The sequence below is a fragment of the Nocardia sp. NPDC052566 genome (genome assembly GCF_044547285.1).
Classification (GTDB): Bacteria; Actinomycetota; Actinomycetes; order Mycobacteriales; family Mycobacteriaceae; genus Nocardia.
Map to the genome: position 1 here is coordinate 860474 of NZ_JBIUAF010000002.1, position 115343 is coordinate 975816.

Consider the following 115343-nt stretch of genomic DNA (forward strand, 5'->3'; position numbering starts at 1 on the left):
ATCTCGAAGGTGCCGGGCACGATGGTGTCCGGATCGAGGTCGCCTTCGATCGCCCACACGGTGAGCGTCTTACGGCCGCCGCCGCTGCGGCCGTAGGTCACCTCGCCCAGCGGCAGCCACTCACCCTCTGGCACAGGCAGACCGAGTTCCTCGGTGAACTCGCGTGCGGCGGCCGCGTGCGCCTGCTCGTCCGGCTCGTACTCACCCTTCGGGATGGACCAGGCGCCCTCGTCCTTGCGTGCCCAGAACGGCCCGCCCATATGCCCGAGCAACACCTCGACCTTGCCGGATGTCCACCGGTACACCAGGATTCCCGCGCTACGTTTATCCGTCACCCCAGTAGTCTGCCTGGTCACCGCGTACCGGGCCCGCGCGACGCGACGGCTGGGTCAGCCGCCGCGGAGTTGGGCGGCGCGGATGGTCAGGTAGTCGCGTTCGGCGGTGCTGGTGGTGCGGGCGGCCGCGGCGGTGTAGGCGGTGATGGCGGCGGGATGGTCGCCCGCCATCTCGTACAGGTGGCCGCGAACGGCGTCGAGGCGGTGGCTGTCGGGCAGGTGCTCGTCGAGGGTATCGACCAGTTCCAGGCCCGCGTCCGGTCCGTGCACCATGGCGACGGCGACCGCGCGATTGAGGGTCACCACGGGATTCGGGGCCAGGTGCTCGATCATGTTGTAGAGGGCCAGGATTCGGGTCCAGTCGGTGTCCTCGGCGCGGGCGGCGCGTGCGTGCAGCGCCGCGATGGCGGCCTGCAATTGGTACGGCCCGGTGAGGCCGTTGCCGAGCGTGGTGGTGGTCAGCTGGACGCCCTCGGTGATGAGAATGCGGTTCCACTTGGCGCGATCTTGTTCGGCGAGCGGGATGAGCTCGCCGTGCGGGCCGGTGCGCGCGGCGCGGCGGGCATCGGTGAGCAGCATCAGCGCGAGCAGGCCGGTGACCTCGGTGTCGTCCGGGAGCAATCGGTGGATGGCTCTGGTCAGCCGAATCGCCTCGCCGGACAGGTCCGTTCGGTGCAGCCGCGGCCCGGAGGTGGTGGTGTGTCCCTCGGTGAAGATCAGGTAGAGCACGTGCAGCACCGCGGCGAGCCGCCCGTGCCATTCGGCGTCGCCGGGGCGGGCGAACGGCCGGTCGAGGGTGGACAGGCGCTTCTTGGCGCGGGTAATGCGTTGCGCCATGGTCGATTCCGGTAGCAGGAAGGCGTGGGCGATCTCGGCGGTGGTCAGCCCGCCGACGGCGCGCAGCGTCAGCGCGATGGCGCTGGCCGAGGACAGCGCCGGATGGCAGCAGAGGAAGAACATGGCGAGCGTGTCGTCCTGGTCGACGGCTTCGGCATCGGGGACGTCGCGCTCGAATGCCGTTGCCTCCCTGCGCCGCCGGGCGACTTCGGCGCGGACGGTATCGGCCATGCGCCGCTGCGCCACCTGGATGAGCCAGCCGCGCGGATTCTCCGGCATCTCGGTGGGCCATTGGGTGGCGGCGGCGAGCATCGCTTCTTGCAGCGCGTCTTCGGCGGTGTCGAAATCGCCGAAGCGGCGCACGAGCGTGCCGAGCACCTGGGGTGCGAGTTCACGGAGCAGGGCGTCGATGTCGGTCATAGCGAGGGTGTTGGGTCTCGGCGGACACTATTCGTCTTCTCGCGGCAGGAATTGCCACCATCAGGCGAAGAATGTCCGCCCAGACCCGTCACCCTCGGCATACCTACTCGCTCGCCGGCGCGCTCATCACCGCACGCACCTCGATGTACTCACCGATCGGCTTACCACCCCGGCCGGGCGCCGCCGACGCCTGCGCGGCGATCTCGTACGCCCGCTCCGGCGAATCCACATCGACGATCCAATATCCGGCGAGGAATTCCTTGGTCTCCGGGAACGGCCCGTCGGTCACCACCGGCGCGGACCGGCCGTCGGACACCACGATTCGCGCCTCTGCCGGTGTGGCGAGCCCCTGCGCGTCGACGAGTTCGCCCGCGGCGGCGAGCTGTTCGCCGAGCATGCGCTGGAAGTCGATGTGCGCCTTGATCTCCTCCGGCGTCCAGTCCTGGATCGGGGTGTCGCAGTATGCGGTCGGGGCGTAGGTCTTCAGCAGCATGTATTTCATGGTTCGGCCTTCGTTCGGTGCGCCCTGGTGGCGCTCTCGCGATGAGGTCGGAGCGGGCGCCGTCGAATCGACGTATCCGGCTGAGTGATTCAGATCACAGTGGAATCGAGGGGTCGGCCAGCCGTTCCGGATCGACCGGCTCGCCCGCGAGGATCAGCTCCTTGATCCGCTCGGTCACATCCCAGACGTTCACATTCATACCCGCGAGCACCCTGCGCTCGGCGTCGAGCCAGAAGGCGACGAATTCCCGTTCGGCCAGATCACCGCGCACCACGACCCGGTCGTAATCGCCCGGCGCGGCATAGCCGGTGTACTCCATACCGAGGTCGTACTGGTCGGTGAAGAAGTAGGGCAGCCGGTCGTAGCTCGCCTGCTTGCCGAGCATGGTCGCGGCGGCGACGGCGGGCTGATTCAGCGCATTCGCCCAGTGCTCCACCCGAATTCGGCGTTCGAGCACCGGATGCTGCTGCGCGGCGATATCGCCGACCGCGACGATATCCGGATCGCTGGTGGCCAGATTCGCCCCGACGAGCACGCCGCCGTCCACGTCGAGCCCCGCCGCCACGGCCAGTTCGGTATTGGGTGCGGCGCCGACCGCGACCAGGATCGCGTCCGCCGCGACGGTGCTGCCGTCGGCGAGCCTGATGCCGTCGGCGAGGACGGCCGCGCCGCCGTTGTGCGTGGTGATCTCGCTGACCTGCGTCCCGAGCCGCAGGTCGACCCCGTGCGCCCGGTGCAGGTCGGCGAAGACCGCGCCCATCTCGGGCCCGAGCGCCGCGAGCAGCGGCTGGTCCGCGGACTCGAGCACGGTCACCTCGACGCCGTGCGTACGGGCCGCGGCAGCGACCTCCAGGCCGATCCAGCCCGCGCCGATGATGGCGAGCCGCCTGGCATCCTTGAACAGCTCGATGAGCGTGTCGGAATCGGCGATGGTGCGCAGCGTGTACACGTTGGGTGTGTCGGCGCCGGGAATGGGCAGCCTGCGCGGCGTCGATCCGGTGGCCAGCGCGAGCTTGTCGTATGGCACCGTCGACCCGTCGGGCAGCTCGACGGTTTTCGCGGACCGATCGATCGCGGTAACGGTGGTGCCGACTCGCACATCGATATGGTGGTCGCGATACCACTGCGACGGTTCGACGGTGAATTCCGGCAATTCCTTCTTGCCGAGCAGATGTTCTTTGGACAGCGGTGGTCGCTCGTAGGGCAGGTGCTCTTCGGCGCCGATCAGGGTGACCGACCCGGGGAAGTCGTTGCTCCGCAATGCTTCTGCCAGCTTGGCCGCGGCGAGTCCGCCGCCGACGATGACAAAGCGCTGATCCGAGGTCATAGAACGGGCTCCTTGTCGGGAGAGAACTCCGGTCCGTCAACCCTACTGCGCGGTGCTGAGCCGCCGGTGTGAAAACGACGTTGACGAAACGGGAAGGAATCGCGTCATCGTGTGGTTGGTCGAAGCAGTGGCGGTGTGCCGCCATTCGAGTATGCAATCGAGAGGAAACAGTCGTGACCGATAAGGCAGGCAAGGACGTCGCCGATTTCTGGTTCGACCCGCTGTGCCCGTGGTGCTGGATCACCTCCCGCTGGATTCTGGAGGTCGAGAAGGTCCGCGATATCGAGACCCGATTCCACGTGATGAGCCTTGCGGTGCTGAACGAGAACCGCGAAGGCCTGCCCGAGCAGTACAAGGAGCTGCTCGCCAGCGGCTGGGGTCCGGTCCGGGTCGCCATCGCCGCGGCGCAGCAGCACGGCGACAAGGTGCTCGCCCCGCTGTATACCGCGATGGGCACCCGCATCCACAACCGGCGCGAGGAGTACCAGCGCGACACCCGCGCCGAGAAGCTCGCCGCGGTGATCGCCGACTCGCTGGCCGAGGTCGGGCTGCCCGCCGAGCTCGCCAAGGCGGCCGAGAGCACCGAATACGACGAGGCGCTGCGCAAGAGCCATCACGAGGGCATGGACAAGGTCGGCGACGACGTCGGCACGCCGACGATCCACATCAACGGCACGGCGTTCTTCGGCCCGGTGCTCTCGCGCATTCCGCGCGGCGAGGAGGCGGGCAAACTGTGGGACGGCGCGGTCGCGCTGGCGTCCTATCCCCACTTCTTCGAACTGAAGCGCACCAGGACCGAAGAACCGCAGTTCGACTGAGTCCCATCCCGCTGCAGCTTCTGCGAACTGAAGCGCACCAGGACCGAAGAACCGCAGTTCGACTGAGTCCCATCCCGCTGCAGCTTCTTCGAACTGAAGCGGACCAGGACCGAAGAACCCGTATTCGACTGATCGGTTGCTACGGAACGGGTTTCGGCGGCAGCGCCGGAACCTGTCCGTAGGGCGCCGGGTAGGCGGGCGGGAACGGCATCCCGTGCGGCGGATCGGGGCGCAGGAACAGCTTGCCGTGCTTGCTGCGATCGCGCAGCGCCCACATGCGCCAGGTCAGCACCGGATGCGAGGACATGGCGTTGACGATCCAGACGAAGAAGCCCTTCTCGGTCGCGGCACGGTCGGCCATCTCGTGGAAGCCGACCAGCTTGTTCAGGTACTTGCCCGCGCCGAGCGTGCCCATGGCGGCCGGCGCACCGGTGTGGCGGTTGCAGAAGCCGTGGTTGTCGGCGGTGTACTCCTGCGCGCGGATCAGCGCGTTGCCGATGAACGGCAGGAACGGCACCAGGAACATGCCGAGCTGACGCCAGTACGAGGTGTGCCCGGCGGCGATGTGGCCGACCTCGTGGCCGATGATGAACGCCAGCGCGTCGGGTTCGCGTGCGGCGCCGCCGATTTCGAACAGGTCGCTGTAGACGACGACGTAGCGGCGGAACCCGTGTCCCGAGGCGAACGCGTTGATCTGGCCGTTGCCGAGCACGACGTAGGCGTCGGGCACCTTGGCCATGCCGAAGCGGGCGGCCGCCTCCTGCACCAGCTGGAAGCCCTCGGGGAACTGGGTCGGCGACATCTTCACGCCGTTGACCCGCTGCGTCGAGTAGGTGATACCGCGGCCGAGCCAGATCAGCAGCGGCGCGAACACCAGGACCAGCAGATACTGGTCGAAATAGCCGATGACCAGCAGGAATACGGCGAGGACGTACGCCAGGACGGTCAGCACCACGTTGACGACGAGCATCGGGATCTCCCAGCTGTGCCTGGCGGGCATCCCGAAGGGCGAGAGCCCGCGTGGCTGGTGCTGCGGCGGCCCGGCGGGCGGGACCGGACCATAGGGCGCAGTTCCGTAGGGGAGCGACGGATACGAGCCCTGTCCCCACCCGGACTGCGGCGTGTACGAGTCGACCGGCTGGCCCGGCGGAGGAGATGCCGGGTAGGACGGCTGCGGTTCGTTCGGCTGCATGGGGCAACTCTATTCAGGTGTCGGATTCGGGCCATATGTGTCGATCGTGTCGCGATCGCTGTGGCGTGTTCCACAGCCGCACACATGTCGATTTCGCACCGCTGCCGCCCCGCGTTAATCGCGCGCCGCGGCCCTGACAGAATCACCGCCATGCGCGTATACCTTGGTGCCGACCATGCCGGTTTCGAACTGAAGAATCACGTGAAGGCCCACCTGCGGCAGGCGGGTCACGACGTCGTCGACTGTGGCGCGCTCGAATACGACGCCCTCGACGACTACCCCGCCTTCTGCATCGAGGCCGCGCGCCGCACCGTCGCCGATCCGGGCAGCCTCGGTTTGGTCTTCGGCGGCAGCGGTAACGGTGAGCAGATCGCCGCGAACAAGGTGCCCGGCGCCCGCTGCGCGCTGGCCTGGAGCGTGGAGACCGCGCAGCTGGCCCGCCAGCACAACAACGCGCAGCTGATCGGCGTCGGCGGCCGCATGCACTCCACCGAGGAGGCGCTCGCCATCGTCGACGCGTTCCTGGCGGCCGAATGGTCCGACGAGGAGCGCCACCAGCGCCGCATCGACATCCTGGCCGAGTACGAGAAGACCGGCATCGCCCCCGAGGTTCCCGCCTACTGATGTTCTGAGCCGCCAACTGATTTCGCGAGGACATGGGTAGCTCATCGGGCACGCCCAAAACGCTTCCCAGACGGGAACGCAAGCCCGCGACGCGACTGTGGCGGCACCCACGACCGGCAGAAGACGCGGAGAGGCGGACTGGAGCAGATGCCTGAGGGGCATACTTTGCATCGCCTCGCTCGGCTGCATCAACGGCACTTCGCGGGGGGCGCGGTTCGGGTGTCGAGTCCGCAGGGGAAGTTCGCCGCCGGGGCGGAGCAGGTGGACGGGCGGGTGTTGACTCGGGCCGAGGCCTGGGGCAAACACCTGCTGCACCACTACGATTCGGGTCTGGTCGTGCATGTGCACCTCGGGCTGTACGGCAAGTTCTACGATTCCGGGCTGCCGATGGGGGAGCCGGTCGGGCAGGTGCGGATGCGCATCTTCGGCGGATCCGGGTTCGGCACCGACCTGCGCGGGCCGACCGCCTGCGAGATCCTGCTCCCGCCGGAGGTTTCCGCGCTCACCGACCGGCTCGGCCCCGATCCGCTGCGGCGCGGCGCCGATCCGGAGCGCGCGCTGCGGCGAATCCAGCGCTCCCGCAGGCCGATCGGGGCGTTGCTGATGGATCAGGCGGTGGTCGCCGGAGTTGGCAACGTCTACCGCGCGGAACTGCTGTTCCGGCACGGGATTTCGCCGCACCGGCCGGGTACAGGGGTGAGCGCGGCCGAATGGGACGGTATGTGGACCGATCTGGTCGCGCTGATGAAGGTCGGTGTGCGCGTGGGGAAGATGGTCGTCGTCCGGCCCGAGGACGATCACGGCGAGCCGTCGTATGCCCCTGATCGGCCACGCACGTACGTCTATCGCCGTGCGGGCGCACCGTGCCGCCGCTGCGGCACGCCGGTGGCGCACGCGGTCATGGAGGCCCGAAACCTCTTCTGGTGCCCCGGCTGTCAGCCTCGCTGAACCGGCCGCAACGGCCTGCTCGCGTCACCGGCGCGCAGCGCTTCGCGCGCGGACCGACTGTGCCCGGCTGCCCTGCGACGTACGTTCCATCGCGGCGACGAAACCCGGCGCCGTGCCGCCGCCATGACCGCCTCGGCCCCGCGCGGTCGCGGTGAGCCGTTCGATGCCGTCGGCCCGGTGCTCGCCGAGCCACCAGAACCAGCCCGCGGCCGCGGCGAGCCGGATGGCGCCCGCCGCGTCGTCGGCCGCGTGCGCGCCACGCATCGCGACGGCGATGTTGTCGTGCTCGATCTCGAGCGTCACCAGCCACTCCCGCTGTTCGCCGCGGCGCACCCGCGGTTCCGCGGTCGCCGCGAGTTCGGTGAAGTACGCGAGATGCGCGCGGCGCGCCAGCTCTGCCTCGCCCGCCTGCTCGAGCCGCTCCCCGGCGTACTGCTTGATCGTCTCGAGCACGCGATAGCGCGGGCCGTTGTCGGCGGTGCCGTCCCGGGCGTCCTGCGCGCAGTCGTCAGCGGCGTTGCCCCGAGTGCCCTGGGTGCAGTCGCCGGTGGTGCGCAGCAGCGATTTCTCGGTCAACGTGGTCAGCAACTCGAGTACCTCCCACTGTTCGACCGCGTCGCCCGCGCAGACCCGCTCGGCCGCGTCCAGGCTCACGCCGCCGGAGAACACCGAAAGCCTGCGCAGCACAGTCCGTTCCGCGTCGCTGAGCAGCTCCCAGCTCCAGTCGACCGCCGCGCGCAAGGTGCGGTGGCGCGGCAGTGCGGTCCGGCTGCCGCCGGTCAGCAGCCGGAACCGATCGTCGAGGCGGTGGGCCAGCTGATCGAGGGACATGGTGCGCAACCTGGTGGCCGCCAGCTCGATCGCCAGCGGCATCCCGTCGAGCGCGCGGCAGACGCGCGCCATGGTCGACAACGTCGCGGCATCCGTCTCGAGCTCCCCGCGCACCGCGCGTGCCCGGTCCCGCAGCAGCTGAACGGCCGGTGCGGCGGCGATCTCGCCGGGGTCGGCGGCCTCGGCGGGCAGCGCGAGCGGCTCGACCTGCCACAGCGCCTCGCCGGTGATGCCGAGCGGTTCCCTGCTCGTCGCGAGAATCCGCACTCGGCGGCACTCACCGAGCACCCGGTGGGCGAATGCGGCGGCGGCCTCGATCAGATGCTCGCAGTTGTCCAGGATCAGCAGCGTTTCGCGCTCACGGATCGCGGTGATCAGCCGGTCCATCGGCTCGGCATCCGTGGCGCCGCCGCGCAGCCCGAGCGCGGTGAGTGCCGCTTGCGCCAGGTCGCCGCGGGTGCCGAGTGGCGCCAGTTCCACCAGCCATGCCCCGTCGGGCAGGTCGTCGAGCAGGGTGCGCGCCGTTTCGGTGGCCAGCCTGGTCTTCCCGGAGCCGCCCGGCCCGCTGAGGGTGGTGAGCCGGTGCGCCGCAACGAGTTCACGCACCGCGGCGATATCGCCCTGCCTGCCGACGAAGGTGGTCAACTCGGCGCGCAGGTTCGTCTCGCGGGGTTGCTCCTTCGCCCCGAATTCGCCGCGCAGCAGCGCGACATGCAGTGCGGACAGCTCCGGTGACGGGTCGACGCCCAGTGCGTCGGCGAGCCCGTCGCGTGCGCGCTGGTACACGACCATGGCCTCGTTGGCGCGACCGGCGGCGCCGAGCGCGCGCATCAGCGCGGCGACCAGCCGTTCGCGCAGCGGATGCCTGGCCACCGACTCGGTCAGCTCCGCGATCAGCTCCTGACCCGCGCCGAGCAGGATCTCCGCCTCGTAGCGATCCTCCAGTGCGGCGAGGCGCAGCCCCTCGAACCGGGTGACCACCGCGTCGAATGCCTCGCTTTCGGTCACACCGGCGTCCTGCACGACCGAGCCGCGCCACAGGTCGAGCGCTGCACGCAACAGCCGGACCTGTTGCGCGCCTTGGCCGTTACGAGCCTGCTGGACAAGCTGTTCGAAGCGCACGGCGTCGACATCGCCGGGTGTCACGGTCAGCCGGTACCCGCCCGGCTGCACTTCGATCGATCCGTCCGGCAGCGCCCGCCGCAGCCGGGATATCAAGGCCTGTAAGGCGTTCGCCGTGTCGGCGGGTGGCTGCTCACCCCAAATCCAGTCGACCAGTTTCGATTTCGGGACGACGCGGCCCGGTTCGAGCGCGAGGGCGATCATCAAGGCGCGCAACCGGGCGCCCGGCAATTCGATCGAACCGCCGTCATGCGCTCGAATCTCGAGCGGTCCAAGTATCGCGATCCGCATGCGGTTTTACCTATCTGCCTGTGTTCAGCGTGCCCGACCCTCAGGTCGGAAAACTCGTCTGCCCCGCGCACCTGGTCGGGGCGCGAGGGATCGCCGCACCTGTGGGTGCGTTCGGTGGTTGGGATGGTTGGTGATGATCACCGCGCCGATGGGTCACCGGCGCGGTGGCGTTCGTGCCGACCGGCCGCTGACCGGGCCGGTCGCGGTGTGGCACAAGCATTGAACGCCGACCCGAGGGTTGTCAACCTGAGAGGCAAACTGCTTTGCCTGTGAGGCAACAGGGTGTACGTTCGACCCATGACAGAGCGTGAAATCGATGCCGGGTGGATCGGCAAACGGATCGCCCGGTTGCGTGTCGAACGGGGGTGGACCCAGGGCGCCCTGGCCGCTCGTGTCGATCTATCCACCACTCAGCTGTCCAGAATCGAGTCGGCCGCACGTCAACCCTCGCTGGGCACGCTGATCGAGCTGGCCAGGACCTTCGGGGTCACGCTGAGCGAGCTCGTCGAGGACGAGGCCACCACGGCATATCACCTTTCTCGCCGCTCGGAACGGGTATCCAGGGAGATCGCAGGCGGCAAACTGTCGACGCTGAGCGGGCACTTCCCCGGCCTCGAGGCGGTACAGCTCACGCTGGACCGCGGCTCGTCGACACCCGAGGCTCAGCACACCGGTGAGGAATTCCTCTGCGTGCTCGCCGGCGCCGTCGACGTCACCGTGCAGACCGACACGCTCGCGCTGTCGCTCGGCGACGCACTCCAATTCCCGGCGCGCCTGTCGCACGTCATCAGGAATACCGGCGAGGAGACCGCCGAAGTCCTGATCGTCTCGACGCACTCGCAGAACCTGCAAGCCTCCGGCAACAGCGAAACGAACGGCCGCAACCAGCACGGCACGGCGGAACCGCCGGACTGATCCCCGGCCCTGCCGTGCGGAACCGCTGTTCCGGCAGCCGATTTCACCGGGCCGGGAACACGCACCCGTTTCCGGAACGGGTGCGTATCCGCGAAAGTCAGCCCGCGACGGCGGTTTTGATCTCGGGGTCGTCGGAATCGGCGAGGGCGAAACGCCGCCCGCCCGCGGTCTTCGCCGAGTACATCGCGCGATCGGCGCGGCGTAACAGATCGGTGAAGTCGCACGCGGTACCGGGCGGGCAGTAGGCGGTGCCCACGCTCGCCGACACCGGAACCGGCCCCGCGGTCGACCACACCGGATCGCGCAGCGCGGCGACGATCCGGTGTGCGAGATCGCCGAGATTGTTGCGGTGCGGGTTGGTCGCGAGCACGAATTCGTCTCCGCCGTAACGGCAGATCACCGTATCCGGCGGGCACACCTCACGTAGCCGGTTGGCGAGTTCGACGAGCACCTCGTCGCCGATCGCGTGCCCGTAGCCGTCGTTGATCTGCTTGAACCGGTCCAGGTCGATGAGCAGCAGGCCGACGCCGCGGGTCGGGTCGGCCGACATCAGGCGCACCCGGTCCTGCAGCAGCGTCCGGTTCGCCAGATCGGTCAGCGCATCGTGGGTCGCCTCGTGCCGTAGCCGATGCTGCAGCGCGGCGATTTCCTGCACCCGGACCGACACCGCGGCCGAAATGTGTTGCTCCTGCTGGGCGAGCGCCCGTTCCTGCAGCGCCTGCGCATAGCTGTCGATGGCCTGGCTCGCGACGAACGGCCAGCGCGTGGCGACCAGCGAGCCGGGCGCACCCGAGGGGAAGCCGAGCAGCCACCTGGTGGCCTGCGCCAACATTCGGATCCGCTCGAACGGCGGTTCGGCCAGCCGCGCACCGAGCATTCTGGCCTCGGGCACGGGAAAAGGTTCGGATCGCGCGAGCGCGAGCAGCCGCTCGACGATCTCGATCAGTACCGGTTCCAACAGGTGGGGTGACGCGCCTGATCCGGGCTCGGCGCAGACCGCACGCGCCCAAGCCCTGGCCATGGCGGCCACTGGAGGCTCGTTCTCGGCAGGCATCGTGGTCACCCTGCGGGGGTGACGTCGATACCCAGGTGCCTTGTGCCAGCACGGATGCCGGCGTCACCCCGATCGTTCCCACTGCTACGCGGTTGTGTCCACCTCGCACGGCGCACGCTCACCGCCCCCTTTCCAGATACCCCCGTCCGGCAAAAAGGATCCTAGCAAGCCACTCGGCATCGAAAAACGCCGTTTCACAACGTGTTATCACTGCCTAGCGAATGGCGATCGGGTATGTGATCGCTACCACCGCGCCGGTGTTACACATCGATTCGGTTCGCTCGAGAATCGCCGCCCGACACGCTGAAGCGACGCCGGGAGGCGAGGCGACCGCGGGTTATCGGGTGTCGGGTGAAGCCACCTTGACCGCATTGATCATGACGCGGCGATAGCGGCAGCGGTTGCGGATGATGCGCCGATGTCCCCGATCCGCCACTGACCTTCCGATGTCACCCGCGTGTCACCCATGCGATCTGCCGCAGCCGACGCGGCCGACGGCCGCCACAAATCGTCGATCCGGCGGGGGTGATTTCGGGGGTGATTGGCGTTCGGGGAGTGAGGTTCGGTACAGTCACTGACGCACACGACATTGTGGCGATCCCATCGGTGTCGTATGCCTGCGGGTGTAGTTCAATGGTAGAACCTCAGCCTTCCAAGCTGATGGTGCGGGTTCGATTCCCGTCACCCGCTCCACGCAGAATGGCCCCCGCCCACCGCGGGGGCCATTCTCGTCTCCGTCGTATCCCGCTCGGGCGCAGGCACACTGGCCGAGCCGACCATGCCCCGTCAGTTCTTCACCGGCAGTGGGGCCGGCAGTGCCACGGGATCCACCGTCGAAGGGGAGAAGAGGTTCGAGCAGGCCAGGGACAGCCACTGCACCGATCCGTTGAAGGCCATGATCGCGGGCTGTATCTGCGGGGGCTGGTCGCCCCGAGCCCGGCTACCGGTCAGCCTGCTGCGCACTTCGGTCAGCCTGTCGCGCAGCTGGGCACTCGACACGGAGGCATTGCGGAACTCGGTTTGGACCGGCGAGTCGGCGGTCATCGCATCGGCCGCGGTGCCGAGTCGCCAGCTGATCCGGTCGGCGGATTGCCGGGCGGAGTCGAGCTGAGTGAGCTCACCGGGGAGGTCGTCGCGTTCGGCGGCCGGACCGAGCGCGGTGAGGCTGTCGCCGAGCCGGCGCAGCGCCGGTTGCAGATCGCTGGTGGCCTGCGCGCCTCCGGTGCAATCGGCCGAATCGCTGCGCATTGTCGTGATCGCCTGTGGACCCGAATCGCCGATCGGCTCACCGCATGCCGCCAGCACCGCGACCGTGGCGCCGATGGTCAACACGAGGCCGAGCCTGCCCGTACTACCGCGCATGGCTGAGCACCACCAGCGCCGCGTTCTGCATCAGCGGCAGATAGGCCAGGTTCAACGCGATCCCGAAGCTGAATCCGAAGCGCAACAGCTTGTGCTGCGTCCACCAGCCGATCGGACCGCGCCGCTCGGTCTTGTTGTGTTCGACCGCGGCCGCTCCCTCGGCGACATTCTCCTGGTAGTACCCGAAGCCGACCGCGGCGGATTCGAGGGCGGCCATATCGGTGAACGAGGGCGCCGTGCCGCTGGCCGGAAATTGGCCGGTATGGATACTCATCGAATAACCCCTCCCAGGCCTTCCTGCCATGGCCGCATCATTTCGTCGTAGACGCTCTGGGTGAATTCGCCCTGTCCGACCAGATCGCCCAGCGCCGCAGCGGTTACCGCCTGTGCGACAACCGCTACGGCGCCGAGGGAGCCGAGCGACTGCAGCAGGCCGCCGATATCACCTGCGCCTGCCCCCGGCGAAAGCGCCTGCCCGGCAACCGTCAGCCCCCGGCGGCACCGTCACCCGCCGGGCCATCACGCCCGCGACCCACCGGCTCTACCTGCCGGTTTGACTTCGTTTCCCCACGTAGACCAGGATCTAGGCAGAGCAGGTGCGTCAGCGTCCGAGCTGATGGTGCGAGTTCGACTCCATCACCCGCTCCGCACGGAATTCTCCCTCGTCGGCGGCCCCGCCACCGCGAGGATCACGGGGTGTAGCGCAGCTTGGTAGCGCATCCGCTTTGGGAGCGGAGGGTCGCAGGTTCAAATCCTGTCACCCCGACAGAATGCCCAGGTCAGGCCGTTGTTGTGGCGGCCTGGGTGTTTTCGCGTTCACCATTCGCCCCCGCTTTGCCCCCGGTTTCGGCTGCGCGGTGTCCATTACCGCCCAGACGCTCCAGCAACGCTGACGAATCCGGCGCTTCATTCGGCCTGTCGATGTAGTGCCGCTCGGTCGTGGACAGGTGGCGATGGCCGCCCTGCTTACTCGCCTGTTCTGCCCCGGCCTCCTCGGCGACCAACGTCAAGGCGGTGTCCCGGCAGTTGTACAGCTGGACCCACGCGTACTTCGCACCTCGAACCACGCGCCAGGTGCGCCGGAGGTTGTTCGGTTCCCACGGGGTGCCCTTGCGTGTCCGGAAGATCAACTCCTCACTGTCCGGTTTCATACCGGCGCAACGGCGTTCGAGGGCCGCAGCGGTGAACTTGGGGACGCGCAACGCCCGATAGCCGTCGTCGGTCTTGGTCCAGCCCTGCCGGTTCAGGCCTCCCGAGTCCGTGCGAATGAGGGTGCCGGAGATGACAACTCGCACCGGGTCCTCGCTGAGATCGACGTCGCATCGGCGTAGCGCGAGTCCTTCGCCGGGGCGGGCGCCGGTGCCGAGGAGAATATCGAACGCGTCCACGACCGCTCTCGAACGCGGCGGCCCGGATTTGTATGTGTGGCAGCCGATTCCCTTCTCCGGAGTTCCGGGTATGGCCTCACCCCTGAGCCAGGCGGCCATCTGCTCGCGCAGGTCGGCGAGTTCGTCGATCGAGAGTGCTCGTGGCTTGGACCTCCGGCGGCGGATCGCCGCCACGTCCTTGACGGGGTTCGTCGGTACCGCATCATGTCGAGCGGCCAGCCCCATCATGCCGTTCAGGATCAACTTGTGCAGTTGAGCCTTCCGGCGCTTACCGGTGTCCGCAACCATCTTCAGATGTGCGTCCAGACGGCTCGTCGTCGCCTCGAACACGCGCAGCTTCCCCAAGTGCGTGTCGATCTTGATGGTGCCGGACTTCGCCCTCTTGCCGGACGCTTGTTTAATCTCTCGCCGGTACTTGTCGACAGTCTGCTGAACCGTTCCCCCTACAGTCCCGACCTGGGATTCCAGCTCAGCCAGCCACAGATCAGCCAATGCGGAAAGCTTTGTATTCCTGGTGATCTCGACATCCTTCCCCCGCCCGCCCACCCCTTTCTGCTCGTCGCGGATGCGTTCATTGAGCCTGCGACCGGCCTCCTTCTCGGTCCCGCCGCGCGCCTCCAGCTGAATCGTCTCGCCGTTGTATCTGCGGAACCTGCAACGCGCCCGCCAGCGCCCATTGGCCTGCTGCGTGCAGTTGACTGTTCCGGGTGTGCACAGAGGCAACAGGTCGTTAGCCATCTGCCACCCCGTTCACGCCGCCTCATCATCGTCGAGACCGATTCGGGATCCGCCTCCCTGCGCCAGCATCGACTGTTCCCAGGCGACCAGATCGCTCAGCAGGTATCGGCGAAAGCGCCCGATTCGAGCGAAGCGAGGCCCTTTCCCGAGTGACGCCCAGTTGGCGAGCGTCTTCGGCGGGATCTTCAACCGGCTGGCCACCTCCTCGGTGCTCAGCCAGCAACTCACGTTTTCGTTCACGAGTGCCTCCAACTTCCTTGGGAATCAGCCGATTCGGAATCCTGATACCGGTCCATGGACGCTCGCTATGTGCGGAGTCGTCAAGGAAACAGCTGGTCAGAGGACTCCTGCTCCGTCCATGACGTGTTGGAACGGCCGCCCTGATTGCAGGGCCGGGCGGGCGGCACTAGCCGCTGTTGGTCGCGTCCTGGGCCCAGTAACCGCCCCGCAACGGCGGAACGGTGCGTTGGATGCCGTCGATCACCGACTGCGCGGGCGGAATGGCGAGGATCGCAATTCGTGTTCGATACGGGTGGAGAACGGTGCGTCGGCCGATGCGGTTGGTGGATTCGCGGAGGACGATGTCGAACCGTCACTGCGGAGAGGATGTTTCGGGTGCGATGGCGATATGTTGTTCGATTCGGTCCATCAACGACTCCTGCCTGTGAGGGGTCGATTCGCATCGGAGGACACGAATCGGGGGTAACGACTCACTCCTTCATCGGGCAGGAGTTTCGACACCGGTTCCCGCGTGGCTCTCGCCGCAGCAATCGTCAGTGCAGGGGCATGTGGTCGTTGACCGCCGGGCACGCCCGGGATCACGGGATCGATGCCGGGCAGCCGTGGACTTCCCACCTAGCACGAGGCGAGGCGTTGAGCTTCAGCGATCGTGAAGCACGGCCTCGTGTCGACGGAGCGCACGCAGATTCCGATCTCGTGGCCCCCGGGCCCAGTTCGTCCAGCTGGAGGCTAGGGGTATTGACAGTTTGTCACGGCTTAGGTGATACTTTTGCCAGTGCCGAAGCTGTGTCCACACCCTAATTTTGGGGAATGCACACGTAGGCAATAGTTTTGAGCCAGCTAGTACTTGAAGGCCTGGATCCGCACGGATCCAGGCCTTAGTTGTGTCGTCGGTGATGTGCTCGGTAATGCCTCGGAAGATGTGTTGACCGGTCGCGTTTCGATACTGACACAGCAAGATTCCGTCACCCCCTCGGGCCTGCGCAAATGATCCGAAGGGAACGATCTCTCATGCCATTGAGTGGCAGTAGTGGTCGGGATGTCTCCACAGAGGACCCCGACCTATCCAAGCCGGGCCCCGAGCCCTGCAAAAAGCCGCCGGGGCTGCGTGCGCCTGGCGCTGTCCGACTGCGAAATCTGCTGCTTCATAGCGTCTTTCGGCGGAGCAGTCTGATCAGTCGGTCCATACGATTGTGCGTGGTCGCGATTTCGCTGGTGATGGTTGCGACGTTGACACACGCGATCGCGTCGCCGCCGACTGCGCCGGAGCCGATGCAGGCGCGGGATTTGCCTTTGCTGGCTTCGGAGGGTGGCTCGTCTTCCGGTGGTCAGGAAACGGGATCTCCTACTCCCGATGCTGATTTCGCCCCGTTGGCGCGTTCTGCTGACTCGGCTCCGCGTGAGGCTGTTCGGCAGGAGAAGTCTGTCGAATTCTCCAATGGCGACGGTACCGGCTCGGTAGTCCTGTCTCAGGTGCCGGTGAGTGTCGCTGATGGCCAGGGTGGTTGGGTCGATCGCGATACGCGTCTGGTGGAGAAGCCGGGTTCGACCGTGGCCGCTGAAGCTCGCGGCGAGGTGGAGTTCTCGAAATCGGCTGCGGACCTGGATCTGGTGCGTATCGCTCACGATGGCACCAAGGTCACGATGGGTCTTGTGGGTGCTGATCGGTCGCAACGGCAGGTCGTGGATTCGATTGCCTCCTACCGGGATGCGCTACCTGGCGTGGATCTCACCTATGAGGTGAAAGACGGTGCGGTCAAGGAATCGCTGTCGGTCAAGACCTCTGCGGCTGTCGGTGAGGGACGGTGGGTGTTCCGGCTCGACACCGGCCAGCTGACCCCGAAAGTCAACGGGGACACCGTCGAACTCGCCGATGTCGACGGCAAGATCGTAGCGGTGCTCCCGCCGATCCAGGCATGGGATGCTGCGGGCGCCAACGACAATGGCGCCTCGACAGCCCGTACCGGCGGTACCTACACCCTCGCCCGTGATGGTGGCTCGTGGCTGTTGACCGTCGGTGTCGATGCCGGGTGGTTGAAAGATCCTGCGCGCACGTTCCCGATCGTGGTCGATCCGACCTTCTCCTACGGGTTCGGTGGTCAAGCGCAAACCATCGCCTACAAGCAGGGCGGGGCGCCGTGCACCGACACCTGCGGCATCAAAACCGGGGTGAAGAAGCCGATCTTCGGCGAGAAGGAGCTGTGGCGCTCGGCGCTACGGTTCGACTTGAGCTCGCTGTCCGGTCGCACGATCACCGGCGCTCGACTGGAACTCAAGGAGAGCACCAGCGCACCGTTCCCGAGCAGTTCGCCGGTGACGGTGTGGAAAGCGAACTCCCCGTTGGGATTCGGTGCCCTCGGTGACAAGCTCGCCGCGGCGTCGGTCTCGGGCACGGGGACGGTGCAGTCGGCGGAGTTAACCGCGTTCTTCGCCGCCCGGGTCGCGGCAGGGGATAACCAGGCGTGGTTCATGCTCACCGGTGATGAATCCGGCTCCGAGACCTACAAGGATCTCCAGGTCAACCTGATCGTGGAGTACTCCGGTGCGGTGCCTGCGGTGGAGATGAAGCTGGTTTCCCCGGCTGATGATGCGATCGTGGCGACCGAGATGCCGATGTTGCAGGTCGCCCCGGTGGGTGCGGTTCCGGAGGGGACGAAGTATTGCTTCAAGGTCTCGACCGGTTTCGATGGCCGCACGGGTAGTGTCGCGCAGTCGGGTTGTGTGTCGGAACCGAAATGGACTGTCCCGCGCCATGTGTTGCAGGACGGCACCCGCTACACCTGGACCGTCGAGCTCGCGGTGCCGGGTGTGGAGAAGGTGATCCCGGCCAAGTGGCTGGGTCATTTCACGGTCAATGAGCGTCTCGGTGATCCGGGGCCGACTCCGACCGACACGTTGGGGCCGGTGACGGTCAACCTGTTCAACGGCAACCTCCGCTACAACGCGGCGGGTCCGATCTTCGAAGCGATGGGCGGCCCCGCCGGAGTGACGTTCGCCTACAACTCACGCGCGGCCGGGATCGCTCACGGGGTGCGGGCCTCCTATTTCAACGACCCCGCCCACAACGGTGTCCCCGATACCACACCTGTGCTCGTGCGCTCGGAACCCCAAGTGGCCCTGAACAATTGGCTTACCCAGGGCTTCCCGGTCGAGCCTCTGCTGCTGCCGGCCGGATTGAAAGACAACTGGTATGTCGTGCGCTGGGAAGGCTACTTCCAAGCTCCCGCCGCCGGTAACTACACCTTCGGTGGCCCTCACACCGACGGCGCGAAGGTCTGGCTGAACCAGAACCTGGTCTATGACAACCCGCAAGCCAGCACCGTACCGTTCGGCACCCTGCCGCCCACCGCGACCCGCAAACCGATAGCGTTGACCTCGGGCCAGCGAGTCCCGATCAAGGTCGAGCTGTATCACCACTCGACCGACCCGGCGACGATGTCGCTGTGGGTCGAGGGCGCCGGGCCCGGCACCAAAATCGTGCAACCGGAATGGCTCTACTCCGCCGACCCGGCACCCCTGCCACCCGGCTGGACCATGGCGATGCCCGCCAGCCCCTACACCCGCGCTGAACTGCGCGACGGCTCGGTCGTGCTCACCGACGGTGTCGGCGCCAAATACACGTGGGCGCAATCGGCGAACGGCGGCTACGTCCCGCCGTCCGGCCGCGACGGCGTGGTGGCTTTCGATGCCGATGGCCGGCTGTCGGTGACCCAGAACGGGGTGGTGTCGCTGTTCAACCCCGACGGCACTCTCGCCGCGGTATCGAATGTCGCCGATAGTAAGAAACCGGCCTCGTTGCAATACCAATACAGCGGCAGCCCGTCGCGGTTGACGAAGATCATCGACCCGGTCTCGGGGCGTTTCCACACGCTGCACTACAACACCGACAACACCGGTAGCTGCTACGGCGGCGCTTCGCTGCCCAAGGGTGCGAACCTGCCGCCACGAGATCAGTTGTGCCGCATCACTTATTGGGACGGCACCCAAACCCTGCTCTGGTACGCGCTGACCACCCTGGCCCGGATCGAAAACCCCGGCGGCGCGATCCAGGACCTCAGCTACGACAACTACAAACAAGTCAAAGAAGTCCTCGACGACCCCGAGGTCGTCGACGAGCAGGAACGCCGCAACGCCCTGGAAAGCCTCGGACCCCTGGTCATCGTCCGCGGCAACCTCGGCGCCGACTGGACCGCCTACCAGAACTACCAAGGCAACAACGTCCTCAGCGTCTACACCACCGTCGCCTACGGACTGTTCACCGAAGAATACGGACAACCCCCACGCCGACGAGCAATCACCGTCAACGGCCCCGCCGACGACGGTAGCTGGGTCGGCTCCATCGACCGACGCAACTACGCCTACAACCTCCCCGGCAAAACCACCACCATCGACAACGGTGGAATCGGCCAACCCTACTCCATCGAACAGACCATCACCTGGGACGACGCCGGACGCACACTCACCTCCACCAACGCTTTGGGAGAGACCGCCCGCGCGGAATGGAACGCCAAAGACAAACCGACAGCGATGGTCGATTCGACAGGTCGGCGCACCACGCTGATCTACGACCACGCAGACCGGCTCACCGATCAGTACGGCCCCGCGCCGCAAGCGTGTTTTGACGGCCAACTTCCGAAGCCGGAGTGCGCCAGCAAGACTCCGCACACCCGAAAGGCATATGACGAGAACCTAGTTGGGCTCGAAGCCGCGTTCTACAACAACCCGTCCACCTCGGGCGTCCCGACCGAATGGGCCACCGGCGTCGGCACCACCGCCGGGACTCTGAAACGCAGTTGGGGTTCAAACCCGCCGGTCGCGAACACCAATGGCTGGTCCGCCCGGTTCACCGGCGAGATCAAGTTCCCCGAAACCGGTGAGTACAAGCTCGGATTCACCGTCGTCGACGGCGTCCGACTGTGGATCGATGACGTCCTGACCGTCGACAGCTGGACGGACAAGACCGCCACCGCGGTCACCGGCACCTACACCAACACCACCGCAGGCAGCTGGCACCGCGTACGTGCCGACTATTACAACCGCAGCGGCACCACCGGTGAACTCGACTTCACCTGGACACTCCCAGGAACTGGGACCGCGGTGACCGTGCCGGGGCAAAATCTGCGGCCTCGCTACGGACTCGAGACCAGCAAGGTGAGCGAGAACACTTCTGGCGGCGACACCGAACGCGCACCGTCGACGAAAGTTGCAACCAACTATGCAGATCTGAACAACGGGATCGATCCGGTGTTCGGGCTGGCAGTGTCCAAGTCAGCTGACCCCGGTGGGCTCAATCTGACCAGCCGCTCACTGTTCGAAAAGCCTGGCCAGGGTTTCCTACGCCAACTCGCCGCAGCCCTACCCGCCGGTGACCTCACTAACATCGACAAGCGCGGCACCTCCACCTATTACGGGGACAGCGAAACCCGCGCGAACCCGTGTGAGGCGAACTCTGCGGCCGTACATCAGGGTGGCAGGGTCAAAACGGTTCGCGGATCGAAGAATTCGGTCGGAGTCGCCAACGTACTTGAGACGGTCTATGACGCCGCAGGTCGTATCGTCGCGCTACGTACCAACACCGAGCCGTGGTCGTGCATCCGCTATGACGCCCGCAGCCGCGTGGCCACAAAGTCATTCCCGGCGATGGGGGACCAACCGGCCCGCACCATCACCTACGACTACGCCGTCGGCGGCGACCCGCGCAAGCTGAAGGTCAGCGACGTCAGTGGATCGACCACTACCATGATCGACCTGCGCGGTCAGGTGACCTCCTACACCGACGCCAGCGGCAATATCACCACCTCGGGATACGACGCCGCCGGACGCAAAACCAAGGAAGCCACCACCATCAAGGGAGTCACCTCAACCCTGAACTACTTCTGGGACAACGCCTCCCGCCTCACTCGGCAGGACCTCGACGGGGTCACCATCGCCACCCCCGCCTACCAGTCCGGGACCTTGACCAGCGTCGCCTACGGCAACAGCTCCAACCTTGCCATCGGCCACAACGACGCCGGCTCCGTGGACGCCCTCACCTGGACGACAGCCGGTTCCACCGTCGTCAGCGCGGTAACGCGCTCACGCGATCAACGCATCACCGACGAAAAGATCACCGACACAACGACACCCGACAAAACCTACAACTCGAGCTACACCTACGACGGAGTCGGACGCCTGATCGCGGCCACCGTGCCGTTCCACCAACTCGCCTACTCCTACGCCACCGACAACGGATGCGGACCAAACAAGAAGGCAGGGCTGAACACCAACCGCACCACCTTCACCGACAGCCTCAACGGCGCCCCCGCAGTCGCCACCAACTACTGCTACGACGACGCCGACCGGCTGCTCTCCACCAACGGCGCCACCAACCTGTCGTTCACCTACGACAACTACGGCAACACGATCAAGATCGGCACCGACACCCTCGGCTACGACTCCACCCTCCGGCACATCTCCACCACCACCGCCACCGGACGATCAGTCACCTACACCCGCGACGTCACCGACCGCATCATCGGGCGCTCGGCCCAAGAGACCGGCAAACCCACCGAGGTAACCCGCTACGGATTCACCTCCGACTCCGGCGGACCCGACTTCATCCTCGACAGCTCGGGAACCCTACGCCAGCGCGTGCTGAAGCTACCTGGTGGCGCGGTACTGACCAAGAACTACACCCAGAACACGACAGCCAACTGGTCCTACCCGAACGTCCACGGCGACATCCTGTTCACCACCGACGACAAAGCGGTCCGTACCAGCGCGATCCGCCTCTACGACCCCTACGGCCAGAACATCGACCCAGTCACCGGCACCATCGGCGACATCCCGAACCCGGCCACCGCCGAAGGCGGTATGGACTTCGGCTGGCTCGGCCAAAACACCATCCCAACCGAACACCTCGCCAGCCAACAAGCCCTCGAAATGGGAGCCCGCACCTACCTACCGGTCCTCGGTCGGTTCCTCCAAGCCGACCCGGTCCCCGGCGGATCAGCCAACAACTACGAATACTGCAACGGCGACCCGATCAACAACTTCGACCTCACCGGAAAAGTCGTCCTTGCCTTCATAGAGGTCGCCGTGTTGGCTGCTGGGGCCGCGACGGCGGCCGCGCTCGCCGTACGCGGCATGATGACGGCTGCGGACAGCCTCGGCAAGGAGTTGGCCAAGCCCGAAAAAGCCGCTCCGGCAAAATCGTCAAGGCCCGACGGTAAAAGTGCTGTCACGGGCGAAGGCTGGGACCACATCAAGGCTGATCACACAGAATTGGGCGGCAACGTTCCGACAGACCGCACGAAGGGAATTTTCGAAGGAACCGAGAAGACGATCAGAGATAACATTGCCAAAGCGATAGAAAAAGGTTATGAGAGACACAGAACTGACGACCGGCGCGAGTTCGAACACGATTTCGGTTTAGGTAATCCGATCGGAAGAGAGGGGCCGGGGAACACAAAAGACCCCAACAAAGAGCGCACAGCAATCAGGGTCGTGGTAGACAAGAACGGAAAAGTTGTCACAGCCCATCCTATCTAGATTAATGTCCTGTCGAATTTTGAGAGGCTCGCGAAGTTGATCGAAGAGGTCCAGCTTTGGCTAAGATCCAGTGCTCTGGTGGCCGGAACCGGGCGCCGGAACGAACCCGACGATGGAACATGGTGAGGGCGTCAGCGATGGCGCTCAAGGTAAGGAGAAATAGATAGGCATGAGCATTCGCGACTTCAATGCCACCGGTTGGATGGCCTACTTCACGGGATCCGAGACGCTCATGTCTCGCCAAAGGGATGTCGATGGCTGGGACCCAGCCACTGGGACTGCTCTGATCGTTGACGCCGAACAGGGAGTCCGGCGCCTGGTTACGGACTACCCGGATTTCTCGCATCTCGAGCCGACGGGCCGTGTGGTCGCTGCCCTACCCGGTGCCGGCTGGCGTGTCCGGACGCTGCCGTGGGGGGAAGATGCTGCCCCGGTCGAGGAGGTGCTTGCCTGGCTTGTCACATCGGACGGCAGGATGACTGCCATCGCAGTAGAGGAGGACGGGGCATTCGGTCCAGTCGGCGAACCCCAATGGTGCTTTCCTCCAGAGCAGGGAGTGAAGTAGCTACTCCTAACGGCCATCGGTTCGGGGCCCTGGGTCGGAGTGCGAATCGTATAGGGCTGGGAGCTTGGCAGGGCGAATGGCCGCCACGGATCACACAGGCCGAAGTGTGGCGGTCCGGGGCTGTTAGGCGGTCGCCACCAATTCTCGGCGAACTCGTCGTTGAACTCCTCGGGGATCTCCGCGCTTGTTGGAACCCCGGGCGCAGGCTCAAAATCCTGACCCACTGCTAGAGGAAACGCCCGGAACCAATTAGGTTCCGGGCGTTTCAGGTTGGTTCGGCTTCGCGTTTGGCGCTGGCGGTCATCGCTGGATTGTGACACCGCCGCCGAACTCGGGGGAGCCCGATGCTGCGTGCCGGTAGACAAGCCGTAATACCTCAAGATGAACAGAGCGGCCACGACCACTATGGTCGGTCGGCTGTGTTGCCCTGATGAGGATTGAGGTGGTTCTCTCGTGGCATGATCGCATGCTTGACAACAGGAAAGGCCCATGGCCAGTAGCCGTCACCTAGCGCTTCACGCAACTCTGCCAGAGCGCTACGCACGATTCGATCTTCTTGCTTCCACAATCGACCACAAGGGCAGACTGCTCGCTTTGCTTGTCGATCCCACACAACAAGAGGGTGCAGCGGCCCTGCCATGGAGGCGCCGAGAGACGTGGAGTCTGCCGGTACTGCGGTTCGACGCCACCGTTGTCATCTGTGATGGGGGCGATGTTCACGAGATTCCGTTACACGGCCTGGATCAATGGTTTTCCAAGATCGACACATTCGGCGAGGGCGTCATCCTGGGGGTCCAGCGGATTTCTCACTTCGATACCAATCGAGCACAAGAAGATCTGATTCCGGCGAACGAAGACGATTTGACCCGCAACGTTCGAGTCTTCGACTGTGCCGGAGACCCTGTGGGTGCCTTCTACGCCGGAGACGGCATCAACCAACTGCTGACCGACCCCGATGGCAGGATCTGGATCAGCTATATCGACGAAGCCACCTACCGCCTCCCCAACCCGGACGGCACATGGTCATCCAGTGAGATGCCCGGCCTGGCCCGCTGGGATGCACCCGACAGCGATCCCTGGTTCGCATTCAATGACACCGGCAGCGCGGTCTTCTGGTGCGACTGCTACGCGTTGAATGTCGGTCAGTCGCTGGTGCGTGCATGCCCCTATGTCGACTTCCCGGTGGTAGAGATCGACGCGCGCGGAGCCCGATCAATCACCCCGAATCCAGTCACGCGATGCCGCGGCTTGGCGGTGTCAGGATCCACGTTCGCTTTCCTGGACCAGGACCGACGCGGCAACGCGGTCACATGGGAGATTCGTTATGCGCACAGACAGGATGCAACAATCGCCGAAACCGGCGGGGAGGCCCTGCTTCTGCCAGGCGGTCGGCCACCGACAAGCTGGGCACAAGGAAGGATCGGGCGCGACGCAAACCTCTGGTTATACGAAGACGGCAATCCCCGACAGTGGTATCGCTTCGAGATCGACTCTTAAATCGCCGGAACCTGCTCAATCGTACCCGACTGACCAGGGATCCGACGCCAATAGGGGAGCCGAAGCCAGAAAGCCTCAAACCGCTCTGCGGACCGACATTCAGCCGGTGGGGGCGATACGATAAATGTACTGGGGGTCTCTGCACTCAGGGAGGCACATTTGGTTACCCAGGCTGGTACGACGTGAATGGAAGCGGTCCCATGTGCCAGCACTGCGCATTAAAGGAACATGGAATCCAACCCCAAGATCTGTGGAAATATCGAGCGTCGATAGCAGGTTGAGACGGTGAAAGATACTCGAATGGTTCGTGATACTGCGGTTGGTGATTTGCTTCTCGGTCGCCAACCACAGTCTCTGATGGGCGTCGATAGCAGGCGGGCGGCTGCGCCGCTGGGGACTGCTGCACCAGGAGGTGACACCTGATTTGGCTTGCCTGCGGGCGATGCTGGAGTGGCTGAGCCGGGTGAATGATCGGGGTTTGTCCCGCCACCTTGATGGTGCACACTGATGCCCATGGAGACCTTGCATCTCGTGGCCCCTGATTCGGCGGCCGGGTCACTGCGTGTCGCACTCGGTGCGGCATGCGGTGATTCGGTTGCACCGTTTCTGGACGATCTCAGCTGTGGCCCGCTTGAGCCAGACAGTCCCGAGACCCGGATCCAGTGGTGGAAGGAATGTATTGTCGCGGATGCCGATGGTGAAGCCTTCGGTCGGGCAACCGAATTGCCGCGGGAGTACTCGAAGTTTTGGGCGAAAGTCGACGCTGCCGAGCAGTTGGTGGTGTGGTACGGCAACCGCTCCGCGTTGGACGTCGCGTTCTTCCATGCGGTCGCTGATCGGTTGGGCGACAGGCCCTTTTCGCTGATTCAGGTATCCGATCAGGTGGGCACTCTTATGCCGGAGAAGATGCGGTCGCTGCTTGCCGACGCTCGTCCGATAACCGATGCCGAACGAACGACCACGCGGAGCAGGTGGCAGCGATTGAAGCGGGAGAATGCCACGTTTCGGGTCGTCACGCCATCGGGACTGGAGTCCGCGCCCGCGGACCATTACGACGCAGCTCTGCTCGAGGCCACGGGAACGGAGTGGACCCCCATGGCTCGAGCTATCGGCGAAGTCATGGCAAAAACACCCATCGGCGATGCGGTCCTGCAATGGCGGGTCGTCTCGCTGGTCGAGTCGGGCGCGCTGGTTGTCGATGGTGATCCGCGGCAGATGCGGGGCGCCAAGATCAAGCGGCCCTAGTGTTCTGACCGCTGGTTTCGCAAAGCGCCAAGGCCGCGCCTTCTTAATCGGCGGGGCGGTCTGGATTTTCGTTGGACGACGTGAGTCACGGTCGAGGTGTCGCTGATCGTGAATCGAATCGACAGCGTCGGCTACGACTCCAGTTGGTGGCACATGTCCCCACGAAGAGTGGCCTCACTCGAACCGGTGACCTCAACGGCACCGGGAGAGTGGGGCCGCTTTCTGTATTTCGAGCGCTTCTACGGATGTCCCGCACGAAACTGCCGGTGACACTCGGATCCCGGGAATTAGCCGTTTAGAATCGGATCGGTACACACTCCAGCAATAGGAACAGTGGACGTACGAAGTTCTGTGTCCACCAAGGGTTTTGTTCTCGGTCTTCGGGCATTGGGTGTGGTTCGCGGAGTTGGGTGATGGCGAATCCGGCGGTGGTGATCATGCCTGTGTAGGTCTCCAGCGAGTAGAACTGCTGAACTGATGGGACTGGAGAGACTTTGCCTGCGACGTTGAAATGTTGCTCGACTGTTCGGGTGTCGAAGTAGGAGTCGATGCTGAAGTCGGCGCTGTGGTCGCGTTCGGCGCGGGCGGCGTAGAAACAGGGGTGCATTCCGAGCAGGATCAGGCGTCCGGAGGGGCGAAGTACGCGTGCGAATTCGAGGTAGCGATGGCTGGGGCTAGCGATGCCGTTCGGTAGCCGGTTGGCGATGATGAGATCGATGCTGTTGTCGGGCAGGGGCAGGTCGGCGACGTCGGCGTGGTAGAAGGTAGCTGCGTCGGGCTGATGGTCTGGGTGTTGTTGGGCTGCGGTGATGAATTCCGCGCAGGTGTCCACGCCGTGGACATGGCGAGCGCCGCGGTGAGTGAGTTCGCGGGCGAGGTAGCCTTCGCCGCAGCCGGCGTCGAGGATGTCGAGCTCGGTGGGGTCGCCGACCATGTCGAGCAGGGCGGGGTCGGTGAGGAGGGTTTGATACGGGTCGAGTTTTTCGCGGATGATCGTGACCCAGAATTCGGAGTTCTTCGTGTATGCGGTGGATACCCGTTCGTCGCCCAGCACGCCCAGCTCCTGTTCGCTTCGATCGACTCACCGAATGGTCTTGATCAATGCTTCGCTTGCTGCTTGTACACGTGGGTCGCTGATGCCTTGCGCGACGCGGGCTGTGATTGCTTCGTCGAGGCCGTCTCGTAGACCTCCGAAGTCGCGATCATAGGCGAGCTGGACCGGGACAGCGGTGCTTATGAGGTAGTACAGATAGGCGTCTCCGCGGCTGGTGATGTCGCGGATGACTTCGGTTGCAGTCCTTCGCAGGCTGGTTTTGGGCGGAAGGGTGAAGTCGCAGGGGAGGTCGGCGGCGAAGGAGCCCATACTCCATAGTTCGTTGCGGGCGAGCAACGGGTTGGCTGTGACTGCGCGGTGGTAGGCGAGGGCGGTGTCGATGTCGTCGTTGTGTAGCAACGCGCCGATGACAGCGGACCGGTGGGCGAACGCGGCGCATCGTTGGGCGGTGTCTGCGCTGGTGCCTGGAAGTTCGCCGGTCCATTTCGTGGTTTTGTGAACAAGAATGCCGCGCTGGAGTGGCGGCAGGCGATCTGTTGGGGTTCGCGAGCTGGTGTTCGTGGCCGATTTCCGAGGTCGGGGGAGACCTGAAAGTGCAGCGTACGGCCGTGCTTCGTGCGGGTGCGGGCGGCGGGTGCGGCGGGAGCGCTGAAACCTCTGGGTGGCGATGACTTTTCGGTGACTCGCCGATGATTTCGGTCAGGTATCCCGGTGTTAGTTTCATGCCCGTCACCACATGTTCGCCTTGGAGTCATCTTCGATTCGCGTGATCATGCGGTGGTCGCATCACTGAACGGGCCGGAGGTATCGGATGACTGACGACACCGCGCAACCCGACCTGGCCGCCATGGCGGAACTGGAGCGGCAGCGGTTACTGCATACCGCCACGGCGCTGGTGCGCGACAAGCGAATCCAGGTCACCGTGAACTCCGATGGTGTGCTGATCGAGACCCGTTTCGCCGACGATATCGGCGACCTGAGCTACGACGAGATCGCCGACGCGGTCGTCGACGCGGTCCGCACCGCGGCGACCGAGGTGATCCGCAAGGGCCGAGACCTGATGTGGCCCTTGCTGGAACGCGATACCGAGGTGCCGATCACCACGGACTTCTTCCCCGGCGGTATATCCGGTGAGCCAGTGGTGCTTACGCCGACGTCGCAGGATCTGCCCGCGAGCCTGCGGGTGAAAGACGATGAATCCGACGATGTTCCGCTCGCCGACGGTAGTCGGTCCCCGGGCGGGTTCTCGATCGTGCGAGACGGCAGTTGGTGACGTCGTGTCGACGAAATGGAGGCGGTAGTGTCCGACAGCATCATCCTCGATACGGACGCGCTGAAGAAGGCCGGCGACAAGATGGTCGGCATCCAGCGCTCCATCGACGTGGTCATCGCAAAGCTGTCCAGCAGGGTCACGGCCAACGGCACGGAGACCTGGGGGGACGACAAGTTCGGCGAGGACTTCGCCAACGGCACGAACGGCTACACGACCTCACGGCAGAGCCTGCTTACCGGCGGTACGGAAATATCGAAAACAGTGCGCAGCTTCGGCCACGGCATGATCAAAGCGGGTAAAGGGTTCGTTGCCATCGAGAACGGCAACGAATCGGATCTCGCGGGATAGCCGAGCAGCCATGGCTTTGTATTGGCCGGAAGAACTCCGATGGCTGACCTACGTCGTGGGATCCGAATGGCCGGACGGCGATGAGGACCGGATGTTCGCGATGGCCGAGCACTGGCGGACCGCGTCGAAAGAACTGAACGCGATCGTCCGGGAACTCGGGCCGTTGCGGGCGGAGGTACTCGGTGCCTATAACTCGGGCACGGGCCGGGACGGAATCGAGAAGCGACTGCTGAATCTCGAGCACGGCGATGGTTCGGTCGGGCAGTTGACGAGTCATTTCGCCACGGTGGGATTGTCGACGCGCAACGCGGCGACGTCGATGGAGCAGACCAAGCTCATGATCATCGTTTCGACGGTGATGCTGGCGATCGAGATCGCCGAGGCATGGCTGTGGCCGCCGACCGCGGTGATCAACGAAATCGCGGCGATCGCCGCCACGCGGGCGTTCGTGCAAAAGGTCGGCCAGCGGTTTCTGGATGTGATCCGTTCGATTCCGGTGATCGGCAATCAGCTGGGCAAGTTCCTCAAGTTCGTGGTCAAGGACTTTCGAACGTTCGCGCCGGAGACGGGTAAGGCGGTCGGCGCCGCGGCAGGTAAGGCGGCAGGACGGCTGAAACCGGGCGCCACAGATGCTTTGAAGGCGGCCGTCGGTGATACGGCGGCGTTCTCCATCAGCAAGAGCCTGCACGAGTTCTCCGAGTTCCTGTTCAAAAAGGGCATCAACATGGCCATGTGGGGTGTCGGCCAGGATCTGCTGGTCCAAGGCATCCAGATGACCAAAGGTCACCGTGATGAACTGGCGTGGAACGAGATCGGGCTGACCGCGCTGACCTCGGTCGTCGGCCCGATCGTCGCGCATATGCCGACCAACCAGCTCCAGAAGTACATCGGCGGACAATTCGTCCTGCGCGGCTACGACCCGACCAGGGGGCTGGCCGGTATGGCGACCGGTGTCCCTGTCGCGATCACCACCAATATCCTCAGTGGCGCGACCGGCGGCACCATAAACGGCCTCATCACCGGCAACTGGGATATGGGCCTCGGACTCGCCGGTGGTGCCATCGCGGGCACGATCACCGGCGCGCAGCGCGGGTATATCGGTGAGCGCGGCGCGGCGCCAGGTGCCAAGCCGCATTTCGATGCCATGAAGGCCGATGTGTCTCGGGTAGTGGGCGACGAAGCTCCGCCTTCCTCCTCGAAAGGGGCGCCGGATCACCCGAATACGAGCCAGGGCGCGAAGACGTCGGCACACACCGATGCCACGGCGAACCAGCACGCGAATACGAACCAGCACGCGAGCACCGGTGAACACCCGAATACTTCGAACGGCTCGCAGCATCCGAACGCCGCACCCACTGGTCAGCATCCCAGCGGATCGCCTGCCGCTCAGCATTCGAGTGCGCCGCCCCAGCATCCGACTGCGCCGCCCCAGCATTCGGGTGCACCGGGCCAGCATTCGGGTGCGCCGCCCCAGCATCCCAACGCTTCGAATGCCGCCAAGAACTCGCACACCGGGAGCGCGAGCACGGAGCCGCACCGGTCGACGGACAGCCGGTCGAGAGAAGACGCCGGCACGACAAAAACCCCGACTCGCCCCCTGCCCGAGGCGCACAGCTCCGACCGCACGCCACAGCAGGTCCCGGCAAAGGGCCAGGCGCATCAGCAAGAGCCCGCCAAACCGGCGGCGCACACCGGCCAATCGGAGGCCACGCCGTCCAACGGTGCCCGCGCCGCGCACGATCCGGCCCAGGATCCGACGCTCGGCGTGCATGCCACCAGCACCGGAACCGAGGTGCCGCCCGCGAGTAGTACCAAACACGCCGAGGAGCTGATACCCGCTCACCCCGACGATGTGACGGATACCGGGCGGCTACACGAGGAAAGCGCTGCCCCCAAGCAGCCTCACCTCGACGAGCGACCGGTCGACGGAGAGCAGTCCGCGGCGCCGCTGCCCGGAGCGCATCAGGAGTCGAGCACACCCTTCTGGGATCGTCTTCCGGCCGGCTACGAATGGAAGTCGATGCCCCGCGACGGCGACTGCTTCTTCCACGTGCTCGATCGCCTCCTCATGCCCGGCGGTGAGCAGGTCAGGACTGGGCCGGCATACCAAGCCAGGCTCAACAAAATGCGCAGCGACCTTGTCGCGGAAATCAGGAATAACCGAGACCGCTACCTGAACAACTACAATTTCGACAGAACACCGGCACAACTGGCCGAATACAATAGCGCGAGTGTTGACAGGCTTGAGCAACTGGACGCTCAGCACGATGTAACGCGCAGAGCGCAATTCAATGCGCAGTTGGATAGGCTGGCGATTCCTCGCCAATGGGCGGTCGATGTCGCCGATTCGTTACCGGCAGCCGCGGCCAGGGTGTTCAATGTGGAATTCGAGCTCCGTGGTCCGAATGTGGGGATCGAACATGTGGTGCCGCCTGGTTCGGCAACGAATAGTGTGGCCGCTTCATCGACACCAGGTCGTGAGATTCCGCTGGTGAAAGTGGAGGGCGAGCATTACCACCTCGCTGTCCGCGCCGATCCAGAGGTAGGTGCGGCCCCGGTCCAAGGGCGGCCACAGATCAAAACCGAGCACACCGATGTAGTCACGCCGCCTGCCGAGACGAGCAAGACCGATCAATCGGCGCCCCCACCCCCACCCCCACCCCCGTCATCGAGCTCGACCCATAGCGCTGAGGCGCCGGTGCGCAACGACGCGGTGCAGGCTCCGCCCCCGAAGCCGAGTACGGAGACCCGTGCGCAGATGGACGCGCGGCACGCCGAAGAAGTAGCGGCGGCGAAGAAGGCGGATGCCGCGGCGCGTAAGAACAGTACCCGGCTCGACGACTGGAACCCGCGGGCGCACGAAGAGACGACCCGGACCAGGCATCAATACGAACTGCAGGACCTGGCCCAGACCAAGATTCAGGAGAAGCAGGCCCAGTACGACACCGCCAAGCGGATTCGCGCCGAGTTCTCGGAGCGGACCGAGGCGCACGTGGACCAGCAAGCCGCGCCGCACAATTCGCCTGACACAGCCGGAACGAGTTCGGAGCGTTCTACGAAGGCCGAGGTCGATGCGGCGGCATCGAAGGCGCAGCTCGAAGTGACGCAGAAGACCGAGCGGCTGCAGAGCGTCGCGCAATCGGGACGTGCCGACGAAATCCGCTCGGCGAAACTCGATGTGACCGCTGCCGAGGGGGTGCAGAAGAGAGCGGAGGTGAACAAGACCGAGTTCTACGCCAGGCAGGCCGACGAACTGGTGGCGCGGGCCAAGGCGGAGCCGGAGAATACGCCCCAGCGGCTGCGCGTCCTGGAGCAAGAGGCGGCCGCCGAGCACGCGAGGGCGGCGCAGGCCAAAGCCGATCTGGTGGCGCACGAGGCGCAGGTCACCGCCGATCGGGTCGGCAGCAAGGCGATGCGGGTCAAGGCGGAGCTGGCGCGCGGTGCGGCGGATGTGCTGCGCGACAGGGCGATTGCGTCCGATCGGGACGTGGCCACGGCCAAAGCGGAGCAAGCGCACGCCGACGCGGCCAGGAACCGGCCGAATGATGCCGAGGCGCTCGCCAAGACGCAGGCCGAGCTCGACACAGCGAAGGCCGAGGCGGCAGCCGCGCATGCCGACGCGGACGTGAAACGAGCCGAAATCGCAGAGAAACAACATAATTCGCCGCAGTCCCGAATAATCGCCGAGGACGCGCGCGCGACGTCGAAGGTGCGCCAGGCGGAACTCGAAGTGGTGCGGGCACGCGCCGACTCGCCCGACGCGCTGAAGGTCGCCGAAGCGAAGCTCGATGCCGCGCGGGCCGAGGCGACAGCGCAGCGGGCCGAGGCGATCGCGCGCTGGCACGGGACGACGGATGCCAAGTCCGACGCGCTGCGGCTCCGGGCCGACGCCGTGCATGAGCGAGCCGTGGCGCAGTTGGCATCGGCAGCGGACAGCTTGCGCCGGTCGCCCGACAACTCGATCTTGCAGCGCCAGAAGAAGATCGCCGAACACGAGCTGAAGGCCGCGGCCGCCGACCGGGACGCGGTGCTGCATGAGACTGCCGCGGCCAAGGCCGCTGAGCCGTCGGCATCGGCCGCCGAACTGTGGACCGCACCCGCCAAGGCGGCAGTGAAGTACGCATGGGAGGTGCTGACCAAGCCCGGGCCCGGTACGCCCGGACTGAAGTATCCCTGGGAGGCGACGGCCAGGCCGCCCGTTGAGCGAACCACGTCGTGGTCGGATGTGGTGCAGGCGCGCAAGGACAAGAGCGAGGCCAACCGGTATGCGGCCGAGGCCGAACCGGCTCTGCGGGATCAGCGCGATCTAGCGGCCGCGAAGCGAACCGAGGCCGATGCCGCCCGGGCCGCCGCGAGCGTGGAACGCGCTGCGCTGAAGGTGGAGCAGGCGAATCAGGAGTTGGTGCGGGCGAACGAAGCTGTGGCGCAGGCCAAGCAACGGCTCGACCTCGCCACCGATGCCCGGCGTTCTGAGGCGCAAAAGGACCTCGGCAACGCCAAGGCGGCAGCCGCGCAGGCCAAGCGTGAGCTGGATTCCGCGCAGGACCGCAGGGGCGAAGCAGAGGGGTGGCGCAAGCGCTTCGACGATGTCGCGCGGAAGCCCGGCGATGATGCGGGCGCACACCAGGAACCGGCCAAGCGGACCGCCGACGGCGCGGCAGACACCGAAAAACCAGCGGGGCATACCAGTTCGGACGACACGGTGACGCAGACACCGCGACCGGAGGCCGACGGGACACCGCCGACGACGGCAGAGGTCAAGGCGGCCAAGGACCGGTCACTGGCCGAATGGGACGCTGCGATGAAAGCCGCTGTGGCGAAACGCAATGAGCTCAACAGTGACCTGGACGTGCTGGAGCACTTCGACACGCTGGTGGCGGAACGTCACCAGGATCTGCCACCCAAGATGAAGTCGGCGCTGGACGAATACGACAGCGCCAGTAGCGCATTGGACAGGCTGAAGCTCGAGCACGGCGACGTGCGGGGAAGGTTGGACGCGGCCGAAGACGCGGTGCGCACCAAGCAGGCGCAACTGAGCCTTTCCGAGGATGTGCTCCGCCTGCGCAGCAACGAAGTCGGCGAAAAGCAGCTCGCGCTGCACGATGCACGGCGCGCACTCGCCGAACGTGAGGCCGAACTCCTGCGTGCGGTGGCGCCGATCAAGGCCGCGCTGCACGAAGCACTGTCCGAGATGGGGCGTGCCGGAAAGGATATAGCCGAAGACTTCGCGCCGAACGCGCCGATCAACCACATCGAGGTCCTTGTTCGCCAGGCGGCTGAAGGCCGGGTAGAGGCCGGGGAAATGGTCACCTCGCTCCGTCAAGGGGAGGAGACCGCCCAGAACCATAAAAATACGCTCGAGGCGAACACACCCCTGGCGGACAGGGCGCAGTCTGCCCCATTGAAAGCTGCTCAGGACAGGTTGGACGCAGTCCGACACCAGCGTGAGCTCGCTGAAGGACGTCAGGCGAAACTGGAGGAACGCGAACGCGAACTGCGACAACGGCAACCGGACCTCGAACCGCTCACCAAGCGCGTCGCCGACGCGACGGACGACGTGACAAAGCGAACCCAGGAGCTGAAGCAGGCGCGGCTCGACGAGAAACAGGCGCGCGCGGAAAAGGCCGACCGCGAGAAGGATCTGAAGTCGGCCACGGATGAGCACACGACGGCACGCGAGAACGTGAAAACGCTCGATCACGCCAAGGATGTGTTCGAGCTGGCCGAGCTGCGGGTCAAGAACGAGCACGGCAAGTTGACCGACGAGTACCTGCGCATGAAAACCGAGCTCACCGATCAAGCCGCTGCTGTGCGGCGGCTCGAGACCAGTGGTGACAAGCCGTTCGGTACCGGCCTCCACGAGGACCTGGTCAAGATCCACGAATCGGGAAAGGTGGTGGAGGAGCGGCACAACGAGCTGCGCCGGCGGGAAGAGGCAGAGGGTGCGCAGAAATTGGCGAAGGCCGAAGCCGATCTCGCGCGAGCCTCGGCCGAGCCGCCTGCCGAATCTTCGGCCGCAAAGCAACAGCAGGAGAAGAGAATCGACGCTTTGCAGAAGGCGGTGGACGACCAGAAGGCGGCCAATGAGCAGCACAAGCAGCGGGCAGCGGATGAACAATCGGCGCGAGCCGAACGCCGCCAACGATTGGAAGACAACATCAGAGAGCTGATCGAGCGGGAAACCCACCTGCGCGACGATCGCCGGGATCACGCGAAAGCGTCCGGCCTGGACCGGGTCGAAGCGGTGATGGCCGAAATCAAGGCGAGGGCCGAGCTGGCGCAGGCGATGAAAGACGCTCGGTTCGAGCGTCAGCTGCGTGACGGGGTGGATATGAGTGGCCGGGTTCGCGCCAAGAAGATCAAGCTGCCCGTGGTATTCCCGCAGTACTTCACCGCACAGTGGGCGCCGGACGACGGTTTCTGGACGGACCCCGATTCGTATGAGGATGCGCACCGGCTGTCGCAGAGTCCCGCCAAGCCCTCGAAGCCGGCGCGGCCCAAGCCGCCTACACTCATCGAGCCCGCCCTGCGGCCACCTGGCTCGGCCCGGCCGCCTGTTGCGGTGCCATAGGAGCGCATGATGACCAATGATTTCTTGAAGCATGAATTGGCGACGGTGATGGAGGGCCTGCAAGGGCATCTGCAAGAGATCGCGCGAGTACATCGCGAACGTGCGGAGCTGACCGCGTCCGCCTCCGCGCACGACAAGCGGGTGACGGTCACCGTTGACGCCAACGGCATCCTCACCAAGATCCGGTTCGCCGACGATATCGGCGATCTGACCTACGACGAGATCGCCGGCGCGCTCACCGAGACCGTGCAGCGCGCCGCGATGGATGCGGCGAGTGCGGGGCGAGAACTGGTGCGGCCCTTGATGGCACGCCGCGCCCACTGGCCCAAGCTGTCGGATCTGCTGGAGGGGGCAATGGATTTCGCCGAGCACATACCGGGTGAATCGCGAGCCCCGATGAGCCCGCCCAACGCGCCGGACCGCATCGACAGCGCCGATCGAGCCGGACGCTACGCCGGTGGAGCGTCGCGTTCGATGGTCGCCGACGACGATTGAGACACCGGCCACCCGATCACCGTCGACCCCGATTCGAGAAGTGACCAATACCATGAATGACACCGCGCCGCAGGATATCTCGCCGTCGGCGCCGCGTGACGATGCGCTGTACGGCGATGCACTGCGCGATGCCGCGCCGCAGGGTGATGTGCCGCAGGGTGAGGTGCCGGACATCGCATTCAATCTCGGCGGGTTCGCGGACTCGTCACCAGAGCCGGAGCCGGAGCCTGAACCAGAACCAGAACCAGAGCCTGAACCGGAACCGCACAGCGAGGCGGCCGAGTCCGATACGCCAACGGATCTCGCGCATCAGATCATCCAGGCTCTGCTACCGGACGCGCCCGCGCGATGGCGATCGCTGGAGGTGGTGTTCTCGGTGACCACCGTCGCCGCGGTCGCGGAGGCCGTCTTCATCGATGCCGCGAACGACCGTATCCGGGTGGACGTGCCCGCCGAGGCGATGCGGCTCGTGCGGCTGCTGCGTGCGCGGACCGTTGAGCTCGAGGGCATGGCATGGTGGCGAGTCGGGTTGCGGCTCAGCGACTCCGGTGATCTCCAGCTCGACTACGACTACGGTGCGGCGCCGTTTCCCGATGGGCATCTGCTCCCCGCTGCGGCCTACGAGGCCGACCTGTCGGCATTCCCGCGGGAACGACTGCCGGTCTGGCTGGCCGCGCATCTGCGGCACGAGGGTAGGCAGTGGCGGGGGCCGTTGGAGGTGGTCGCGCAGCGGCGGGCCGATCGGGAAGCGGGCACCGTCGCCGCGCCGGTCGCGTTCCCGCCGCTCGAACTGGTGTGGGTGCGCTGGGCGGTGCTGGCGGCGACGGCCGTCGCGGTCGGATCCGACTGGGGGCCACGAGTGCTCGCCGCCTCCGCCTGGTTCGACGGTGACCGGGGCAGCGGATCGACGATCCAGTTGCTGCCGGGCGGTCGTGCGGTGCTTTCGGGCGGTGTGCACGACGACGCGGCGCTGGACGCGGCATACAACGATGGCGCGCCGCTGCCGAATTACTTTGCGGGCGCGCCGGATTGGCTCGCCATCCCGGTGCTCGACCGGCGTGCCGTCTCCGGTGTGCTCTCGTTCTGCTACTGGTGGGACGGCGCCGCCTGGTATCGCGGGGAGTCGCCGGAACCGCGGCAGATCGAATCGGCCATCCCGGGCATCTACACCAGGGACACGGTGATCGATATCGGCTGCCGGATCCTCGGCGAGTCCGCCCGGCGCGAGGCGATCACCGCATTGCTGGCCGCCGCGGAGGCGAGCGCCGTCACCCGCGACGACGTACTCGAGGCATTCGACATCGATGACGAGATCGACCTGGCCGGCGCCTTCTATCAGTTGGCGCTGGCCGGTGTGACGGTCCAGGAATCGAATGTTCAACCGGCCGATGATTTTTCGATGATCGGTAATGGATGACTCGCTGACGGTGCGGATTTGAATTCGAGCGTGCGGCGCTCGATATTTGTGGGTAGACGCGATCCAGGAGGCTCGATGATCGTTGAAACCAATCCGTGGCGCGACCTGACCGATCAGGCGAACCAGGGTGAACTGGTGATTCAGGACGGTCGCGCGGCCCGCGCCGCGGCGGAGTTCACTGCCGATGTCCTCGCCACGATCGGGGTCGTCGAGGCGCGAATTGTCGACATCGATGCGCACAAAGGATTCAGTGACAACGGCCATTTGGCATCCGCGCTGGCGCTGGCGGGCAAATTCAACGGGACCGCGGGCGCGCTGCGAAAGATTCTCACCGGGCATCGGGAATTGTTGTCCGACATGGGCGAGACCTTCGTGGCGGCGGGAAATCTATACGCGAATACGGAACATGACTCGAAGGACATGTTCGACCAGATCAAAACCGATATGACGGCCAAGATCGTTGTCCCGCCGCCGCCGAAGCCGGGGGCGACGCCGCCGCCTGCCTGGAGCGGCAGACCCATGGTCACCGGGCCGCGCAAGACCATCCAGTACGACACCACCCGGATCGATCCGGGAAACCCGTACGGGCACCATGCCGATTGGTTCGTACTGGTCGGTGCCGGCATCACCGCGCAGACGGTGATGGACACGGCCGGCGTCTGGGGCTGGATGGCCGATCGGCTCGATACCGCCTTCGCCACGCTGACCGAGCGGTTGGTCGATATGGAACGCGACAAGGTGTGGACCGGCAAGGGGATGAACGGCGCGATCGTGGCCGCCAACGCCTACCACGACAACGTGGCGTTGCTGGCCGAGAGCATGCGCCTGGTCGATCAGAACCTGCGCTACACCTCGAGCTGGCTTGCCGCGACCAAGGCGCAGATGCCGACAAGTTTCGACCCCGAGCGGGACGCCGAACGGGAGTCGGCCATGATCGAGCAAGCCACCAGGGCTTATGTCTCGACCTACATTCCGGGACACGAATCGTCCTCGGCCATGGTGCCGATCCTGCCCGATGCCAGCAGTGTGCCGCCGCCTCCCGAGCCGAAGGCGGAGACGCAGAATCCGGACACCGATCCGGCCCGATCCGGCGGCACGCCGCACGTGATGGCGGCGCCGACATCGGGCCCCGGGGTACCGCCGCCGAGTCCGGTATTGCCGCCCGTGGTGCCGTCGCCGCCGGTGCCGGTAGCACCGCCCGGCGCGCCAGCGGTGCCCGCACCCGCGCCCGGTGTGCCATCGGACTCGCGGCCGGGGACGACGCCGGGCAACCCACCCGGATCGCCGTCGAAACCGCCGACCGGTACGGCGCCGCGTCCACCCGCGGATACGCCGAGTTCTGCTTCGCCGAGTGCTGGCTCACCGAGTTCCGCACTGGCACAGGCTCGCTCATTGTTCGCAGCGGGCGCCAACGGGCTGCCGCAACCGCCGAAGGACGGTGCGCGGCCACCGGGGTCGGCGCCGAACCCGCGCAAGATGTCCGGGGCGGGGGTGCCGGGTGGCGCTGGAAGTGGTGGCGGCGCACCGGCATCGCCGCCACCGGTCCGCAGCCTCGCCTCGGCGAAGCTGTTCCCCCGTGCGACCCCGATCGAGCCGATCACGAACGGCGGTACCGGAATTCCGGGCAGCTCGGGTGCCGGGCAGCCGGGGATGGTGCCGCCCGGGACTCCCGGCAACGGCAACAACGGTCGCCGCGAGCACCAGCGCGCCGAATACCTGACCTCCGACGAGCACCTCGACGAGGCCATCGGCGGCGATCATGCGACCGTCCGTGCCGTCGTGCGGTCATGAACCGCACCTGGACCTTCACCGACCTCGAGTTCGTCGTGCTGTGGGAGCGGATGCGGCAGGACTTCCTGCCCGCGCCGCTCACCTTCACCAGCCGCACGCCGGGCTACTACGACTTCCTCCGGGAAAAGGCCGACACGCGGGATCGGTTGCGGTGCACCGGCGATGACTCGTGCGACGAGGTGTTCGAGGCGATGGCGTCGCCGGATATCGCGATCGAGGTGCACGGCGGCGTCGGGCGGGCCGATCCGGCGGCGAGCATCAGGATGCTCGCGGTCCGGGCGGGCGAGCGCGGGTACCTGATCACCCAGCGGCCGGGGGAGACGGTACGGCACAGCGGCGGATTCACCGTAACCTCCTGCACGGCAGTCGGATTGGGCCCGACAGTGGTTGCCGCGCTGCCACGGGTCGGTGCCGGGAGCCGGGCCGATATCGCGCTGGTCGCGGATTCGGACATGGACTACGGGTACCGCGAGTCGCGGGTATTCGACACCGCGGCCGATTCCGCGGCGCGGCGCTCGCTGGACTTCCTCGATCATCCGATGATTCGCTGCGGCACAGTCGATGTGGTGCAGCGGCGGTCGATCTTCGGGCCGCGCGGCCTGACCAGGCACCGGTTGCGGTGGCGCGATCTCGACGGTGACGGCCGCTACGTCATCGACGACACCCGCACGCCCGTCGCGGTGCCCGCGGCCGCTGATCGGTTCACGACGCTCATCGACATCCGCGTCGCGGCCGTGGTACGCGCCATCAAGGATGAAGTCGCCTGATCCGTTCAGGCGCAGCGGAATTGGAAGGTGGCGGTGGCGATGGCGTCCGGAGCGACGTTGACCTGCTGGCTGTGGCCGCCCGCCAGCTCGCAGCCGCCGGGGGTGGTGGTGACCGAAATCTGGTAGCAGCCGGGTGCGACCGGCTGAGTGACGGTGCCGTCGGTGCCGGTGGTGAGCGTGGTCAGCACCGGGCCGGCGGCGCAGTTGGCGACGCCGACGCTCACGCCGGTCACGGGTAGCTGATCGGAGCCGGTGACGGCGCGCACGGTGAATCCGCTCTGCCCGGGATCGGCTCCCGCGAGGGGCGCCGCCACCGCCGCGGCTCCGAGAACGATTATGGTCAGCAGTCCGATGCGCACCGTATCTCCTTGTCCCTCAGCGGATGGGTCTTTTGCCCTGCGAAGAAAACTATAGGCACGCGGCGCGTCGGTGCCACTCGAGCGGATCCCCGGCGCGCTGGCGGCTCGAACAGCAGCCGGACCCGTCGGCGGACCGAGCGGATTCAGCTGGCGACCGGCGCGTCGAGCAGATCGGGGGTACCCACCTCGCGTGCCGACCGTGCCGCCCGCTCGGACATGGCCGCGAGCACCGGCAGCCGGGCGTCGCCGAGCGACATCAGGTGATTGCCCAGGTGATTGGTGACGAAGGCGACGGACAGGCCGAGGCTCGGGGTGGCGATGGCGCCGGAGCCGCCGATGCCGAAGTGGCCGAACGCCTGCCGGGTGAGCCGGGTGCCGACGATGGCGCGGTGGTAGCCGAGCGCGAAATGCGGTGGGCCACCGAGGACATAGTCGTAGCGGCTGTTCGGCGGCATCTGCGCGAGCAGGCGGGTGGTGTCGGGGCGCAGCAGGCGGCGGTGGCCGACCAGGCCGTCGTTGGCGATGGCGCCGTACATCTTGGCCAGCGCGCGTGCGGTGAAAACGCCGTTCCAGCCGGGCATCATCGCGTCGTAGGGCCGTGCGCCCAACGTCATGTCGGCCCAGCCGTCGTAGACCGCACTGCGGGCCGAGCGCACCCGCTGGACCGAGGCGAACGGGCCGATGAGCGTATCGAAGGGGATGCGCGCGACGCCGAGTCGCGGCGACAGCCGGGCCAAGCGATGCCGGTGATGCCGCGGGACGCCGAACCAGAAGTCGTCCTCGCCGAGCGGTTCCGCGAGTTCGGTGCGGACGAGGTCGGTGAAGCCGCGGCCGGTGGCTCGCTCGGCGATCTCGGCGACCAGCGTGCCGAAGGTGAGGGCGTGATATCCGGAGGCGCGCAACCGCATCGGATCCGGTGCGGCGGCGGCGAGTGCGGCGGCGACCGTGTCGTGGTCGAGCAGCTCGTCGGGTGCGACCAGGCCGCGGATGCCCTGCAGGCCCGCCCGATGGTTGAGCACCGTGCGCACGGTGAACTCGGCCTTGCCCCGCACCGCGAACTCGGGCCAGTGGTCGGCGACGGGTGCGTCCAGATCGAGCACACCCCGCTCGATCAGCCGATGCAGCACTGTTGCCGCCACACCTTTGCCGGTGGAGTAGGCCAAGACCATCGAATCCGCCCGCCAGCGCCGATGCTCATCGGCCCATCCACCCCAAATATCGAGCACCGGTTCACCGTTCAGATAAACCGCCAGCGCCCCACCACCCTGACGCCGATACCGGAACATCGCGAAGAATTTGGCCGCCACCGCCGTGAACCGATCGTCGATCAGCATCGTGCGCACCGCGGCCCCCGTCGCGGGAGCCCCTTCAGCAGCAGCCATGGTCAGACTCCCTCGTCCAAACGCCAACCGCCGCCTAACACTTGCAAGCGGCTCGCTAACGCCAAAACTGTAACCGGTTCCACTCCGTCCGGGCAACGACAACCCATTCCCGCCCAACCGCACGCCGCAAAGCTGCTGACCTGACCGGCACCAAGTTGCCGAGCGCAGTCGAATGGCCCTGCGACGCGCCGAAACAGGGGGCCATTTGACTGCGCTCGACGGGGGCTGCTGGCCAGTGCGCTAGAGGCGGGGGTCTACGGGTTCGGATTCGAGGGCTAGGACGGCGAATACGGCTTCGTGGACGCGCCAGAGGGGTTCGCTTGCTACGAAGCGGTCGAGGGATTCCAGGCCCAGGGCGTATTCGCGCAGTGCCATCGAGCGTTTGCGGCCCAGGCCGCGGGTGCGCAGGCGGTGGAGGTTGGTGTCGCGCAGGTATTCCGGGCCGTAGATGATTCGGAGGTATTCCGGGCCACGGCATTTCACCCCGGGCTGGACGAGTCGTCCACCGCCGGTATCAGAGTCCTCGGTGACGACTGCCCCGCCGATGGCCGGCGCCGCTGCATCGCCGCCGTCGGCCGGGGTGTCGGAGCGGCGTACTCGGGCAGGCGCGCGGACGAGGGCGTCGAGTGGTTTGACCACCATGCCTTCGCCGCCCGCCGCGGTCAGTTCGGTCCACCAGGTGGTGGCGGCCGCTTCGCTCGCGGGGTCGTCGAGGTCGACCGGCATGCGGCCGGTCGGTGCGAACAGGCCGGGGTCGGCGGTGACCAGGCGGTCGATGTGGGTGAGGTGCCAATCGTGGTCGCGGACGGCGTAGTTCACGCCCTCGGTGGCCAGGATCTGGAACGGGGCCAGACGCAGGCCGGTCAGACCCTCGACGGGCCAGCAGTAGCGGCCGTACGCGGTGGTGAAGGCGTCCGCGTCGGCCTTGCGCGCGGTGGTGCGTGCGGCGAGGTCGCCGACGTCGAGTCCGCGATCGGCGGCCGCGGCGAGCAGGTAGGCCGCGGTGCCGAGCGAGGCACGCGCCGCCGCGCCGACGGCCGCGTACTGATCACGAAGCAGGCCGACGGCTTTGGCCGACCACGGCATGAGTTCGGTATCGAGCAGCAGCCATTCGGTGCGCAGCTCGTCGAACAGGCCCGCCGTCTCGGCCGCGGCGCGCAGGCGGGCGAGCAGCTCCTCGGTCAGTGCCGCATCGTCGAAAAACGGCCTGCCCGTACGGGTGTAGAGCACACCGGTGCTGCCGTCGTCGACGCCGAAGCGGTCGCGCGCGACCTGCGCCGAGCGCGCGACGACCACGATCGCGCGCGAACCCATGTGCTTCTCCTCGCACACCACCCTGGTGACGCCCTCTGACCGGTAGTAGGCGAACGCCTCCGCCGGGTGCTCGAGCAGGCCGTCCCGCGACGAGGTGGCGCACGGCGCCATCGTCGGCGGCAGGTAGATCAGCCAGCGCGGGTCGATGGCGAAGCGGCTCATCACCTCCAATGCGGCCGCCGCATTCTCCTCTTGCACGCCGATCCGGCCGTGGTGGCGTGTCTGCACGACTCGGCGGCCGATCACGTCGTCGAGGTCGAGCACACCGTGCTCGCGGTGCACCACGCCCGCCTCGGTGACGATCGTCGTCGCCTGCAACGGGCGCACCGGCTCGTACCAGACCTGTTCGGCCGGAACCGAAACCGGTTCGCGTTCCGGATAGCGCAGCGCGGAGAGCCTGCCGCCGAACACCACGCCGGTGTCGAGGCACAGTGTGTTGTTCACCCACTGCAGCTCGGCCATCGGCGTGTGCCCGTACAGCACGGTGGCGCGGCCGCGATAGTCGTCGGCCCACGGGTAGCGCACCGGCAGCCCGAATTCGTCGGTCTCCCCGGTGGATTCGCCGTACATGGCGAAGGAGCGCACCCGCCCGGAGGCCCGGCCGTGATACTCCTCCTTGAGCCCGGCGTGCGCGACGACCAACCGGCCACCGTCGAGCACGTAGTGGCTGATCAGCCCGCGGCAGAAGTCGAGTGCCGCCTTGCGGAAATCCTCATCCTGCGCTTCGAGCTGCGCGAGCGATTCGGCGAGCCCGTGCGCGAGCTTCACCTTCCTGCCGTCGAGCGCGCGCACCAGCTTGAATTCGTGATTTCCGGTGACGCACAACGCCGTTCCCGCGCCGACCATGCCCATCACCAGGCGCAGCACACCCGGTGTGTCCGGGCCGCGGTCGACGAGGTCGCCGACGAACACCGCCGTGCGTCCGGCCGGGTGTTCCGCGCCGACGGCGCGGCCGAGTTCGTCGCGGTGCACGGTGTAGCCGAGTGCGCCCAGCAGCGTTTCCAGTTCCGAGCGGCAGCCGTGCACGTCGCCGATCACGTCGAACGGCCCGGTGAGTTCCCGCTTGTCGTTCCACGCCTTCTCGTCGACGATGCTCGCGGCCTGGATCTCCTCGACCCCGCGCAGCACGTACACCTTGCGGAAGCCCTCACGCTCCAGGCCGCGCAGGCCACGGCGCAGCTCGCGCTGCTGCCGGTGCACCACGTGCGCGCCGAGATGCGCGCGGTCCTCGCGGTGCGCATTGCGTTCCAGGCAAACCGCATCCGGTACGTCGAGCACGATCGCCACCGGCAGTACGTCGTGCGCGCGTGCCACCGCGATCAGTTCCTGACGCGACTTCGGCTGCACGTTGGTGGCATCGATCACGGTGCGCAGGCCGCGCCGCAGCCGCACCCCCGCGATGTGGTGCAGTAGCGCGAAGGCGTCCGGCGTGGACGACTGGTCGTTCTCGTCGTCGCTGACGATGCCGCGGCAGGCGTCGGAGGACACCACCGACGTCGCACGGAAGTGCTTGTGCGCGAACGTCGATTTACCCGAGCCGGTGCTGCCGATCAGGACGACGAGCGAGAGTTCGGGAATGGACAGCTCGGTCATCACGCGGCTCCCTTCGTCGCGTCGGCGCGCTTGTGGAAGATCGCCATCTGGGTCGGCGCGCCGAACGTGTCGTGCACCGGGCCGATCGGCTCGAAAAGCACGGCGTATCCGTAGGTTTCGTCGACGCGACGCGCCCAGTCGGCGAATTCCGCCCGTGTCCATTCGAAGCGGTGATCGTGGTGGCGCATCCAATCCGCGTCTTCCTGCCGATAGCAGACGTTGTACTCGCTGTTGGGTGTGGTGACGATCACCGATCCCGGTGCGGCCGAACCGAATACGGCCTGTTCCAGCGCGCGCAGCCGCGGCGGATCGACATGCTCGATCACCTCCATCAGCACCGCGGCGTCGTACCCGCGCAGCCTGGCATCGGTATAGGTCAGCGCGCCCTGCAACAGCGTCAGCCGTCGCGCCACCCGCTCCGGCGCGCGATCCAGCCGCAACTTCCGCTTGGCGATCCCCAGCGACCGCATCGAAACATCCACCCCCACGATCTCGGTAAAAATGGTATCCGCCAACAGCTCCCGCAACAGCGCCCCCTCACCACACCCGAGATCCAGCACCCGCCGCGCCCCCGTACCGCGCAGCGCCCGCATCACCCCGGCCCGCCGCTGCACCGCCAGCGACACCCGCGGCGGCTCCACGCCGCCCTGCGCATCCACGACCGTTGTGCCACCGGGTTCACCAACGCCTGCTTCGGCTGCCGTGTCGCCCTCCGCATCAGCGACGGCCGCACTCCTCGGTGCGGCAAGGGCTCTGTCGGCGGGCACGCCCGCGGCGGCTGCGACGGCCGGGTCACCCTGTCCGCCTGCGGTATCCGCATGGCCCGCGTCGTGCTGCGCACCGTCGGACGAACTCACCACCTGCTCGTCGAGGACCACCTCGTCCACCGCGCCGAGCTGTTCGGGATCGACGTCGTCGATCTCGGCAAGGCGGGCCAGCGCGGTCTGGACCAGGGAGTGGCGGCGGGCCAGGTAGCGGCGGGTGATCCAGCCGCGTTCCGGGTGCTCGGCGAGCCAGCCGGAGCCCGCGCGGATGAGCTTGTCGACCTCGTCGGCGGCCAGCCAGTAGTGTTTGGCGCCGTCGAGGACGGGCAGCAGGACGTACAGATGCGACAGCGCCTCGGACAGCCGGAGCGTGCCGGTGAGCTCGAGCCGCAGGTGATGGGCATCACCCCATTCCGGGAACGCCGGATCCAGCGGCAGCGCAGTGGTTTTCACCGTCCAGCCCAGTGGCGCGAACACTCGCTCGGCCACCTCGGGCCCGCCCTTGCACGGCACCGCGGGCAGTTCGACGCGCAACGGCAGCGGCGTGGTCACCAATTCGGGCCGCTGTGTGCAGCGGCCGTGCAGCGCCGTGCGATAGACCGCGCCGATCGCCACCGACAGCAGCGACGACGCCGCGTACGGCCGGTCGTTGACGTACTGTCCGAGGCTGAAATCCGGTGTGCCACGGGTACGTCCGCGCACCAGCCGGATCGGATCGATCTCCAGCAGCAGCGCGGCGGTGCAGCGCGCCGCGGTCGCCTCGGGGTACAGCACGTGCGCGGTTCCGTACGATTGCTCGAACTCCTGCACCCGGTCGGGGTTCTTGTGCAGCAGGAACCCGAGGTCGGTCGCCGGCCAGGCGGCGCCGTCCGGTGCTGTGCAGGTGATGGTGAGCAACATCTAGCGATCGTCACCCAGCAACGAATGCGCCGCAAGGAAGTTTCGGCACGGTACCTCTGCTGAGCGGTCACTTTTCGCGCGAATCGCCAGGTTCCGCGGGGTTATTACCGAAAAGTGTCCAGCCGGCCGAGTCCACCCAGCAAACCTGTTGCCGGCCATAGCCGTTCTCCCTGGATGCCTATCGGTCGCTTCCCCCGTCAAGGGTGCCTATCACTCCTGCCGCCGGATTCCTCGTCGGCCGAGGTATCACCGCCCGCAGCCGACACCGGAGGGAGGAGTCGCCTCCAACCTACCGGCCGGTCCACTGGGGAGCGCGGCGATGTGCCGCAACGCCGCTCGGTCGTCTAGGGTCCTGCCGCATGCAGACATTCGGCAGGATCATCGGGCTCGGCGCCATCGCGGCGGCGGCCATCGCGCTGACCGCGTGCGGCTCGAACGACGACAAGTCCGCCGCCCCGTCCTCCAGCACGAGCGCGGCGGCGGCCGCGCAGAAGCAGGCACCGAGCAAGGGCCGCGAATGCACCGCGGACGACATCGGGGTCACCGGCGGCTTCGGCGTCGCGCCCGTCATCACCATTCCCGACAGCTGTGATCCGCCCAAGCAGCTGATCGTCAAGGATCTGGTCGAGGGCAGCGGCCCCGGCGCGGAGGTCGGCCAGCAGCTGACCATGAACTATTCGCTGGTCACCTGGTCCAACAAGAAGAAGCTGGACAGTTCCTTCGATCGCGGCACCCCCTTCCAGCTGACGCTCGGCGCGGGCAAGGTCATCCAGGGCTGGGATCAGGGCCTGGTCGGCGTGCAGCAGGGCGCGCGCAGGCTGCTGATCGTGCCGCCGGACCTCGGCTACGGCGCGGGCGGGCGCGGTGTCGCGCCGAACGAGACGCTGGTCTTCGTCACCGACGCGGTCGCGGTCGGCAAGAGCTGAACCGGCCTGCATACCGCTTGGTCGCTGACCGGCTGCAGCCCACCGCGGCCGGTCAACTACCCTGGTCGGGATGCGTACGTCGCATCCCTCGCCATCAGAGGCGAGGGTTTGCGCCTCAACCTGGAACGAACAACGAACAAGGAGCATGTCCGTGAAGAGCACCGTCGAGCAGCTGAGCCCGACCCGGGTCCGGATCAATGTCGAGGTGCCCTTCGAGGAACTGAAGCCTGATTTCGACCGCGCGTACAAGGCACTCGCCAAGCAGGTCCGTATCCCCGGCTTCCGTCCCGGTAAGGCGCCCGCCAAGCTGCTAGAAGCGCGTCTCGGCCGTGGCGCCGTGCTGGAGCAGGTCGTCAACGACGTGCTGCCCGGCCGCTACAGCGAGGCCGTCACCACCTCCGAGGTGAAGGTCATCGGCCAGCCCGATATCGAGATCACCAAGATCGAGGACGGCCAGGAGCTGGCGTTCACCGCCGAGGTCGACGTCCGTCCCGAGATCACCCTGCCGGACTACGCCGGCATCGAGGTCACCGTCGACGAGTTCACCATCGGCGACGAGGACATCGAGGAGCAGCTGCAGTCGCTGCGCCAGCGTTTCGGCACCCTGACCGGTGTCGAGCGCGCCGTGCAGGACGGCGACTTCATCTCCATCGACCTGTCGGCCACCGTGGACGGCGAGGAGGTGGCCGATGCCGCCACCTCCGGCCTGTCGCACGAGGTCGGCTCCGGCCAGCTGATCGAGGGCCTGGACGAGGCCGTGATCGGCCTGTCCGCCGGTGAGTCCGCGGACTTCACCTCCAAGCTGGTCGCCGGCGAGCACGCGGGCAAGGACGCCGTCATCACGGTCAAGGTCGCCTCCGTCAAGGAGCGCGAGCTGCCCGAGGCCGACGACGAATTCGCCCAGCTGGCTTCCGAATTCGACACCCTGGACGAGCTGAAGGCCGACCTGAAGACCCGCGTCGAGCGCGTCAAGAAGGTCGAGCAGGCCGGCCAGATCCGCGACAAGGTGCTCGAGGCCCTGCTGGAGCAGGTCGAGGTGCCGCTGCCGGAGAAGGTCGTCCAGGCCGAGATCGACGCCGTGCTGCACGACGCGGTGCACGGCTTCGACCACGACGAGGCCAAGCTGGCCGAGGCGCTCGAGGCGCAGGGCTCCAGCCGCGAGGAGTTCGACAAGGACACCAAGGAAGCGGCCGAGAAGTCGGTGAAGACCCAGCTGCTGCTGGATGCCATCGCCGAGGCCGAGAACACCCAGGTCGGCCAGGAGGAGCTCACCGAGCGGATCCTGTTCCAGTCGCAGCGCTACGGCATGGCGCCGGAGCAGTTCATCCAGCAGGTGCAGCAGGCCGGTCAGCTCGGCGCCGTCTTCGCCGACGTGCGCCGCGGCAAGGCGCTCGCGGGTGTGGTCGGCAAGGTGAAGGTGACCGACTCCGCCGGCAACGCCGTGGACACCAACGAAATGTTCGGTGCCCCCGAGGATTCCGCCGACGAGGCGGAGACCGCCACCGCGGCCGCCGAATAAGTTCAGAAAATGCAGCGTGACCGGCGTCCACGTGATGATGTGATTGCGCTGTGAGCGAAGAAGGGCGGTACCGGGAGTTCGGTGCCGCCCTGCTTCGTTAATGTTTGTGGCAAGCGAACCTAGAGATGGCTGTTCGGCTATCAGCAACGAGCCGGCGAGAGAAGGCAGGTATCCGTGACAATCAACCCCGCAGAGGTCGTCATGACGTCCCCGACTGCTGGTCTCAACCTCAGCGATTCGGTGTACGAGCGCCTGCTGCGTTCGCGCATCATCTTCCTCGGCACCCAGGTCGATGACGACATCGCGAACAAGATCTGCGCGCAGATCCTGCTGCTGTCGGCGGAGGATCCCACCAAGGAGATTGCGCTCTACATCAATTCGCCCGGTGGTTCGGTGACCGCCGGTATGGCCATCTACGACACCATGCAGTTCTCGGAGTGCGATATCGCCACCTACGGCATGGGCCTGGCCGCCTCGATGGGGCAGTTCCTGCTCACCGCGGGCACCAAGGGCAAGCGCTACGCGCTGCCGCACGCCCGGATCATGATGCACCAGCCGTCGGCGGGCATCGGTGGTTCGGCCGCCGATATCGCGATCATGGCCGAGCAGTTCGCGCACACCAAGCGCGAGCTGAACGAGCTGCAGGCCTTCCACACCGGCAAGTCCATCGAGCAGGTCACCACCGACGCCGACCGCGACCGCTGGTTCACCGCACAGCAGGCGCTGGAGTACGGCTTCATCGACCACGTGATCAGCCACGCGAACCAGGCGAACGGCGCGGGCAAGTAAGCAGCGAATCCCGCTCACCCTCACAGACTTTGGAGAGAAGATGGCTCTGATCGACCCACGCGCCGGACTGTCCGGGATTGCTCCGGCCAGCCCGCAGTCGCGCTACATCCTGCCCTCGTTCATCGAGCACTCGAGCTTCGGTGTCAAGGAATCCAACCCGTACAACAAGCTGTTCGAGGAGCGCATCATCTTCCTCGGCGTGCAGGTGGACGACGCCTCGGCCAACGATGTGATGGCGCAGCTGCTGGTGCTGGAGTCGCTCGACCCCGACCGCGACATCACCATGTACATCAACTCGCCCGGTGGCTCGTTCACCTCGCTGATGGCCATCTACGACACCATGCAGTACGTGCGTGCCGATGTCGCGACGGTCTGCCTCGGCCAGGCCGCCTCGGCCGCCGCGGTACTGCTCGCGGCGGGCACCCCCGGCAAGCGCGCCTGCCTGCCCAACGCCCGCGTGCTGATCCACCAGCCGTCGCTGGAGGGTGGCATCCAGGGGCAGGTGTCGGACCTGGAGATCCAGGCCGCCGAGATCGAGCGCATGCGCCGCCTGATGGAGACCACGCTGGCGCGCCACACCGGTAAGGACGCGGACACCATCCGCAAGGACACCGACCGCGACAAGATCCTGACCGCCGACGAGGCCAAGGAATACGGCATCATCGATACCGTGTTCGACTACCGCAAGCTGAGCGCGCAGAAATAGAGCATCGCGCAGCGATCCCATCAGGGGTGGTGGTCGGGCGACGGGCGGGCGTCGCTCGTAAGTAACTGTCAGACAGGCAATTCCGGCCGGGAAGTGCGCCAACCGGCGTCCTTCCCGGCCGTCCTGTTTCGCGGAAACGCGCCGCACGGTATCGACTTCGTGCGGTGTGATTCCGCGAAGCTCGCGATCGGCATCCGTGCCGGTCGCACCCGCGAGATTCCTGCCACTGTGGTGAGAACTCGCACAACCCTCGCGAGAAACATGCTCGAGTTGTCGACCTCCGTCGCGCACACCGGGTACGGTCAACCTAGGGACCTTTGCTCCCGGTTGTCAGCACTGCCCCACCCGCCGGAAGAGGCCGAAGCGTTAGCGGCATTGCGCCGAAGCGTTACCGGCATTGCCCGAGGGCGGCAGATAACTGGCAATCTGGAATAACGGTTGCACGCGGACAAGGAAGTAGGGACCCACGAGATGGCGCGCATCGGTGATGGCGGCGATCTGCTGAAGTGCTCGTTCTGCGGAAAGAGTCAGAAGCAGGTCAAGAAGCTCATTGCGGGACCAGGGGTGTACATCTGCGACGAGTGCATCGATCTATGCAACGAGATCATCGAGGAGGAGCTCGCCGAGTCGAGCGAGGTCAAACTCGATGAACTGCCCAAGCCTGCCGAGATCCGGGACTTCCTGGAGAACTACGTCATCGGCCAGGACACCGCCAAACGCACGCTTGCCGTGGCCGTCTACAACCACTACAAGCGCATCCAGGCGGGCGACAAGGGCCGTGACAGCCGCGGGGAGACCGTCGAGCTGGCCAAGTCGAACATCCTGATGCTCGGGCCGACCGGCTGCGGTAAGACCTATCTCGCGCAGACGCTGGCCAAGATGCTCAATGTCCCGTTCGCGATCGCCGATGCCACGGCGCTGACCGAGGCCGGGTACGTCGGCGAGGATGTGGAGAACATCCTGCTGAAGCTGATCCAGGCGGCCGATTACGACGTCAAGCGCGCCGAGACCGGCATCATCTACATCGACGAGGTCGACAAGATCGCCCGCAAGAGCGAGAACCCGTCGATCACCCGCGACGTCTCCGGTGAGGGCGTGCAGCAGGCGCTGCTGAAGATCCTGGAGGGCACCCAGGCGAGCGTGCCGCCGCAGGGTGGGCGCAAGCATCCGCACCAGGAGTTCATCCAGATCGACACCACCAACGTGCTGTTCATCGTCGCAGGCGCGTTCGCCGGGCTGGAGAAGATCGTCTCCGACCGCACCGGCCACCGCGGCATCGGTTTCGGCGCCGAGGTGCGCTCCAAGGCCGAGGTCGACACCACCGATCACTTCGCCGAGGTGATGCCGGAGGATCTGATCAAGTTCGGTCTGATTCCGGAGTTCATCGGCCGCCTCCCGGTCGTCGCGTCGGTGACCAACCTGGACAAGGAATCCCTCGTCAAGATCCTCTCCGAGCCGAAGAACGCGCTGGTCAAGCAGTACGTTCGGTTGTTCGAGATGGACGGGGTCGATCTCGAGTTCACCGAGGACGCGCTCGACGCGGTCGCCGATCAGGCCATCCTGCGCGGCACCGGCGCGCGTGGTCTGCGCGCCATCATGGAGGAGGTCCTGCAGCCGGCGATGTACGACATCCCCAGCCGCGACGACGTCGCCAAGGTGGTCGTCACCGGCGATACCGTCACCGAGAACGTGCTGCCGACCATCGTGCCGCGCAAGGCCCAGCGGGCCGAGCGTCGCGAGAAGACGGCATAGTTCGCACACCAGCACGCCGAGCGACGGCGCGGGGCAACGGCCCCGCGCCGTCGTTTGTATTTCCGAGGTGTAACGGTTCGGTCGTTGGGGTACTCCACGATCAGGGTTGAGCAACCAGCCTAGTCCGGGGTCGCTGTGCCGACCGGGCGAAAAGTCTTCGTACGCAATCGATGGGATTGCCGTGCGCGCGACAAGGACCGGGGTCCGCAATGTCGACTGTTCTCGTTACCCCAAGCCCCACCGCAACCACCGTGGCGCCGCCCCGCCGCGATCGACTCCGCGTGGCGGTGGCCGTGCCGACCGAGGCCGCCACCGTCTGCACGGTCGAGGGTGAGGTGGATCTCTACACCGCTGGTGAGCTGCGTAGTCGCCTGATCGGCGCGCTGCGCACCGCACCGCCGCTGCTCGTCGTCGACCTGTCCACCGTGACCTTCTTCGGTGTCGCGGGCCTGCGGGTGCTGATCGAGGCAAGGACATGGGCCGGGCACAACGGCGTGGATCTGCGCCTGATCACCGGCCCCCGCTGCGTGGAACGGCTGTTCGAGGTCTCCGGGTACGCCGGAGCGTTCGAGATCGTGTCCGGATTCTCCGCGATCGTGCCGCTCATTCACCCGTGCCTGAGCCACACGGGATGAGGTTGCATCATCCCTGACCGCGGCCGGTACCAGCACAGTGGTACCGGCCGCTTCCTCTCCATACGACGACGATGCCGAGAAATGCCCTGCGGCCCACTGTGATTCGGGCTATATGGCGCCGCATAGCCGCGGCTGCCGCAGCGGCGGCAGGCCGGGCGCCGCCGCGGTCACGGCGGCCGGATCGACGCGGTTGGCGGTGACCGGATCGGCGTCCAAATCCCTTGACAGTGCCGCCGTTTCGGGATTTCGTGCCATCGAGGTCACCCGATGCCCGCCGCGATGAACGCGCGACCGCGCGCCTGCTGAGCGCTTCCGCCGCGTCGGCAATGAAGATCTTCATTTCCCCTCCGAGTTCACCGTTGAACCAGGCAGGTATTCCCGGTGACCTCTGCGGGGAATGTGATCAATCACTCCGAGCAGCAACAGATTTCGTGTATCGAGGGTTCAAAAATCTGACACACGGCAGTCCGCAATTACTCGGCGATCGGCTCGACACGCATATCGTCGGGCCCCCAGTAGGCGCGCATGCCGATGATCTTGCCGTCCTCGTCGAATTCCATCACGTCGATGGGGGAGAGGGTGAAACGCTGGCCGGCCACCCTGGTGACGATGGTGAAACTGAATGCGGCATGCCGTCCGGCGATGCGGATGGTGCCGGTGTGCAGCTCGGTATCCCGATCCAGGCCGGCGATCACGCCGTAGAACTCGCGGATCGCGTCGTGCCCGTGTTTGACCGGGCTGCCGATCGGGTCCTCGACCGTCGCGTCGGCGGCGTAGAGATCGACGATCTCCTCGGTCGGGCCCGAGCCGACCAGCTTCACGTACTGCTCGACCACATCGCGGATCTGTGCCATCGGTCACCCCTGACGGATTGGAACGTGTTCTAGTCCCGGAGCTTAGCAGTACCCGAACACGTTCCCGTCCGTAGCTCAGTTCTCGCCTAAGACCATTTCTGAATCCCCCTGTCGGACATATGTTTTTCGCTCGTCGGGTGAGGCGTCCGTTGCCTCGGCGAGCGGACCGGCTCCGGTGGGACACGGTGACGATCGGAGCCGAAATGGCCGTCGCGCCCGTTGCCGGGGATCGCCGTTGATCCCCCGTGGTTCGCCGTTGAACCTTGATCCTGTGCAGGTGCCGTCGATGATGCTGTCGCGGGTTCGCGCGCCGGTGTTACGCCGCCCGGTGTGTCCTTTTCGAGGATTTCGCTGACCCGGGTCCAGATAACTCCTCGCTATTTCGTCGACGTCGTTCCCGGTGTGTCGGACTTGCGCTCTCGTCACGGTGCTGTTTACTCGGTCCGGTCAACCAGATGTTCGAGTGACGAGTGGAAGCGGAGGAGAACATGCCACTGCCTACAATGACCGCCGAACAACGCACCGAAGCGTTGGCCAAAGCGGCTGCGGTCCGCAAGGCGCGCTCGGAACTGATCGGCAAGGTGAAGGCGGGCAAAGTGTCGGTCGCCGACCTTCTGAAGAAGGCCGACTCCGACGACTTGGTGAAGAAGACCAAGGTCGCGGCGGTCATCAAGGCCCTGCCGGGCGTTGGACCGGTGAAGGCCGCGAAGTTGATGGATCAGGCCGAGATTCCGGAGGACCGCCGCATCGGTGGCCTCGGCGCCCGTCAGCGGGCGGCCCTGCTCGAGGCGCTCAAGGACTGACGACGCCGTAGAGTGCCGAAGATGCAGGAACGAACGCTCACGTCGGTGGCGTGGTTGTGTGTCGAGAACGGCCGCTTACTCGCGGTCAGGACCGAGGGACGCGACGCCTTCTACCTGCCGGGTGGCAAACCCGAACCGGGCGAGAGCCTGGCGCGAGCGCTCGTTCGTGAAGTTCGAGAAGAACTCGGCGTCGATTTGGAGGCGCACCGGATCACGCCCGTGGTGACTATTACCGCACCGGCCCACGGGCGTCCCGGCACGCTTGTCGAGATGCACTGCTTCCGCGCGCCGGGGCACGGCACACCCGCGCCCGCGGCGGAGATCGCGGAAATGGCTTGGCTCGGCCCGGATGACGGGCATCGGTGCGCGCCCGCCGTGGTGAAGACGCTGCGGCACCTCACCTCCATCGGAGCGTGGAGCGAGTCCTGACTCAAACGAAACGGCCCCCAGTGGAATCTGGGGGCCGTTCTGCTGTCCGGGGGCGGGCTAGCCGAAGCTGGCCGTCTGGATCGGGACGTTCAGATTCCTGGCCGCGTTGCTCATGCACGGTCCCGCCAACGCGCCTGGATCCGGACCGGCCTGCGTGACGGTGATCGTTCCGCCCTGGCCGGGACCACCGGTGAGGGCGACCGTGTTGGTCGACGGCGGCGGTGCGACGCCGCCGGTCACGTTGTACGGACCGGAGACGGTGGTGACCTCTCCGTTGTCCCATTGGAGCAGAGTGTTCGACATACGAAACCAACCACAACTTTCTTCGTTAGCGGAGATGTTGCGGATAGGTCGTGCCGAATCGTAATCCGGCACTTGCGCGGATCGCCGCCCGGTGCGCGCTCAGCGGGTGCGTCGACGCGGAAAACGCAGGTGGATGGGGTTGGGGTCGGGCAGATGGGCGCCGCGTGGCGGCACGATCACGCAGGCGAGGCCGAGGAGTACCAGCAACATCGTGGAGATGAGGCTGATTGTGAAACTCCCCGTGGTCATTTCGGCGGGCCGGTGCGTGGCGTGATAGATGAAATGCGGCAGGGCGAAGACGAACCAGCCGAGGCCCGTCACCCTGGCCGCGTTGCCGGTATCGAGGTAGAGGGCGGCGATGGTGACCGCGGCCAGCGCGAGGAAGAACGCGCCGACATCGGCGGCGAGATGGTGGTTGTACGGGCCGTCCACCGAAACCCAGTGCATGCCGAAGCCGGGGAAGTCGTCGTAGAACGAGCGCGGCGCGACAGTGGCCCACAGGCCGGTGACGGTGCCCTGAATGGCGAGTATCGCCAACAGGATTCGGGTGGCGAGCCAGCGGCGCTGTTGTTCGAGCCGCATCCGGACGCGTACACCCTCGGAATCGCCCTTGACCGAGATCCGCATCGGACTCTCCGTTCGTCGCCGAATACCAGGATCAGGTACTACCCACGGTAGTTCGGACCCCAGCCGCCCGACAATAGGCGCGAGCCCGCGCCGTGCGGCGAACCCGCTGTCGCGTACCCGCTGTCGCGCCGCGCGCCAGAATTCGTGCGCGGCGGCGAATTCGGTGCGCGCGGCAGCGGTGATCTAGCCTGTGCCGTTGGCGGAGACGGCGGCGGAGTGCGCTAGGCGGTGCGTCCCGGTATAGGCGTTCATGGTGTCGCCGCGCAGGAAACCGACCAGGGTGAGCCCGGATTCGGCGGCCAGATCCACCGCGAGCGAGCTGGGCGCGGACACCGCGCCCAGCATCGGTATGCCCGCCATCACCGCCTTCTGCACGAGTTCGAACGAGGCGCGCCCGCTGACGATCAACACGAGATCGGGTGCGGGGATGCGGTTTTCCCGCAGCGCCCAGCCGATCACCTTGTCGACGGCGTTATGCCTGCCGACATCCTCGCGCACCGCGAGCGCGGTGCCGTCGGCGGTGAACAGCCCCGCCGCGTGCAGGCCGCCGGTGGCGTCGAATACCGATTGGTGGCGGCGCAGTTCCTCCGGCATCGCCGCGAGCACACCGGTTTCCACGACGAGCCCCTCGGTCGGGATCGGATACCTGGTGCGGGTGCGCACCTCGTCGAGCGCGGTTTTGCCGCACAGGCCGCACGCGCTGGTGGTGAGGAAGTTTCGGCTCGGCGGCGCCGGAACCGGTGTGCGCAGCCGGATGTCGAGCACGTTGTAGGTGTTCTGCCCGTTCGCGTCGGTGCCCGCGCAGTAGCGCGCGGACAGCACGTCGTCGGCGGCGCCGATGATGTTCTCGCTCAACAGGAATCCGTGCACCAGATCGATATCGGCGCCCGGTGTGCGCATGGTGACGGTCAACGACCGCCCGCCGAGCCGCATTTCGAGCGGTTCCTCGACGACCAGCGTGTCCGGGCGCCGGATCTCACCGGTGGGCGAGATCCGCTGCATCGGGCGGCGGGCGGTAACTCTGCTCATGACCGCGCCTCGCTGACGCTCGGCTCCGTCATTCCCAAAGGCGCTGTGTCCATGGTTCGGTCGCTCCGCTCCCTCACGACCGCACCGGAGTATGGACATGGCGCTCCAGCCGGACGGTGACCGCCTTGGAGACCGGCGTATTCGACCGCGCCGCAACATGATCGAGCGGGACAAGCGGGTTCGTCTCCGGGTAGTAGGCGGCGGCGTTACCGCGCGGCGTCGAGTAGCCGACCACCCGGAAACCGGTGACGCGGCGCTCGGTGCCGTCGGTCCACTCCGAGACGATGTCGACGAGTTCGCCGTCCACGAAACCCATTTCGGCGATGTCGTCCTGGTTGACCAGGACGACCTTGCGTCCGCCGTGCACGCCGCGGTAGCGGTCGTCGAGGCCGTAGATGGTGGTGTTGTACTGGTCGTGGCTGCGCATGGTCTGCAGGATCAGCCTGCCCGGTGGCACCGGCAGCCAGCTGAGCTCGTTCACCCCGAAATTCGCCTTGCCGGTGCTGGTCCGGAACTCCCGTGCGTCGCGCGGCGGATGCGGCAGCTGGAAACCGTTGCGCCCGCGGACCTTCGCGTTGTAGTCGGCGCAGCCGGGAACCACCCTGGCGATCGCGTCGCGGATGCGGTCGTAATCGCGGCGGAATTCGTCCCACGGCACCGGGTGGTCCGCGCCGAAGAGCTCCTGCGCGAGCTCGCAGACGATGGCGACCTCGCTGCGCAGCGCGTCGCTCACCGGCTGCAGCCGCCCGGTGGACAGGTGCACCATCGACATCGAATCCTCGACCGACACCTGCTGTTTCGTTCCGCCCTGCACATCGAGGTCGGTGCGGCCGAGGGTGGGCAGGATCAGCGCGGTGCCGCCGTGCACGACGTGGCTGCGGTTGAGCTTCGTCGAAACCTGCACCGTCAGTGCGCAACCGCGCAGCGCCGCCTCGGTGACCTCGGTATCGGGGGTGGCCGAGACGAAATTGCCCCCCATCCCGAAGAACACCTTCGCCTTGCCGTCGCGCATGGCGCGGATCGCGTCCACCGTGTCGAAGCCGTGCTCGCGCGGGCTGGTGATGCCGAATTCGCGGTCGAGCGCGGCGAGGAACGGCTCGGGCATCTTTTCCCAGATACCCATCGTGCGGTCGCCCTGCACGTTGGAATGACCGCGCACCGGACACACGCCCGCGCCGGGCTTGCCGATCATGCCGCGCAGCAACAGCAGGTTGGTCGCCTCCTGGATGGTGGCGACACCGTGTGTCTGCTGGGTGAGCCCCATCGCCCAGCAGATGATGGTGCTCTTCGACGCCGCGAGCAGCTCCGCGGTCCGGTCGAGCTGCTCGCGGGTCAGCCCGGTCGCCTCTTCGACGACACCGAGATCGACCGCGCGCACCTGCTTTTCGTATTCGGCGAAGCCCGCGGTGTGCGCGTCGACGAAGGCGCGGTCGATCACCGTGCCCGGCGCGCGGTCCTCCGCCTCGAACAGGAGCTTGCCGAGCCCCTGGAACAGCGCCATATCGCCGCCGAGGCGGATCTGCAGGAAGTCGTCGGCGATGCTGATGCCGGTGGTGAAACCCTTGACGGTCTGCGGGTCGCGGAAACCGAGCAGGCCGGTCTCCGGCAGCGGGTTGACCGCGATCACCTTGGCGCCGTTGTCCTTCGCGGTACCGAGCGCGCTGAGCATGCGCGGGTGGTTGGTGCCCGGATTCTGGCCCGCGACGATGATCAGGTCGGCGGCGCTGAAGTCGTCGATCGTCACCGACCCTTTGCCGATGCCGATCGAGCTGGTCAGCGCGGTGCCGGAGGATTCGTGGCACATGTTCGAGCAGTCGGGCAGATTGTTGGTGCCGAAGCTGCGCACGAGCAGCTGATAGAGGAAGGCGGTCTCGTTGGCGGTGCGGCCCGAGGTGTAGAACAGCGCCTCGTGCGGCGACTCCAGCGCGCGCAGCTGCTCGGCGATGAGCCGGTAGGCGTCGGCCCATTCGATGGGGGAGTAGTGGGTGTCGCCGGGGCGCAACACCATCGGATGGGTGAGCCTGCCCTGCTGCCCGAGCCAGTAACCCGATTTACCCGCGAGGTCCTCGATCGAGTGCGCGGCGAAGAATTCGGGGGTCACCGTGCGCAGCGTCGCCTCCTCGGCGACCGCCTTCGCGCCGTTCTCGCAGAACTCGGCGGGGCGGCGATGGCCGGACGGCTCCGGCCAGGCGCAGCCGGGGCAGTCGAAGCCGTGCACCTGGTTGACCCGCGCCAGCGTGCGCGCGGTGCGCAGCACGCCCATCTCCTCGATCCCGCGTTTCAACGCCACCGCGACCGCGGTGACGCCCGCCGCCTGCTCTTTGGGCGCGGTGACGGTCAGCGCGGACTCGTCGATGTCCTGTTTCGGCCCGTTACGGTGCATATCTCGTATTGTCCTCTCGACGGTGTCTCAGGCCGGTGCGGGTCCTGCAAGCCGGGCACGGGTCCAGTTCTCGCATGGTAAGCCGGTTGGGCGTCGCGCACCTGGCCGATCGAGTGCGGCGCCCCGGCGAAGCGAGTGGTCCACTACGCGTGCCGATCGTCCGTTGCGGACCGATTATTTTTCGATTATCGCCGGGTGACGCCGGTGCGAGACACACTCCGTGCTGGCGCACAGGGCATTACGATGATGGGTGGCCGCGTCTCGGCCCGGCCGCTGCAGTGGGAGCATGCCGATGGGGAAAAGGGCGGGATTCGCTTCGAGTGCGGGCGCTGAGCGACCGCATGGGGTGACGAGTCATGCGAATCGGGCGGCGAAATGTGCCGCCGGTATCGGAATCGTTTGTGCGGCAATAACATTGGGGTTTTCGATGGCCGCGGCATCGGGCAGTCCGGTGGGCGGCGTGCCGAGCTTCGGTATGCCGGTCGCATCGACGACCACGGTACCGCCGAGCCAGGCGCCCAAGGGGCCGCCGCAGGTGGGGACTCGGGACGGTACCGGTACACAGGATGGCACGGGCACCAGGGACGGCACGGGGACACAGGACGGAACGGGAACGCACGACGGCGCCGGGACGCGTGACCGCCCTGAGGGACACGACCGTCCGGCGACACCGTGTACGACGCCGGGATGTCCCGGAGTGTCGCCGCCGAACCAGAAGCCGCCGGGCAAACCGCCCGATATCGTGATTCCGCCCAACCCGTGCGCCAAGCCGTCGGTCTTGTGCCCCGGCCCGTCGGATAAGCCACCTACCTCGGATAAGCCGCCCACATCTGACAAGCCACCTACGTCCGACAAGCCGCCCACATCTGACAAGCCTCCCACGTCCGACAAGCCGCCTACATCGAACAATCCGCCGGAAGTCGTTCCGCCACCGCCGGTTACCAACCGGCCGCCGGAAGTGATTGTGCCGCCGCCCAACCCGGTCCCACCGCCGCCCGTGGCGCCGGAACCGGCTCTGCCGCCCGCTCCCGCTCCGCCCCCGGCGCCCGCCGCGCAACCCGCCGCGCTCGAGCTCACACCCGCGGCGATCGGCCCCGGCGGTGATGTCACCGCGAACGGCAAGGGCTGCGATCCGCGGGCACAGGTCGATCTCAGCATCGGCGACGTCGCGGTCGGCAAGACCGTCGCCGGGCAGGACGGCGCCTTCGCGGCGCCGCTGACCACCGCCGCGGTCGACGTCGGCAGGCATCAGGTGACCGCGCGCTGCGGGCGCACGCTCGCCGCGCCGTTGGATGTGGTGCTGGTCAGCAGCGTCGGCGCAGGCACATCGACCTTCACCGTGATCATCTTCTTCCTGCTGATCGGCGGCTGGTACTACGGGCACCGGCTCGCTTCCCATCTGCCCGCGCGGAGGCCCGAATGAGCGGGCGGATCCGGGCAGTCGGATGGATTGTCCTGCTGATGGCGTGCGCCGCCTGGATGTCGAGCGTGTCGCATGCGGCGGCGCGGCCGGAGGGCGTCGACATGGTGGCGTCCATCGACGGCGTGGATATCGCGAACACCACCGCCGGTGCGCCGCTGCGGCTCGATCCGGGCCGCACCGTTCAGGTACTCATCGATCTGACCAACAACACCGGTGCGCCCGTGCAGATCCGCCACGTCGACCTCACCGGGCGCGTGCTCGGCCTCGAGTTCTTCTCCTACTCGACCGCCGTCGAATTGACCGTCGCCCCTGGCAAACCCGAGTCGCTGCGGTACCGGCTGGACCTGTCCGGGCTGGACGGGCAGGCCACCGGGCTGATCGGGTCCGAACTCGCGGTGGTCGGCGCCGATCGGCAGGCGATCGCGGCGACGCCGCTGGTCGCCGATGTGCGCGGATCCTTGCGCTCGGTCTACGGGCTGTTCGGGATCGTGCTTGCGGTGCTCACCGTCTTCGCCATCGTCGATGCGGCGCTGTCCATTGCGCGGCATCGGCTTTCGGCCAACCGGTGGGCGCGCGGGGTGCGGTTGCTCGCGCCGGGCATCGGCATCGGGCTCGTCTTCGCGTTCACCGCGTCGGTGGCACGCTGGTGGGTTCCGGAGACCGGGCTGTGGCTGTCGTTCGCGGGAGTGACCGCGGCCGTTGCCTTTCTGCTCGGCTACGCCTCGCCGACGCCCGCGTCGGAACTCGACGAACCGGAGGACGACGAACTGGACGATCTCGAGCTGGCCGAGGCCGATACCGTGCGGTTCTCGGGTGGTGGTCCGATTACCGGTGGTACGGCGCGGTTTCCGGCCGGTACCGAGCGGCTTCCCGCGGAGGGCTTCCCGGACGACCAGGGGTTCGCCGGTGACGCGGGGCGGTTTCCGGCGGACGGACCGCGCCCGTGACCGAGGAGATCGAGCGGCTGCGGGCGGCCCTGCCCGGGTACGAGATCGGTGACGAACTCGGGCGCGGTGGTTGCGGTGTCGTGCTTGCCGGTGTGCATCGCAGGCTGCGCAGACCCGTTGCGATCAAACAGATTCCGCCGCAGTTCGCCTACGACGAGACGGTGCGCCGCCGGTTCGTCGCCGAGGCACGGGTGCTGGCCGCCATCGATCATCCCCACGTGGTGCGAGTATTCGACTACCTGGAACACGAGGACCTCTGCGTCCTGGTGATGGAGTACCTGCCCGGCGGCACCGTGGGGGAGCGGTTCGCCACCGAGGGTTTCGATTCCGCCGCATCGGTCGCGATCGCCCTGGCCTGCGCGGCGGGATTGGCTGCGGCGCACCAGCATCGGGTGCTGCACCGGGACGTCAAACCGGCGAACCTGATGTTCGCCACCGGCGGCGCCATCAAGCTCACCGACTTCGGCATCGCCAAGATCGTCGGTGGTGACCAGACATTGGTGACCAGGGCGGGCGACATCGTCGGCACCCCGTCCTACATCGCGCCGGAACAGGCTCGCGGACAGGAGCTTTCACCGGCCACCGACGTGTACGCGCTGGCCACCATGCTCTACCAGCTGCTGTCCGGCGTGCTGCCGTTCCCGCCTGCCGACGGCCCGCTCGCGACGCTGTTCGCGCACGCCTTCGACGAGCCGATACCGCTCGGCGAGGTCGCGCCGAGCGTGCCGGAGCCGATCGCGCAGGTGGTGATGCGCGGCCTGGCCACCGATCCGGCGCAGCGCTACGACAGCGCGGAATCCTTCGGTATCGCCCTCGCCCAGCCCGCCGCCCACTGCTGGGGCGGCGACTGGCTCACCCCGGTGGGTATCCCGGTCATCGGCGCCGACACCATCATCGCCGCCGCCACCGGCGGCCTGCGCCCCGCCCGCCCCCACGGACCGGTCACCCCGGGCCCGCGCACCCGTCCCGCCCCCGCGCGCCACTCGCCCAGCGCCCCACCGGATCCGGCGGCCTTCGCACCCCGAACGCCACCGGGATGGACACCCGAATCGAGCCCCTACCCAGCCGGTGCGCCGACGGCGCAGTGGACGCCACCGCCCGGACAGCCGCCGATGCCGCCCCGCACCTCGCCGCCCGCCGCTGTACCCGCGGCGGAGTGGACACCGCAGCCCGGTGGTGCGCCTGACGCGCCCGCCGATGTCGCCGGCCGCTTCGATGTGCCGGGTCAGGCCGGTGCGTCCGCGACCGAGTGGACGCCGCAACCTGGTCCCGCCCTTGATGTTCCCGCTCGGCCGACGGGTGCCGCGCGGCCGCCCGCGGGTGCGCCGCCCGCCGATCGCCCGCCACCTACCGGCGCGCCTCGGCCGACCGAGGCGCCTCCGTCGCGATCCGGTCCGCAGGAGCCGGGATGGGCGCCGCCGGGGCCACAGCGTGGATGGCCGCCGCGGCCTTACGAAGCGACTCCCGCACCCGGTGGCGCGGGACCGAGACCACCTCAGCCTGCGCCGCCGTTCCCGATGGCGCAGCCTCCCGCCGCGCGATCCGCGAGGCCGTCGTCGGCGCCGAGGACTCGGGTGCTGCCGCGGCAAGCGGTGCAGAGCAGTGGGGTTCGGCTCGCCGATATCGACCGCAGGGATCTGGTGCCGATCCAGGAGGTGGTCACCCTTCCTTCGCCGCGGGTACCGCTGGTGGCCGCGGCCGCGCTCGCGGTTGCCTCGGTGGTGCTGGCCTACGTCGGCCTCGGCGCGACACCGAGCGGCGGCGACCTGCGGCCGGGGCAGGTCACGATCGGTGGCGCGGACCTGGCCACCGCGGACCAGGTGCCGATCGATCTCGCGACCCCGATTCCCTTGCGGATCAACGGAATCGACGCCGACTCCGCCGCGCTCACGATGAACGTCCTCGGCTTCCCGATCGGTGGCGGCGCGGTACCGGCACCGGGCGGCGCGGCATCGATACCACCGCCGGTCAACCGGTTCATCCTCGGCGGCACTGTGCCCGGGAAGGTCACCCTCCTGCGCAACGGCACCGAAATCGCCACGCACCAGGTCGAATTCCGCACCGCACAACCACCGACCACCACCGCCACGGCCGCGGGCATCGTCGTACTGGCCCTGTTCGCCCTCGCCTATCTGGAATCCAACATCCGCACATTGCGCAGGGGCCGTGGCGGTTTCGCGAACGCACTCGGCCTCGGGCTCAGCGCCGCCCTGCTCGCCACCGCCACCCTCGGCGCCTGCTGGATCCTCCTGAACCGCCCGCCCACCCTCCCCACCCTCATCGCCTCGGCAGCCCTGGCCGCCACCGCGGGCCTGGCCGCCGCACTCGCCGCCCGCCGCCGCGGCACCCGCAACCGCTACCTCCGCCGCAGATCCCGACGCTGATATCGGCTCGCTCGAGCGTGGGTTCCGCCGCAGACTTCGGCGTTGCTCGCGGTCGAACGGCTCGGCTTGTTCCGCTGAGGCCGCGGCGTGGTGCCGACGGATCGGCGGCGGGCTATTCGGGGGTGTAGGTGAGGATTCGGTTGCTGATGCGGATGCGCCAGCCCGGGGGGAGTTCGATGGGTTCGGTGGTGATTCGGGTCCACTGGTCGGTGCCGGGGGCAGCGATGAAAGTGCCGGAACGGGTGTCGGCGTCGCGGACGAAGACCTTGCCGCGTTCGATCGAGATGTAGGTGTGGATGCGCGAGATATGGCGGTCCCGTTTGAGTTGCAGCGGTGCGGCGGTGGCGCCTTTCACCATGGGGTCGGACTGCGGGCTGCGGCCGATGACGTAGGGGCGGTCGAGCGGGTAGGCGTCGCCGCCCTCCAGCGCGAGCGAACCGGGTCCGGTGCTCGGCGCCCCGATTCCGCTGGGCGGCCGCATGACTCGGGTCTGGCCGGCGGGCTGCGCCGGATTCTTGGGCAGCGCGACCGGTTCGTGCGGCGCCGGGGCGACGGTTCCCGGCGCGTGCGGGCTCTGGGACCACGCGAGCGGCGGGGCATTGCGCGCCGGAAGCGGGTTGTCCCGCAGGGTCGGCTGCGCCGCGGCGTCCGGATCCACCCTGCCGAACCTGGGTACGGCGTCCTGCCGCGCCTTGCCCGAGTGCCGCGGCGCGCCGCGCCCGACCGCGAACTGCGCCGCGGTACTGGGCAGGTCACCGGTACTGGGCCCACTCGTTCCGCCGTGCTGCGGACCGACGCCCGGCGTCGTCACCGCACCCGGCGAGCCGGGAACGCCGGACGGTTCCTCCGCGTCGGCGCGCACCGGCGGATCGACCTGACCGGCGACACCGGGGTAGAAGGTATTACGCGGACGCGGCGTCGAATGCCGCACCGTCACATCCGATTCCAAGGATGAGCCGGACGGCGACAGCGGACCGCGCTGGAACGCCCCATCGGACCGAGCGGCGGTGCCCGGCTCGGACATCGCGCCGGGCTGAGACGGCGCGCCGAAGAGATCCGCCGGAGCGGGGATACCTGTCGCGGGCTTGGCCGCCGGCTCTTCCTGCCAGCCGGAATCGGACCGGAACGGCGAAGCAGGCTGCGCCGCCATACCTTCCGGCTGAGACGACGCACCCGATTCGGCAGCCGCACCGGCTCGGGCCGCGGCATCGAACAGCGGCATGGATGTGGTCCGCGGAGCAGCGCCCGGCCGCGCGCCGGCGCCCGGCGACATTGCTTCGCCCTGCATGTCTATACCTGGCTGTGCGGTACCGCCGGATTGCGCTGTGCCGGAACGAGATACCGCGCCCTGATCGGACGCCGCACCGGATCGAGCGCCCGCGCCCGCCTCCGATATCGCATCGCGTTGCGGGATCACGTCGGGCTGCGCGGCGGTGCCCGGCTGCGACATCGCTTCGCCCTGCATGCCCCCGGCGGGCTGTGCAACACCACCGGATTGCGCTGTGCCGGAACGAGACATCGCGCCCGGCTCGGACGGCGCACCGGATTGGAAGGCCGTGCCCGGTTGCGATGCCGCATCGCGCTGCGGGATCACGCTGGGCTGCGCGGCGCTTCCGGGTTGCGCCGCGCTGGACGGAGAAACCGTGCGGGGTTCGGACGTCGGGCCGGGTAATGCGCCCGGATGCGGTGCTGCACTCGGCTGCGCCATCGGGCCCGGTTGAAGGGGCGCCCCGGATGGTGGGGTGCTGAGCCGGGACATGAGGGTGGGATCTGACGGTGCGGCGCCTGCGCTGTGCGCGGGTACGCCTGGCTGCGAAGGCGTTCCGCGCTGAGCGGCTCCTTCCGGCTTCGACATCGAGATCTGCTGCGGCGTCTCGCCGGACGCAGCGATGTCCTCGGATTGCGCTGCGCTCGAACGGGATACCTCGGGGCCGGAGGCCGCGGTGGATGCCGCCGCGCTGCTGCGCCACGACGCCGGGCTCGAGGATGTCGATATCGGATCCCGCGACGGGATGTCGCCGGACGATGTGCTGTCGTCGGATTGTGCCGCGTTCGATCGGGATACCGCGTCGGGGTCGGGCGTCGCGCTCGGCGCTGCCGTGTCACCGCGCTGCGAAGCCGCTTGCGGTGGTGTCGATATCGCGTCCCACGAAAGGACCTCGTCGGACTCCGCGAGGTCGCCGGGTTGTGCCACGCTCGACGGGTTCATCGCGGCGGGCTCGGAAGCCGCCGCCCCGCGCTGTGCGGAGGCGCTGTACTCGGAGGGCGCGTCCGAATGCGACATCACCTCGCGCTCAGGCGTACCGAGCCTCGAAGTGCTGCTGGATTGTGCCGCGTTCGAACGGGATACCGCGTTGGGGCCGGAAGTCGCGGTGGGCGCTGCCGTGCCACCGCGCTGCGAAGCCGCGTCCGACGATGTCGATATCGGATCCCGCGACGGGACCTCGCCCGACGGTGCGCTGTCGTCGGATTGTGCCGCGCTCGAACGGGATATCGCACTGGGCAGCGGGGGGCTGCTGGATTGTGCCGCGCTGGGCGGGGGTATCGCACCAGGACCGGGTGCCACGCCGCGCTGGGCGGCGATGTCTGGTCGGGGCGCCGGATCCGACTGGGCAGGCGCGCCGGATTCGGGACCGCTGTCGGTGCGAGGCGGGCCGGCAGGCTGGAAGTGCGTGCCGGGCTGGCGCATCACGGCAGGGCGCAGGGGTGGTGTCGGTTGGTCGGGGGTGTGGGGCTGGACCGCTGGGATCGGGCCGCTACTCGGGGCGGGTGGTTGTCTCGTCGGATCGAGGTGGGGTGCGGGCCACGGTTGGGCTGTGGTGCGGGGCGCCTGGCCGGTGGGCGGCTTGTGCAGGGAGGGCGGACCGTCGGGGACGGCGTCGAAGCCGCCGCTGTGGGTCGGGTCGGGCAGGGCGAAGCCCGCGGCGGCCGTGGCCGGAGGTTCCGGTGTGGCCGGGGCCGGTGGTCTGGCGGCGGTGGCCGCCGGTGGTCTGAGGTCGCGTCGTGGTCCGGTGTGCAGGACGAAGCCGCCGCCGGGGACCACGCCGCCGCGCAGGTCGGTGCGCGGGCGTTCGAGTACCGGGGCTCCGGTGTCCGCGCCGATGGTGATGCGGCGCAGTGGGCCGCGCACGATTTCGTCGACCCAGGTGAACGCGCGCGCGCCGGACAGGCGCCGCACGCCCTCCGCGGTGTCGACGACCGCGGTCACCGGGCCGCGCAGCAGGATGAGCGCGCCGTCTCCGGTCGGCGCGACCACGCCGAACGGCGGCGGCATCGCGCCGGGGCCGAACACCACCGCGGCCAGCCGTTGCGCGATGGCCATCCCCGCGTGATCGGCGTCGGCGAACGCTTCGACCGCGCCGAGGATCCGATCGGTGGACGCGGTCTCGGCCGCGAGATACACCACTACTTCACCGAAACGTGCGACCAGACCTTCGCCTGGCGCGATACCTACGGTGGACGATTTGCTGCGCACCCGCGCCCCTCCTTCCCGGCGCACTACCGGCGTCCTAGCCAGCATAGAACGCGCCGAACAGCCGCATGGGCGCCCGCGGCAACCCGCACCGGGACCAGCGCGGCTGACCGTCTGCCCGCAAATAATCTGTTAGCGAACAATTCGTGCGGAGACGGCGCGGGTACCGTGGGCGGACCGACCACAGGGGACCGATGACCGACCGCCCGGCGTACTTCCCGCGGCTCGCGAGCGAGCGCACCGATATCGCGCTGCTCCGTGCTTCGACGCTGGTCGCTCGCGCCGCCGAAACACACTCGGGCGCATCCGGACTCGGCGTCGGCCAGCACCTGGTGCTCGAGATGCTCGCCGCCGTCGGCCCGAGCTCGCAGCAGCAGCTGAGCGAGGAACTGCGCATCGACCGCAGCGTCATGGTCGGCATCTGTGACGAGCTCGAGCGTGCGAACTACCTACGCAGGGAACGCAATCCGAGTGACCGCCGCTCCTATACGGTCACCGTCACCGATTCGGGCCGCGCCCTCGTGGCCGAAGCCGAGACCCTGGTCCCGGCCCACCTGGACCGTGTCTTCGCCACGCTCACCCCAGCCGAGCGCGCACAGCTCTCCCGCTTGCTCACCAAGCTGCTCGGTGTGGACCGTCGCCGCTAGGGCTTTTCAGCCGCTGAACTCCGCGGCGTTCTCCTCGACCCAGCTGGTGAAGGTGCGGGCAGGGCGGCCGATGAGCGTGCTGACCGTATCGGTGATCGGCGCGGGTACACCGTCGCAGCGACGCCAGTAGCCGAGCAGCCCGTCGGCGTATGGGGCGGGAAGGTACTCGGCTGTCTGTTCGCGCCACACCTCCGGCGTGACGCGCTCGACGGTGACCGGGCGGCCGGTGATCGCGGCGATGCGGTCGAGTTGTGCTGTGAAGGTGAGGGTTTCGGGTCCGGTCAGCGTATGCGCCGTGCCGCGATGGTCGGGCCCGGTGAGCAGCGCGTGCGCGGCCGCGGCGATGTCGAGTTCGTGGATCGGATCGGTGTAGGCGTTCGGGTAGGGGAGGCTGACCGGCTGGTCCGCCTTGATGGCCGGAGCCCAGTTGCGGGCATTGCCCGCGAAGGCGCCGGGGCGCAGCACGGTGACGGTCATCGGTACGTGCGCGAGTCCGACCTCGGCGGCGAGATGGGATTGCGCGATCGGATTGGTCGCCGCGCCGGGGTCGAGCACCGCGGACGAGGACAGCAGCACGATGTGCTCGACCCCGGCTTCGGTTGCGGCCGCGGCGAATTCGGTGATCGCGGCCGCCTCGGCGTACAGGAAGACCGAGGTCACGCCGCTGAGTGCGGCGGGAAACGTGGCGGCGTCGGTCAGGTCGCAGGCGACGGCCGGCACGTCTGCGGGCAGCCGCAGCAGGTCGGGGTGCCGTGAGCCGACGCGAACGTCCAGGCCATCGGCGCGCAGCGAGGTGAGCAGGTGTTCGGCGATCGCGCCGCGGCCGCCGGTGAGCAGAATCATGGAAAGTCCTTGGGGCAGTGCGGAATTGACAGATCGAAGAGGGCACCCGCCGAGGTGTCGATCAGGTGCGCGATCGATCGTGACGAACGATGTTCGTCAGGCCAAACTACGAGACGAACAGCGTTCGTGTCAAACGGTGTTCGTTGGCGCGGTATGCTCGGCGCATGAGTGCAGCACCCGTGAGCCGTCGCGCACGCCCGGCAAAAGCCCCGCTCAGCCGGGACGTGATCATCGAGACCGGACTGCGGGTGCTCGACCAGGACGGGCTGGCCGCGCTGACCATGCGCCGGGTCGCGCAGGAACTCGACACCGGTGCGGCCTCGCTCTACGTCTACGTCGCCAACCGCGACGATCTGATGGCCGCCATGCTCGACCACGTGCTCGGCACGATTCCCGAACCGAGCGGCGCGACCTGGCGGGAGCGGCTGACCGCGCTGGTCGACAGCTCGGTCGCGGCGATGAGCAGCCACGAGGGGCTCGCGCTCGTCGCGCTCGGTGCGATACCCACCGGCGACAACGCCCTGGTGCTCATCGATCGGATGCTCGCGCTGTTCGCCGAGGGCGGGGTGGATGGGCGCACGAACGGCTGGGCCGTCGATCTGCTGTTCCTGTACATCACCGCGGCCGCGGCGGAGCAGGCCGCCTACAACACCAAGGCGATGCGGGCCGAGGAGTACATGGCACGGGTGAAGCAGCGCCTCGCCGAACTGCCCGCCGACCGCTACCCGATGGTCGTGGCGATGCGCGAAAATCTGCTGGCGGGAGACGGCGACGAGCGCGCACAATGGGCACTCCGCGTGCTGATCGACGGCATTCTCGCCACGCCGGTCACGTAGTTCGACAATTCGAGGAGTCTCGATGATCCGACCGGCGACCGAGGCCGACCTTCCGGTGCTGCAGGATATCGAGCGCGCCGCCGGAAAACCGTTCGCGGACATCGGCATGACCATGGTGGCCGAGGACGAGCCGCCCACGCTGGAGGCGCTGCGCGAATTCCTGCGTGCCGGGCGCGCCTGGGTCTGGTCGAACTACGCCGACCGGGCGATCGGCTATCTCGTGCTCGACGTGGTCGACGGCGCCGCGCACGTCGCACAGGTCTCGGTGGATCCCGACCACGCGGGCAGGAAGATCGGCAAACAACTGATCGACCACGCGGTGCAGTGGGCGAAAACCCAAGGGATGTACTCGATCACGCTGACCACGTTCACCGATGTGGCGTGGAACGGCCCGTACTACGAGCGCCTCGGCTTCCGCTACCTGAGCCAGGCCGAGGAAACGCCCGCGCTGCGGGCGATCCGCGATGCCGAGCACGCGCACGGCCTCGACCGGTGGCCGCGCGCCTGCATGCGCGCCGACCTGGACTCGTGGACCTGAACCGAAACCAGCCGCAGCGGCCGGAGGTCGCGTCGCGCAGGGCGGGATGCACAGCGGAGTCAGAGGCAGCCGCATACCTTCGGATTTCCCGCACACCGACTTGCCGCACGACGCGCGGGACATCAAAGAGTGTGCGGGAATACCTTTTCGGCGGCAGGCAGGGCGGCCGCCCTGTCGTCGGCGACGAGGCCGATGCGCGTGCGCCGGTCGAGGAGGTCGTCCGGGCTCAGTGCGCCCTCGTGCGAGACCGCGAACGCGAATTCGGCGGCGATGACGTCGATTCCGGGCGCCACCGGCTCCGCCAGCGCCGGATTCTGTTGTGCGGCGGCGAGAACGAGCGGTGCCTCGCTGCCGTAGCGCTCGATCAGGACCGGTGGAGCGTCGAGTCGATCGCGTGCGGCGCCGGAAACCGCGCCGACCAGTGGAAGTCGCTTGGTGCGGCATGGTCCGGCGGTGAGTGAGCCATGGCTGATCGCGGCATCGACGACGTCCTCGGCCATCTGGCGGTAGGTGGTGAGTTTGCCCCCGACGATGGTGATGACGCCGGTGGGGGAGCGCAGCACCGCGTGCTTGCGGGAGATATCGGCGGTGCTGTCGCCGGCCGTCTTCAGCAGCGGGCGCAGGCCCGCGTAGGACCCGCGAATGTCCTTGCGAGTCAACGGTTCGCGCAGCGCGGTATTGATCGTGTCGAGCAGGAAGTCGATCTCGGAGTCGGTCGGCTGCGGCTCGTCGGGGACGGGGCCGGGCGCGTCCTCGTCGGTGAGGCCGAGGTACACCCGGCCGTGCGCGGCGGGGAAGGCGAAGACGAAACGACTCGTGCTGCCGGGGACAGGCACGGTGAGCGAGGCGGTGAGGCCGCCGAACGCCGTGGCATCGAAGACCAGATGGGTGCCACGGCTCGGGCGCAGCTCGATGCTCGGATCGACCTGATCGGCCCACACACCGGTGGCATTGATGACGGTGCGCGCCAGGAGGGTGAGCGTCTCACCGGTGCGGGTATCGCGCAGGGTCGCCGAATCGCCGGTCACGCCAGTGGCTTCCACTCGGGTGAGCACCGTGGCCCCCTCGGCGGCCGCGGTGCGCGCCAGCGCAACCACCAGCCTTGCGTCGTCGACGAGCTGTCCGTCCCAGGATTGCAAGCCACCGCTCAACCCGTCGCGCCGCACGGTCGGCGCGAGCCGCAGCGCCTCGGCGGCGGCGACCCGGCGAGACCGCGGCAGCAGTCCGGCGGGCGTGCCCGCACTGCGGCGCAGCACGTCACCGGCGACGAAACCGGTGCGGATCAAGGTCCGTTGGAAGGTGCCGATCTCCGGCAGCAGCGGCACCAGCTGCGGCAGCGGGCGCACGAGATGCGGTGCGGTGGTGCGGATCAGAATGCCCCGCTCGACGGCGCTCTCGTGCGCGATGCCGACCTGGCCACTCGCCAGATAGCGCAGCCCGCCGTGCACCAGCTTCGAACTCCACCGGCTGGTACCGAAGGCCAGATCGTGCCGCTCCACCAGCACGGTCCGCAGTCCACGGGCGGCGGCATCGAGCGCGGCACCGGCCCCGGTGACACCCCCGCCGATCACCAGCACATCGATATCGGCCCCGTCGCCCAGCCGGGTCAGCTCACGCGAACGGCGCTCGGCGTTCAGCGCGGAATTACCCGTCACGGTCGAATTCGCGGTCATCACAAACCCTTTCTGGCAGTGCACCAGGCGGTGCGGGTCCCGCCGGTCGAGGCGGTTGCGGCTGAATCGGCAACCATCACACAGCCTTTCGCTGTTGCGGAGTCTTCTGGCGCGACCCCGGAGTCGGAGTCAGATACCCGTCGAGAGCGCGGGCGAGCTCGGTATCGAGGGCGTCGCCCGCGAGCAGGGGGGCGACCGTGCCCGCCGATTGCACCGCGGATTGGGCGATGAGCAGGAGCATGGTGGCCAGCTGGTCGGGGGACCCGTCACGAATCGAGCCGTCCTGCTGTCCGTCTCGGATACCGGCCGAGAACAGCTCGATCAGCGCGCGCTGATTGCGGCCGAGCCTGCCGAAGACGTAGGTGAGCATCAGGTCGGTGTCGGTGCGGAAGATCTTGCCGAACAGCGGGTTCGATCGGATGGTCGCCGCGCCCGCGACGATCCCTTCGACCAGCCTCGCGCGGCCGCTGCCCGAGGTGGGCATGGCGGCGACGACGATCCCGCGCAGTTCCCGGACCAGTAGTTCGGCCACCAGCGAGCCGGTGTCGGGCCAGCGCCGGTAGACGGTCGGCCTGCTGACGCCCGCGCGGCGCGCCACCTCGGTGAGGGTGGTGCGGCGGACGCCGAACTCCTCCACGCAGCCGCGCGCGGCCTCGAAGATCGCGAGATCTATTGCCGAGAAAGCGGTTTCGGCGTCGGTCTCGTCGGAGACGGCCATCGGATGTCACCACCGGGTGTCGGCGGCGCCGGAAACGGAGCGGCGCCGGTATGGATGTCTGCTCGTTACTGCTTGACAGTCTATGTCAAACTGTAACGCATGGTCGAGACGCAGCAGAACACCGGTAACGATTCGGCACCGGGCGTAAAGCCGGGCGTGGCGCCGCCTCCGGCGAGTATGGTGTGGGACGCCTGGGGTATTCCGGCCGGACACAAGCCGCTGTCGGCGCAGATCCGTGGCCTGCTCGCGCAGGTGTTCGGAGTATCCGGCGACCCGGTGGCGCGCCGCGATGAGGGCGATGTGCCGCTCCGCGCGTCGGCGCTGAGTTCGGACCGACGAGACGGGCTGGTCGCGGTGGTCGGTGCGGACCATGTGTCGGTCGACCACCAGGACCGGCTGCGGCACGCGGGCGGCAAGAGCACCCCGGATCTGTTGCGCCGCCGCGCCGATGGCACGCAGGACGCGCCCGATGCCGTCGTCTTCCCCGCCGATCACGCGCAGGTGCTCGCCGTGCTGGCGTACTGCACCGAGCACGCCGTCGCGGTGGTGCCGTTCGGTGGCGGCACCAGCGTGGTCGGCGGCGTCGACCCGGTCCGCGGGCGCTTCGATGCCGTGATCGCGCTGGATCTGCGCCGTCTCGACGCGGTCTCGCGGGTCGACCCGATCAGCGGGACCGCCACCCTCGGGGCCGGCCTCACCGGCCCGCGCGCGGAGGAACTGCTCGGCGCGCACGGCCTTTCGCTCGGCCACTTCCCGCAGAGCTTCGAATTCGCCAGTATCGGCGGATTCGCCGCCACTCGCTCCTCGGGCCAGGCCTCGGCGGGCTACGGGCGCTTCGACGACATGGTCCAGCACCTGACGATCGCCACACCCAGCGGCACCTTGGCGCTAGGCCGCGCCCCCGCCTCGGCCGCCGGTCCCGATCTGCGTGAGCTGTTCGTCGGATCGGAGGGCGCGCTCGGCATCATCACCGAGGTCACCGTGCGAGTGCATCCGGTACCGGAAACCACCGCCTACCAGGCGTGGTCGTTCCCCGACTTCGAAACCGGCGCGGCCGCACTGCGTTCGGTGGTGCAGGCCGGTGCGGCGCCGACCGTGTTCCGGCTGTCCGACGAGGCCGAAACCGGCCTCAACCTGGCCCGCTCCGGCGATGTCGGCGGCAACGCGGTTTCCGGCTGCCTCGCCATCACCACCTTCGAGGGCACCGCGGCGCATGTCGCGGCGCGCAGCGCCGAGGCCGGTGCGCTGCTGGCGGCCGCAGGTGGAAAGGCATTGGGCGACAAGCCGGCTCGGGAATGGGAGCACGGCCGCTTCGCCGCGCCCTATATGCGCGACGCGCTGCTCGACCTCGGTGTACTGTGCGAAACCCTGGAAACCGCCACCACCTGGGCGAATCTGGCCAATCTGAAGGCGAAAGTCACTGCGGCGCTGACGGATTCGCTGGGCGGGCAGGGCACCCCGCCGCTGGTGATGTGCCATATCTCGCACACCTATCCGACCGGCGCCTCGCTGTACTTCACCATCGTCGCCAAGCAGCTCGACGATCCGATCGCCCAGTGGCACATCGCCAAACAGGCCGTCGGTGACGCGATCGTGGCCGCGGGCGGCACCATCACCCATCATCACGCGGTCGGCACCGACCACCGCCCGTGGATTCCGGCCGAGATCGGCGACCTCGGTGTGCGCGTATTGCGTGCGGTGAAACAGGAATTGGACCCCGCCGGGATCCTCAACCCTGGAAAGCTGGTCCCGTGATCGAGGACGCGCGCCGCACCATTCGGGCGGTCACCGTGGTGACCAACCCGCACTCCGGGCTCGGCAAGGGCGACGATGTCGCGACCGCGGCACTGGCCAGATTCGCCGAGCGCGGCATCACGATCACCGAGGTGCGCACCGCGACGGCCGCGGAATCGGTACAGCGCGTGCGCGATTCGATCGCCGATCCGGCCACCGGGCCGGACGCGGTGGTCTGCATCGGTGGTGACGGCCTGATCTCGGTGATGCTGGCCGCCCTCGCGGAGACCGGCGTTCCGCTCGGCCTGATTCCCGCGGGCACCGGCAACGATCTGGCCAGGGAGATCGGCGTGCCGACCGAGGATCCGGCCGGCGCGGCCGATGTGGTGGCCGACGGCAACATCCGCACCATCGATCTCGGCCGCATCGAAGCCGACGGCGCGGCGCCGATGTGGTTCGCCACCGTCACCGGCACCGGATTCGACGCCCGAGTCACCTTGCGCGCCAACGAGATGCGCTGGCCGAAGGGGCGGCTGCGTTACACCGTCGCCGCGCTCGCGGAGATCTCCGGCCGGTTCACCGTGCCGTATCGGGTCGAGCTGACCGGGGTGTCGGCGGACGGGCTGACCAAGCCGGGCGCCACCGAGGACACCGTCATCGAAACGAACGCGGTGATGGTCGCCGTCGGTAACACCCGCACCTACGGCGGCGGCATGCTGATCTGCCCGGACGCGGTGATGGACGACGGGCTGCTCGACCTCACCGTGGTCGGCGCGCTGTCCAGGGTGGAGATGCTGCGCCTGCTGCCCGCGCTGTCCGCGGGCAAACGGCAGGACCATCCCGATGTGAAGCAGTACCGCGCCGCGCAGGTGACGCTCACCGCGGCGGGCGCGCCCGCGACGGCCGACGGGGAACCGGCGGGCACCCTCCCGATCACCATCCGCGCCGTTCCCCGTGCGCTCACCGTGCTGGTTCCGTAGTCGGAACTACCCTGGGCCGTACCCAGAACGGTTGTGGCCCGGCAAAACTCGGCTGTGGGCCGCGGTTACGCCGCGAAACCGACGCGGTCGATGCGGTTGACGGTCGGCCGGTCGAGGATGACCGTCGAGGCGGGCTCGGGATGCTGGGGCGCACCGGAACCGAGCCCGCGCAGCAGCCGTCGCCAGCGGAAGCAGTGCAGCGCGAAGGCGATCGAGTTGATCCGCCTGCCACGCTGACGCTGACCGGCACGGGCCGCCGCGGCGTCCACATCGATCAGGATCACATGCATTTCGCGCCCGTAGGCCGTGCTCCAGCGCGCGATGAGCCGCCGGGACCAGCCGAAGGTCGCGCAGTCGTGAATCACTACCGGCCCCTTCGCTTCTCGCAGCGCCGTCCGGATACCCGCGTAGTGCGCGACGTGCACCACCGGCCGCCACAGCGGGTAGGGTAGCCAGCCGAGCCGGTGCCGCCAGCGGTTGCGCGCCTGATGCGAATCCAGCACGATCGAATCCGCCGGACCCCTCGGTGGTGTCTCGGCGTCCGCCGTGGCGCCGAAGAACCGATGCAGTGCCGTGCTCTTTCCGGCACCGGGCACACCGGCGACGATCAACGCCGCCGAAGCCGGGTAGCGCAATTCGTCGACCGCCTGCCCGCGCAGATCGACGAGGGCAACGGGCGCCGCGACGTACCGTTCGGATACGCGCGGCTCGGACAGGTGCGGCTCGGGAACGTATAAGGGCACCGAGTCGAGCGGAGGGTTCACACTTCCAGGCTCCGCAGTCCGCCCGCATTCGGCAACAGGGAAAACCCTGACTTCTCCTGAGAATTCGCTGATCGATCCGTACTATTTCTGGCCGCGCGGGCGGGCGCGGACGTGCATGCGCTCACCCTGGCTGCCGAAGAGGCTGAGGATTTCCACGGGACCGCGCCCCGCGCTGCCGAACCAGTGGGGTTGGCGGGTGTCGAATTCCGCGGCCTCGCCGGGGCCGAGTACCACATCGTGCTCGGCCAGTATCAATCTCAGGCGCCCGGCCAGCACATAGAGCCATTCGTGGCCCTCGTGCACCCGTGGGTCCGGCTCGCCGCGTTCCGGCGGGATGATCATCTTGTAGGCCTGCAATGGTCCTGGCTGGCGGGTCAGCGGAAGTACGGTGCGGCCGTTGATCGTTCGCGCCGTGGTGTGCACGCGCGGATCGGCGCTGCGCGGTCCGTTGATCAGTTCGTCCACCGGCACGTCGTGCGCGATGGCGATCGGCAGCAGCAGTTCCAGGCTGGCCTTGCGCTGGCCGGATTCCAGGCGCGAGAGCGTGCTCTTGGAGATGCCGGTGGCCTCGGACAGCGCGGTCAGGGTGACGTCGCGCTGGGCGCGCAGCGCCTTGAGCCGTGGGCCGATATCGGCGATGGTCTGGGCGACGCCGAGCGGGTTGGTCATCACACCAGTGCACCCCCGATTCCCGGAAACGGCAACTTTCGTTGCCATAACGGCGCGCGATGGGCAACCTGGCCGCGGAGGTGATCGCAGATGATCGAGGAAACATACGACGTGGTCGTCGTCGGCGGCGGCGCGGCGGGACTGTCCGCGGCGCTGGTGCTGACCAGGGCGCGCCGCCGGGTGGCGGTGGTGCGCGGCGGCGCACCGCGCAACGCACCGGCCGCGCATATGCACGGATTTCTGTCCAGGGACGGGCTCGCGCCGTCGGAGCTGCTCGCGGTGGGCGCGAACGAGGTGGCGAGCTATGGCGGCGACCTGTTCGACGATGAGGTGGCAGGTGCCGAAAAGTCTGGGGAGCAAGGATATTTCACGCTTCGGCTGGCCGGCGGACGGACGCTGAGCGCGCGCGGGGTGCTTGTCGCGACCGGCCTGCGCGACGAACTGCCCGACCTGCCAGGCGTGCGCGAGCGGTGGGGCGCCGACGTGCTGCACTGCCCGTACTGCCACGGCTACGAGGTGCGCGATCAGCCGCTCGCCGTACTCGGCGGCACCGAACCGGGCGGCGTGGCCAGGGCGGTGCACCTCGGCCTGCTGCTCCCGCAGTGGTCGTCCGACACGGTCTTCTTCCCGCACGCCATGACGCTGTCCGGCGAGGACCGCCGTCGGCTCGGCGCGCGCGGCGTCCGCATCGTCGACGGCAAGGTCGACGGCCTGGTGATCGCGCAGGACCGATTGCGCGGCGTCGCGATGGCGGACGGTCGGGTGGTGCCGAGGTCCGCGGTGTTCGTCGCGCCGACCTTCGTGCCCAACGCCGCGGTGCTCACCGCGCTCGGGTGCCGATTCGACGACGCGGGCTGGGTGATCGCCGACACATCGGGCCGGACCAGCGTGCCCGGCGTGTGGGTGGCGGGCAATGTTGCCGACCCACGCGCACAGGTCATCTCGGCCGCGGGCGCTGGCTCGACCGCAGGCATCGCGCTCAACGCTGACCTCATCGAACAGGACATCGCGGTCGGATAAATGGAAGATCGATGATCGAAAATATCCGGAAGCTGAGAATTACTTATGGATTCCGGGCCGCGACCTGGAAGGGCGGTAAGCTGTGAGCAAGGGCGGAGTGTTCGGTGTCCCTCATCCACCGAAGACTCCGCCTTTTTCTGTGCCCACTACCGGATCCGGGCTCCACGCATCGAGGAATCGCAGCGCCTCATGTGCCTTGCTGTCCGCGGGCGCGGTGTAGGTGACCAGCGTCTGCCCCTCGGCGGCGGCGATGACGAACGCCTGCCAATCCACCTCGAGATCGCCGACCAGCGGATGCCGCAACACCTTTCGGCCCGCATCGGCGACCCTGACGTGATGCCAGGCCCACAGGCACCGGAAATCGGCGTCGTGCAGCGACAATTCGCCGACCAGCGTGGCCAGCTTCGGATCATCGCCCCCACGTACCGCGGCCATCCGCAATCGCGCCACCGCCTCGGCGGCCACCGACGGCCAGTCCGCGAACAGTGCGCGCATCCGCGGCTCCAGAAACAGCAGCCGCACCATATTCCGTTGTCCGGCAGGTATTTCGGCGAAATCGAAGAACAGGGTGGCGGCCTGCGGATTCCACGCGAGGATGTCGCTGGTCGCGCCGAGCACCAGCGCGGGGGCCGTGGTGGCGGCGAGTAGATCGAGCACCCGCGGCGAAACCCGTTCCACCGCGCGCGTACCGCGCCGCACGGTCGGGGGTTGGGCGAGCAAGCGCAGATAGGAACGCTCGTCCTCGGTGAGCCGCAGTCCGCGCGCGATGCCGTCGAGCACATTGTCCGAGGCGCTGGTCACCCGTCCCTGCTCCAGCCGGGTGTAGTGGTCGACGCTGAGCGCGGCCAGCTGCGCGACTTCCTCCCTGCGCAACCCGCGCACCCGGCGCGGGTTGCCGATCGGCGGAAGCCCGACCTGGTCGGGCGTGATCGCGGCCCGCTTGGCCTTGAGGAAATCGCCGAGCTCACTCATCGGGTCAGTGTCACATGCGTCCGCGCGACGTTCCTGGGGCAGTCATCCCTAGGAACGCCGGACCCGGGGGACAGCCGAGCTCTGGTTGTCGTCGCGGCGCGCGGCGAATGTTGGTCCGGTATTCGAAACACCGACCAGTTGGAGCATCCGATGACATCGATCACCCTCGATCACGCCGCACGCATGATCGCCGCGGGTACTGCCGCCGCCACCGAGATCGGCGTCGCCATGAACATCGCCATCGTCGACGCGGGCGGCTACCTCGTGCACTTCAGCAGGATGGACGACGCATTTCTCGGCAGTATTGATCTGGCGCTGCGCAAGGCCAAGACGGCCGTCCTCTTCCGGATGCCGACCGATGCCCTCGGCGCCATCGCCGGGCCGGACGGGCCTGCCTACGGCATCGAGTCGAGCAACGGCGGCTTGATCTCGTTCGGCGGCGGCCTGCCCGTCGTCGATACCGACGGGCGAACCGTCGGTGCGGTCGGCGTCTCCGGTGGCATGGTCGATCAAGATGTCCTCGTCGCGGAGGCCTGCGTCGGCGCACTCGCACCGGCCACTAGAATCGTCGGGTGACCAGCGCAGCCCCTGACAACTCGCGTAATCGTGCCGATGCCCTCCCGCAGAACTGGAACCCCGGTGCGGTAGAGGCCCCGATGTACGAGCGCTGGGTAGCCGCTGGCTATTTCGCCGCCGACGCCACCAGCGACAAGCCCCCGTACTCGATCGTGCTGCCGCCGCCGAACGTGACCGGCAACCTGCACATGGGCCACGCGCTCGACCACACGATCATGGACACCCTCGCGCGCCGCAAGCGCATGCAGGGCTACGAGGTGCTGTGGCTGCCCGGTATGGACCATGCGGGCATCGCCACCCAGACCGTGGTGGAGAAGCAGCTCGCGGTCGACGGAAAGACCAAGGAAGACTTCGGTCGCGAGCTGTTCATCGACAAGGTGTGGGACTGGAAGCGCGAATCCGGCGGCGCCATCCAGTGGCAGATGCGCGCGCTCGGCGACGGCGTCGACTGGGCCCGCGACCGGTTCACCATGGACGACGGCCTCTCCCGCGCCGTGCAGACCATCTTCAAGCGGCTCTACGACGCGGGCCTCATCTACCGGGCCGAGCGCCTGGTCAACTGGTCGCCCGAATTGCGCACCGCCATCTCGGATATCGAGGTGAAGTTCGAGGACATCAACGGTGAGCTCGTCTCGCTGCGCTACGGCTCGCTCGACGACAGCGAGCCGCACGTGGTGGTCGCCACCACCCGCGTCGAGACCATGCTCGGCGATACCGCGGTGGCCGTGCACCCGGAGGATCCGCGCTACCGGGCGCTGATCGGCACCACGCTGGAGCATCCGATCACCGGGCGGCAGATCCCGATCATCGCCGACGACTACGTCGACCCCGAATTCGGTACCGGTGCCGTGAAGATCACGCCCGCGCACGATCCGAACGACTTCGAGATGGGCGTGCGGCACAACCTGCCGATGCCGAACATCATGGACGAGCGCGGCCGGATCACCGGCACCGGAACCGAATTCGACGGCATGGACCGGTTCGAGGCGCGGGTCGCGGTGCGCGAGCGGCTGGCCGCCGAGGGCCGCGTGGTCGCCGAGAAGCGGCCGTACCTGCACAGCGTCGGGCATTCCGAGCGCAGCGGCGAGCCGATCGAGCCGCGGCTGTCCATGCAGTGGTGGGTGAAGGTCGAATCGCTGGCCAAGGCCGCCGGTGACGCGGTGCGCAACGGCGACACCAAGATTCACCCCACCAGCCTGGAACCGCGCTGGTTCGACTGGGTCGACAACATGCACGACTGGACCATTTCGCGCCAGCTCTGGTGGGGCCACCGCATTCCGATCTGGTACGGCCCCGAGGGCGAGGTCGTCTGCGTCGGACCGGACGAGACCGCGCCCGAGGGCTGGGTGCAGGACCCGGACGTGCTCGACACCTGGTTCTCCTCCGGCCTGTGGCCGTTCTCCACCATGGGCTGGCCGGAGTCCAGCGCCGAGCTGGAGAAGTTCTATCCCACAAGCGTTCTCGTCACCGGCTACGACATCCTGTTCTTCTGGGTGGCCAGGATGATGATGTTCGGCACCTTCGTCGCCGACGATCCGGCGATCACCGCGGGCAAGGACGCGAAGCGGCCGCAGGTGCCGTTCAAGGATGTGTTCCTGCACGGCCTGATTCGCGATCAGTACGGCAAGAAGATGTCGAAGTCGCGCGGTAACGGCATCGACCCGCTCGAGTGGATCAAGGCGTACGGCGCGGACGCGCTGCGCTTCACCCTGGCCCGCGGCGCGCAGCCGGGCGGCGACCTCTCGGTCGGCGAATCGCACGCGCTCGCCTCGCGCAGCTTCGTCACAAAGTTGTTCAACGCCACCAAGTTCGCGCTGATGAACGGCGCGCAGCCGGGTGAGCTGCCGGACCGCGCCACCCTCACCGACGCCGATCTGTGGATCATCGATCGGCTCGAAGAGGTGCGCGCCGAAGTGGATTCGGCCCTCGACGCCTACGAGTTCGGCAAGGCGTGCGAGGCGCTGTACCACTTCGCCTGGGACGAATTGTGCAGCTGGTACCTGGAATTGACCAAGGTGCAGTTCGCCGCCGACGAGGCGCGGGTCGCCTCGACCAGGATCGTGCTCGGCTCGGTGCTCGACGCGGTGCTGCGGCTGCTGCACCCGGTCATCCCGTTCGTCACCGAGTCGCTGTGGCAGGCGCTGACCGGCGGTGAGTCGGTGGTGATCGCGGCCTGGCCGCAGGCCACCGGCATCGCCACGGATGCCGCTGCGGCACAACGGATCTCGGACACTCAGCGATTGATCACCGAGGTGCGCCGGTTCCGCGGCGATCAGGGCCTTGCCGACAACCAGAAGGTGGCGGCCAAGGTGATCGGCCTCGACGCCGCCGGCCTGACCGGCCAGCACGATTCGGTGACGAACCTGGCCAAGCTCACCGAGGCCGGCGACGCCTTCGCGGCCACCGCGTCGGTCGAGGTGCGGCTGAGCACCGCGACGGTCACCGTGGAACTCGACACCTCGGGCACCGTCGACCTCGACGCCGAACGCCGCCGCCTGGAGAAGGATCTGGCCGCCGCGCAGAAGGAATTGGCCGGTACCACCGCCAAACTCGGCAACGAGGCGTTCCTGGCCAAGGCGCCGGAGGATGTGGTCAAGAAGATCAGCGAGCGCCGCGATATCGCGGTGGCCGAGGTCGAGCGGATCGGCGCCCGGCTGGCGGAACTGAGCGGCAAGTGAACTCGAGCGAGGCGGGATACAACGCCGAACCGGAGCGGCAGTACGACGACGAGCAGCACTCGGCGCACCGGCTCGGCTCCGGGCCGTCGCCGGTCGACCTGGCCGAAATGGCGCTTGTCGAGGCCGAACTCGACAAGCGCTGGCCGGAGACCAAGATCGAGCCCTCGCTCGCGCGCATCGCCGCGCTGATGGATCTGCTCGGCTCGCCGCAGCAGGGCTATCCGGCGATCCACATCGCGGGCACCAACGGCAAGACCTCGGTGACCAGGATGATCGACGCGCTGCTCAGTGCGCTGCATCGGCGCACGGGCCGGCTCACCAGCCCGCATCTGCAGCTGGCCACCGAGCGGATCAGCGTCGACAACGTGCCGATCAGCCCGGCCACCTACGTGTCCACCTTCCGCGAGCTGCAGCCCTATATCGAGCTGGTCGACAAGCAGTCGGCGGCGATCGGCGGCCCGGCGATGAGCAAGTTCGAGGTGCTCACCGGCATGGCCTTCGCCGCCTTCGCCGAGGCGCCGGTCGACGTCGCGGTGGTGGAGACCGGGCTCGGCGGTACCTGGGACGCCACCAACGTGATCGACGGGCAGGTCGCGGTGATCACCCCGATCGGCCTGGACCACACCGACTTCCTCGGTCCCGACCTCGCCTCGATCGCGGGGGAGAAGGCCGGAATCATCAAGCGCGCACCGGAGGATCTGCTCGTGCCGCGCGACACCGTCGCGGTGATCGCCGAGCAGGAGCCGGAGGCGATGGAGGTGCTGCTGCGCCGCGCCGTCGAGGTGGACGCCGCGGTGGCGCGCGAGGGCTCCGAATTCCGGGTCGTGGCACGGCAGATCGCCGTCGGCGGCCAGCAGCTCGAATTGCAGGGCCTCGGCGGCGTCTACGACGAGATTTTCCTGCCGCTGCACGGCGAGCACCAGGCGCGCAACGCCGTGCTGGCCCTGGCGGCGGTCGAGGCGTTCTTCGGCGCGGGTGCGCAGCGCCAGCTCGATATCGACGCCGTGCGTGCGGCTTTCGCGAGCGTCGCCAGCCCGGGGCGGATGGAGCGGATGCGCAGCGCGCCGACCATCTTCATCGATGCCGCGCACAACCCGGCGGGCGCCAAGGCGCTGGCCGCGACGCTGACCGCGGAGTTCGACTTCCGCAAGCTGGTCGGCGTGATCGCGGTACTCGCCGACAAGGACGCGGCGGGCATCCTGGAGGCGCTCGAGCCGGTGTTCGATGAGATCGTCGTCACCACCAACGGTTCGCCGCGCGCCATGGACGTCGACTCGCTCGCGAACCTCGCCGTGCAGCGCTTCGGCGACGAGCGCGTGGTCACCGCCGAAACACTGCCCGACGCACTGGAAACCGCGATCGCGATCGCCGAGGAGGTCGGCGACGCGGGCGAAATGGTCTCCGGCGCGGGCGTTGTGGTAACCGGCTCGGTGGTCACCGCGGGCGCGGCCCGTGGACTGTTCGGAAAGGATCCGGCGTGAGCGGGCCCGCGAAGGCCGACAGGGAGGCAGCAGCGTCATGAGTGAGCCCGAGCCGACCGAGGATCAGTCGACCGAGGACCAACAGCCCACTGCGCCGGACCCGTGGAAGGGCCTGCGCGGTGTGATGGCGGGCACGCTCATCCTCGAGGCGATCGTGGTGTTGCTCGCACTGCCGGTGGTCGCCGCGGTGGGCGGCGGTGTGACCTGGCTCTCCGGTACCTACCTGGTGCTGATCGCGGTGCTGATGATCCTCGGCGCCGGTCTGCAGCGCAGGCCGTGGGCGGTCCCGTTCAACCTCGGCCTGCAGGTTCTGGTCATCCTCGGCCTGTTCATCCACCTGTCCATCGGCGTCATCGGTGTGCTGTTCGCGGCCGTCTGGGCCTTCATCCTGATCCTGCGTTCGGACGTCAAGCGCCGCATGGACAATGGCATGCTGCCGAGCCAGCGCATCCAGCGTTCCTCCTAGCCGGTGCGCCGCTGAGATACCGCCGATTACCGGGCTGGATGCGCGCCCAGTAGGCTCTGCGCCGTGACTGAGCAGACGTTGGTACTCATCAAGCCGGACGGTGTGGCCCGTGGCCTCGTCGGCGAGGTGCTGGTGCGGATCGAGCGCAAGGGCCTGAAGATCGCGGCCCTCGAACTGAAGAACGTATCCGAGGCCCTGGCCGGGGAGCATTACGCCGAGCACGCCGAGAAGCCGTTCTTCGGCTCCTTGATCGAGTTCATCACCTCGGGCCCGGTCGTCGCGGCCGTCCTGGAGGGCCCGCGCGCCATCGCGGCATTCCGGCAGATCGCCGGCGGCACCGACCCGGTCGAGAAGGCCGTGCCGGGCAGCATTCGCGGCGACTTCGCGCTGGAGACCCAGTACAACCTGGTGCACGGCTCCGATTCGCCGGAATCGGCCAAGCGCGAGATCGCGCTCTGGTTCCCGGAGTTTCCCGCTTGATTGTGGCTACTCGGTAGTCACCTATCGTGCGGCGATGGCGAACCGTCGCCGCACGATGTGGGATACTGGCACTGGCTGCATTCGGATACCGACTGTTCGCGCAGGTACGCGAGTTGTCGGGGCCGAGAGCAGCCGGATGACACCGCGGTTCGATGCCGATCATCGCTGCCACGGACGAACGGCCCGGTTGCTGGGGCCCGCAGTTCGCGTCGGCACGCTGGATGAACGCTCACTCCGCGGAGTTCAGCCAACAGCCAGGCGCCGCGTGACCAGTTGACCCGTCCGACGAACGACACAAGGGGATACCGGGGCACGCGGGGCGAGACCACATGACCTCGCGCCACAGGGCGTGAGTCGAACGGACAGTGCCCCCGCGTCGGCCGCGTCACTCCATACCTGGGAGGGACGCGCCCGGGGGCCCGAGGAGACTTCGTGGCCGATCAAGAGCCGCTGGAAACAACAAAACAACAGGATGCCGAACAATTGCCGGAGCGAATCCGAGTTCATGCACTGGCCAAGCTGCTTGGTGTAACCAGCAAGCGCATCCTGGCCAAACTCAGCGAGTTGGGCGCCGACGCGCGCAGCGCACAGTCGAATGTGGACCGGGCGGTGGCCGAATCGGTCCGCGACGCCTTCGGCCCGCGTGATATCGACGCGACCGCCGCTGCCGAGACGGCCGAACCAGCCCCCGAACCCACGCCGGAACCGGCGCCGGACACCACCGAGCAACCGCGGCCCGCCGCGAATCAGGGTGTGTTCTTCTCCGCACCCGATCCGGTGATTCCCGGCACCTCGGAGAACACCGAACCGGCGCATCAGCCGTCGGTGCAGCTGTTCACCCACCCGATCAAGGACGAGCCGCACGTGGCCGCCCCGGTGGTCTTCGAGGCCGCCGCCGCGGTGACCGCGCCGCTGTTCCTGCCGCCGGACGCGGCCGCCGCCGAGCAGACGCGCAAGAAGCGCCGTGCCGAGCGCGACGCCCGCCGCGTCGAGGAGCCGCCGGTCGAGCAGCCCGAGGACGAACTCGACAGCACCGAGGACGACCAGGACGCCACCGATCAGCAGGGTGAGGGTGACGACCAGCCGCGCCGCAGGCGCCGTGGCCGCCGTGGCCGCGGTCGTGGCCGCGGGGAGCAGCACGCCGACGCCGATGCCGACGACCAGGACGGCGCCGACGCCGACACCGAGGACGAGCCCGCCGACGAGGCGAGCGAGTCCGCGGAATCCGCCGACGCCGACGACACCGACGCCGAGGACGACGAGAACCTGCCCGAGGGTTCGAGCCGTCGTCGCCGCCGTCGCCGTCGCCGCAAGGTGGCCGGTGAGTCCGGTGAGAACGAGCCCGCCGACGACGACCCGCCGAACACCGTCGTGCACGAGCGCGAACCGCGTAACAAGAGCCGCAGCCGCGCCGCCGCGAGCACCGTCGACGAGGTGCAGGGCATCACCGGTTCGACCAGGCTCGAGGCCAAGCGTCAGCGCAGGCGCGACGGTCGCGAGGCCGGTCGCCGCCGTCCGCCCATCCTGACCGAGTCGGAGTTCCTGGCCCGCCGCGAAGCGGTGGACCGGGTGATGGTGGTGCGCGAGAAGTCGTTCGCCGGTATCAGCGAGCATTCGGCCACCACCCAGGTCGCCGTGCTCGAGGACAACATCCTGGTCGAGCACTTCGTCACCAACACCGGCTCCGCGTCGATGGTCGGCAACGTCTACCTCGGCAAGGTGCAGAACGTGCTGCCGAGCATGGAGGCGGCGTTCGTCGATATCGGCCGCGGCCGCAACGGCGTGCTGTACGCGGGCGAGGTGAACTGGGAGGCCGCCGGTCTCGGCGGCAAGGAGCGCAAGATCGAGCAGGCGCTCAAGCCAGGCGATCAGGTGCTGGTCCAGGTCTCCAAGGATCCGGTCGGGCACAAGGGCGCCCGGCTGACCACTCAGATCAGCCTGGCCGGCCGCTTCCTGGTGTACGTGCCGGGCGGCACCTCCACCGGTATCAGCCGCAAGCTGCCCGACACCGAGCGCAAGCGGCTCAAGGAGATCCTGCGCGATATCGTGCCCGCCGACGCGGGCGTGATCATCCGCACTGCCTCCGAGGGCGTCAGCGAGGCCGAGCTGGCCCGCGACGTGGAGCGGCTGCAGGCCACCTGGCGCACCATCGAAAAGGCCGCCGCCGCCAAGGATTCGGGCGGGCCGAAGACCCTGTACGAGGAGCCCGATCTCCTGGTCAAGGTCATCCGCGACCTGTTCAACGAGGACTTCTCCCGGCTGGTCATCGAGGGTGAGCGGGCCTGGAGCACGGTCGAGAACTACATCCGCACCGTCGCGCCGGACCTGCTCGCCAGGGTGAACCGGCACGAGAGCGGTGCTGGTTCCCACCCCGCCGGCGTCGACGTGTTCGAGACCTTCCGGATCGACGAGCAGCTGGCCAAGGCGCTCGACCGCAAGGTGTGGCTGCCCTCGGGCGGCACCCTGGTGATCGACCGCACCGAGGCGATGACGGTCATCGACGTCAACACCGGCAAGTTCACCGGTGCGGGCGGCAGCAACCTGGAAGAGACGGTCACCCGCAACAACCTGGAGGCGGCCGAGGAGATCGTGCGCCAGATGCGGTTGCGCGATATCGGCGGCATGATCGTCGTCGACTTCATCGACATGGTGCTCGAATCCAACCGGGATCTGGTGCTGCGCAGGCTCACCGAGGCGCTCGGCCGGGATCGCACCCGCCATCAGGTATCCGAGGTGACCTCGCTCGGCCTGGTCCAGATGACCCGCAAGAAGCTGGGCACCGGGCTGGTCGAGGCGTTCTCCACCACCTGCGAGCACTGCCACGGCCGCGGCATCCTGGTGCACACCTTCCCGGTGGAGCCCTCGGCCGCCGAGGACACCGGCGCACGCACCAGGGAGAGCGGTTCGCGCAGGCGTCGTGGCCGGGACAAGGCCGCCGCACCCGCCGCGCCCGCGGCATCCACCAACGGCACGCCGCCGGTGGTCGAGGTCGCCGAAGAGGACATCGCCGTCAAGCGGGCGCATCCGGTCGCGCTGGCGATGGCGGCGCATCACCACACGGACGAGGACATCGAGTCCGAGATCGTCGAGGTGGTCGACGCGGTCGCCGCCGAGCCGGAAGCGGTGTTCGACGAGGTTGCCGAGGTCGTCGAAGCCGAGGCGGTCGACGAGGTTGCCGAGGTCGTCGAGACCGCTGCGGTCGTCGAACCCGTTGCGGTCGTCGAGACCGCTCCGGAGCAGGCCGAGGTCGTCGAACCGGTCGCTGAGCCGATCGAGGTCGCCGAGCCGGTCGAGGTCGTGACGGAAACCGTTGCCACCGAACCGGCCCCGGTGGAGCCGAGCCAGGAACCGGCCCGTGCCGAGACCAACGGCGCACCGGAATCGGCGGCCCGCCCGGCCAGGCGCCGCAGGGTTGCCCGCTCGGCCTCCGCGCCCGCCGCGGACAGCTCCGGTGCGGTGTTCGTGCTCGCCGCCGATCAGCCGCCCGCGGCGCCGATCGACTACTCGGCTCCGGAGCCTGCGGACATCCCGCAGCGCAAGCCGCGCCGTCGTGCCGTCGGCCGTCCGGCGGGCGCTCCCGAGGGCACCAGCTGAGTCGTTGCTCACATACGTGGCCCCGTCGTCTCCAACGGCGGGGCCTCGTCGTTCAGCTGGCACCGCGACAAATCCGCTCGGTAGCCAGCTACCACGGCGCGAGTCTTGCGAGCGCCGTTCGCGGCCCGTCTCGCGTCCGAGTGGCCGAAGCGCATGCGACGAAGTCGCGAGTCTCGGCCACTCGGACGCGAGACTCCTCGGGGCCGCGAACACGCAGCGCCGGAGGCGCCGCCATCGGACACAGCCCCAGTTTGGTTGTCGTGGTGGCCGTCCTGTAATCTTGGACAGTCGCTGCCCGGTGACAACGGGTTATGTCTTCATGGCAAACCCTGTCTTCGTGGCCCGGTTCTCGAATGTTCGACACCCGAGAGCCACCAGATGCCGAGGCGGCGGGAATTACCAGACCAGTCGTGCCGCGGTTTCCGGTGGAGAGATCCGACCGGACAAGACCGCTGCGTGAGCAAGTGCAGAAGCACTACTTAGTAGGAAGAAGGGCAGCCGACCGATGGCAACGTACGCGATCGTCAAGACCGGCGGAAAGCAGTACAAGGTCGCGGTCGGTGACCTGGTGAAGGTCGAGAAGATCGAGGGTGCGCCGGGTACTTCCGTGGCGCTCGCCCCGGTCCTCGTCGTGAACGGCGCGGAGCTGACCACCGATGCGGCCAAGCTGGCCAAGGTGTCCGTGGCGGCCGAGGTCGTCGAGCAGACCAAGGGCCCGAAGATCCGCATCCACAAGTTCAAGAACAAGACCGGCTACCACAAGCGCCAGGGTCACCGTCAGCCGCTGACGGTCCTCAAGGTCACCGGCATCAAGTAAGACATCCCGAGGAGATTCCGATATGGCACACAAGAAGGGTGCATCCAGCTCCCGGAACGGTCGCGATTCCAACGCACAGCGCCTCGGCGTGAAGCGTTTCGGCGGCCAGACTGTCAAGGCCGGCGAGATCCTGGTCCGCCAGCGTGGCACCCACTTCCACCCCGGCGTCAACGTCGGCCGTGGCGGTGACGACACCCTGTTCGCCCTCGAGGCGGGCGCGGTCCAGTTCGGCCAGAAGCGTGGCCGCAAGACCGTCAACATCGTTGTCCCGGAGCCGGTGCAGGCCTGACCGCCTAGCCACTCCGTAAGACGTAGAGCGGGTCAGGGTGACAAACCCTGACCCGCTTTTCGTATTCCTGAACCACAGCGTGCACCGACTCAGCGATCTCGAACGGCCCTGTCCACGCACCGACCCGTCCTGAAGGAGGATGATTCGGCCTATGTCCAAATTCATCGACCGTGTCGTGCTGCACGTGCGAGCGGGCAAGGGCGGCCACGGCTGTGCCTCCGTGCGCCGCGAGAAGTTCATGCCGCTCGGTGGTCCGGACGGCGGTAACGGCGGCCGCGGCGGGGATGTGATCCTCGAGGTCGACCCGAACGTGCACACCCTGCTCGACTTCCACTTCCACCCGAACGCCAAGGCGACCAACGGCAAGCCGGGCGAGGGCAGCAACCGCGACGGCAAGCACGGCGGCGATCTGGTGCTCAAGGTGCCCGACGGCACCGTGGTGCTGGACAACGACGGCAAGGTGCTCGTCGACCTGGTCGGCGCGGGCAACCAGTTCATCGTGGCCCGCGGCGGCCGTGGCGGGCTCGGCAATGCCGCGCTCGCGTCGAAGGCGCGCAAGGCGCCCGGCTTCGCGCTGCTCGGCGAGGAAGGCGAGGAAGGCGATCTCGTCCTCGAGCTGAAGTCGCTCGCCGATGTCGGGCTCGTCGGCTTCCCGTCGGCGGGTAAGTCCTCGCTGGTCTCGGTGCTCTCGGCGGCCAAGCCGAAGATCGCGGACTACCCGTTCACCACGCTGGTGCCGAACCTCGGCGTGGTCGCCAGCGGCGACACCACCTTCGTCATCGCCGACGTGCCAGGCCTCATCCCCGGCGCCAGCGAGGGCCGTGGCCTCGGTCTGGACTTCCTGCGCCATCTGGAGCGCTGCGCGGTGCTCGCGCATGTCGTCGACTGCGCGACGCTCGAGCCGGGCCGCGATCCGGTCTCCGATGTCGACGCGCTCGAGGCCGAACTCGCGGCCTACAAATCCGAACTCAACGCCGACACCGGGCTCGGCGATCTGGCCGACCGCCCGCGCGTGGTGATCCTGAACAAGACCGATGTGCCCGACGCCGCCGAACTCGCGGAGATGGTGACCGCCGAGTTCACCGCCCGCGGCTGGCCGGTGTTCGAGATCTCGGCCGTGAGCCGGGCCGGGCTGCGGCCGCTGACCTTCGCCCTGGCGGAGATGGTGCACCAGTACCGCGAGGCGCATCCCAAGGCGGCGCCCGCACGTCCGGTGATCCGCCCGATCGCGGTGGACGAGACCGGTTTCAGCGTGATCGCCGACCCGCAGGAGCCGGGCGGTTTCATCGTGCGCGGCAAGCAGCCCGAGCGCTGGATCAAGCAGACCCAGTTCGACAACGACGAGGCCGTCGGCTACCTCGCGGACCGGCTCGCCCGGCTCGGCGTCGAGGACGAGCTGGTCAAGCAGGGCGCTGTGCCCGGCGCGCCGGTCACCATCGGCGATGTCACCTTCGAATGGGAGCCGCAGATTTCGGCGGGCATCGATATGGTGCCGACCGGGCGCGGCACCGATATCCGGCTGGAGCAGAACGACCGGATCAGCGCGGCCGAGCGCAAGCATGCCTCGCGCGTGCGCCGTGGCCTGGTGAACGAGGACGAGGAGTAGCCGTGGGCAGCCAGCCTTGTCCGGCGTTCCGGCTGCCGCCGGAATCCGGTGGGGCCGTCGATGTCCGGCGTGCGGCGTTTCCGTCTCGGCCGGTAGCCTCGTCGAGGCGGCGGCGCGCCGTGTCCGCTGTAGCGGTGGATTCTATTGTGGTGCATGGAGTTTGGTGGCGATGACGGTGAGTTCTGGCGTTGTGCAAGAGGATTCGCGTGACGGACTGAGTGAGGCTCGCCGGGCGATCGCGGCCGCGCGCAGCGTCGTGGTGAAGATCGGCTCGTCGGCGCTGACCAGCCTGGAAGGCGGGTTGGACACCGCGCGGCTCGACAAGCTCGCCGATGCGGTCGAGGCGCGGATGCGCGCCGGGTCCGATGTCGTCGTCGTGTCCTCCGGCGCCATCGGCGCGGGTATGGCGCCACTCGGATTGACAAGCAGGCCAAAGGATTTGGCGACCAAGCAGGCGGCGGCCAGCGTCGGTCAGCTCGCGCTGGCGCACGCGTGGGGCACCTCGTTCGCCCGCTACGGGCGCACCGTCGGGCAGGTACTGCTCAGCGCCGACGATTTTTCCCGCCGCGAGCATCATCGCAACGCCCAGCGCACCCTGGACCGGCTGCGCTCGCTCGGCGCCGTCGCGGTGGTGAACGAAAACGACACCGTCGCAACGGAAGAGATCCGCTTCGGCGACAACGATCGGCTCGCCGCCCTGGTCGCCCATCTGGTCGGCGCGGACGCCCTGGTGCTGCTGTCCGACGTCAACGGTCTCTACGACGGTGATCCGCGCAAGGGCGACGCGAACTTCATCCCCGAGGTGCGCGGCAGCGCCGATCTGGACGGCGTGATCGCGGGCAGCGGCGGTGCGCTCGGCACCGGCGGGATGGCCTCGAAACTCTCGGCGGCTCGACTGGCCGCCGACGCGGGTGTGCCGGTACTGCTCGCCGCCGCGACCGATGCGGCATCCGCGCTGAGCACGGGCACTGTCGGCACGGCCTTCGCCGCGCGCCCCGTGCGCCTGTCCGCCCGCAAGTTCTGGGTGCGCCACGCCGCGGACAGCCGTGGCGCGTTGCTCATCGACGAGGGCGCGGTGCAGGCGGTGGCGCATCAGAGCAGGCGCTCCCTGCTCGCCGCGGGGATCACCGACCTGCGCGGGCAGTTCTCCGGCGGCGATGTGGTCGACCTGATCGCCCCCGACAAGCGCATAGTCGCCCGCGGCGTCGTCCAATATGACAGCACCGAGCTGGCAGGCGTACTCGGCCGCTCCACCGCCGAACTCCCGGAAACCATGCGCCGCCCGGTAATCCACGCCGACGACCTGGTGAAGATCTAACCGAGCCACCTCGGCCTCGGCAGCCCTCGACGCCGCACACCCGGTGATTTCCGCCCACGGTTTCGCATGCGATTCGGCGGCTGGCGGCTGTGCTCGGCCGCTCCACCGCCGAACTCCCGGAAAAACCATGCGCCGCGTGGTAGTCCACGTCGACGACCTGGTGAAGATCTGACCTCCCGCGCACTCTTGGTCTGCCGCATACCGTTTCGCATGCGATTCGGTGTGCGGGAAGTCAATTGAGGTGCGGGAAGTCAGCTCACTTCGGCTGGGTCGGGACCACGCCGGGCTGAGTGCTCGATGGCGGCGCGGATTCGCCGTCGGGGACCGGGCCGGTGACACCGGGCTGGCCGCCGGGGTCCGGGAGCGGGAAACCGGTTTGTGGCGGTGCCGGGGGCGGTGGTGGTGGGCTCGGGGGTGGGGCTTCGGGTGCCGGGGGCGGTGGTGGTGCCTGGCTCGGTGGAGCAGGCGCCGGAGGCGGGCTCGGCGGTGGCGCTGAGCTCGGTGGTACGGGAGCAGGGCTCGGTGGTGGCGGGGCAGAGCTCGGTGGAGCAGGAGCGGGGCTCGGCGGTGGTGCTTCCTGTGCCGGGGGCATGGGTGCTGGGTCCGGCCGTGGCGGCGGGGTGGGCTGCGGCGGGGGCGGCTGTGGTGACGGTTGTGGGTTTGGTTGCGGCGGAACAGGTTGGGGCGCTTGTGATTCCGGGCGTGAGGGGACGCTCGGTGCGGCGGGTGGCTCATGGGCGGGCGGTTCGGTGGGCTGCTTCGGCGGGCGGCCCGAACCCGGCGAGCTGTCCGGCTGTTGTCCGCCGGGCGCTTTGGTGCCCGGCGCACCGGGCATGGCGGGTGGGGCGGGTAGTGCGGGAACGCCGGTGCCCGCCATGGTGTACGCCGGTTTGTAGATCATGTTCATCGCCATGACGGCCTCCTGGCGCAGCGCCTCCTGCGCCATCTGCGCATCGATCACGTGCGCGGCCTCCAGCAGTTTCGCCACCGCGCCGATCGGGCCGGTGCCACCGGGCGGCACCACCGCGATCTTCACCGCCTCGGCCGCGGCGGCCACCGTGCCGAGCCGGGCGCCGACCTGACCCATCACCGCGGCGAGCTCATCCACCGACGAGGCGAAGCTGCGAGTGCTGGCATAGGCGGCATCGGCGGTCGCGCCCTGCCAGTTCACCGAGTTCATCACCCGGTCGACGCCACCGCGGGTCAGCGGAAAGGACGTGGTGAGCGTGCCTGCGGCCTCCAACCAGGTCACCGATTCGCGCAGGATCTCGCCGGCATCGATCTGCTGTGCCTTGGCGAAGATCTCCTCGTGCGGCATCGACTCGAAATGTTCCATCGAGTTGATGTAGTTGGGATCGGTACCACTCACGGCGTCACCTCGCGACGCGACGCCCTCATCGGGGCAGCCTCGACTCGATGGCGCGCAGCGCGGCGGCGTTGGCGGCGTCGGCCTCCTCGAACAGCCCGGCGCTCAGCAGGAATGCCTCTTTCATCCGGTAGGCGGCCTCGATGTAGTGATCGAGCAGCGCGGCCGCGTCGCGGGCCTTGTGCCCGAAACCGGCCTGCAGCTGCTGCGCCGAGACGAATCCGCCGAATCCCTTGGCGTCGGTGCATGATTCGAGGCGTTGCTGCAGGTAGATGAGCCGATCCGCTTGGTGTTCATACATTTCGGCGCATTTGCGCGCCGCAGCAGGATCGAATCTGACGGTGCCTGCCTTGGCCTGCTCTTTGAAGCGGGCGATATCGGCGCGGCTGGTCTCGATCGTCATCTCACGCACCCCTGAGCTCAGTCGGTTCGCTCAGCCTAAACGAACGCCCGGTTCCTCACCCGGCCTGCGCGGGAATGCGCTTCTGCAGCTGTGCGGCAATCTGTTCAGCTGAGGCGGGCACGATGTGCACCGTGCTGTCCGCTTTGATCAGATATCTGCCGTCGCCCTGCACATCGATCCATGTGTAGTGGACCGGTGGGAGCGGCGTCGGCGCGTCCAGCCGCGCTTCGATGCGGAGGTGCCCTTCCGCGGTATGCGGTTTGAGCAGCAGCCGGCGAATCCGTGGCGCGGCGGGCTGGGCGGCCACCACTACCTCGCCGTCGCGCACCGCCTCCGAGGTCGCGGTACGCGCGGGCTCGCGCCCGGCGGGCGTGCTCGGCAGCAGCGCGGCGATCCTGGCGCCGAGGCCGCTGCTGCGCCCGATCGAAATGCGAATGCGGCCACCGTAATCGTGCGATCGGCCCGGCTCCTGGACCGCGAGCACGCCGTGGCCGAAGATCGCGCAGGCGAGCAGCCTGATCTCGCTGCCCGGCTGGTGGGTCCCGCCGATCCCGACGATCCTGGTGTGCGGACGGGCCATGATGCGCAGGCAGGCCGACAGGTCGGGGTCGCCGCACAGCGGCAGCCGCTCGGTGAGCCGCGACCGCAGTGCGGCGGCCTCGTCCTCGGTGCGCGGCGTCTCGAGCACGCGCAGCGGATAGGGATGGCGATCCAGTTCGGTTTCCCGCCAGACATGAGCGAACTCGTCCGGTGTGAAGGTCCAACCCACGCCGAATCACATCCCATCCAACACACCCGAGCTTGGAGGTAGCCTAATCGACGTCTCAGGTCGGGCGACCAATTCCGTGCCGGACGGTTACCCGCTAACGCCACGGTGAATTCTCGGATATACCCAAACAACCCCTTCTGTTTTCTGCTCGGCTTGTTCGGGCCGCGGTTCCCTGCCTCGGCGCGATGAACCGGGGTGATGGGAGAGATGCCCGTGCAGGTGCTCGGACCATGGGCCGATATCGAGACCGTCGCCGCACTCGGCGGCGGGAAGGCGCGTGGGCTGCACACGCTGCACAACGCCGGTTTCCGGGTGCCGGAATGGGCGGTGCTCGGCACCGATGTGTTCGCGAACTTCACCGCGGCGAACGATCTCGACCGTCTGGTAGCGCGGGTCGTCGGCGCCGATGAGCTCGATCGGGCGCTCGGCGCGGCGTCGTCGCTGCGCGCCGCGATCGTTTCGGCTTCGCTGCCCTCGGCGATCTCCGCCTTGATCGCGGCGGCCTGCGACCGGCTCGGCGGCCCGATCGCCGTGCGGTCCTCGATGGTCGCCGAGGACGGTGCGGTGCACTCCTACGCGGGCCAGTTCGATTCGTTCCTGAACGTCACCGGTGCGGACGCGGTCGCCGACCGGGTGCGCGAGTGCTGGGCCTCGGCCTTCTCCGAACGAGCGTTGCGCTATGCCTTCGCGCACGGGCTCGGGCCCGCCGGTGGCGCGGCGGTGGTGCTGCAGCGGTTGATCGCGGCGCGGTGCAGCGGTGTGCTGTGCACCGTGAACCCGATCTCGGGTGCCGCCGGCGAGATGGTGATCAGCGCCGTGTACGGGCTCGGTGAGGGGCTGGTCTCGGGTGCGGTGGACGCGGATTCGGTGGTCGTCGACCGAGATTCGGGTGCGGTGTGCGAGACGACGGTGGGGGACAAGGACCGGTATTACGCGCCGTCGGTGGCGCAGGGCTGTGTGGTGCGCGCGGTCGATCCGGCGCGCCGGGCTCGAATGGTGTTGTCGGACAGCGAGATAGCCGGGCTGGTCGAGATCGGCCGCGACCTCCGGCGCGGTGGTGCCGCGCCGCAGGATGTGGAGTGGGCGATCGACGACGAGGGGCTCTGGCTGTTGCAGGCCCGGCCGATTACCGCTGTACCGCGGTCCGATGCGATCCTCTGTGGCGCGGGCGAACTCGTCGCCGACGGTGAGTCGCGAATCTGGGACAACTCCAACATCATCGAGAGCTTCAGCGGCCTCACCTCGCCGCTGACCTACACCACCGCCGCCGATATCTACGGCCGGGTCTATCGCGGTTACGCGGCGTCGCTGCGGGTGCCGCCGGACCAGCTGCGCCAGACCGACGCGTGGACTCCGGTGCTGCTCGGCTACTTTCACGGCCGGGTCTACTACAACCTGCTGCACTGGTATCGGATGGTCGGGATCGCACCCGGTTATCCGCTCAATCGGCGGGTACTCGAGGCGGCGCTCGGAGTCGCCGAACCTCTTGCCGACGATATCGCGAAGACACTGCGCCCCTTCACTTTCGGCTGTGCGCCAGCGCGATGGTGGTCGCGCGCGGTGACTTCCGCGGTCTACCTGCGGCGGCTGTTCGCCATCGATGAGCTCGTCGCGCGGTTCATGACCGACTTCTATCTCGTCTACGACGAATACGACGCCATCGACTACACCACGCTGTCCGGTGCGCATGCCTACGCGGCGTATCGGCGGGTCGATCGGGAACTGGTGCGGCGCTGGGGTCCGCTGATGGTGCTCGACGCGATCCTGCTGACCTGCACCGGGTTGCTGTACCTGCTCACCAGGCTGCTGCTGCCGAAGGCGCCGGAATGGTTCATGTACGCGGTGGCCGGGCCGGGTGCGGAGGTCGAATCGGCCGAACCCGCGAAGGCGTTGCGTGCGCTCGCCACCGTGGTGCGTGCCGATCACGGCCTGCGCTCGCTGATCGATTCCGTCGCACCGGATCAGGCCTACGCCGCGTTGTGTGCGGCCGGGCGTGACGACATCGTGGCCATGGTCGACGACTATCTCGACCGGTACGGCTATCGCAGCCTCGACGAATTGAAGCTGGAGACACCGGATCTGCGCGAGGAACCCGGCGGCTTGTTCCTCATGGTGCGCAGCGCCGTGGGGCAGGTGGGCGCTGGTTCGCCGTCGCGGCGTGACGAGGCCGAGGAGTATCTCGACGCGCACCTGCGCGGCATGCGCCGCCGGGGCTATGAGTTGTTGCGCCGCAAGGTATCTCGGTGCGCCGCGCATCGTGAACGGTTGCGCTTCTGCCGGACCAGGGCATTCGGCATGGTGAAGCGGATGATCCGGGCCATGGGGCGCGATCTGGCCGGTCGCGGTGTGCTCGACGAGTTCGCCGACGTGTTCTTCCTGACCGTCGGTGAGCTGCGTGGCTGCTACGAAGGAGCGGACACCGAAGCCCTGCGCGGGCTGGTGACGGCTCGAAAGGCGCAGCGCGCCAGGGATGCCGGACTTGTCGCGCCGGCGCGGTTCGTCACCAGGGGGTCCCGGTTCGGGCGTGCCGAGCTGGCGGGGCAGGGCTGGGTGCCGATCACCGATACCCCGGCGGCCGTCGCGGGCGCCGTGCTGTCGGGTACGCCGTCCGCGACGGGCGTGGTGGAGGGCCGCGCGGTGGTGGTCACCGAGCCCGGTGATGTCGCGGGCGGCATCCTGGTGGCCTACCGCACCGATCCGGGCTGGGTCGCGGCGCTGCCGTCGGCCGCGGCGCTGGTGATCGAGCGCGGCAGCCCGCTCACCCATATCGCGATCGTGGCACGGGAATTGGGGGTGCCGACGGTGGTTCAGGTCAAGGGCGTCACGCAGGCGATACGGACCGGCATGCGCATTCGCGTCGACGGTGCCGCGGGAACGGTGACCGTGCTGGCCGCGGGAGGCGTCGATGAATGACCGCAAAGATGTAGCGGCGGTGCGCAACTGGCTGGTCCGGCCGGCGCACAGCACCGGCATCCATCTGGCCGACGAGGCGGACGGCTGGACCTATTCGACCTACACCGACCTGGCCGAGCAGGCCTGGGCGATCGCGGCGCTGATGCGGTCGCATGGCCTCGGCGGCGGCGAGGCGGTCTGCGTGCTCATGCCGACCGGATTCCCCTGCGCCGCAGCCTTTTACGCGGTGTGGGCATGCGGTGGGGTGTGCACGCCGATCGGGCCGCCGCTGTTCGGCGATGCGGTGCGGGCCACCGGGCACACCGCGGCGATCCTGGCCCAGGCGAAGCCGCGGCTGGTGCTGACCACGCCGGAATTCGCCGACCTGGTGCACGGTGCGATGCGCGCGGCCGGCCGCACCGACGAGCCGCTGGTGATCACCGAGGAATCCCTGCGCCATCCGCCCGCCGTGCGCGAGCTCGGGGAACCGGGCGAATGCGCGCTCCTGCAATTCACCTCGGGGTCCACCGGAGTGCCGCGCGGCGTGCGGATCAGCTGGCGCAACCTCGCGACCAATATCGCGATGATCTCGCGCCTGATCGACTGGCGGACAGGCGAATCACTGGTCTCGTGGCTACCCCTGTACCACGATATGGGCCTCGTCGGCGCCTTCCTCACCACCGTCACCAACCAGGGCGACCTCTACCTCATGCGCCCCGACCAGTTCGTGCGCGATCCACTGCGCTGGCTACGCGCGATGGCGAACGCGCAACACGCGCCGTCACCCTCGTTCGCGCTCGGCTATGCCGCACACCGAATCCGGTCCGAGGAGATCGCCGGACTCGACCTATCCGGCTGGCGCACCCTCGCCGTCGGTTCCGATCCGATTCAGGTGGCCGACCTCGAGGCCTTCGCGGATCTGACCGGCAGGCAAGGCTTTTCGATGAACGCCTACACCCTTGCCTATGGCCTGGCCGAGGCAACCGTGCTCGTCTGCGCCTCTGTACGGCAGCAACCGATCACCGCGCTTCGGATCGACACGGCGACACTGCGATTCGGTGAACCGGTCACGGTGCTCGACGAGGAACTGCTCGACGACACACACCGGCTCGACGGTGCGGGTTGGCTCACCGGGCTCGGTTCGTCGACAGCTGAGTCGACGATCACCGTGGTCGGCGCAGACGGACACCAACTGCCCGACGGCACGCTGGGCGAGCTGGTGGTAGCCGGTCAGTCCGTCGCACTGGGCTACTCGAATGAATTCGATCGCTCCGGCGGGCCGGGTGGCTGTGGCGGGCAGATCGGTGCAGGTGGGGCGACCCGGATCGTCGACGGCACGCTGTTCACGGGTGACGCCGGGTTCCGGTATCGCGGTGAGGTTTTCGTGCTCGGCCGAATGGGGACGAGTCTGAAGGTGCGTGGCCGCTCGATCTTCATGGAGGACATCGAATCCCGTGTCGCGGCGGAAACCGGTGTGCCCAGGGGGAAACTGGCCGCTGTCGCGATCACCGAACCCGGCGCGGACGGTATTGCCCTGTTTGCGGAGGTGGCGCCCGGCGACTGGATTACGCAGGCGCGCAGAATCATTCGCGCCGAGCTCGGCCCGGCTCTGACAGTCAGCATTGTCACCGGGCCGGTCGGCTCGATCCGCCGCACCTCCAGCGGCAAACCGCGCCGCCGCCACATGTGGCAGCTGTTGTGCTCTGGTGAGCTCGAGCGAACCACCATGCACGATGCCGACATGGATTCGCCCATGCGCGCGACCGATGCGGGTTCCCGTGCCCACGAGACGGTCGCAAGTCGCCCCGCCGACGACGCGAGCGCGGAAACCTCCGGTATGCCGAACAGTGAACCAGGATCCTCGGTTACGCCAGGGCACCGGGTAGATGATTCGCCGTCGCTGGCTGGCGAACGGATGCGTCGACTGCTCGAGATGTCATTGGAAAGCGTTGCCGTACTGCCTGATTCGGCAGTGCTGCTGGAGGGATCGCTGGCTGAGGGATTCGGCAATGCCGGGTCCGACGTGGATTTCCTGGTGATCGAGCGCGGCGACGAGAAACTGCCGACGTTGCCGACGGTGCTGTTCATAGACGGTCGGCGGGTGGAGGTCCGCACGCGATCCGAGGGGCAGTTGCGACGACAGTTGGCGCGGGTCGCCGCGGCCGCGGCGGCCGCCGAGCTCGATGAGGATCTGCTGAACCGATGTCAGCGGTTCCTGCGGGCCACCGTTGTTCGTGCGGGAGTGGTCGATATCGAGCGGCTGCGTGCGCCGGTGCCGTATTCCGCGTTCACCACCCTCATGACCGACTGGTGGACCGGACGTGCCAGGCAGGCGCTGCGTTTCGCCGTCGCGCTGCGCGCGCTCGGAGCGCGCGACGAGGCGCTCGGATGGATGCGTGACGGCCTGTTGCAGGCGATGAAGGGCTGGGCCGCTTGGCGCGGTGAGGGTTATCTGGAGACCAAATGGCTCCCGCGGCAGCTCGATCGAATCGGCCATGACGCCCTCGTCGACCGGTATCGGGAGCTTGCCGACCCGTGCGTGTGGGATCGAGCTGTGAGTCAGCCCGAGTCCCCACCCGAGGCGCATGGCGAAATCGCCGCGGGGGCACGTGACACCACCTGGCAGCAAGCGCTGGAACTGGCTGCCGCGCTCGGAGTCACCGGCGTGGCCGACGACCGGGACCAGGTGCTGTTCGCCCGCGTACCGAAGGTCACCACCTGGGCGATCGGGCCGCGTGTGCATGTGATCCGCGGCGACCGGGACGTTTTCGTACTGTCCGACCGCGGCGCCCGCGCCTGGCGGTCGGTCGTATTCGGGCATTCGCTCCATGCCGTCTTGGCCCGCTCACCCGAGGACATCGGTGCCGACCTGGCGGAGTTCATCCGCCTCGGCCTGGTCGGATTGCGTTGGCGCGGCGCCGAATCCATCGGTGACGAACCCATCACGCCCGCGCTGGCCATGTGCAAACCGGTCGCGCCGTACACGCCGATACCGAGCGCGAGCACCCCCGCGGTCGGTATCACCGGCGCGGCACGCGACGAGGCGATCGCCACGCTCTCGCCGCTGCCCGCCGACCGGTTCACCGGCTGCGCACTCGATCTGATCTGGTCGAATATCGTGCTGGAGAACGCCAGGGAGGACCTCGCCGGCGCGGTCAAGGACGCGCAGGGCGGTGTCGCCGATATCGCCGCGCACCGGATGATCGCCATGGGTGTGCGGGTGCTGTTGTCCGCGTGCGGTATTCATCCGCTGCCCGCCGACGTCGCGCCCGCCGCCACCCTGCGCAGGTTGTTACCGTTCGGTGTCACGCGGCGCGCCGCGCTGCTCGCTACTCTGGAATCGGCGGAACAACAGCGATTCTCGGAGCTCATCGCGGCCGGTGGCGACACCATCGCCGCCGTCACCGTGCTCGATGAATTCGTGACCTCGGTGCGCTCGGTGGCCGGCGGCGTCGGGTTCCCCGCGTCCTTCGACTCCGGCGAGCAGTGGCGGCGCACCCTGGCGGTCGGCTACGACTGGCTGCGCGTCGCCGGCTATCTCGATACCGAACTGCCGCTCGACGAGGCCCGCGATCTTCTCACCTCCGGCGGCAGGCAACCGCATCTCCGCAAAGGCGGGCCGTAATGAACCAGCGCAGCACCGATACCGCCGTTCGGGTGCGCGAGCTCATCCACGCGATGGCGCCCGATCAGCGTGCGTGTCCGGCCGACGAGCACCGCCTCGTGCAGGATCTCGGGTTCGATTCGCTACGGCTGATGGAGCTGACCGTGGTGCTGGAACGCAGCTTCGGCCTGCCGCGCTACCGCCCGGATGAACTGGCCGGGGTCTGGCGCGTCGGTGAGGTGGTCGACCTGGTCACCGCGGCGCTGGAGGAGCGGCGGTGAGTGAGCGGGACACGGTATTGGTCACCGGCGCATCGGGATCGGTCGGCGCCGAGGTGGTCGCGCGCCTGGCCGCGGCGAGCAGGCCGGTCGCCGCGGTGCTGCACCGCAATGCGCGCATCGTCCGCAACGACGGCACGGTGCTGCGGGCGGGCAGCGCGCTGGCGGGCGATATCCGGCGGCGCGGGTTCGGGCTGTCGAAGCCCGATGCCGAGGATCTGTCCGAGCGGGTCGGCGTCCTGGTGCACTGCGCCGCCACCACCGCATTCGACGCCGGCCGAGCACAATACGAGGAACTCAACGTCGGCGGCACCGCGCACGCGATCGAGCTGGCGCGCCGGTGGGATATCCCGCTCGTCCACGTCAGCACCGCCTATGTCTGCGGCCTGCGCGGCGGTGTCGTCACCGAGGATCAGCTCGACGAGGGCCAGCTGTTCGGAAACGGCTACGAGGACAGCAAGTTTCGTGCCGAGCAGTTGGTGCGCGCGTCGGGGCTGCGCTGGGCGATCGTGCGGCCGGGCATCGTCAGCGGTGCGCGCGAGACCGGCGCGATCCGCGAATACAAGAACTTCTACACGGTCCTGAAGCTCATCGTCGAGGGCAAACTGCGCACGCTGCCCGGCCGCTACGATGCGACGCTGGCACTGGCGCCGGTGGATCACGTGGCCGACGTCATCGCCGCGGCCGTACTGGATTTCGACTCCGCGGAGCGGCGCACCTTGCACGCACTCGGCCGGGACGCCTTGTCGCTGCGCGAAGTATCCGACGTGCTCGCCGAATACCCGTCGTTCGCCGTCGCCACCTTCGTGCCCGAAACGAGCTTCGCCGAGGACGATCTCGGCGAGATCGAGCTGGAGTACTACCGGCGCATCGGCGCGCTCTACACCAGCTACTTCCGGCGGCGGCCGGTATTCGACACCGCGCATGCCGATGTGCTGCTCGGCAGGCCGTCGCCGCCCACCGGAAAGGAGTATCTGCGGCTGCTGCTCGACCACTGCCTGGAGTCCGGGTATCTGGGCGTGCCGCTGCCCGCCATCGAGGATGTGCTCGCGCGCCACGATCGCAAAGGAGTCGTGCGGTGAACGAACCGCTGCGGGATCTGCTCGCCACGCTGACGTCGCCGGAGAAGGCCGCCGCCTATGCCGAGGACACCTACGTGCAGGAGACGGCCGAACAGCTCGACCGGCTCGGCGTCGATGCCACGAAATTCACCAGGGAGCACTCGCTGCTGCTGCTCAAACCGGACGCCGTCGTCGCGCGCGCGGTGCGGCCGACGCTGGAGTGGTTGCGCGACAACGGGTTCCGGGTGGTCGCGGCCAGACGCCTTGCGGCGGACCGGCATATGATCCGTGCGCTCTGGTACTTCGCCTGGAATATCGCCTCGCCGGAGCGCAGGCGACTGGCCGATCTGCTGGCCGGTATCTGCGATGTGCTCGTGCTCGTGGTGCACGCCGACGACGGCGCGCTGCCGGTCCCGGTGCGGTTCACCGAGGCGAAGGGTGCGACCGACCCGCGCAAGCGCCGACCGGGCGAGCTGCGCCATCTGCTCGGCAACCACAGCTACCTGCTGAATCTGGTGCATACGCCCGACGATCCCGCCGACGTGCTGCGCGAGCTGGCCATCTATTTCGACGAGCGCGTACGGGCCGCGGTGATCGCCGAGGCGGGCATCGGTGCGGACCGCACCGACGAGGCCGCGGCGATCGCGGACGACCTCTACGCCGAGGCGCCCGCCCGCGGCTTCGACCGTGCTGCGGCGCTCCACCGGATACTCGATGACCTCGCGCGCGCGGGCATCGCCGCACCGCCCGACGCCGAGACCACCACGGGCAGTGCGCGATTGCTCCACGCCGCGTGGGCCGAAGGCCGCGCGCTCGATCCGTGGTCGGTGATCGTGCTCGGATCCTATGTACTTCCCATGCGGACCGGACAGTCGGAGGTTCGATCGTGAATGTCGAGACCGTGAAGACCGCGAGCCATGTGCGCACCATTCCACGGGAGCTGGCGCACCGGTGCGCGGTATCGGAGGTGTTCGTCACTTCGCTGGATGCCGTCGGTACGGACGAATTCGTCGTCGGCGCCCAATTGCCGCGCATGCATGCCTATTACGGCGATCACGCCGGATCGCTCGGCCTGCGTCACGATCCGCTGCTGGTGATGGAGGCGGCGCGGCAGGCGGCGATCGCGCTGACCCACGAGTTCTACGGCGTGCCCGCCGAGATGGCGTTCATCGTGCGCACCTTCAACGGCGCGGGCGCCGACCGCGTGGCGTGGGAGATCGGCACCGCCCCCGCGGATCTGGTGATGCGGGTGCGGGTGCCGCGCCGCCATCACCGTGGCACGGCGCTGTACGGCCTCGACATGGTGCTCGATATCGAATCCGCGGGTACGCCGATGATGACCGTCGACGGCTCGTTCTCCTGGACCACGCCCCGCCAGTGGTCCGCGCTGCGCGCGGCGGCCAGGAACGGCCTGGGGCTCGGCCCCTTTCGCGGCGGCTGCGCGCCGCGCGACCGCGCGCCGACGGAACTCGTCGGCCGGGAGAACTGGCGCAATGTCGTGATCGGACCCCCGGATCTGCGCGGGCCCATCGCGAGTGCGCCGCTGGTCGCGGATCTCGGACATCCGTTCCTGTTCGACCATCAGCTCGACCATGTGCCCGGCAGCCTGATGATCGAGGCGTGCAGGCAGACCGCGCTGTCACTGGTGATCCGCCGGATGCCCCGATTGGACGGGGTGGCAAGTACTTTCGAGCGTTTCGTCGAACTGGACCGGCCCGCGGTGTGCCGCGCGGAGATCGTCGGACGCGACGTCGGTCGCACGGTGATCCACTGTGCGATCACGCAGTCGGGTGCGATGGCGGCGCGGGTCGAGCTCGAATTCGCCGAGATCGACGGGCGGTGAGGCCACATGGACGCCGACCTGTTGATGACGACCAGGGCCTTCCGCAGGCGTCTCGATCTGACCCGCCCGGTGGCGCGGCACGACCTGCTCGCCTGCCTCGAGATCGCGGTGCACGCGCCGAGCGGCACCAATCGGCAGCCGTGGCGCTTCCTCGTCGTCCAGGACGTCGACCTGCGGCGTGAGATCGCCGCGTACTACCGGAAGGGTTTCGCCGCTTACCTTTCCACCCGCACGCCGCGCGCCGACCAGCTCGGCGACCTGGCCTCCGGCGGGCGGCTGGCCGCCACCATGCACGAGGTACCCGCCCTGGTGCTCTGCTGCTCGATCGGCCGCCCGCCGTCGGATCCGTTGCGCCTGGCCGGCTTCTACGGCTCCGTCTATCCCGCCGTCTGGAATTTTCTGCTCGCCCTGCACGATCGCGGCCTCGGATCCACCATCACCACCGCTCACCTGGCCTATGAGCGCGAGGTGGCCGACCTGCTCGGCATACCGTTCGACGAGGTCACCCAGGTCGCGCTGCTCCCGGTCGCGCATTTGCTGCCCGGCTCGGGCGCCGCGGGTCCCCGGCGATCCGCGGCCGAGGTCACCCAATGGGATCGCTGGAGCACCTGATGGGCGCGCCCGCCCGCGCGGTCGGATCGCTCACCCGCACAGCCCGATTCACCGCGGTGATGTATAAGCCGCACTATCTGCTGTACGCCGTCCTGTGGGTGCTCGCGGTGGAGGGGACGGCCGCCGTTGTCTCGCATGCGCAGCCGTGGCGTCCGAGCGCCGCGACGGCGGTGCGCATCGGCGTCATCGCGTTCGTACTGCTGTACCTGCGCATGGTCGACGAGCAGAAGGATCTCGGCTACGACCGCGTCCATCACCCGGACCGTCCGCTGGTGACGGGCGCGGTGCGCGCCACCGATCTGCGGGTGGCCATGGGCGTCATCGCGTTCGGCGTCATCGCCGCGAGCCTTGTTCTCTCGGTCGGCTCGGCCGTAATGATCACCGCCGCACTGGCTTACGGAGTGGGGCTCTGGGGTGTGGAGACATTGTCGGCCGCTGTGCGCACCGGCATCCTGCTGAACCTCGCCGTCACGTACCCGGTGCAACTGATTCTCACCGCCTACCTGCTGATCTCGGCGATGGACACCGGCGAGGTCCGGCCGCGCTGGCAGGCGGCGGCGGTCGCGATCGTCTTCGCGGGCGCGTTCCTGCACTTCGAGTTCGCCCGCAAGACTTCTCGCGTCCGCCGCACCGGTGCGCTGCTGTACTCGAACGCCCTCGGCACGGCGGGCAGCGTCGCTGTCGTGCTACTGGCGGCCGCCGTCGCCGTGCTGTGCGCTATCGCCCTGGTGCCACCGCGGAGGTCCGTCATCGCCTGGATCCCCGTGGCGCTCTTGGTGATTCCGCTCTGGGGTGCGCTGACCTTCCGCCGCTCGGCCAGGGATGACTACCCGGTCGTGCCCGCGGTCCTGTTCGTCTTCACGCTCTACATCACGCTGATCACCCAGGCGCTCAGCTGAATTCGACGCCGGTGGCCTTCGCGATATCGGCGAGCATCCGGTCGGCGGCCTGGACGCCGATGCCCGACATCCAGATCTCGTCGGAGACGTCGACCACCTTCCCGTTGCGCACCGCGGGCAGGTCCCGCCACACCGGGCTGGTGGTGACCGACTTGCGCTCGGTCTTGTCCGGGTCGTCGATGGTGGCGACGAAGATCAGATCGGCATCGGCCAGGTCGATCTGCTCCGGGCTGACATCCTTCATGGTCTTCGCGTTCGGATCGGCAGGGGCGACCTGGGATTGCGGGCGGGGCAGCCCGATATCGGCGAGGACGACGCCGCTGTAGGAGTTGGACAGGTACAGCCGGGTCGGACCGGCGAGGAAGCGGAGTATCGACGCGCTCGGCATGGCGCCGTTGTTCTTCGCCCTGATCGCGGCGCCGAGCGCGCGGGCCCGGTCCTCGTACTTCTTCAGCGCGTCCGCCGCCTGCTGGTCGAGGCCGAGCGCTTTGCCGTGCACCGCCAGATTGGCTTTCCAAGGGCCGCCGGTGGTTTCGGTGAACACCGTCGGGGCGATGCCGCTGAGCTTGCCGTAGATCTTCTCGTGCCTGACCTTCGAGGACAGGATCAGATCCGGCTTCAGCGACGCGATCCGCTCCAGGTTCGGCTCCAGCAGCGGGCCGACATCGGTGACACCGTCCACCTTGGCCGACAGGTACTCCGGGAACCCGCCCTTCGTCTTCGTATGCGGGACAACGGCGCCGACCGGCTTCATCCCGAGCAGCGTGACGGAGTCGAGCTCGGCGGTATCCAGCACGACGACGCGCTGGGGCGGACGGGGGATCGTGACCTGCCCCATCACGGTGTCCACCGTGCGCGGGAAGCTCATCGCATCGGCCGCCGACACCGATTGCGGTGCGGCGGAATCGCTGCCACACGCCGCGAGCGCGGACGTCGCGAGCGCGGCGGCCGCCAGTGCGACGCCGACGCGGCCGAGCCCGGAAAGCCGGAATCGTCTGGTGGACATGATCGGTCCTCTCTTCGGAAGGGGGATGCGCAGCGGACGGAGTCCGGTTCGCGCAGGGCGGAGCGAATGCGGAGGTACGCCTAGACGCGCGCGGCATGGCGCGCGGCGCGGCTGCGCGGAATGACCAGCGGGGTACCGGTTTCCGGGTCGGGGATGACCCGGCAGTCCACGCCGAATACGGTGCGCACGAGATCGGCGTCGAGTACCGCCGCGGGCGCGCCGGCCGCGGCGAGCCGTCCGTCGTGCAGCACCACCAGGTGGTCGGCGTAGCGGGCGGCCTGCCCGAGGTCGTGCAGCACCATCACGATGGTGCGGCCCGCGTCGGTGTGCAGGTCGGCCACCAGATCGAGCACGTCGAGCTGGTGGCGCAGGTCGAGGAAGGTCGTCGGCTCGTCGAGTAGCAGCAGATCGGTGTCCTGCGCGAGCGCCAGCGCGATCCACGCGCGTTGCCGCTGCCCGCCGGAGAGCTGGTCGACCTGCTTGTCGCGCAGTTCGTCGGTGCCGGTGCGGCGCAGTGCGAGGTCGACGGCCGCTTGATCGTCCGCCGACCACGGCCGCAGCAGCCGCTGATGCGGATAGCGGCCGAGCCGGACCAGTGCCTCGACGGTGATCGCCTCCGGCGTGATCGGCTGCTGTGGCAGCAGTCCGAGCCGCAGGGCGAGCGCTCGGGCGGACATGCGGTGGATATCGGCGCCGTCCAGGGTGACCGTGCCGCCGGTCGGGCGCAGCAGCCGGGTGAGGCCGCGCAGCAGCGTGGATTTGCCGCATGCGTTCGGCCCGACGATGGCGGTGACCGCGCCGCCGGGCAGCACCAGGTCGAGTTCGTCGATGATCGCGCGATCGCCGTAGCGCAGGTTCAGGTTTCGCGCGGCGAGCTCGTTGGTCACGCGGTTCTCCTCGAGGCAGGGCCGCTCTCGCGCAGCAGCAGGATCAGCAGCCAGGGCGCGCCGACGGTCGCGGTCAGCACGCCGACCGGCAGGCCGTGCACGGGCAGCAGGTGCTGCACCACCAGATCGCAGCCGACCAGCAGCGCGGCCCCGGCCAGTCCGGTGACCACGAGGGTGGCCGCGGTGGGCGGGCCGACGAGCAGCCGGACGAGGTGCGGGACCGCGAGCGCGACGAACGACACCGGTCCGGTGAGCGCTGCGGCCAGCGCGCCCAGCGCCACCGTGCTCACCAGCAGTCGCAGGCGGGCCGAGGAAACCGCGACGCCGAGCGTGCCCGCCGATTCGTCGCCGAGGTCGAGCACAGCGAGGGTGCGGTACTGAAGGAACAGCAGCGTCAGCACCACGAGGCAGGCCAGCGCCGCGCCTTGGACTTCCGGCCAGGTGCGTCCGTACAGCGAACCGGCGGTCCACTGCAGCGCGGAGCCGGCCAGCTCGCGCGGAAAGCGCACCACCATCAGGTTCACCGCGGCCGCCAGACCCGCCTGCACGGCGAGGCCGACCAGGACCATGCGCGTGACCGGCAGTCCGGACCGCCAGCCCAGTGCGCCGAGCAGCACCGCGGCGAGCAGGCCGCCACCGAGCGCGCCGAGCGGAATCAGCGATTGGCTCGCGCCGAGTGCGAGGACGAGCACCGAGCCGAACGAGGCGCCGCCGGTGACACCCATGACATCCGGCGAGGCGAGCGGGTTGCGGAAGAGTCGTTGCAATACCGCGCCCGCCGCGGCCAGGCCCGCGCCCGCGAGGATCCCGGACACCAGGCGCGGCGCGCGGAACTCCTGCACGATGTACACCTCGCCCGGATCGCCGAGCCCGACGGCCGCGCGCACCGCGGTCGCCGCGGACATCCGAACCTCGCCGACGGTGAGCGCCACCGTGGCCAGGATCGCCAGCGCCACAACACATCCCACGCCGACGAGCACCGCACGCCGACGCCGTCTCGCCATCGTCACCGAACCATCGCGCGACATCATCCGGCCTGACGCTTGCGTGCGAGCACCGCGAGCAGCGGTGCGCCGAGAAATGCGGTGACGATGCCGACCTCCAATTCGGACGGCCGGGCGACGAGCCGTCCCACGATATCCGCGCCGAGCAGCAGCAGCGGGCCCGCGATCAGGCAGCCGGGAATCAGCACCCGGTGATCGCGGCCGAGTACCAGCCGGACCAGATGCGGCGCCGCGAGCCCGATGAACGCGATCGGCCCGGCGACCGCGACCGCCGACCCGGCCAGCAGCACCACCGCGACCATGCCGATGAGCCGAATCCGGGCCACCGGCATTCCGAGCGCCTGCGCGGTCTCGTCGCCGAGCGCGAGCGCGTTGAGCGCGGGCGCGATCGCGAGTCCGGCGACGGCGCCGATGATCAGCGCCGGCAGCATCGGCGCCAGCACGCCGAGATCGCGTTCGGCGATCGATCCGGCCAGCCAGAAGCGCGCCTCGTCGAGGGTGCGCTCGCTGAACAGCAGCACCGCCGAGGTCCAGGAGACCAGCACCAATTGCAGTACCGTGCCGCCGAGTACCAGCCGCACCGGATCCAGATCGCCCGCGCGCCGTCCGAGCGCGAGGGTGAACAGCGCCGCGCCCGTCGCGCCCGCGAAGGCGAAGCCGACGTATTGGATCGGATGGGTGAGGCGCAGCGCGTATATCGCGACGACCACCGCGAATCCGGCCCCCGCGTTGATGCCGAGCGTCGTCGGCGCCGCGAGCGGATTGCGCGTGATGCCCTGCACGATGGCGCCGGCCAGCCCGAGCGCCGCACCGACCGCGACCCCGATGACGGTGCGCGGCAACCGCATGCCGGTGATCACCATCGCGTCGCGGCCGTTCCCACCCCCGAACAGCGCCTCGACCACCGTGCCGATCGGCACCGACCGCGCCCCGAGCGCGAGACTCAGCAGCACGCACAGCGCCAGCGCGCCGACCCCGATGACCAGCACCGGCACGCGTCGCCGCCACGGCGCGGCGGTGATCGTGTCGGTCGAGCTCATGAGCCGAGAGCTTAGGTTAGCGATGCCTAACCCTGTCAACTCGAGGTTCCCGACGGCGGGATGCCGGAAGTAGAGCTCAGCGCGGGATGAGTGCGCGGACCATGGCCCGAACCCGGGCCGGATTACCGCTCACGCCCGTGAGCGCCCGACCGGGCCGGTCGAAACATTCGCACAGCACATCGGCCGCCGCGGCGAAGGTGGCGCCGCTCGGCCACCGCATGCCCTCCGCGTAACCGCATTCGAGCAGGCGGCAGATGTCCTCGGCGTCGCGCGGTGCCCGACGCTGGTGGTAGGCAAGGGCTTTGATGGCGATCGCGGTAGCTGTGTCCGGAATCGCGAGCAGGGCACCCACCTTTCGGCCGTCCGTCAGCGTGACGCGCAAACCGATCCGCATCGGGTCGGCGGCCAATGCGATATGCAGCGCGGGGATTCCGTCCACCGCGATCGGCCCGGCATCCAGATTGGGGACGTGCTTGGTGCTGAACGACGGTGCGAGCAGATCGATGGTGGCCGCGGTGCCGTCGGCGACGCGTTCGAATCGGTTGCCCGAGCGCGGATTGTCGTAGCCGAGTGCCCGCAGGCGGTCGAGCAGGTCACCCTCGCGGATGGTCACCAGTTCGACGGCCAGATCGGCATCCCTGGTCGCGCGCAACGGAATCGACACCCCGCTGCGCAGCACATGCAGGTTCACCATGTGCCCGCCGATCACCACCCACGATTCGACGTCGCGTGCCGCGGTCGCCGCGTCGGCGAGGGCGAGGTACGCGCCGTCCTCGGCGCGGGAGCCACTGTCGACGGCGAGTTCGATGCTCATGCCGCGCCGCCGAGGTGTGCCCGTGCGCTCAGGAAGCGCTGTTCGAGTTCGGCGACGGCGTCTGCCGCGTCCGGGCCGCCCGCGGCGAGGATCTCCCTGGCCACCTCGGTGATCGGCGCGAGCGGCCATGCCTGGGCGTGCGGGCCGCCGAGTGCGCCCGCGAACGCGATGTCGCATCGCCAGCCGGGGGGAATGCGGCCGACCCGCACCTCGGTGGTCGCCTCGGACCGGTCGTCCTCGATTGGCACGAAACCGGCAGGTTCCAGGTCGAGATGAGCATCGCAGTGCAGGACGACGAGTCCGGGGATGCGCCACGGCGCGATCCGATCGGCCGCCCAGTCGCCGCCGACCCGGAGTGAAACATTTTGCGCGGCAGCCTGATCCATGGCCAGCTCGATCTGCCGCTGGCCGTTGTCCAGGCTGTACCAACGGTCGACGGCTTCGGTGCGCGGCGCCCGCGCGGTCGCGAGGCGCTCGAACAATTCGCCGAGCCGTCGCGCGGACCAGCCGTCGGCCGACCGCTCGGTCCAACCGTCCGCGTCGGTGCCGCCGAGGATCTGCGATACCCGCGCCTGCGTGACGCCGGTTTCGTCGGCGATATGAATCTGGCGGACCGGGGTTGTCTGGTCGAGCAGGAACGACAGCACGAGCACCTCCGCGCGGGACAACCCATGCTCCGACATCCTGCGAGTATAAATTTTCCAAAGCAGGTCGGCAAGAATTTATATATTCGTCTGAACAGGCATTTCTGCTGTCATTTCACGGTTGGGCGGGGGCGTAGCTCGACAGGTAGCCGGTTCGGTGCGGGGACGAAGTCGCGGTTCGACGGCCGTACCCGGTGCTTCGGGTCGGGGGTCGGCGTCCAGTGGGTGAAGAGGGCGGCGGTGGCGAGGGTGATGGTCATGACGGCGAAGGTGCTGCCAGGACAGTGGCGGGCGCCGACACCGAACGGGAGGATCGCCTTCTTGTCGATCTCCTCGACGCGGTCGGTGAACCAGCGGTCGGGATCGAAGGTTTCGGGGGCGGGGTAGTAGTGCGGATTGTGGTGGATCAGGTACGGGCTGTACACGATCAGCGCACCGTCGGGGAGTGGGACGCCGCCGAGGATGACCGGCCCGTCGGCGGTCTGCGTGCTCACCCACGGACCCCAGAAGCGCAGTGTTTCCAGCACGATCGTGTGCAGATAGGGCAGTGCCGTCACATGCTCGGGACGCACGGGGCCCGCGCCGACGAAATCGTCCAGCTCCCTGCGCAATTCGGCGGCGATATCCGGATGTCGCAGCACCTCGTGCCATACCCAGGCCAGGATCGATGCGGTGGAACCGACACCGGCGGCGAGCATGAGGATGAGTTCGTCGATGATCTCCTCGTCGGACAGGCGCGCGCCGGTTTCGGTATCGGTATGGCGGACGAGCGCGGAGAGTACGTCGCGGAAGTCGCGATCGGCGCGGCGGTATTCGGTGACGACAGCACCGATTTCGGCGCGCAGGCGGGCCGATTCGGCGGCGAAGCGATGGTTGGCGACAAAACGCAGCCTGCGCACCGGCGGCGGCAGTGCGGCCCGCTGGATCACCTGGCCGAGCAGCCAGGAGATGTTCTGCCGCACTTCCCGTTTGGCGTCGGCCCCGAATTCGGCGGTGAACAGTGTCGAGGAGATGATGTCGAGGACGAGCCGGTGCGCCTCGTCCATGAGGTCGAGTGGTCGGCCCTCTGGCAGTCCCGTGGCCCAGGCGTTCGCGATATCGGTTGCGACGGTGGCATATTCGTTCAATCGGCGTTGGCGCAGTGCCGGTGCGATCATGCGGCGGCGCAGTTCGTGCGGTGTGCCGCTGAGCACGTTCGACGCACCGCGCAGGACATCGTGTGCGGCCTCCCGTATTTCCTCGCGGTGGAATTCACCCGCCGTGCCGAACCCCACCTCGCGGATGAGATCGGGGGTGGTGAGCACGTAGGCGGGGCGCGGACCGAGGTAGACGCGCACGATCGGGCCGATCTCGGCGAGCGACTTCACGAAATTCAGCCCGTCGCGCAGCGCGACGACGCTGTGGCCGAGGACCGGCATCCGTCGGGGAGCGGTCGGAATGTGATGGTGCACAGTGTTTTTCGGTGCGAGTGACCGATAGACGTCGAGCATGCTCTCGGTCAGCCGCGACTGTCGCGTGGAGTCGGCCAGCGGGGCAAGGGTTTTCCGCATCGGCTCCAGTCGCGCCGGGTCGTCGGCGAGTTCTCGAAGTGCTGCCGCCATCGCCTCGACGGACGTATCGGGGAGCCGTATTCCGCCGCCTTCCGGCACTGTCTCGGCCAGGTCGGGATCGCAGTAGAGGACGGGCAGTCCCATTGCGATGGCCTCCAGCAATGCCATGCCCTGCGTATCGAAACCCGAGGAAGGAAAGAGCAATACATCGCTGGCGGCCATCGCGGTGAGGCAGTCCGCTCGGCACACACCGCCGTGCATGCGGACCCGTTCCGCGAGGCCGCCCGCTTCGATCGCCGCCAGCGCCCGGTCCCGCAGGTCGCCGTCGCCGTAGATGTCGAAGGTGCAGTTCTCCGCGCGCCGGACCGCCTCGATGGCCGCCATCAGGCGCTTCTCGGCGGAGAGCCGACCGCACCAGAGGACACGCAGCCGCTCGGGGCTCGGGGGAGCGGAGGTCGCGGACTGCCGAGCCGCATCGAGCAGATCGTCATCGATCCCATTGGAAATGACCGTGATCGGGCGCGTCAGCCCGTGCGCGACGAAGCGCTGGGCGAAATGGCGGCTCGGCACGAGCACGGCATCGGCGGCCTGCGCCTGCGCGACCATGGTGCGCCAAGCGTGCCGGGCGGCACGGGATTCGGTGGTGCGTGGCATCCGGCCGCGATGCGGGACGAACCGTCCGTGCAGACCGCGCATGATCAGCGCGGACAGATACGGCGCCGGCGAGGTGTGTTCGATGAACGCGTCGTCGCGGCTGTGCACCGTCTGCACGACCGGAATGCCGTGCCGTCGCGCGGCGCGCAGTCCGGCGACCGCGACGCCGTAGGTGGTGTGCAGATGCACGATATCGACCGGTCCGCGCTCGCGGAACACCGCGTCGATGCGCCTATTGTTCATCGCCGTCGGCGCGACCATGGCGAACCCGTTCACCGTGATCCCCCCGAGACCGGAAAGGGCGAGCACGTCCACCTCGGGTTCGGTAGATTCCGCCGTGGGCGCGGTGAACACGGTGACACGATGACCGAGCCGCTCCAGCCCACGGCGTTGGGCGTTCACCGAGGTCTGGATCCCGCCGAGGGTGGCGGGATGAAAATCGGTGAACAAGGCCACGTGCATGGCCCCAACGGTAATCACGCAGGAGGTCCGATGAGCCTCGATCGCCCACCACCAGTTCGCTGCGCTCGGCACCCGAATGCCTCGATCGAACAAGGCAGGCTCGGTCAATCCGGCGGGACGGCCGGTATCCGGCCGCCGGGAGGGACGGGGCCACAGGCCGTGCGTCACGAGCATGTGGCGAACAGCAGGCCAATCGGGATGCGGCTGCTTCGGGTGACACTGGCCGAGGCTCGGACGCTGGTAGGGATTTGTGCTCGGGCTGCGTGTTCCGCGCGTGTGGCGAGCGAGAGGCCGAGGGGGGTACGACTACAGCGGTCGGGACCGTTGACCAGATTGTGTGGGTGGGTGCCGGTATGAGGATCGCGATTCCGCTGTCGGGTACCCGGGGGGACGTGCAGCCTGCTGTCGCGCTGGGGTTGGAGTTGCGGCGGCGCCAGCATGACGTGATCGTCGGCGCACCGCCCAACCTCGTCGAATTCGCTACTCGTGCCGGGCTTACGGCGGTGAGCTGCGGGCCCGATGTGCAGCAGCTGTATTCCTCCGATGCGGGGCAGCGGGCGTTGGCCGCCGGGAGCAGTTTTCGGCTGATGCAGTTGGTCGGTAAGCAGATGGCCGGGTATGCGGCGCGGATGAATCGCGAGGTGATCGAGGTCTGCGCGGATGCGGACGTGATCGTGGCGACCATGCTCACCGAGGATCGGGCGATGTCGGTCGCGGAGGCGATGGGCGTGCCGATGGTGGTGTTGCACGGATTTCCCTGCCGCGGCAACGGCGCCTACCCCTTTCCCGGAGCACTACCGCCGAACTGGCGGCCACCGGCATTCATGAACCGGGCGACGTGGGGGCTCGCCGAGAACCTGCGGCGCGTCGTCTTCCTGCGCTACCTGAATCAGCTGCGGCACGAGCTGGGGCTGCCGAATTCGGCGGCGAGCCCGGCGGCGGTACTGGCCCAGCGTGGCGTGCCCGAGGTGCAGATCTACGACCGCGCGCTGGTACCGGGCCTCGCCGAACAGTGGGATGCGCGCAGACCACTGGTGGGTTTCCTGCCACTGGAACGCACCGCGCGGGAAGCCATCGGCGAGCTCGCCGCGGAGCACGGCGAGGTGGTGGCCTGGATCGTCGAGGATGAGCCGCCGGTGTACTTCGGCTTCGGCAGCATGCCGATTCGCGATACCCGCGCCGTGCTCGATATGGTCGACCAGGTCTGTCGGCGACTAGGTCAGCGGGCACTGGTCAGCGCGGGATGGAGCGGCTTGGTCCCGGCGGATACCGGCCCGCACATCAGGGTCGTCGGCCCGCTCGCGCACGACATCGTGTTCCCGCTCTGCACCGCCGCCGTGCACCACGGCGGTATCGGCACCACTTTCGAAAGCCTGCGCGCCGCACTGCCGACCCTGGTCTGCTCGGTATCCTTCGACCAGCCCATGTGGGGCGGCCAGGTAGAACGCCTCGGCGTCGGCGCGCACATCCCGTTCCGCAGACTCGATCCGGCCCGCCTGGCCGAAGGACTACGCACGGTCCTCGCCGACAAGACCCGACAACGCGCGAAATCTCTTGCAGTGGAACTGCAATCGAGCGCCGACGCGACAATGCGAACAGCCGACATCGTCGAAACAGCCGCGGAGTGAGCTGGGTAGCAGTGGTTTCGGCCGATTCGTACGTGATGGTGCGGCGCAGTGTCCGGCATACCGTGCGCAGCCGGGACACGTTGCTCATCTCGCTGATGTTGCCGGTGCTGATCATGGTGCTGTTCGTGTATGTGTTCGGTGGGGCGATCCAGGTGGGTGGGCGGTATGTCGACTATGTGATGCCGGGGATCATCCTGCTGTGCACGGGATTCGGTGCGTCCATTACCGCTACCGCCGTCGCGGGGGATCTGCGGACCGGCGCGGTCGATCGGTTCCGTACGCTGCCGATGTTCCGGCAGGCATTGCTGGCCGGGCACGTCGGGGAAGGGGTTCTGCGCAATCTGGTCGCCGTCGCGATCGTTGTGGCGATCGCGCTGGTGCTCGGGTTTCGGCCGAGTGCGGGGGTGGCCGGGTGGGCGGCAGCGATCGGGCTGATCG

The 115343-nt window shown here is 68.1% G+C and carries 93 protein-coding genes and 2 tRNA genes (2 of these 95 running past the window's edge); 54 read left to right on the forward strand and 41 right to left on the reverse strand.

The window, feature by feature from the left end:
- The 4 genes from ACIG5A_RS10950 to ACIG5A_RS10965 form a co-directional block, all read right to left on the reverse strand.
- A protein-coding gene (locus ACIG5A_RS10950) for an NUDIX domain-containing protein (RefSeq protein ID WP_397239982.1) crosses the window boundary here: on the reverse strand, positions 1 to 335 show its 5' portion. The gene continues 148 nt to the left of window position 1, outside the view; only the first 335 of its 483 coding nucleotides appear in the window; the start codon lies at positions 333 to 335; its stop codon lies off the left edge, out of view.
- 54 nt (positions 336 to 389) lie between these two features.
- On the reverse strand, positions 390 to 1592 hold the full coding sequence (locus ACIG5A_RS10955) for an RNA polymerase sigma factor (protein ID WP_397239983.1): 1203 nt from the start codon (positions 1590 to 1592) through the stop codon (positions 390 to 392).
- Between the two features lie 103 nt (positions 1593 to 1695).
- Positions 1696 to 2094: a YciI family protein gene (locus ACIG5A_RS10960; RefSeq protein WP_397239984.1), complete on the reverse strand. Its 399-nt coding sequence runs from the start codon at positions 2092 to 2094 to the stop codon at positions 1696 to 1698.
- A 94-nt stretch (positions 2095 to 2188) separates the two neighbouring features.
- Positions 2189 to 3421, reverse strand: a complete 1233-nt coding sequence (locus tag ACIG5A_RS10965) for an NAD(P)/FAD-dependent oxidoreductase (protein WP_397239985.1) — start codon at positions 3419 to 3421, stop codon at positions 2189 to 2191.
- Positions 3422 to 3594: 173 nt separating this feature from the next.
- Here ACIG5A_RS10965 and ACIG5A_RS10970 point away from each other — a divergent pair, with 173 nt between their 5' ends.
- On the forward strand, positions 3595 to 4239 hold the full coding sequence (locus ACIG5A_RS10970; protein WP_397239986.1) for a DsbA family protein: 645 nt from the start codon (positions 3595 to 3597) through the stop codon (positions 4237 to 4239).
- Positions 4240 to 4378: 139 nt separating this feature from the next.
- Here the strand turns inward: ACIG5A_RS10970 and ACIG5A_RS10975 are convergent, their stop codons facing one another.
- Positions 4379 to 5431, reverse strand: coding sequence for a M48 family metalloprotease (locus ACIG5A_RS10975; RefSeq protein WP_397239987.1), 1053 nt, complete (start codon positions 5429 to 5431; stop codon positions 4379 to 4381).
- A gap of 150 nt (positions 5432 to 5581) precedes the next feature.
- Here ACIG5A_RS10975 and ACIG5A_RS10980 point away from each other — a divergent pair, with 150 nt between their 5' ends.
- Complete coding sequence (locus ACIG5A_RS10980) at positions 5582 to 6055, forward strand: ribose-5-phosphate isomerase (RefSeq protein WP_397239988.1); 474 nt, start codon at positions 5582 to 5584, stop codon at positions 6053 to 6055.
- Between the two features lie 147 nt (positions 6056 to 6202).
- Positions 6203 to 7003 carry an Fpg/Nei family DNA glycosylase gene (locus ACIG5A_RS10985; RefSeq protein ID WP_397239989.1) on the forward strand — a complete coding sequence of 267 codons (801 nt, stop codon included), beginning with the start codon at positions 6203 to 6205 and terminating at the stop codon, positions 7001 to 7003.
- Between the two features lie 24 nt (positions 7004 to 7027).
- On the opposite strand, the gene ACIG5A_RS10990 is transcribed toward ACIG5A_RS10985, so the two are convergent.
- Entirely contained in the window at positions 7028 to 9247 is a 2220-nt protein-coding gene (locus ACIG5A_RS10990) for a BTAD domain-containing putative transcriptional regulator (RefSeq protein ID WP_397239990.1), read from the reverse strand.
- Between the two features lie 297 nt (positions 9248 to 9544).
- On the opposite strand from ACIG5A_RS10990, the gene ACIG5A_RS10995 reads away from it, so the two are divergent.
- Positions 9545 to 10162: a helix-turn-helix domain-containing protein gene (locus tag ACIG5A_RS10995; protein WP_397239991.1), complete on the forward strand. Its 618-nt coding sequence runs from the start codon at positions 9545 to 9547 to the stop codon at positions 10160 to 10162.
- A gap of 97 nt (positions 10163 to 10259) precedes the next feature.
- Here the strand turns inward: ACIG5A_RS10995 and ACIG5A_RS11000 are convergent, their stop codons facing one another.
- Positions 10260 to 11216, reverse strand: coding sequence for a diguanylate cyclase domain-containing protein (locus ACIG5A_RS11000; RefSeq protein ID WP_397239992.1), 957 nt, complete (start codon positions 11214 to 11216; stop codon positions 10260 to 10262).
- Positions 11217 to 11835: 619 nt separating this feature from the next.
- On the opposite strand from ACIG5A_RS11000, the gene ACIG5A_RS11005 reads away from it, so the two are divergent.
- Positions 11836 to 11909, forward strand: a tRNA-Gly gene (locus ACIG5A_RS11005).
- Positions 11910 to 12002: 93 nt separating this feature from the next.
- On the opposite strand, the gene ACIG5A_RS11010 is transcribed toward ACIG5A_RS11005, so the two are convergent.
- Both ACIG5A_RS11010 and ACIG5A_RS11015 read right to left on the reverse strand, forming a co-directional pair.
- Positions 12003 to 12578: a hypothetical protein gene (locus ACIG5A_RS11010; RefSeq protein WP_397239993.1), complete on the reverse strand. Its 576-nt coding sequence runs from the start codon at positions 12576 to 12578 to the stop codon at positions 12003 to 12005.
- Positions 12568 to 12852 (reverse strand): hypothetical protein, encoded by a 285-nt coding sequence (locus tag ACIG5A_RS11015; RefSeq protein ID WP_397239994.1) that lies wholly within the window; start codon positions 12850 to 12852, stop codon positions 12568 to 12570. The genes ACIG5A_RS11010 and ACIG5A_RS11015 overlap by 11 nt, the downstream gene beginning before the upstream one ends.
- Positions 12853 to 13270: 418 nt before the next feature.
- Here ACIG5A_RS11015 and ACIG5A_RS11020 point away from each other — a divergent pair.
- Positions 13271 to 13344, forward strand: a tRNA-Pro gene (locus ACIG5A_RS11020).
- A 13-nt stretch (positions 13345 to 13357) separates the two neighbouring features.
- On the opposite strand, the gene ACIG5A_RS11025 is transcribed toward ACIG5A_RS11020, so the two are convergent.
- Together ACIG5A_RS11025 and ACIG5A_RS11030 are read right to left on the reverse strand one after the other, a co-directional pair.
- On the reverse strand, positions 13358 to 14704 hold the full coding sequence (locus ACIG5A_RS11025; RefSeq protein WP_397239995.1) for a tyrosine-type recombinase/integrase: 1347 nt from the start codon (positions 14702 to 14704) through the stop codon (positions 13358 to 13360).
- A gap of 12 nt (positions 14705 to 14716) precedes the next feature.
- A complete protein-coding gene (locus ACIG5A_RS11030; RefSeq protein ID WP_397239996.1) occupies positions 14717 to 14944 on the reverse strand; it encodes a helix-turn-helix domain-containing protein in 228 nt (75 codons plus the stop codon).
- A 1197-nt stretch (positions 14945 to 16141) separates the two neighbouring features.
- Here ACIG5A_RS11030 and ACIG5A_RS11035 point away from each other — a divergent pair.
- The 4 genes from ACIG5A_RS11035 to ACIG5A_RS11050 all read left to right on the forward strand — a co-directional run bounded on the left by ACIG5A_RS11035 (position 16142) and on the right by ACIG5A_RS11050 (position 25781).
- Positions 16142 to 22474 carry a PA14 domain-containing protein gene (locus ACIG5A_RS11035; protein ID WP_397239997.1) on the forward strand — a complete coding sequence of 2111 codons (6333 nt, stop codon included), beginning with the start codon at positions 16142 to 16144 and terminating at the stop codon, positions 22472 to 22474.
- A gap of 169 nt (positions 22475 to 22643) precedes the next feature.
- Positions 22644 to 23039, forward strand: coding sequence for a hypothetical protein (locus ACIG5A_RS11040; protein ID WP_397239998.1), 396 nt, complete (start codon positions 22644 to 22646; stop codon positions 23037 to 23039).
- Between the two features lie 489 nt (positions 23040 to 23528).
- On the forward strand, positions 23529 to 24536 hold the full coding sequence (locus ACIG5A_RS11045) for a hypothetical protein (protein ID WP_397239999.1): 1008 nt from the start codon (positions 23529 to 23531) through the stop codon (positions 24534 to 24536).
- Positions 24537 to 25049: 513 nt separating this feature from the next.
- Positions 25050 to 25781, forward strand: coding sequence for a DUF3658 domain-containing protein (locus ACIG5A_RS11050; protein ID WP_397240000.1), 732 nt, complete (start codon positions 25050 to 25052; stop codon positions 25779 to 25781).
- Between the two features lie 295 nt (positions 25782 to 26076).
- On the opposite strand, the gene ACIG5A_RS11055 is transcribed toward ACIG5A_RS11050, so the two are convergent.
- Together ACIG5A_RS11055 and ACIG5A_RS11060 are read right to left on the reverse strand one after the other, a co-directional pair.
- Positions 26077 to 26835, reverse strand: a complete 759-nt coding sequence (locus ACIG5A_RS11055; RefSeq protein WP_397240001.1) for a class I SAM-dependent methyltransferase — start codon at positions 26833 to 26835, stop codon at positions 26077 to 26079.
- A gap of 27 nt (positions 26836 to 26862) precedes the next feature.
- Positions 26863 to 27234 (reverse strand): hypothetical protein, encoded by a 372-nt coding sequence (locus ACIG5A_RS11060; RefSeq protein ID WP_397240002.1) that lies wholly within the window; start codon positions 27232 to 27234, stop codon positions 26863 to 26865.
- Positions 27235 to 27646: 412 nt separating this feature from the next.
- On the opposite strand from ACIG5A_RS11060, the gene ACIG5A_RS11065 reads away from it, so the two are divergent.
- From ACIG5A_RS11065 to ACIG5A_RS11095, 7 genes are all read left to right on the forward strand, one after another.
- A complete protein-coding gene (locus ACIG5A_RS11065) occupies positions 27647 to 28108 on the forward strand; it encodes a YbaB/EbfC family DNA-binding protein (RefSeq protein ID WP_397240003.1) in 462 nt (153 codons plus the stop codon).
- Between the two features lie 27 nt (positions 28109 to 28135).
- Positions 28136 to 28456, forward strand: coding sequence for a hypothetical protein (locus tag ACIG5A_RS11070; protein ID WP_397240004.1), 321 nt, complete (start codon positions 28136 to 28138; stop codon positions 28454 to 28456).
- Positions 28457 to 28814: 358 nt separating this feature from the next.
- A complete protein-coding gene (locus ACIG5A_RS11075) occupies positions 28815 to 35027 on the forward strand; it encodes a hypothetical protein (RefSeq protein WP_397240005.1) in 6213 nt (2070 codons plus the stop codon).
- A gap of 6 nt (positions 35028 to 35033) precedes the next feature.
- On the forward strand, positions 35034 to 35522 hold the full coding sequence (locus ACIG5A_RS11080; protein WP_397240006.1) for a YbaB/EbfC family nucleoid-associated protein: 489 nt from the start codon (positions 35034 to 35036) through the stop codon (positions 35520 to 35522).
- 52 nt (positions 35523 to 35574) lie between these two features.
- Positions 35575 to 36939, forward strand: a complete 1365-nt coding sequence (locus ACIG5A_RS11085) for a hypothetical protein (protein ID WP_397240007.1) — start codon at positions 35575 to 35577, stop codon at positions 36937 to 36939.
- A 75-nt stretch (positions 36940 to 37014) separates the two neighbouring features.
- A complete protein-coding gene (locus ACIG5A_RS11090; protein WP_397240008.1) occupies positions 37015 to 38730 on the forward strand; it encodes a hypothetical protein in 1716 nt (571 codons plus the stop codon).
- The gene (locus ACIG5A_RS11095; RefSeq protein WP_397240009.1) at positions 38727 to 39497 is read left to right on the forward strand and encodes an ESX secretion-associated protein EspG; all 771 of its coding nucleotides are present in this window, start codon (positions 38727 to 38729) and stop codon (positions 39495 to 39497) included. Before ACIG5A_RS11090 ends, ACIG5A_RS11095 begins: the two co-directional genes overlap by 4 nt.
- 5 nt (positions 39498 to 39502) lie before the next feature.
- On the opposite strand, the gene ACIG5A_RS11100 is transcribed toward ACIG5A_RS11095, so the two are convergent.
- From ACIG5A_RS11100 to ACIG5A_RS11115, 4 genes are all read right to left on the reverse strand, one after another.
- Positions 39503 to 39856, reverse strand: a complete 354-nt coding sequence (locus ACIG5A_RS11100; protein ID WP_397240010.1) for a hypothetical protein — start codon at positions 39854 to 39856, stop codon at positions 39503 to 39505.
- Between the two features lie 143 nt (positions 39857 to 39999).
- Positions 40000 to 41238 carry a serine hydrolase domain-containing protein gene (locus tag ACIG5A_RS11105; RefSeq protein WP_397240011.1) on the reverse strand — a complete coding sequence of 413 codons (1239 nt, stop codon included), beginning with the start codon at positions 41236 to 41238 and terminating at the stop codon, positions 40000 to 40002.
- A 240-nt stretch (positions 41239 to 41478) separates the two neighbouring features.
- On the reverse strand, positions 41479 to 44145 hold the full coding sequence (locus ACIG5A_RS11110) for a polynucleotide kinase-phosphatase (RefSeq protein ID WP_397240013.1): 2667 nt from the start codon (positions 44143 to 44145) through the stop codon (positions 41479 to 41481).
- Positions 44145 to 45809, reverse strand: a complete 1665-nt coding sequence (locus ACIG5A_RS11115; RefSeq protein ID WP_397240014.1) for a 3' terminal RNA ribose 2'-O-methyltransferase Hen1 — start codon at positions 45807 to 45809, stop codon at positions 44145 to 44147. Before ACIG5A_RS11115 ends, ACIG5A_RS11110 begins: the two co-directional genes overlap by 1 nt.
- Positions 45810 to 46168: 359 nt before the next feature.
- On the opposite strand from ACIG5A_RS11115, the gene ACIG5A_RS11120 reads away from it, so the two are divergent.
- The 6 genes from ACIG5A_RS11120 (at position 46169) to ACIG5A_RS11145 (ending at position 52136) form a co-directional block, all read left to right on the forward strand.
- Positions 46169 to 46735: an FKBP-type peptidyl-prolyl cis-trans isomerase gene (locus ACIG5A_RS11120; protein ID WP_397240015.1), complete on the forward strand. Its 567-nt coding sequence runs from the start codon at positions 46169 to 46171 to the stop codon at positions 46733 to 46735.
- A gap of 151 nt (positions 46736 to 46886) precedes the next feature.
- Positions 46887 to 48254, forward strand: coding sequence for a trigger factor (gene tig / locus ACIG5A_RS11125; protein WP_397240016.1), 1368 nt, complete (start codon positions 46887 to 46889; stop codon positions 48252 to 48254).
- Positions 48255 to 48455: 201 nt separating this feature from the next.
- Complete coding sequence (locus ACIG5A_RS11130) at positions 48456 to 49043, forward strand: ATP-dependent Clp protease proteolytic subunit (RefSeq protein ID WP_397240017.1); 588 nt, start codon at positions 48456 to 48458, stop codon at positions 49041 to 49043.
- 40 nt (positions 49044 to 49083) lie between these two features.
- Complete coding sequence (locus ACIG5A_RS11135; RefSeq protein ID WP_397240018.1) at positions 49084 to 49749, forward strand: ATP-dependent Clp protease proteolytic subunit; 666 nt, start codon at positions 49084 to 49086, stop codon at positions 49747 to 49749.
- Positions 49750 to 50220: 471 nt separating this feature from the next.
- Positions 50221 to 51501 carry an ATP-dependent Clp protease ATP-binding subunit ClpX gene (clpX, locus tag ACIG5A_RS11140; protein ID WP_397240019.1) on the forward strand — a complete coding sequence of 427 codons (1281 nt, stop codon included), beginning with the start codon at positions 50221 to 50223 and terminating at the stop codon, positions 51499 to 51501.
- A 209-nt stretch (positions 51502 to 51710) separates the two neighbouring features.
- Positions 51711 to 52136, forward strand: a complete 426-nt coding sequence (locus ACIG5A_RS11145; protein WP_397240020.1) for an STAS domain-containing protein — start codon at positions 51711 to 51713, stop codon at positions 52134 to 52136.
- 108 nt (positions 52137 to 52244) lie between these two features.
- On the opposite strand, the gene ACIG5A_RS11150 is transcribed toward ACIG5A_RS11145, so the two are convergent.
- Together ACIG5A_RS11150 and ACIG5A_RS11155 are read right to left on the reverse strand one after the other, a co-directional pair.
- Positions 52245 to 52391: a hypothetical protein gene (locus ACIG5A_RS11150; protein ID WP_397240021.1), complete on the reverse strand. Its 147-nt coding sequence runs from the start codon at positions 52389 to 52391 to the stop codon at positions 52245 to 52247.
- A gap of 218 nt (positions 52392 to 52609) precedes the next feature.
- Positions 52610 to 52990, reverse strand: a complete 381-nt coding sequence (locus ACIG5A_RS11155; protein ID WP_397240022.1) for a nuclear transport factor 2 family protein — start codon at positions 52988 to 52990, stop codon at positions 52610 to 52612.
- Positions 52991 to 53478: 488 nt separating this feature from the next.
- Between ACIG5A_RS11155 and mihF the strand changes: the two genes are divergently transcribed.
- Complete coding sequence (gene mihF / locus ACIG5A_RS11160) at positions 53479 to 53793, forward strand: integration host factor, actinobacterial type (RefSeq protein WP_397240591.1); 315 nt, start codon at positions 53479 to 53481, stop codon at positions 53791 to 53793.
- A gap of 21 nt (positions 53794 to 53814) precedes the next feature.
- Positions 53815 to 54222, forward strand: a complete 408-nt coding sequence (locus ACIG5A_RS11165) for an NUDIX domain-containing protein (protein WP_397240023.1) — start codon at positions 53815 to 53817, stop codon at positions 54220 to 54222.
- A 57-nt stretch (positions 54223 to 54279) separates the two neighbouring features.
- Here ACIG5A_RS11165 and ACIG5A_RS11170 read toward each other — a convergent pair whose 3' ends face one another.
- The 5 genes from ACIG5A_RS11170 to ACIG5A_RS11190 all read right to left on the reverse strand — a co-directional run bounded on the left by ACIG5A_RS11170 (position 54280) and on the right by ACIG5A_RS11190 (position 59086).
- The gene (locus tag ACIG5A_RS11170) at positions 54280 to 54525 is read right to left on the reverse strand and encodes a hypothetical protein (protein ID WP_397240024.1); all 246 of its coding nucleotides are present in this window, start codon (positions 54523 to 54525) and stop codon (positions 54280 to 54282) included.
- A gap of 99 nt (positions 54526 to 54624) precedes the next feature.
- Entirely contained in the window at positions 54625 to 55152 is a 528-nt protein-coding gene (locus ACIG5A_RS11175; protein WP_397240025.1) for a hypothetical protein, read from the reverse strand.
- Positions 55153 to 55335: 183 nt separating this feature from the next.
- On the reverse strand, positions 55336 to 56181 hold the full coding sequence (gene fdhD / locus ACIG5A_RS11180; protein ID WP_397240026.1) for a formate dehydrogenase accessory sulfurtransferase FdhD: 846 nt from the start codon (positions 56179 to 56181) through the stop codon (positions 55336 to 55338).
- Between the two features lie 73 nt (positions 56182 to 56254).
- Complete coding sequence (locus ACIG5A_RS11185) at positions 56255 to 58564, reverse strand: FdhF/YdeP family oxidoreductase (protein WP_397240027.1); 2310 nt, start codon at positions 58562 to 58564, stop codon at positions 56255 to 56257.
- Between the two features lie 354 nt (positions 58565 to 58918).
- Positions 58919 to 59086, reverse strand: a complete 168-nt coding sequence (locus ACIG5A_RS11190) for a hypothetical protein (protein WP_397240028.1) — start codon at positions 59084 to 59086, stop codon at positions 58919 to 58921.
- 442 nt (positions 59087 to 59528) lie between these two features.
- Here ACIG5A_RS11190 and ACIG5A_RS11195 point away from each other — a divergent pair, with 442 nt between their 5' ends.
- Genes ACIG5A_RS11195 through ACIG5A_RS11205 form a run of 3 tightly spaced genes read left to right on the forward strand, consistent with a single transcriptional unit; the run spans position 59529 to position 63318 of the window.
- Positions 59529 to 59987, forward strand: coding sequence for a hypothetical protein (locus ACIG5A_RS11195; protein ID WP_397240029.1), 459 nt, complete (start codon positions 59529 to 59531; stop codon positions 59985 to 59987).
- Positions 59984 to 60934 carry a hypothetical protein gene (locus ACIG5A_RS11200; protein WP_397240030.1) on the forward strand — a complete coding sequence of 317 codons (951 nt, stop codon included), beginning with the start codon at positions 59984 to 59986 and terminating at the stop codon, positions 60932 to 60934. Before ACIG5A_RS11195 ends, ACIG5A_RS11200 begins: the two co-directional genes overlap by 4 nt.
- Positions 60931 to 63318 carry a protein kinase gene (locus ACIG5A_RS11205; RefSeq protein ID WP_397240031.1) on the forward strand — a complete coding sequence of 796 codons (2388 nt, stop codon included), beginning with the start codon at positions 60931 to 60933 and terminating at the stop codon, positions 63316 to 63318. Before ACIG5A_RS11200 ends, ACIG5A_RS11205 begins: the two co-directional genes overlap by 4 nt.
- A gap of 112 nt (positions 63319 to 63430) precedes the next feature.
- Here ACIG5A_RS11205 and ACIG5A_RS11210 read toward each other — a convergent pair whose 3' ends face one another.
- Entirely contained in the window at positions 63431 to 66793 is a 3363-nt protein-coding gene (locus ACIG5A_RS11210; protein ID WP_397240032.1) for an FHA domain-containing protein, read from the reverse strand.
- A gap of 191 nt (positions 66794 to 66984) precedes the next feature.
- On the opposite strand from ACIG5A_RS11210, the gene ACIG5A_RS11215 reads away from it, so the two are divergent.
- Positions 66985 to 67437, forward strand: a complete 453-nt coding sequence (locus tag ACIG5A_RS11215) for a MarR family winged helix-turn-helix transcriptional regulator (RefSeq protein WP_397240033.1) — start codon at positions 66985 to 66987, stop codon at positions 67435 to 67437.
- A gap of 6 nt (positions 67438 to 67443) precedes the next feature.
- Here the strand turns inward: ACIG5A_RS11215 and ACIG5A_RS11220 are convergent, their stop codons facing one another.
- The gene (locus tag ACIG5A_RS11220; RefSeq protein ID WP_397240034.1) at positions 67444 to 68280 is read right to left on the reverse strand and encodes an NAD(P)H-binding protein; all 837 of its coding nucleotides are present in this window, start codon (positions 68278 to 68280) and stop codon (positions 67444 to 67446) included.
- A 164-nt stretch (positions 68281 to 68444) separates the two neighbouring features.
- Here ACIG5A_RS11220 and ACIG5A_RS11225 point away from each other — a divergent pair, with 164 nt between their 5' ends.
- Positions 68445 to 69116: a TetR/AcrR family transcriptional regulator gene (locus tag ACIG5A_RS11225; protein ID WP_397240035.1), complete on the forward strand. Its 672-nt coding sequence runs from the start codon at positions 68445 to 68447 to the stop codon at positions 69114 to 69116.
- 22 nt (positions 69117 to 69138) lie between these two features.
- Positions 69139 to 69654 carry a GNAT family N-acetyltransferase gene (locus ACIG5A_RS11230; protein ID WP_397240036.1) on the forward strand — a complete coding sequence of 172 codons (516 nt, stop codon included), beginning with the start codon at positions 69139 to 69141 and terminating at the stop codon, positions 69652 to 69654.
- A gap of 122 nt (positions 69655 to 69776) precedes the next feature.
- Here the strand turns inward: ACIG5A_RS11230 and ACIG5A_RS11235 are convergent, their stop codons facing one another.
- Positions 69777 to 71327, reverse strand: a complete 1551-nt coding sequence (locus ACIG5A_RS11235) for a glycerol-3-phosphate dehydrogenase/oxidase (RefSeq protein ID WP_397240037.1) — start codon at positions 71325 to 71327, stop codon at positions 69777 to 69779.
- Positions 71328 to 71403: 76 nt separating this feature from the next.
- Complete coding sequence (locus ACIG5A_RS11240) at positions 71404 to 72045, reverse strand: TetR/AcrR family transcriptional regulator (protein WP_397240038.1); 642 nt, start codon at positions 72043 to 72045, stop codon at positions 71404 to 71406.
- 177 nt (positions 72046 to 72222) lie between these two features.
- Between ACIG5A_RS11240 and ACIG5A_RS11245 the strand changes: the two genes are divergently transcribed.
- Both ACIG5A_RS11245 and ACIG5A_RS11250 read left to right on the forward strand, forming a co-directional pair.
- On the forward strand, positions 72223 to 73800 hold the full coding sequence (locus tag ACIG5A_RS11245; protein WP_397240592.1) for an FAD-binding oxidoreductase: 1578 nt from the start codon (positions 72223 to 72225) through the stop codon (positions 73798 to 73800).
- Positions 73797 to 74759, forward strand: coding sequence for a diacylglycerol kinase (locus tag ACIG5A_RS11250; RefSeq protein ID WP_397240039.1), 963 nt, complete (start codon positions 73797 to 73799; stop codon positions 74757 to 74759). Before ACIG5A_RS11245 ends, ACIG5A_RS11250 begins: the two co-directional genes overlap by 4 nt.
- 65 nt (positions 74760 to 74824) lie before the next feature.
- Here the strand turns inward: ACIG5A_RS11250 and ACIG5A_RS11255 are convergent, their stop codons facing one another.
- On the reverse strand, positions 74825 to 75502 hold the full coding sequence (locus tag ACIG5A_RS11255) for an AAA family ATPase (RefSeq protein ID WP_397240040.1): 678 nt from the start codon (positions 75500 to 75502) through the stop codon (positions 74825 to 74827).
- Between the two features lie 102 nt (positions 75503 to 75604).
- Positions 75605 to 76192, reverse strand: a complete 588-nt coding sequence (locus tag ACIG5A_RS11260) for a helix-turn-helix domain-containing protein (protein WP_397240041.1) — start codon at positions 76190 to 76192, stop codon at positions 75605 to 75607.
- 93 nt (positions 76193 to 76285) lie between these two features.
- Between ACIG5A_RS11260 and ACIG5A_RS11265 the strand changes: the two genes are divergently transcribed.
- Entirely contained in the window at positions 76286 to 77212 is a 927-nt protein-coding gene (locus ACIG5A_RS11265; protein ID WP_397240593.1) for an NAD(P)/FAD-dependent oxidoreductase, read from the forward strand.
- Positions 77213 to 77323: 111 nt separating this feature from the next.
- On the opposite strand, the gene ACIG5A_RS11270 is transcribed toward ACIG5A_RS11265, so the two are convergent.
- A complete protein-coding gene (locus ACIG5A_RS11270) occupies positions 77324 to 78184 on the reverse strand; it encodes a helix-turn-helix transcriptional regulator (protein WP_397240042.1) in 861 nt (286 codons plus the stop codon).
- Positions 78185 to 78334: 150 nt separating this feature from the next.
- Between ACIG5A_RS11270 and ACIG5A_RS11275 the strand changes: the two genes are divergently transcribed.
- The 10 genes from ACIG5A_RS11275 to proB all read left to right on the forward strand — a co-directional run bounded on the left by ACIG5A_RS11275 (position 78335) and on the right by proB (position 91489).
- Positions 78335 to 78760 carry a heme-binding protein gene (locus tag ACIG5A_RS11275; protein ID WP_397240043.1) on the forward strand — a complete coding sequence of 142 codons (426 nt, stop codon included), beginning with the start codon at positions 78335 to 78337 and terminating at the stop codon, positions 78758 to 78760.
- Positions 78757 to 81438 carry a valine--tRNA ligase gene (locus ACIG5A_RS11280; RefSeq protein ID WP_397240044.1) on the forward strand — a complete coding sequence of 894 codons (2682 nt, stop codon included), beginning with the start codon at positions 78757 to 78759 and terminating at the stop codon, positions 81436 to 81438. Before ACIG5A_RS11275 ends, ACIG5A_RS11280 begins: the two co-directional genes overlap by 4 nt.
- Before the next feature lie 107 nt (positions 81439 to 81545).
- Positions 81546 to 82919 carry a bifunctional folylpolyglutamate synthase/dihydrofolate synthase gene (locus ACIG5A_RS11285; RefSeq protein ID WP_397240594.1) on the forward strand — a complete coding sequence of 458 codons (1374 nt, stop codon included), beginning with the start codon at positions 81546 to 81548 and terminating at the stop codon, positions 82917 to 82919.
- Positions 82920 to 82956: 37 nt separating this feature from the next.
- Positions 82957 to 83385 (forward strand): DUF4233 domain-containing protein, encoded by a 429-nt coding sequence (locus ACIG5A_RS11290; protein WP_397240045.1) that lies wholly within the window; start codon positions 82957 to 82959, stop codon positions 83383 to 83385.
- A gap of 63 nt (positions 83386 to 83448) precedes the next feature.
- A complete protein-coding gene (gene ndk, locus ACIG5A_RS11295) occupies positions 83449 to 83865 on the forward strand; it encodes a nucleoside-diphosphate kinase (RefSeq protein WP_397240046.1) in 417 nt (138 codons plus the stop codon).
- 432 nt (positions 83866 to 84297) lie between these two features.
- Entirely contained in the window at positions 84298 to 87459 is a 3162-nt protein-coding gene (locus ACIG5A_RS11300) for a translation initiation factor IF-2 N-terminal domain-containing protein (protein ID WP_397240047.1), read from the forward strand.
- Between the two features lie 505 nt (positions 87460 to 87964).
- Positions 87965 to 88276: a 50S ribosomal protein L21 gene (gene rplU, locus ACIG5A_RS11305; protein WP_357301725.1), complete on the forward strand. Its 312-nt coding sequence runs from the start codon at positions 87965 to 87967 to the stop codon at positions 88274 to 88276.
- A gap of 22 nt (positions 88277 to 88298) precedes the next feature.
- Positions 88299 to 88565: a 50S ribosomal protein L27 gene (gene rpmA / locus ACIG5A_RS11310; RefSeq protein WP_397240048.1), complete on the forward strand. Its 267-nt coding sequence runs from the start codon at positions 88299 to 88301 to the stop codon at positions 88563 to 88565.
- A gap of 151 nt (positions 88566 to 88716) precedes the next feature.
- Positions 88717 to 90171, forward strand: coding sequence for a GTPase ObgE (gene obgE / locus ACIG5A_RS11315; protein ID WP_397240049.1), 1455 nt, complete (start codon positions 88717 to 88719; stop codon positions 90169 to 90171).
- A gap of 214 nt (positions 90172 to 90385) precedes the next feature.
- The gene (proB, locus tag ACIG5A_RS11320) at positions 90386 to 91489 is read left to right on the forward strand and encodes a glutamate 5-kinase (protein WP_397240595.1); all 1104 of its coding nucleotides are present in this window, start codon (positions 90386 to 90388) and stop codon (positions 91487 to 91489) included.
- A 256-nt stretch (positions 91490 to 91745) separates the two neighbouring features.
- Here proB and ACIG5A_RS11325 read toward each other — a convergent pair whose 3' ends face one another.
- The 3 genes from ACIG5A_RS11325 to ACIG5A_RS11335 are packed head-to-tail and all read right to left on the reverse strand — an operon-like array spanning position 91746 to position 94027.
- Positions 91746 to 92858: a hypothetical protein gene (locus tag ACIG5A_RS11325; protein ID WP_397240050.1), complete on the reverse strand. Its 1113-nt coding sequence runs from the start codon at positions 92856 to 92858 to the stop codon at positions 91746 to 91748.
- 25 nt (positions 92859 to 92883) lie between these two features.
- Positions 92884 to 93258 (reverse strand): hypothetical protein, encoded by a 375-nt coding sequence (locus ACIG5A_RS11330; protein WP_397240051.1) that lies wholly within the window; start codon positions 93256 to 93258, stop codon positions 92884 to 92886.
- A 55-nt stretch (positions 93259 to 93313) separates the two neighbouring features.
- Positions 93314 to 94027, reverse strand: a complete 714-nt coding sequence (locus ACIG5A_RS11335; protein ID WP_397240052.1) for an ESX secretion-associated protein EspG — start codon at positions 94025 to 94027, stop codon at positions 93314 to 93316.
- Between the two features lie 198 nt (positions 94028 to 94225).
- Here ACIG5A_RS11335 and ACIG5A_RS11340 point away from each other — a divergent pair, with 198 nt between their 5' ends.
- From ACIG5A_RS11340 to ACIG5A_RS11375, 8 genes are read left to right on the forward strand one after another with little or no spacing between them, the layout of a single operon-like run.
- Positions 94226 to 96940: a phosphoenolpyruvate synthase gene (locus tag ACIG5A_RS11340; protein WP_397240053.1), complete on the forward strand. Its 2715-nt coding sequence runs from the start codon at positions 94226 to 94228 to the stop codon at positions 96938 to 96940.
- Positions 96933 to 100544 (forward strand): AMP-binding protein, encoded by a 3612-nt coding sequence (locus ACIG5A_RS11345; protein ID WP_397240054.1) that lies wholly within the window; start codon positions 96933 to 96935, stop codon positions 100542 to 100544. The genes ACIG5A_RS11340 and ACIG5A_RS11345 overlap by 8 nt, the downstream gene beginning before the upstream one ends.
- Positions 100544 to 100804 (forward strand): acyl carrier protein, encoded by a 261-nt coding sequence (locus ACIG5A_RS11350; protein ID WP_397240055.1) that lies wholly within the window; start codon positions 100544 to 100546, stop codon positions 100802 to 100804. The genes ACIG5A_RS11345 and ACIG5A_RS11350 overlap by 1 nt, the downstream gene beginning before the upstream one ends.
- Positions 100801 to 101883 (forward strand): SDR family oxidoreductase, encoded by a 1083-nt coding sequence (locus ACIG5A_RS11355; protein WP_397240056.1) that lies wholly within the window; start codon positions 100801 to 100803, stop codon positions 101881 to 101883. Before ACIG5A_RS11350 ends, ACIG5A_RS11355 begins: the two co-directional genes overlap by 4 nt.
- The gene (locus ACIG5A_RS11360) at positions 101880 to 102752 is read left to right on the forward strand and encodes a nucleoside-diphosphate kinase (protein WP_397240057.1); all 873 of its coding nucleotides are present in this window, start codon (positions 101880 to 101882) and stop codon (positions 102750 to 102752) included. Before ACIG5A_RS11355 ends, ACIG5A_RS11360 begins: the two co-directional genes overlap by 4 nt.
- Positions 102749 to 103705, forward strand: coding sequence for a ScbA/BarX family gamma-butyrolactone biosynthesis protein (locus tag ACIG5A_RS11365; RefSeq protein ID WP_397240058.1), 957 nt, complete (start codon positions 102749 to 102751; stop codon positions 103703 to 103705). Before ACIG5A_RS11360 ends, ACIG5A_RS11365 begins: the two co-directional genes overlap by 4 nt.
- Positions 103706 to 103711: 6 nt before the next feature.
- Entirely contained in the window at positions 103712 to 104317 is a 606-nt protein-coding gene (locus ACIG5A_RS11370; protein WP_397240059.1) for a nitroreductase family protein, read from the forward strand.
- Positions 104296 to 105216: a hypothetical protein gene (locus tag ACIG5A_RS11375; protein ID WP_397240060.1), complete on the forward strand. Its 921-nt coding sequence runs from the start codon at positions 104296 to 104298 to the stop codon at positions 105214 to 105216. The genes ACIG5A_RS11370 and ACIG5A_RS11375 overlap by 22 nt, the downstream gene beginning before the upstream one ends.
- Here ACIG5A_RS11375 and ACIG5A_RS11380 read toward each other — a convergent pair.
- From ACIG5A_RS11380 to ACIG5A_RS11410, 7 genes are all read right to left on the reverse strand, one after another.
- Positions 105209 to 106222: an ABC transporter substrate-binding protein gene (locus tag ACIG5A_RS11380; protein ID WP_397240061.1), complete on the reverse strand. Its 1014-nt coding sequence runs from the start codon at positions 106220 to 106222 to the stop codon at positions 105209 to 105211. The genes ACIG5A_RS11375 and ACIG5A_RS11380 overlap by 8 nt on opposite strands.
- Before the next feature lie 80 nt (positions 106223 to 106302).
- Positions 106303 to 107109 (reverse strand): ABC transporter ATP-binding protein, encoded by an 807-nt coding sequence (locus ACIG5A_RS11385; protein WP_397240062.1) that lies wholly within the window; start codon positions 107107 to 107109, stop codon positions 106303 to 106305.
- Positions 107106 to 108113, reverse strand: a complete 1008-nt coding sequence (locus ACIG5A_RS11390) for a FecCD family ABC transporter permease (RefSeq protein ID WP_397240063.1) — start codon at positions 108111 to 108113, stop codon at positions 107106 to 107108. The genes ACIG5A_RS11385 and ACIG5A_RS11390 overlap by 4 nt, the downstream gene beginning before the upstream one ends.
- A gap of 23 nt (positions 108114 to 108136) precedes the next feature.
- Entirely contained in the window at positions 108137 to 109153 is a 1017-nt protein-coding gene (locus ACIG5A_RS11395; protein WP_397240064.1) for a FecCD family ABC transporter permease, read from the reverse strand.
- Positions 109154 to 109229: 76 nt separating this feature from the next.
- Positions 109230 to 109967: a hypothetical protein gene (locus ACIG5A_RS11400; RefSeq protein WP_397240065.1), complete on the reverse strand. Its 738-nt coding sequence runs from the start codon at positions 109965 to 109967 to the stop codon at positions 109230 to 109232.
- Entirely contained in the window at positions 109964 to 110650 is a 687-nt protein-coding gene (locus ACIG5A_RS11405) for a MarR family transcriptional regulator (RefSeq protein ID WP_397240066.1), read from the reverse strand. The genes ACIG5A_RS11400 and ACIG5A_RS11405 overlap by 4 nt, the downstream gene beginning before the upstream one ends.
- Positions 110651 to 110721: 71 nt before the next feature.
- On the reverse strand, positions 110722 to 113277 hold the full coding sequence (locus ACIG5A_RS11410) for a cytochrome P450 (protein WP_397240067.1): 2556 nt from the start codon (positions 113275 to 113277) through the stop codon (positions 110722 to 110724).
- Positions 113278 to 113630: 353 nt separating this feature from the next.
- On the opposite strand from ACIG5A_RS11410, the gene ACIG5A_RS11415 reads away from it, so the two are divergent.
- Positions 113631 to 114905: a glycosyltransferase gene (locus tag ACIG5A_RS11415; protein ID WP_397240068.1), complete on the forward strand. Its 1275-nt coding sequence runs from the start codon at positions 113631 to 113633 to the stop codon at positions 114903 to 114905.
- A gap of 35 nt (positions 114906 to 114940) precedes the next feature.
- Positions 114941 to 115343, forward strand: the 5' portion of a protein-coding gene (locus ACIG5A_RS11420; RefSeq protein ID WP_397240596.1) for an ABC transporter permease. 320 nt of this gene lie beyond the right edge of the window; the window shows 403 of its 723 coding nt (coding positions 1–403); it begins with the start codon at positions 114941 to 114943; its stop codon lies beyond the right edge, outside the window.

Excerpts from the sequence above, each read along its gene's own strand:
- ACIG5A_RS11075 (WP_397240005.1), top strand. The coding sequence starts at position 28,815 with ATGCTGGCGATCGAGATCGCCGAGGCATGGCTGTGGCCGCCGACCGCG.
- ACIG5A_RS11090 (WP_397240008.1), top strand. The coding sequence starts at position 37,015 with ATGATCGTTGAAACCAATCCGTGGCGCGACCTGACCGATCAGGCGAAC.
- ACIG5A_RS10960 (WP_397239984.1), bottom strand. The coding sequence starts at position 2,094 with ATGAAATACATGCTGCTGAAGACCTACGCCCCGACCGCATACTGCGAC.
- clpX (WP_397240019.1), top strand. The coding sequence starts at position 50,221 with ATGGCGCGCATCGGTGATGGCGGCGATCTGCTGAAGTGCTCGTTCTGC.
- ACIG5A_RS11415 (WP_397240068.1), top strand. The coding sequence starts at position 113,631 with ATGAGGATCGCGATTCCGCTGTCGGGTACCCGGGGGGACGTGCAGCCT.
- ACIG5A_RS11235 (WP_397240037.1), bottom strand. The coding sequence starts at position 71,327 with ATGACCGCGAATTCGACCGTGACGGGTAATTCCGCGCTGAACGCCGAG.
- ACIG5A_RS11230 (WP_397240036.1), top strand. The coding sequence starts at position 69,139 with ATGATCCGACCGGCGACCGAGGCCGACCTTCCGGTGCTGCAGGATATC.
- ACIG5A_RS11375 (WP_397240060.1), top strand. The coding sequence starts at position 104,296 with ATGGGATCGCTGGAGCACCTGATGGGCGCGCCCGCCCGCGCGGTCGGA.
- ACIG5A_RS11115 (WP_397240014.1), bottom strand. The coding sequence starts at position 45,809 with ATGTTGCTCACCATCACCTGCACAGCACCGGACGGCGCCGCCTGGCCG.
- ACIG5A_RS11015 (WP_397239994.1), bottom strand. The coding sequence starts at position 12,852 with ATGAGTATCCATACCGGCCAATTTCCGGCCAGCGGCACGGCGCCCTCG.
- ACIG5A_RS11155 (WP_397240022.1), bottom strand. The coding sequence starts at position 52,990 with ATGGCACAGATCCGCGATGTGGTCGAGCAGTACGTGAAGCTGGTCGGC.
- ACIG5A_RS11240 (WP_397240038.1), bottom strand. The coding sequence starts at position 72,045 with ATGGCCGTCTCCGACGAGACCGACGCCGAAACCGCTTTCTCGGCAATA.
- ACIG5A_RS11145 (WP_397240020.1), top strand. The coding sequence starts at position 51,711 with ATGTCGACTGTTCTCGTTACCCCAAGCCCCACCGCAACCACCGTGGCG.
- ACIG5A_RS11290 (WP_397240045.1), top strand. The coding sequence starts at position 82,957 with ATGAGTGAGCCCGAGCCGACCGAGGATCAGTCGACCGAGGACCAACAG.
- mihF (WP_397240591.1), top strand. The coding sequence starts at position 53,479 with ATGCCACTGCCTACAATGACCGCCGAACAACGCACCGAAGCGTTGGCC.
- ACIG5A_RS10975 (WP_397239987.1), bottom strand. The coding sequence starts at position 5,431 with ATGCAGCCGAACGAACCGCAGCCGTCCTACCCGGCATCTCCTCCGCCG.
- ACIG5A_RS11130 (WP_397240017.1), top strand. The coding sequence starts at position 48,456 with ATGACGTCCCCGACTGCTGGTCTCAACCTCAGCGATTCGGTGTACGAG.
- ACIG5A_RS11165 (WP_397240023.1), top strand. The coding sequence starts at position 53,815 with ATGCAGGAACGAACGCTCACGTCGGTGGCGTGGTTGTGTGTCGAGAAC.
- ACIG5A_RS11330 (WP_397240051.1), bottom strand. The coding sequence starts at position 93,258 with ATGACGATCGAGACCAGCCGCGCCGATATCGCCCGCTTCAAAGAGCAG.
- ACIG5A_RS10995 (WP_397239991.1), top strand. The coding sequence starts at position 9,545 with ATGACAGAGCGTGAAATCGATGCCGGGTGGATCGGCAAACGGATCGCC.
- ACIG5A_RS11050 (WP_397240000.1), top strand. The coding sequence starts at position 25,050 with ATGGAGACCTTGCATCTCGTGGCCCCTGATTCGGCGGCCGGGTCACTG.
- ACIG5A_RS11370 (WP_397240059.1), top strand. The coding sequence starts at position 103,712 with ATGGACGCCGACCTGTTGATGACGACCAGGGCCTTCCGCAGGCGTCTC.
- ACIG5A_RS11400 (WP_397240065.1), bottom strand. The coding sequence starts at position 109,967 with ATGAGCATCGAACTCGCCGTCGACAGTGGCTCCCGCGCCGAGGACGGC.
- ACIG5A_RS11045 (WP_397239999.1), top strand. The coding sequence starts at position 23,529 with ATGGCCAGTAGCCGTCACCTAGCGCTTCACGCAACTCTGCCAGAGCGC.
- ACIG5A_RS10980 (WP_397239988.1), top strand. The coding sequence starts at position 5,582 with ATGCGCGTATACCTTGGTGCCGACCATGCCGGTTTCGAACTGAAGAAT.
- ACIG5A_RS11225 (WP_397240035.1), top strand. The coding sequence starts at position 68,445 with ATGAGTGCAGCACCCGTGAGCCGTCGCGCACGCCCGGCAAAAGCCCCG.
- ACIG5A_RS11175 (WP_397240025.1), bottom strand. The coding sequence starts at position 55,152 with ATGCGGATCTCGGTCAAGGGCGATTCCGAGGGTGTACGCGTCCGGATG.
- ACIG5A_RS11390 (WP_397240063.1), bottom strand. The coding sequence starts at position 108,113 with ATGGCGAGACGGCGTCGGCGTGCGGTGCTCGTCGGCGTGGGATGTGTT.
- ACIG5A_RS11150 (WP_397240021.1), bottom strand. The coding sequence starts at position 52,391 with ATGGCACGAAATCCCGAAACGGCGGCACTGTCAAGGGATTTGGACGCC.
- obgE (WP_397240049.1), top strand. The coding sequence starts at position 88,717 with ATGTCCAAATTCATCGACCGTGTCGTGCTGCACGTGCGAGCGGGCAAG.
- ACIG5A_RS10990 (WP_397239990.1), bottom strand. The coding sequence starts at position 9,247 with ATGCGGATCGCGATACTTGGACCGCTCGAGATTCGAGCGCATGACGGC.
- ACIG5A_RS11350 (WP_397240055.1), top strand. The coding sequence starts at position 100,544 with ATGAACCAGCGCAGCACCGATACCGCCGTTCGGGTGCGCGAGCTCATC.
- ACIG5A_RS11285 (WP_397240594.1), top strand. The coding sequence starts at position 81,546 with ATGGCGCTTGTCGAGGCCGAACTCGACAAGCGCTGGCCGGAGACCAAG.
- ACIG5A_RS11105 (WP_397240011.1), bottom strand. The coding sequence starts at position 41,238 with ATGGCTGCTGCTGAAGGGGCTCCCGCGACGGGGGCCGCGGTGCGCACG.
- ACIG5A_RS11010 (WP_397239993.1), bottom strand. The coding sequence starts at position 12,578 with ATGCGCGGTAGTACGGGCAGGCTCGGCCTCGTGTTGACCATCGGCGCC.
- ACIG5A_RS11025 (WP_397239995.1), bottom strand. The coding sequence starts at position 14,704 with ATGGCTAACGACCTGTTGCCTCTGTGCACACCCGGAACAGTCAACTGC.
- ACIG5A_RS11135 (WP_397240018.1), top strand. The coding sequence starts at position 49,084 with ATGGCTCTGATCGACCCACGCGCCGGACTGTCCGGGATTGCTCCGGCC.
- ACIG5A_RS11120 (WP_397240015.1), top strand. The coding sequence starts at position 46,169 with ATGCAGACATTCGGCAGGATCATCGGGCTCGGCGCCATCGCGGCGGCG.
- ACIG5A_RS11220 (WP_397240034.1), bottom strand. The coding sequence starts at position 68,280 with ATGATTCTGCTCACCGGCGGCCGCGGCGCGATCGCCGAACACCTGCTC.
- ACIG5A_RS11215 (WP_397240033.1), top strand. The coding sequence starts at position 66,985 with ATGACCGACCGCCCGGCGTACTTCCCGCGGCTCGCGAGCGAGCGCACC.
- ACIG5A_RS11065 (WP_397240003.1), top strand. The coding sequence starts at position 27,647 with ATGACTGACGACACCGCGCAACCCGACCTGGCCGCCATGGCGGAACTG.
- ACIG5A_RS10985 (WP_397239989.1), top strand. The coding sequence starts at position 6,203 with ATGCCTGAGGGGCATACTTTGCATCGCCTCGCTCGGCTGCATCAACGG.
- ACIG5A_RS11405 (WP_397240066.1), bottom strand. The coding sequence starts at position 110,650 with ATGTCGGAGCATGGGTTGTCCCGCGCGGAGGTGCTCGTGCTGTCGTTC.
- ACIG5A_RS11260 (WP_397240041.1), bottom strand. The coding sequence starts at position 76,192 with ATGACCAACCCGCTCGGCGTCGCCCAGACCATCGCCGATATCGGCCCA.
- ACIG5A_RS11170 (WP_397240024.1), bottom strand. The coding sequence starts at position 54,525 with ATGTCGAACACTCTGCTCCAATGGGACAACGGAGAGGTCACCACCGTC.
- ACIG5A_RS11000 (WP_397239992.1), bottom strand. The coding sequence starts at position 11,216 with ATGCCTGCCGAGAACGAGCCTCCAGTGGCCGCCATGGCCAGGGCTTGG.
- ACIG5A_RS11110 (WP_397240013.1), bottom strand. The coding sequence starts at position 44,145 with ATGACCGAGCTGTCCATTCCCGAACTCTCGCTCGTCGTCCTGATCGGC.
- ACIG5A_RS11395 (WP_397240064.1), bottom strand. The coding sequence starts at position 109,153 with ATGAGCTCGACCGACACGATCACCGCCGCGCCGTGGCGGCGACGCGTG.
- ACIG5A_RS11085 (WP_397240007.1), top strand. The coding sequence starts at position 35,575 with ATGAATGACACCGCGCCGCAGGATATCTCGCCGTCGGCGCCGCGTGAC.
- ACIG5A_RS11270 (WP_397240042.1), bottom strand. The coding sequence starts at position 78,184 with ATGAGTGAGCTCGGCGATTTCCTCAAGGCCAAGCGGGCCGCGATCACG.
- ACIG5A_RS11040 (WP_397239998.1), top strand. The coding sequence starts at position 22,644 with ATGAGCATTCGCGACTTCAATGCCACCGGTTGGATGGCCTACTTCACG.
- rpmA (WP_397240048.1), top strand. The coding sequence starts at position 88,299 with ATGGCACACAAGAAGGGTGCATCCAGCTCCCGGAACGGTCGCGATTCC.
- ACIG5A_RS10965 (WP_397239985.1), bottom strand. The coding sequence starts at position 3,421 with ATGACCTCGGATCAGCGCTTTGTCATCGTCGGCGGCGGACTCGCCGCG.
- ACIG5A_RS11095 (WP_397240009.1), top strand. The coding sequence starts at position 38,727 with ATGAACCGCACCTGGACCTTCACCGACCTCGAGTTCGTCGTGCTGTGG.
- ACIG5A_RS11245 (WP_397240592.1), top strand. The coding sequence starts at position 72,223 with ATGGTGTGGGACGCCTGGGGTATTCCGGCCGGACACAAGCCGCTGTCG.
- ACIG5A_RS11185 (WP_397240027.1), bottom strand. The coding sequence starts at position 58,564 with ATGCACCGTAACGGGCCGAAACAGGACATCGACGAGTCCGCGCTGACC.
- ACIG5A_RS10955 (WP_397239983.1), bottom strand. The coding sequence starts at position 1,592 with ATGACCGACATCGACGCCCTGCTCCGTGAACTCGCACCCCAGGTGCTC.
- ACIG5A_RS11410 (WP_397240067.1), bottom strand. The coding sequence starts at position 113,277 with ATGCACGTGGCCTTGTTCACCGATTTTCATCCCGCCACCCTCGGCGGG.
- ACIG5A_RS11380 (WP_397240061.1), bottom strand. The coding sequence starts at position 106,222 with ATGTCCACCAGACGATTCCGGCTTTCCGGGCTCGGCCGCGTCGGCGTC.
- rplU (WP_357301725.1), top strand. The coding sequence starts at position 87,965 with ATGGCAACGTACGCGATCGTCAAGACCGGCGGAAAGCAGTACAAGGTC.
- ACIG5A_RS11345 (WP_397240054.1), top strand. The coding sequence starts at position 96,933 with ATGAATGACCGCAAAGATGTAGCGGCGGTGCGCAACTGGCTGGTCCGG.
- fdhD (WP_397240026.1), bottom strand. The coding sequence starts at position 56,181 with ATGAGCAGAGTTACCGCCCGCCGCCCGATGCAGCGGATCTCGCCCACC.
- ACIG5A_RS11200 (WP_397240030.1), top strand. The coding sequence starts at position 59,984 with ATGAGCGGGCGGATCCGGGCAGTCGGATGGATTGTCCTGCTGATGGCG.
- ACIG5A_RS11340 (WP_397240053.1), top strand. The coding sequence starts at position 94,226 with ATGGGAGAGATGCCCGTGCAGGTGCTCGGACCATGGGCCGATATCGAG.
- ACIG5A_RS11080 (WP_397240006.1), top strand. The coding sequence starts at position 35,034 with ATGATGACCAATGATTTCTTGAAGCATGAATTGGCGACGGTGATGGAG.
- ACIG5A_RS11275 (WP_397240043.1), top strand. The coding sequence starts at position 78,335 with ATGACATCGATCACCCTCGATCACGCCGCACGCATGATCGCCGCGGGT.